Annotated in this window: 97 protein-coding genes and 1 tRNA gene (1 of these 98 running past the window's edge); 62 read left to right on the forward strand and 36 right to left on the reverse strand. The window is 42.9% G+C overall.

Features of this window, described 5'->3' with window-relative positions:
- Nucleotides 1-104 precede the first annotated feature (104 nt).
- Entirely contained in the window at nt 105-560 is a 456-nt protein-coding gene (locus JV36_RS0117065) for a hypothetical protein (RefSeq protein ID WP_032096748.1), read from the reverse strand.
- 943 nt (nt 561-1,503) lie between these two features.
- A complete protein-coding gene (locus tag JV36_RS0117070; protein WP_032097289.1) occupies nt 1,504-1,821 on the reverse strand; it encodes a hypothetical protein in 318 nt (105 codons plus the stop codon).
- A gap of 205 nt (nt 1,822-2,026) precedes the next feature.
- On the opposite strand from JV36_RS0117070, the gene JV36_RS0117075 reads away from it, so the two are divergent.
- The gene (locus JV36_RS0117075; protein ID WP_032139785.1) at nt 2,027-2,449 is read left to right on the forward strand and encodes a putative toxin-antitoxin system toxin component, PIN family; all 423 of its coding nucleotides are present in this window, start codon (nt 2,027-2,029) and stop codon (nt 2,447-2,449) included.
- 1 nt (nt 2,450) lies between these two features.
- A complete protein-coding gene (locus JV36_RS0117080; RefSeq protein WP_032096746.1) occupies nt 2,451-2,672 on the forward strand; it encodes a toxin-antitoxin system HicB family antitoxin in 222 nt (73 codons plus the stop codon).
- 251 nt (nt 2,673-2,923) lie between these two features.
- On the opposite strand, the gene JV36_RS0117085 is transcribed toward JV36_RS0117080, so the two are convergent.
- Nucleotides 2,924-3,892 (reverse strand): Gfo/Idh/MocA family protein, encoded by a 969-nt coding sequence (locus JV36_RS0117085; RefSeq protein ID WP_032096745.1) that lies wholly within the window; start codon nt 3,890-3,892, stop codon nt 2,924-2,926.
- 151 nt (nt 3,893-4,043) lie between these two features.
- Nucleotides 4,044-4,241, reverse strand: coding sequence for a hypothetical protein (locus tag JV36_RS19630; protein ID WP_152561571.1), 198 nt, complete (start codon nt 4,239-4,241; stop codon nt 4,044-4,046).
- Nucleotides 4,242-4,482: 241 nt separating this feature from the next.
- Here JV36_RS19630 and JV36_RS0117090 point away from each other — a divergent pair, with 241 nt between their 5' ends.
- Genes JV36_RS0117090 through JV36_RS0117100 form a run of 3 tightly spaced genes read left to right on the forward strand, consistent with a single transcriptional unit; the run spans nt 4,483 to nt 6,573 of the window.
- A complete protein-coding gene (locus JV36_RS0117090) occupies nt 4,483-5,070 on the forward strand; it encodes a FlgO family outer membrane protein (protein ID WP_442853198.1) in 588 nt (195 codons plus the stop codon).
- Nucleotides 5,071-5,074: 4 nt separating this feature from the next.
- The gene (locus JV36_RS0117095) at nt 5,075-5,839 is read left to right on the forward strand and encodes a FlgO family outer membrane protein (protein ID WP_032096743.1); all 765 of its coding nucleotides are present in this window, start codon (nt 5,075-5,077) and stop codon (nt 5,837-5,839) included.
- Complete coding sequence (locus JV36_RS0117100; protein ID WP_032096742.1) at nt 5,839-6,573, forward strand: FlgO family outer membrane protein; 735 nt, start codon at nt 5,839-5,841, stop codon at nt 6,571-6,573. Before JV36_RS0117095 ends, JV36_RS0117100 begins: the two co-directional genes overlap by 1 nt.
- A 2-nt stretch (nt 6,574-6,575) precedes the next feature.
- Here the strand turns inward: JV36_RS0117100 and mnmC are convergent, their stop codons facing one another.
- Nucleotides 6,576-8,768, reverse strand: a complete 2,193-nt coding sequence (gene mnmC / locus JV36_RS0117105) for an FAD-dependent 5-carboxymethylaminomethyl-2-thiouridine(34) oxidoreductase MnmC (protein ID WP_032096741.1) — start codon at nt 8,766-8,768, stop codon at nt 6,576-6,578.
- A gap of 440 nt (nt 8,769-9,208) precedes the next feature.
- Between mnmC and fabB the strand changes: the two genes are divergently transcribed.
- The gene (gene fabB, locus JV36_RS0117110) at nt 9,209-10,423 is read left to right on the forward strand and encodes a beta-ketoacyl-ACP synthase I (RefSeq protein ID WP_032096740.1); all 1,215 of its coding nucleotides are present in this window, start codon (nt 9,209-9,211) and stop codon (nt 10,421-10,423) included.
- A gap of 151 nt (nt 10,424-10,574) precedes the next feature.
- On the opposite strand, the gene JV36_RS0117115 is transcribed toward fabB, so the two are convergent.
- Nucleotides 10,575-11,264 (reverse strand): Crp/Fnr family transcriptional regulator, encoded by a 690-nt coding sequence (locus tag JV36_RS0117115; RefSeq protein ID WP_032096739.1) that lies wholly within the window; start codon nt 11,262-11,264, stop codon nt 10,575-10,577.
- Nucleotides 11,265-11,358: 94 nt separating this feature from the next.
- Between JV36_RS0117115 and JV36_RS0117120 the strand changes: the two genes are divergently transcribed.
- The 10 genes from JV36_RS0117120 (at nt 11,359) to purF (ending at nt 25,748) form a co-directional block, all read left to right on the forward strand.
- Entirely contained in the window at nt 11,359-12,114 is a 756-nt protein-coding gene (locus tag JV36_RS0117120) for a class II aldolase/adducin family protein (protein ID WP_032096738.1), read from the forward strand.
- A 158-nt stretch (nt 12,115-12,272) separates the two neighbouring features.
- Nucleotides 12,273-13,469, forward strand: coding sequence for a 4-phosphoerythronate dehydrogenase (locus tag JV36_RS0117125; RefSeq protein WP_032096737.1), 1,197 nt, complete (start codon nt 12,273-12,275; stop codon nt 13,467-13,469).
- 149 nt (nt 13,470-13,618) lie between these two features.
- Nucleotides 13,619-14,635: an aspartate-semialdehyde dehydrogenase gene (locus tag JV36_RS0117130; RefSeq protein WP_032096736.1), complete on the forward strand. Its 1,017-nt coding sequence runs from the start codon at nt 13,619-13,621 to the stop codon at nt 14,633-14,635.
- A gap of 550 nt (nt 14,636-15,185) precedes the next feature.
- The gene (locus JV36_RS0117135; protein WP_032096735.1) at nt 15,186-19,505 is read left to right on the forward strand and encodes a FimV/HubP family polar landmark protein; all 4,320 of its coding nucleotides are present in this window, start codon (nt 15,186-15,188) and stop codon (nt 19,503-19,505) included.
- Between the two features lie 114 nt (nt 19,506-19,619).
- On the forward strand, nt 19,620-20,411 hold the full coding sequence (gene truA, locus JV36_RS0117140) for a tRNA pseudouridine(38-40) synthase TruA (RefSeq protein WP_032096734.1): 792 nt from the start codon (nt 19,620-19,622) through the stop codon (nt 20,409-20,411).
- Nucleotides 20,412-20,720: 309 nt separating this feature from the next.
- The gene (gene accD, locus JV36_RS0117145; protein ID WP_032096733.1) at nt 20,721-21,566 is read left to right on the forward strand and encodes an acetyl-CoA carboxylase, carboxyltransferase subunit beta; all 846 of its coding nucleotides are present in this window, start codon (nt 20,721-20,723) and stop codon (nt 21,564-21,566) included.
- Nucleotides 21,566-22,867: a bifunctional tetrahydrofolate synthase/dihydrofolate synthase gene (gene folC / locus JV36_RS0117150; protein ID WP_032096732.1), complete on the forward strand. Its 1,302-nt coding sequence runs from the start codon at nt 21,566-21,568 to the stop codon at nt 22,865-22,867. The genes accD and folC overlap by 1 nt, the downstream gene beginning before the upstream one ends.
- A gap of 65 nt (nt 22,868-22,932) precedes the next feature.
- Nucleotides 22,933-23,559 (forward strand): SPOR domain-containing protein, encoded by a 627-nt coding sequence (locus JV36_RS0117155; protein WP_032096731.1) that lies wholly within the window; start codon nt 22,933-22,935, stop codon nt 23,557-23,559.
- Nucleotides 23,560-23,724: 165 nt separating this feature from the next.
- Nucleotides 23,725-24,213 carry a CvpA family protein gene (locus JV36_RS0117160; RefSeq protein ID WP_032096730.1) on the forward strand — a complete coding sequence of 163 codons (489 nt, stop codon included), beginning with the start codon at nt 23,725-23,727 and terminating at the stop codon, nt 24,211-24,213.
- Between the two features lie 14 nt (nt 24,214-24,227).
- Complete coding sequence (purF, locus tag JV36_RS0117165; RefSeq protein WP_032096729.1) at nt 24,228-25,748, forward strand: amidophosphoribosyltransferase; 1,521 nt, start codon at nt 24,228-24,230, stop codon at nt 25,746-25,748.
- Between the two features lie 180 nt (nt 25,749-25,928).
- Here the strand turns inward: purF and JV36_RS0117170 are convergent, their stop codons facing one another.
- Complete coding sequence (locus JV36_RS0117170) at nt 25,929-26,528, reverse strand: Yip1 family protein (RefSeq protein ID WP_032096728.1); 600 nt, start codon at nt 26,526-26,528, stop codon at nt 25,929-25,931.
- Nucleotides 26,529-27,076: 548 nt separating this feature from the next.
- Between JV36_RS0117170 and JV36_RS0117175 the strand changes: the two genes are divergently transcribed.
- From JV36_RS0117175 to JV36_RS0117185, 3 genes are read left to right on the forward strand one after another with little or no spacing between them, the layout of a single operon-like run.
- Entirely contained in the window at nt 27,077-28,429 is a 1,353-nt protein-coding gene (locus JV36_RS0117175; protein ID WP_160173366.1) for a CHASE2 domain-containing protein, read from the forward strand.
- The gene (locus tag JV36_RS19330) at nt 28,426-28,800 is read left to right on the forward strand and encodes a hypothetical protein (protein ID WP_052010237.1); all 375 of its coding nucleotides are present in this window, start codon (nt 28,426-28,428) and stop codon (nt 28,798-28,800) included. The genes JV36_RS0117175 and JV36_RS19330 overlap by 4 nt, the downstream gene beginning before the upstream one ends.
- Nucleotides 28,790-30,385 carry a M48 family metallopeptidase gene (locus tag JV36_RS0117185; RefSeq protein WP_032096727.1) on the forward strand — a complete coding sequence of 532 codons (1,596 nt, stop codon included), beginning with the start codon at nt 28,790-28,792 and terminating at the stop codon, nt 30,383-30,385. The genes JV36_RS19330 and JV36_RS0117185 overlap by 11 nt, the downstream gene beginning before the upstream one ends.
- Nucleotides 30,386-30,561: 176 nt before the next feature.
- Here the strand turns inward: JV36_RS0117185 and miaE are convergent, their stop codons facing one another.
- Complete coding sequence (gene miaE, locus JV36_RS0117190) at nt 30,562-31,356, reverse strand: tRNA isopentenyl-2-thiomethyl-A-37 hydroxylase MiaE (protein ID WP_081926682.1); 795 nt, start codon at nt 31,354-31,356, stop codon at nt 30,562-30,564.
- Between the two features lie 180 nt (nt 31,357-31,536).
- Between miaE and JV36_RS0117195 the strand changes: the two genes are divergently transcribed.
- The 5 genes from JV36_RS0117195 to JV36_RS19340 all read left to right on the forward strand — a co-directional run bounded on the left by JV36_RS0117195 (nt 31,537) and on the right by JV36_RS19340 (nt 39,038).
- Nucleotides 31,537-32,121, forward strand: a complete 585-nt coding sequence (locus tag JV36_RS0117195; protein ID WP_032096726.1) for an acyl carrier protein phosphodiesterase — start codon at nt 31,537-31,539, stop codon at nt 32,119-32,121.
- Nucleotides 32,122-32,292: 171 nt separating this feature from the next.
- Nucleotides 32,293-33,840: a S10 family peptidase gene (locus tag JV36_RS0117200; RefSeq protein WP_235207885.1), complete on the forward strand. Its 1,548-nt coding sequence runs from the start codon at nt 32,293-32,295 to the stop codon at nt 33,838-33,840.
- 14 nt (nt 33,841-33,854) lie between these two features.
- A complete protein-coding gene (locus tag JV36_RS0117205) occupies nt 33,855-34,865 on the forward strand; it encodes a zinc-binding alcohol dehydrogenase family protein (protein WP_032096725.1) in 1,011 nt (336 codons plus the stop codon).
- A 180-nt stretch (nt 34,866-35,045) separates the two neighbouring features.
- Entirely contained in the window at nt 35,046-36,431 is a 1,386-nt protein-coding gene (locus JV36_RS19335; protein WP_235207896.1) for a GGDEF domain-containing response regulator, read from the forward strand.
- Nucleotides 36,432-36,629: 198 nt separating this feature from the next.
- Entirely contained in the window at nt 36,630-39,038 is a 2,409-nt protein-coding gene (locus JV36_RS19340; RefSeq protein ID WP_052010235.1) for a PAS domain-containing protein, read from the forward strand.
- 345 nt (nt 39,039-39,383) lie between these two features.
- Here JV36_RS19340 and JV36_RS0117220 read toward each other — a convergent pair whose 3' ends face one another.
- Nucleotides 39,384-40,379, reverse strand: a complete 996-nt coding sequence (locus tag JV36_RS0117220) for a YhdH/YhfP family quinone oxidoreductase (RefSeq protein ID WP_032096724.1) — start codon at nt 40,377-40,379, stop codon at nt 39,384-39,386.
- A gap of 126 nt (nt 40,380-40,505) precedes the next feature.
- Here JV36_RS0117220 and JV36_RS0117225 point away from each other — a divergent pair, with 126 nt between their 5' ends.
- A complete protein-coding gene (locus JV36_RS0117225) occupies nt 40,506-40,916 on the forward strand; it encodes a winged helix-turn-helix transcriptional regulator (RefSeq protein ID WP_081926686.1) in 411 nt (136 codons plus the stop codon).
- A gap of 241 nt (nt 40,917-41,157) precedes the next feature.
- On the opposite strand, the gene gtfA is transcribed toward JV36_RS0117225, so the two are convergent.
- Nucleotides 41,158-42,657: a sucrose phosphorylase gene (gtfA, locus tag JV36_RS0117230; protein WP_032096723.1), complete on the reverse strand. Its 1,500-nt coding sequence runs from the start codon at nt 42,655-42,657 to the stop codon at nt 41,158-41,160.
- Between the two features lie 503 nt (nt 42,658-43,160).
- Between gtfA and JV36_RS19345 the strand changes: the two genes are divergently transcribed.
- From JV36_RS19345 to JV36_RS0117255, 4 genes are all read left to right on the forward strand, one after another.
- On the forward strand, nt 43,161-45,161 hold the full coding sequence (locus JV36_RS19345; RefSeq protein WP_052010234.1) for a hypothetical protein: 2,001 nt from the start codon (nt 43,161-43,163) through the stop codon (nt 45,159-45,161).
- Nucleotides 45,162-45,295: 134 nt separating this feature from the next.
- A complete protein-coding gene (locus tag JV36_RS0117245) occupies nt 45,296-45,607 on the forward strand; it encodes an RHS repeat-associated core domain-containing protein (protein ID WP_081926688.1) in 312 nt (103 codons plus the stop codon).
- Nucleotides 45,597-46,109 carry a hypothetical protein gene (locus tag JV36_RS0117250; RefSeq protein ID WP_032096721.1) on the forward strand — a complete coding sequence of 171 codons (513 nt, stop codon included), beginning with the start codon at nt 45,597-45,599 and terminating at the stop codon, nt 46,107-46,109. The genes JV36_RS0117245 and JV36_RS0117250 overlap by 11 nt, the downstream gene beginning before the upstream one ends.
- A gap of 338 nt (nt 46,110-46,447) precedes the next feature.
- Nucleotides 46,448-46,804, forward strand: a complete 357-nt coding sequence (locus JV36_RS0117255) for a hypothetical protein (protein ID WP_152561570.1) — start codon at nt 46,448-46,450, stop codon at nt 46,802-46,804.
- A 72-nt stretch (nt 46,805-46,876) separates the two neighbouring features.
- Here JV36_RS0117255 and JV36_RS0117260 read toward each other — a convergent pair whose 3' ends face one another.
- The 9 genes from JV36_RS0117260 to JV36_RS0117295 form a co-directional block, all read right to left on the reverse strand.
- Nucleotides 46,877-47,638: a hypothetical protein gene (locus JV36_RS0117260; protein WP_152561569.1), complete on the reverse strand. Its 762-nt coding sequence runs from the start codon at nt 47,636-47,638 to the stop codon at nt 46,877-46,879.
- A gap of 96 nt (nt 47,639-47,734) precedes the next feature.
- Nucleotides 47,735-47,908, reverse strand: a complete 174-nt coding sequence (locus JV36_RS19495; protein WP_081926690.1) for an oxidoreductase-like domain-containing protein — start codon at nt 47,906-47,908, stop codon at nt 47,735-47,737.
- A gap of 153 nt (nt 47,909-48,061) precedes the next feature.
- Nucleotides 48,062-49,819 (reverse strand): flotillin family protein, encoded by a 1,758-nt coding sequence (locus JV36_RS0117265; RefSeq protein WP_032096718.1) that lies wholly within the window; start codon nt 49,817-49,819, stop codon nt 48,062-48,064.
- 17 nt (nt 49,820-49,836) lie between these two features.
- The gene (locus JV36_RS0117270) at nt 49,837-50,451 is read right to left on the reverse strand and encodes a YqiJ family protein (protein WP_032096717.1); all 615 of its coding nucleotides are present in this window, start codon (nt 50,449-50,451) and stop codon (nt 49,837-49,839) included.
- A gap of 155 nt (nt 50,452-50,606) precedes the next feature.
- Nucleotides 50,607-51,374, reverse strand: coding sequence for a hypothetical protein (locus JV36_RS0117275; protein WP_032096716.1), 768 nt, complete (start codon nt 51,372-51,374; stop codon nt 50,607-50,609).
- 166 nt (nt 51,375-51,540) lie between these two features.
- Nucleotides 51,541-53,460: an alkaline phosphatase gene (locus JV36_RS0117280; RefSeq protein ID WP_032096715.1), complete on the reverse strand. Its 1,920-nt coding sequence runs from the start codon at nt 53,458-53,460 to the stop codon at nt 51,541-51,543.
- A 14-nt stretch (nt 53,461-53,474) separates the two neighbouring features.
- The gene (locus JV36_RS0117285; protein ID WP_032096714.1) at nt 53,475-55,058 is read right to left on the reverse strand and encodes an alkaline phosphatase; all 1,584 of its coding nucleotides are present in this window, start codon (nt 55,056-55,058) and stop codon (nt 53,475-53,477) included.
- 308 nt (nt 55,059-55,366) lie between these two features.
- On the reverse strand, nt 55,367-56,092 hold the full coding sequence (gene lpxH / locus JV36_RS0117290) for a UDP-2,3-diacylglucosamine diphosphatase (RefSeq protein WP_032096713.1): 726 nt from the start codon (nt 56,090-56,092) through the stop codon (nt 55,367-55,369).
- Between the two features lie 136 nt (nt 56,093-56,228).
- Complete coding sequence (locus JV36_RS0117295) at nt 56,229-56,720, reverse strand: peptidylprolyl isomerase (protein WP_032096712.1); 492 nt, start codon at nt 56,718-56,720, stop codon at nt 56,229-56,231.
- A gap of 223 nt (nt 56,721-56,943) precedes the next feature.
- Here JV36_RS0117295 and cysS point away from each other — a divergent pair, with 223 nt between their 5' ends.
- From cysS to JV36_RS0117350, 11 genes are all read left to right on the forward strand, one after another.
- Nucleotides 56,944-58,326, forward strand: a complete 1,383-nt coding sequence (gene cysS / locus JV36_RS0117300) for a cysteine--tRNA ligase (protein ID WP_032096711.1) — start codon at nt 56,944-56,946, stop codon at nt 58,324-58,326.
- A gap of 185 nt (nt 58,327-58,511) precedes the next feature.
- On the forward strand, nt 58,512-59,180 hold the full coding sequence (locus tag JV36_RS0117305; protein WP_032096710.1) for a response regulator: 669 nt from the start codon (nt 58,512-58,514) through the stop codon (nt 59,178-59,180).
- Nucleotides 59,181-59,216: 36 nt separating this feature from the next.
- Nucleotides 59,217-60,482, forward strand: a complete 1,266-nt coding sequence (locus JV36_RS0117310; protein WP_235207897.1) for an ATP-binding protein — start codon at nt 59,217-59,219, stop codon at nt 60,480-60,482.
- Nucleotides 60,479-60,874 carry a cupredoxin domain-containing protein gene (locus JV36_RS0117315; protein WP_032096708.1) on the forward strand — a complete coding sequence of 132 codons (396 nt, stop codon included), beginning with the start codon at nt 60,479-60,481 and terminating at the stop codon, nt 60,872-60,874. Before JV36_RS0117310 ends, JV36_RS0117315 begins: the two co-directional genes overlap by 4 nt.
- Nucleotides 60,867-61,628: a hypothetical protein gene (locus JV36_RS0117320; protein WP_032096707.1), complete on the forward strand. Its 762-nt coding sequence runs from the start codon at nt 60,867-60,869 to the stop codon at nt 61,626-61,628. Before JV36_RS0117315 ends, JV36_RS0117320 begins: the two co-directional genes overlap by 8 nt.
- Nucleotides 61,629-61,729: 101 nt before the next feature.
- Complete coding sequence (locus tag JV36_RS0117325; RefSeq protein WP_032096856.1) at nt 61,730-62,404, forward strand: hypothetical protein; 675 nt, start codon at nt 61,730-61,732, stop codon at nt 62,402-62,404.
- Nucleotides 62,405-62,515: 111 nt separating this feature from the next.
- The gene (locus JV36_RS0117330; RefSeq protein WP_032096706.1) at nt 62,516-63,214 is read left to right on the forward strand and encodes a thermostable hemolysin; all 699 of its coding nucleotides are present in this window, start codon (nt 62,516-62,518) and stop codon (nt 63,212-63,214) included.
- Nucleotides 63,211-64,671 (forward strand): AMP-binding protein, encoded by a 1,461-nt coding sequence (locus JV36_RS0117335; RefSeq protein ID WP_052010233.1) that lies wholly within the window; start codon nt 63,211-63,213, stop codon nt 64,669-64,671. Before JV36_RS0117330 ends, JV36_RS0117335 begins: the two co-directional genes overlap by 4 nt.
- A 13-nt stretch (nt 64,672-64,684) precedes the next feature.
- Nucleotides 64,685-65,356 carry a TenA family transcriptional regulator gene (locus JV36_RS0117340; RefSeq protein ID WP_032096705.1) on the forward strand — a complete coding sequence of 224 codons (672 nt, stop codon included), beginning with the start codon at nt 64,685-64,687 and terminating at the stop codon, nt 65,354-65,356.
- Nucleotides 65,356-66,165, forward strand: coding sequence for an SDR family oxidoreductase (locus JV36_RS0117345; RefSeq protein WP_032096704.1), 810 nt, complete (start codon nt 65,356-65,358; stop codon nt 66,163-66,165). Before JV36_RS0117340 ends, JV36_RS0117345 begins: the two co-directional genes overlap by 1 nt.
- Nucleotides 66,162-66,800, forward strand: coding sequence for a tetratricopeptide repeat protein (locus JV36_RS0117350; RefSeq protein WP_032096703.1), 639 nt, complete (start codon nt 66,162-66,164; stop codon nt 66,798-66,800). The genes JV36_RS0117345 and JV36_RS0117350 overlap by 4 nt, the downstream gene beginning before the upstream one ends.
- Before the next feature lie 267 nt (nt 66,801-67,067).
- Here the strand turns inward: JV36_RS0117350 and JV36_RS0117355 are convergent, their stop codons facing one another.
- The 5 genes from JV36_RS0117355 to gloB all read right to left on the reverse strand — a co-directional run bounded on the left by JV36_RS0117355 (nt 67,068) and on the right by gloB (nt 72,115).
- On the reverse strand, nt 67,068-67,538 hold the full coding sequence (locus tag JV36_RS0117355) for an FKBP-type peptidyl-prolyl cis-trans isomerase (protein ID WP_032096702.1): 471 nt from the start codon (nt 67,536-67,538) through the stop codon (nt 67,068-67,070).
- A 145-nt stretch (nt 67,539-67,683) separates the two neighbouring features.
- A complete protein-coding gene (locus JV36_RS0117360) occupies nt 67,684-68,415 on the reverse strand; it encodes a hypothetical protein (RefSeq protein WP_032096701.1) in 732 nt (243 codons plus the stop codon).
- Between the two features lie 124 nt (nt 68,416-68,539).
- The gene (locus tag JV36_RS0117365) at nt 68,540-69,589 is read right to left on the reverse strand and encodes a hypothetical protein (RefSeq protein WP_032096700.1); all 1,050 of its coding nucleotides are present in this window, start codon (nt 69,587-69,589) and stop codon (nt 68,540-68,542) included.
- Nucleotides 69,590-69,593: 4 nt separating this feature from the next.
- Complete coding sequence (locus JV36_RS0117370; protein ID WP_032096699.1) at nt 69,594-71,258, reverse strand: lytic transglycosylase; 1,665 nt, start codon at nt 71,256-71,258, stop codon at nt 69,594-69,596.
- A gap of 65 nt (nt 71,259-71,323) precedes the next feature.
- Nucleotides 71,324-72,115 carry a hydroxyacylglutathione hydrolase gene (gloB, locus tag JV36_RS0117375; RefSeq protein ID WP_032096698.1) on the reverse strand — a complete coding sequence of 264 codons (792 nt, stop codon included), beginning with the start codon at nt 72,113-72,115 and terminating at the stop codon, nt 71,324-71,326.
- Nucleotides 72,116-72,200: 85 nt separating this feature from the next.
- Between gloB and JV36_RS0117380 the strand changes: the two genes are divergently transcribed.
- Nucleotides 72,201-73,031 carry a class I SAM-dependent methyltransferase gene (locus tag JV36_RS0117380; RefSeq protein WP_032096697.1) on the forward strand — a complete coding sequence of 277 codons (831 nt, stop codon included), beginning with the start codon at nt 72,201-72,203 and terminating at the stop codon, nt 73,029-73,031.
- An 87-nt stretch (nt 73,032-73,118) separates the two neighbouring features.
- On the opposite strand, the gene metG is transcribed toward JV36_RS0117380, so the two are convergent.
- Nucleotides 73,119-75,146 carry a methionine--tRNA ligase gene (gene metG, locus JV36_RS0117385; RefSeq protein ID WP_032096696.1) on the reverse strand — a complete coding sequence of 676 codons (2,028 nt, stop codon included), beginning with the start codon at nt 75,144-75,146 and terminating at the stop codon, nt 73,119-73,121.
- Between the two features lie 108 nt (nt 75,147-75,254).
- Here metG and apbC point away from each other — a divergent pair, with 108 nt between their 5' ends.
- Nucleotides 75,255-76,370, forward strand: a complete 1,116-nt coding sequence (apbC, locus tag JV36_RS0117390) for an iron-sulfur cluster carrier protein ApbC (protein ID WP_032096854.1) — start codon at nt 75,255-75,257, stop codon at nt 76,368-76,370.
- A 55-nt stretch (nt 76,371-76,425) separates the two neighbouring features.
- Here the strand turns inward: apbC and JV36_RS0117395 are convergent, their stop codons facing one another.
- Nucleotides 76,426-77,274, reverse strand: coding sequence for an EamA family transporter (locus JV36_RS0117395; protein ID WP_032096695.1), 849 nt, complete (start codon nt 77,272-77,274; stop codon nt 76,426-76,428).
- A 179-nt stretch (nt 77,275-77,453) separates the two neighbouring features.
- Here JV36_RS0117395 and dcd point away from each other — a divergent pair, with 179 nt between their 5' ends.
- The 3 genes from dcd (at nt 77,454) to JV36_RS0117410 (ending at nt 79,806) form a co-directional block, all read left to right on the forward strand.
- Nucleotides 77,454-78,047, forward strand: a complete 594-nt coding sequence (gene dcd, locus JV36_RS0117400) for a dCTP deaminase (protein WP_032096694.1) — start codon at nt 77,454-77,456, stop codon at nt 78,045-78,047.
- A 114-nt stretch (nt 78,048-78,161) separates the two neighbouring features.
- On the forward strand, nt 78,162-79,625 hold the full coding sequence (locus JV36_RS0117405) for an SLC13 family permease (RefSeq protein WP_032096693.1): 1,464 nt from the start codon (nt 78,162-78,164) through the stop codon (nt 79,623-79,625).
- 104 nt (nt 79,626-79,729) lie between these two features.
- Nucleotides 79,730-79,806 (forward strand) — tRNA-Pro (locus JV36_RS0117410).
- Nucleotides 79,807-80,017: 211 nt separating this feature from the next.
- Here JV36_RS0117410 and JV36_RS19950 read toward each other — a convergent pair.
- Both JV36_RS19950 and JV36_RS0117420 read right to left on the reverse strand, forming a co-directional pair.
- Nucleotides 80,018-81,160, reverse strand: coding sequence for a tyrosine-type recombinase/integrase (locus JV36_RS19950; RefSeq protein ID WP_032096692.1), 1,143 nt, complete (start codon nt 81,158-81,160; stop codon nt 80,018-80,020).
- Nucleotide 81,161: 1 nt separating this feature from the next.
- A complete protein-coding gene (locus tag JV36_RS0117420; protein WP_032096691.1) occupies nt 81,162-81,404 on the reverse strand; it encodes a hypothetical protein in 243 nt (80 codons plus the stop codon).
- Nucleotides 81,405-81,878: 474 nt separating this feature from the next.
- Between JV36_RS0117420 and JV36_RS0117425 the strand changes: the two genes are divergently transcribed.
- From JV36_RS0117425 to JV36_RS0117455, 7 genes are all read left to right on the forward strand, one after another.
- A complete protein-coding gene (locus JV36_RS0117425; RefSeq protein WP_032096690.1) occupies nt 81,879-82,757 on the forward strand; it encodes a hypothetical protein in 879 nt (292 codons plus the stop codon).
- A gap of 60 nt (nt 82,758-82,817) precedes the next feature.
- Nucleotides 82,818-83,339, forward strand: coding sequence for a hypothetical protein (locus tag JV36_RS0117430; protein WP_032096689.1), 522 nt, complete (start codon nt 82,818-82,820; stop codon nt 83,337-83,339).
- A 599-nt stretch (nt 83,340-83,938) separates the two neighbouring features.
- Nucleotides 83,939-85,510: a type I restriction-modification system subunit M gene (locus JV36_RS0117435; protein ID WP_032096688.1), complete on the forward strand. Its 1,572-nt coding sequence runs from the start codon at nt 83,939-83,941 to the stop codon at nt 85,508-85,510.
- On the forward strand, nt 85,494-86,780 hold the full coding sequence (locus tag JV36_RS19500; protein ID WP_081926692.1) for a restriction endonuclease subunit S: 1,287 nt from the start codon (nt 85,494-85,496) through the stop codon (nt 86,778-86,780). The genes JV36_RS0117435 and JV36_RS19500 overlap by 17 nt, the downstream gene beginning before the upstream one ends.
- A gap of 3 nt (nt 86,781-86,783) precedes the next feature.
- Nucleotides 86,784-90,038 carry a type I restriction endonuclease subunit R gene (locus JV36_RS0117445; RefSeq protein ID WP_032096687.1) on the forward strand — a complete coding sequence of 1,085 codons (3,255 nt, stop codon included), beginning with the start codon at nt 86,784-86,786 and terminating at the stop codon, nt 90,036-90,038.
- Nucleotides 90,039-90,061: 23 nt separating this feature from the next.
- The gene (locus tag JV36_RS0117450) at nt 90,062-92,437 is read left to right on the forward strand and encodes an AAA family ATPase (RefSeq protein WP_032096686.1); all 2,376 of its coding nucleotides are present in this window, start codon (nt 90,062-90,064) and stop codon (nt 92,435-92,437) included.
- A gap of 12 nt (nt 92,438-92,449) precedes the next feature.
- Entirely contained in the window at nt 92,450-93,076 is a 627-nt protein-coding gene (locus JV36_RS0117455) for a hypothetical protein (protein ID WP_152561568.1), read from the forward strand.
- 903 nt (nt 93,077-93,979) lie between these two features.
- On the opposite strand, the gene JV36_RS0117460 is transcribed toward JV36_RS0117455, so the two are convergent.
- Nucleotides 93,980-94,699 carry a hypothetical protein gene (locus JV36_RS0117460; protein WP_032096684.1) on the reverse strand — a complete coding sequence of 240 codons (720 nt, stop codon included), beginning with the start codon at nt 94,697-94,699 and terminating at the stop codon, nt 93,980-93,982.
- 39 nt (nt 94,700-94,738) lie between these two features.
- Nucleotides 94,739-95,275: a hypothetical protein gene (locus JV36_RS0117465; protein ID WP_200883170.1), complete on the reverse strand. Its 537-nt coding sequence runs from the start codon at nt 95,273-95,275 to the stop codon at nt 94,739-94,741.
- Between the two features lie 450 nt (nt 95,276-95,725).
- Between JV36_RS0117465 and JV36_RS0117470 the strand changes: the two genes are divergently transcribed.
- On the forward strand, nt 95,726-96,376 hold the full coding sequence (locus JV36_RS0117470; protein ID WP_152561567.1) for a hypothetical protein: 651 nt from the start codon (nt 95,726-95,728) through the stop codon (nt 96,374-96,376).
- A 331-nt stretch (nt 96,377-96,707) separates the two neighbouring features.
- On the opposite strand, the gene JV36_RS0117475 is transcribed toward JV36_RS0117470, so the two are convergent.
- Together JV36_RS0117475 and JV36_RS0117480 are read right to left on the reverse strand one after the other, a co-directional pair.
- Complete coding sequence (locus tag JV36_RS0117475) at nt 96,708-96,968, reverse strand: hypothetical protein (RefSeq protein WP_032096682.1); 261 nt, start codon at nt 96,966-96,968, stop codon at nt 96,708-96,710.
- Nucleotides 96,969-97,106: 138 nt separating this feature from the next.
- On the reverse strand, nt 97,107-98,003 hold the full coding sequence (locus JV36_RS0117480; protein WP_032096681.1) for a tyrosine-type recombinase/integrase: 897 nt from the start codon (nt 98,001-98,003) through the stop codon (nt 97,107-97,109).
- A gap of 551 nt (nt 98,004-98,554) precedes the next feature.
- On the opposite strand from JV36_RS0117480, the gene JV36_RS19955 reads away from it, so the two are divergent.
- Nucleotides 98,555-98,707, forward strand: a complete 153-nt coding sequence (locus JV36_RS19955) for a hypothetical protein (protein ID WP_235207886.1) — start codon at nt 98,555-98,557, stop codon at nt 98,705-98,707.
- Between the two features lie 280 nt (nt 98,708-98,987).
- On the opposite strand, the gene JV36_RS19350 is transcribed toward JV36_RS19955, so the two are convergent.
- Both JV36_RS19350 and JV36_RS0117495 read right to left on the reverse strand, forming a co-directional pair.
- A complete protein-coding gene (locus JV36_RS19350; RefSeq protein WP_052010232.1) occupies nt 98,988-99,716 on the reverse strand; it encodes a hypothetical protein in 729 nt (242 codons plus the stop codon).
- Nucleotides 99,717-99,999: 283 nt separating this feature from the next.
- The gene (locus tag JV36_RS0117495; RefSeq protein ID WP_032096680.1) at nt 100,000-100,452 is read right to left on the reverse strand and encodes a YciI family protein; all 453 of its coding nucleotides are present in this window, start codon (nt 100,450-100,452) and stop codon (nt 100,000-100,002) included.
- A gap of 438 nt (nt 100,453-100,890) precedes the next feature.
- Here JV36_RS0117495 and JV36_RS0117500 point away from each other — a divergent pair, with 438 nt between their 5' ends.
- From JV36_RS0117500 to JV36_RS0117515, 4 genes are all read left to right on the forward strand, one after another.
- Complete coding sequence (locus tag JV36_RS0117500; RefSeq protein WP_032096679.1) at nt 100,891-102,162, forward strand: efflux RND transporter periplasmic adaptor subunit; 1,272 nt, start codon at nt 100,891-100,893, stop codon at nt 102,160-102,162.
- 2 nt (nt 102,163-102,164) lie between these two features.
- Nucleotides 102,165-105,284 carry an efflux RND transporter permease subunit gene (locus JV36_RS0117505; protein WP_032096678.1) on the forward strand — a complete coding sequence of 1,040 codons (3,120 nt, stop codon included), beginning with the start codon at nt 102,165-102,167 and terminating at the stop codon, nt 105,282-105,284.
- Between the two features lie 81 nt (nt 105,285-105,365).
- On the forward strand, nt 105,366-106,571 hold the full coding sequence (locus JV36_RS0117510) for a mechanosensitive ion channel family protein (protein WP_052010231.1): 1,206 nt from the start codon (nt 105,366-105,368) through the stop codon (nt 106,569-106,571).
- 96 nt (nt 106,572-106,667) lie between these two features.
- On the forward strand, nt 106,668-107,225 hold the full coding sequence (locus JV36_RS0117515) for a cold shock domain-containing protein (protein ID WP_032096677.1): 558 nt from the start codon (nt 106,668-106,670) through the stop codon (nt 107,223-107,225).
- A 155-nt stretch (nt 107,226-107,380) separates the two neighbouring features.
- Here JV36_RS0117515 and JV36_RS0117520 read toward each other — a convergent pair whose 3' ends face one another.
- Together JV36_RS0117520 and JV36_RS0117525 are read right to left on the reverse strand one after the other, a co-directional pair.
- The gene (locus JV36_RS0117520; RefSeq protein WP_032096676.1) at nt 107,381-109,774 is read right to left on the reverse strand and encodes a fatty acid cis/trans isomerase; all 2,394 of its coding nucleotides are present in this window, start codon (nt 109,772-109,774) and stop codon (nt 107,381-107,383) included.
- Between the two features lie 261 nt (nt 109,775-110,035).
- Nucleotides 110,036-110,812 carry a pirin family protein gene (locus JV36_RS0117525; protein ID WP_032096675.1) on the reverse strand — a complete coding sequence of 259 codons (777 nt, stop codon included), beginning with the start codon at nt 110,810-110,812 and terminating at the stop codon, nt 110,036-110,038.
- 346 nt (nt 110,813-111,158) lie between these two features.
- Here JV36_RS0117525 and JV36_RS0117530 point away from each other — a divergent pair, with 346 nt between their 5' ends.
- The 4 genes from JV36_RS0117530 to JV36_RS0117545 form a co-directional block, all read left to right on the forward strand.
- On the forward strand, nt 111,159-111,758 hold the full coding sequence (locus tag JV36_RS0117530; protein ID WP_032096674.1) for an FMN-dependent NADH-azoreductase: 600 nt from the start codon (nt 111,159-111,161) through the stop codon (nt 111,756-111,758).
- Nucleotides 111,759-111,925: 167 nt separating this feature from the next.
- Nucleotides 111,926-114,061: a FlgO family outer membrane protein gene (locus JV36_RS19355; protein WP_052010230.1), complete on the forward strand. Its 2,136-nt coding sequence runs from the start codon at nt 111,926-111,928 to the stop codon at nt 114,059-114,061.
- Between the two features lie 213 nt (nt 114,062-114,274).
- A complete protein-coding gene (locus tag JV36_RS0117540) occupies nt 114,275-114,664 on the forward strand; it encodes a hypothetical protein (protein ID WP_032096673.1) in 390 nt (129 codons plus the stop codon).
- A gap of 126 nt (nt 114,665-114,790) precedes the next feature.
- A protein-coding gene (locus JV36_RS0117545) for an efflux RND transporter periplasmic adaptor subunit (RefSeq protein WP_032096672.1) crosses the window boundary here: on the forward strand, nt 114,791-115,343 show its start. The gene runs 767 nt beyond the window's last position; 553 of the gene's 1,320 nt are visible here — the first part of the coding sequence; the start codon lies at nt 114,791-114,793; its stop codon lies off the right edge, out of view.

Here is a 115,343-nt window from a genome sequence, read left to right on the forward strand (position 1 = left end):
GATTCGCATAACGGGCAAATATACGTAGGCTAAAATACCGAGCAAAGCGAGGGAAGCCTACGTGTATTTGTCCCCCGCGAGCGAAGCGAGTGTTTATGCGTTTGTTATGCACGTTTTAAAACAACCTCATACACATAGATTGCAATGTACGTAACAATGCACGCAACTGAAGAGTACACCAACGCGGCAATGGGTACGCCAATATAACCAAGTGCAGAGGTAGATGAAGCATGCGCATCTGTGTACAACGGTTCCGTTACGCTCCAGTACCCAATAAAAACAACAATAACACTGACAGCATAACCAACCCAAAGAGATACCATGCCTCTAAGGTGAGAAAGCAGTTTAGTGAATAGTCCGCAGAGCAATAGAGGTATGAATGGAATGGCCCGAAATAATCCCGCTAGCAAAGCGCCTTCAATGCTTGAACTTCGAAATGCTTTTGTCCAAGCATCGCCAAATTCATACCCACCAACAACTAGAATGACAATTAAGTGGTTCAAGTCTTCATACAAAAGTATAAAAGCTGCGATACAGGCTAACGTAAATCCTTTTTTCATAACTCCCCTCTAAAGTGCATAACTTTTCAATAACGGGCGCGGACGCATGGGGCATAATGGCGAAGCCGCCCCATGTGTATGCGTCCCAGCGAACGAAGTGAGTGAGTTTATTGACTTGTTATATGACATTACTCACCGGCTAGCTTGCGGCCAAAGACTTCTGAAAGCCAAATTGCGATCACAATATAAACTACCAGCGGTAAGAGCAGCATAAAAGAAGAAAAAAGAATTAGTGCGTAGTAAAAATCCGCATAGGCTTGAAGGAGAGGTGAGTTTATTAAGCATGTTTCTGACGTCATGCTACCTTCATTCCATCCTTGGCAGTTCATCATTCCGAGTACTGGGAATACAAAAAATAATGAGTAGAAAGGAAGCCTTCTCAGAAGCCAATTCAATCCTTTTTTGATCAAGTAAACCTCCTGTCATATAACTTTAAGCTAAGCGGCGCAGTTGCGTGGGGCATAATGGCGAAGCCGCCCCGCGTAACTGCGTCCGAACGACCGAAGGGAGTGACTTAAGCGCCTTGTTAGAAGGGAAGCCTATTCCTTTGGCCTAATTAAAAACTAATGAAGCCAGCATACGATTGATTATTAACACAAACAAGTAAAACGACTGTGCAGTGATGGTTTTGATTTGCCTGAAGCAAGCTGCCATTTGACCTTGCAAATGCAATGGCGCTTGCTGAATTAAAATAATAATTTGGCGATAAAGCGCCTATTGCACGGCCTTTGAAGTCAATGCGGCGAAGTTAAAACCACCAAAAGCCAGAGCGATTTTTGAAACAACAGGTGAGGGTGGTTGAATTGATTTTTTATTAAGCCAAACATAGTTTAGGCTGACGCCTTCTAACTTTTAAATATGGGGCACAAACAGGCAGGCTACAATGGCGAAGCCGCCTGCTTGTTTGTGTCCCAGCCCGCCTGCGGGTGACATAATTTTTTTGTTATGTGCCATTATGCTCCTCGCCTGAAAGCGAGCTTTCCCAAGACACAATTGCCGCGAAGATGTTTGACAATACAATGGCAAAAAGGCCTACAGCAATGATAAGAAAACTGGCTTTAATTGGACCAAGACCTATACGATAAGTCTCTGTACTGCCGCTAACTGGTGCTGTTGGAAAAAAATAAGCAAAGAGCGTGGCTGCAATTAACGCTATTGCTACACCAATTAATACAACCCCGAAATAAGTGAGTGCACGAGCAATAAATAATAATAAACCTAGGTTTCTAGGCTTTATGCTTGGGAACGGTTTCAAACTCATAATAATTCCTTTTACTGATATTTGGACGTTCTGGTTAACTTATTTTGGCACATAACTTTTCAATAACGGGCGTATACATGTGGGGCATAATGGCGAAGCCGCCCCGCGTGTATGCGTCCCAGCGAACGCAGTGAGTGTGTTCATTGAGTTGTTAGCTACCATCGTTAAATTGAAAAGTGATAGCATATACGCTAGCATATAAATTATGAATAAAGTAGTTATCGATACCAGTGTACTTATTAGCGCCCTGATTGGCAAAACAGGGCCAGCCCGAGAAGTGGTACGGCAATGCTTGTTGGGTCGGTTAAAGCCGTTGATTAGCACGACCTTATTTTTGGAATACGAAGCAGTAAGTAAGCGAGACAAAATCAAAGAATTATGTCCGCTTACCGAGGGCGAAGTGAACGATTTATTAGCAGCATTTTTTAGTGTGTGCGAATGGGTGCAAATACATTATTTGTGGCGGCCAAATTTAAAAGACGAAGGCGATAATTTTCTCATTGAACTTGCAGTAGCAGGAAATGCCGAGAGCATTATTACGAACAACTTGAAAGATCTGCGAAATGCGGAATTACAATTTGACGGTTTAAAAGTGTTAGCGCCAGAAGATTATTTGAGAGGAGTTTAATATGTCTACTTTAACTGTACGTTTACCAGACGATAAGCATAATCGATTGAAGGCTCTGGCTGCGCATAAAAAGTTGAGCTTAAACAAATTAATAGAAGAGCTGTCTACACAAGCGATAGCTGAGTTTGATACTGAGGTAAGGTTTAAGGCGATTGCTGCTACTGGAGACAAAAAGAAAGGTTTAGAACTTCTAGAAAAGCTTGATTCACATTTTGGTAGCTAACAATTTAATGTACGGAAAAAGTCCTTTATGCAAGGTGGAATATTTCCGTCTATCACTCAAGTAATTATTCCACTTTCGCACGTAACTGCATTTGCATCAATATCCTACGCTTTCTTATAAAACGCTCATGGGCGAAAAACGGAAAATGCCCCTTTTATTTTCCGTTTAAATCAAATTTGCATTAACTGTGTTTGTATACAGTTAAATTTTTTGCCTTGGTACGCCTTAGTTTGCTATTTCAAGTTTCAGGCCTAACGCTTTATATTCTCGCTAACACCGCGCAAACGCTCTTGAAACCTGCGTGATACGGAGAAGGGCATTATATCAGATTCGTGTGTTTTATTTAAAATGTGCTTACACGCGTGGCTTATTTCAAACTCAAAACCACTGCCTTTGCGTTCATCCGAAAAGTGCGCTTCTACCTCTAATCCTTTATAGAGTATGCACTCTGTTGCCTTCCAAAAGTCCGGTATCTTTATGGTTCCTTCAGTGCCAATAAGAAGCGCGTCATTTCCTAAGTTGCTTTTAAAACTGCTGTGTAGCACCGACACAACTTCGTTATATCGATACATCCAAAGTACATCGTTGTCAGCGCCATTTGGTGCTACATCGCTGTTTAGCACAGCAGGGGGCGCATCATCTGTATTAAAAAGCGCATCCAAAGCAATAGGGTATATCCCCATATCTAGCAAGCACCCGCCTCCTAACTCACGGGCATACTCTCGACTTGTAGCAGAGTAGGGCATGGTAAATCCAAAGCTAGCTTTAACGTGAAGCAGTTTGCCTATTCGGCCGGCGTTAACCCACGCTAGCGCCTCATTAATTGCTGGTAAGAAGTAGGTCCACATTGCCTCCATGAAAAACCGATCTTCTGTTTTCGCCACGCTTATAATACGCTCTAACTCTTCCGGAGACGTAGTAGCTGGCTTTTCACATAACACATGTTTGCCCGCCTTAAGTGCGGCTATCGCATTGTCTGCATGAAGGGTATGAGGAGTGGCAATGTATATGGCATCAATATCTGGGTCGTTGAGTAAACCTTCGTAACTGCCGTACGCATGAGGTATATCGTGTGCTGCTGCAAATTCTTGCGCGCTATCGAGGTGCCGAGAGCCTACTGCCACTAACTTGGCGCTTTCACAGTGCGCAATGTCTTTTGCAAATGTATGGGCAATTCTCGCTGTTGATAATATTCCCCAGTTAACCGTTGTTTTTGACATTCGTTAAATCCTTTATTGCCTGTATAAGCGTTGAAATTCCACTAGCGATAGAATTCGCTTTGCGTTGGTACCATAACAACATGCTTGTTCAGTATTGCCAATACAATACTAACGCAATGTGCTGTGTGACGATGTTTTTGTAAAAGCTTTGTTAATAGGCTTTGTGATGAAGTTTTGCTAAGAGGCTTTGTAATTCTATTCTGTCTTTGCGTCTTTGCGTCTTTGCGTCTTTGCGTCTTTTAGGCGGCAAATATCTTCCGCTAATCAGTTCCTTTTTCTCCGCTTTTTTGTTCACTTCGATGTCGCTTGGCGAATAGTCATTGGTATGGCCGCCCTTTATCCCACTCACTGCATGTCATTTGAGCCAGTTCACACTAACAAAAACCGTAAAAAACTTGGTGTAAAACTTGCTGCACAACGTTAATAGTAGGGGATTACGTACTGATTTAGTCCATCCTTGCCGATTTTTTGACGGGCAGGTTGATAATACTAATGGCTGGCGTTATTTGAAACCGCGCTTTATTTGGAAACGTATTATGTTTAAACCGCTTAAGATCAAAGCATACAGAAGTGCTGCGCTAGTTGTTGCAATGAGTGCTGCAATAGCCGTTGCCATAACGGGGTGCTCATCGTCAAGTAACGACAATGCACAGAGAATTCAGTCAGACCCCTCCATTTCTGCGTTAGGCAATGTGGAATATTACACATATATGCTGGCCAACGAGCTGTTTTCAGATGTGCGCACACCCCGTCAATCTCGCTATGCCGTTGTTGGTTTTGTTCCGGTCGATACAATGAAATATAACGCTGAACACCAACATCCTTTAATGTTGCTCGGCCATCAGCTTGAACAGGGAATGATAACAGAGGCCACAAAAAGAGGCTTTTCTACTCAAGAATTTAAGTTATCGAACGATATAATTGTTAGTGAAGAAAGCGATAGGATCCTGACACGGGATATCGAAAAGCTCTCGGGTATCGAACGGGTCGATTTTTACATCACCGGTACTATGGTGTACCAAGAGTCTGGCGCCATGGTAAATGCCCGCGTTATTGATGCCCGAAATAAAGATGTTGTTGCTGCTGCTACACGCTTCTTTCCTGCGGAAATTTTTTGGCAAAAAGAGCAAGTCACAACCCGCAATGGAAAGCTGTACAGAACTGAAGGTGTAAGGTAAGCCCATGAAAAAATTTAATAGCTCGGTAGCCTATATTCTATCCGCATCGTTTTTAAGCCTTAGCGGCTGTTCTATGATGATGGGCGATGAAGAAGTAGCAGAACAGGTACCTGCGCGTCCAGCAATGAATGTTATTGATATTACGGCTGAAGATCGCGCGCCTGTTGCGTCGCGCAAAGCTGATGACGAGACACAAGAGCAGGGGATGGATGCCTACGGCGCTATTGGTCAACCGCCACTGTACTCAAGTGTACAGGGTGCCTATAAAGGCCGTCCGTTAACCAAGCATATCGGCGATTACGTAAAGAATATGACGCAAGATCTCATTGCTAATATGGAATACGTAAACAACAAAACGGCCATTGGCGTTACGCATTTTGCGTTATTAGACACAGACCTTCAGCAAACGGATTTACTTGGCCGACAAATGGCTGAGTCGTTTGTACATGAGCTGCATAAGTTTCGCGTGCCGGTTATCGACTTTAAAGCTACCGAGTATATTCGCATTACCGAGGGTGGCGACTTTGTATTAAGCCGCGATTATCTCGAACTTAGCAGTAGCCTGCCTATTGAGTATGTATTAACGGGCACCATGACTAAGCATCAAGGCGGTGTACTAGTTAATGCTCGCATCTTAGGGATGGAGTCTCGCGCGGTAGTGGCGAGCGCACAAATGCTTGTGCCATTTTATGTGGTCGATGCCCTTATACCCAGCGATGGTAGTGAGAGTAGTTCCATGCGTGATGGTGTGAAGTTAAGCCGAGGCTAATGATGAAGCTAACAGCGTTTTTTTCTATTGCAGCTGTATCAAGCGTTTTAGCACTAACGGGGTGCTCAAGTACAGAATCAATCGGTTCGTTTTGGTTAGGCGAAGACGGTGAAATTACCCATGATGCAGAGCCTGTTTCGGTACCAAATCGCTCTGGTCTGGTTTACACCCCAGACTCTAGAGACAGAGAGTATCAGCAACATGTTGCGGTAAATCCCGGGTATAAAGATCCTATTCATTCAGGTTTCTTTCCCGCTAAAACCCACAAAGCATTAAACGATTACGCCTCGCAGTTGGCGATGGAGCTAATGGGCAACGCCACAAGACTCACTCAGCAGCACACTGTGGGTATTGCGAGTTTTGTACGTTTAAATGCGGGGCTAAGCGACAGCACAGTGCTGGGCAACCAATTATCTGAATACTTGATCACTGAACTGCAAGATTTTGGCTTAGCCATCGTCGATTTTAAATTGACTGATGGCATAACAGTGACGCCGCAGGGCGACTTTGTCATGTCACGAAGCGGTAAGCGTTTAGCCAAAAGCGTTGAGATGGACCATGTAGTAACGGGCACCATCATCGAAGACGACAGAGGCGTTAGAGTGAATGCCAGGATCGTTTCACTGCAAAACAAGCAAATTGTTGCCAGCGCAAATGTGTATATCCCAGCGTTTATCGTAATGGATCTGAATAAGATGGCGCGTGTTGAAGCGCCATCATCCATCAACGAGTAAATTTAAAACTCGCCGCGCACGGCCTCACGCACCATAAAGCGTGAGGTGTTAACCGCATTAAGTAAATCGTTGTTCAGCGGTAGTGGCTCTCTTAACAATGTGCTTGCCAATACTTCGGCTAACAGCGGGGCAGTCGTGAGGCCTCTTGAGCCTAAGCAACTTAATGTAGATACATTGCTTTGCGGTAACGTACTTACCTGTTGAAACGGTTTTCCTACGCCTAAATCGGCATACTCTTGCTTTAGCGTTTTAAAATTATGCAGTGCGCCAACCACAGGCTGATGATCTGGCGAGCCAAGACGCGTCGCCGCTCTCGCCGTACCGTCATGCTTTAGTTGGCTCACCATATCCGTATCCGCAAGAGCCTGTTCATGAGTGGCGAGGTTTTGCTCGCTTTCGTCTTCGCGAGGCTCAACGGCCAAATCATTTTTCACATAGGTAGAGCCCAGTGCATGGCGTCCTTCCATTGCAGGAGTCATATACCCTTTGTGGCAAAGCACTGTTTTTAATGCGTCAATAGGTTGTTGTGATGCAATGGCTTCAACCTGTCCTCGCACAGGCCGCAAAGGAAGACTATCGAATGCATCTGTGCCCACGGCGCCTGCGCCTAATGCAAGCACCACATGATCTGCCTTTATGCTTTTACCATGCGTAAATTCAACGTTTCCATCGCTAGTATGAGACACATAACAATGGTTGGGTTTTAGCGTTAGCTTTCCTGTTGCCTTGGCCAAATCGATAATATCGCTAACAAGTTGCGGGGGCGACAACCATCCGCCTTTGGGAATAAATAAACCTTCATAGGGTAAATCAACCCCAGCGATACGGCGTACTTCGTCACTGTCTACGTGCCTAATAAGCGCTGAAGGCCACACGTCGTCGTTTACCAATTTCGCCTGTCGTACACCCACTTTGTCATTAAATCGAAGCTGAATAACACCACAAAAATCGTATTTATTTTCTTCTTTTGTGGGCTCTTGCTCGTTTACTTCGATGCTTGTTTTAGTGATGATTTTGGTGCTGGTTTGCAAATGAATGTTGCTGTTAACGCTGTCGTAATAATCTCTTGCATATAAGAAGCAGTGAGCCTGCAAACGACTGGCGATACTCGCTTCACTATGAAGCTGAGGGTAAAAGCCACCTTGAGGATTACCCGAAGCGCCTTGCGCTAGGCTATCGCCGTCAAAGCAGAGCGTTACGCGAATATCGCGCTTAGTTAACGCTAAACACATTGTTGCAGCCGCAAGTCCAGAACCCACCACAACCACATGGTGTTCTTCTGTAAGGGGCGCGTTGTTATATCGATAGTAAGGCCCCTCTGGCAGTCGCAATTTCTGAGAGTGCTTCTTTTGTGTAGCTTTAGGTAAAGACTGGGGTGAGGGTTGTAACTCAGACTCAGGTGAGGACCCAGGTGAGCACCGCACTGCCGTTTCTATATTACTGTTCTCATTTTCACTTGCCGATGTAAGTTGAAAATAACCGGTAAGCATATCTCGTTTGCGACCAAATCCTGCGCGTTTGTTTATCACAAATCCAACATTGGCTAACCCACGCTTTACAATTCCCGCCGCCGTAAAGGTACCAAATGTGGTGTCATTTTTTGACAGCCTAGCCATTTGTGAAAACAGGGCATCGGTCCACATGTCAGGGTTTTTACTTGGCGCAAACCCATCTAAAAACCATGCATCTACAAGCCCTTCTTCTGGTGAATGCCATTGCCCAAGTAACTGATGCACATCGCCTATCCACAAGTCTAGGGTGGTATCAAATGCAGTAAAATGCAGCCGATGGCACCCATCAAGCCCTATCGGATACAGCGCTATTAATGCCTCCGTTTCGGCCTGTAGCGACGGAAACGTTGATAACGCACGCTCAATATCGGCCTTTGGTAACGGGTATTTTTCGGTAGTGATAAAAAATAAGCGCTTGAGAGGGTGGTGAGGGTTTGCCTGCCTAAACTGCTTAAATTCATGCATGGCTACCAAGAAGTTTAAACCAGTACCAAAACCGGTTTCAGCAATAGTAAAGTGTGGCTTTTCCCATAACGCCCAGCGCTGATGAAGGTCATTACCTTTTATAAAAACATGCTGGGTTTCATTAATGCCACTGTCGTTAGAAAAATAAACGTCATCAAAATGATCGGCAATGGGTATGCCGTTTTCATTAAAATGAACTTGCGCATGTTTAGACTTCACTACCTATCTTACCTCTTCTTAAGCTATGTATTTCGTTGTGTTTCTACGTGTCATATTGGCGTCACTTGCCAAGGCTATATTCTACAAGGCCTCAAAAAACTTTACCGTAAAAGTTTTTAATTTATCTAAAGCGCGTTAACCATTGCTGAACAAATTGTGATGTGCAGCGTGTATAAAAGCGTTAATGAAAGCTTTTTCATTTTCTTAAAGCGTTGAGGCAGCGCGATATTCTAAGCCGAAGTTTCATGCTACCTTAAGAACAAGCTGTTTACACAGCGACAGCGTTACCGATAGAAGTAACGCATTAACAATCAAGGTGCGGGGGTTGGATTTAACCGTTACAGGTGTTCATAAAAAAGGGTTTTGTGTTGAAGTGCAAAGCAGACCACTTTATCTCGTAAAATCGTTAACATATGCCGCATCAACGCAAAGGGTAAACTATGAGAAGAGCAGTTATCACCGGTCTCGGTATTGTATCGAGCATCGGCGTAAATAAAGAGGACGTACTTGCATCACTAAAAGCAGGTAAGTCTGGGATCACATTTTCAGAGCAGTTCGCCGAGATGGGCCTGCGCAGTCAGGTGTGGGGTAATCTTGATATTGACTTAAAAGAGCACATCGACCGCAAAGCCATGCGCTTTATGGGTGATGCGGCTGCATACGCGTATGTTGCCATGCAGCAGGCTATTGCAGATTCTGGCCTTGAAGAAAGTGATATTTCAAATGATCGCACAGGTATTATTGCCGGCTCTGGCGGTGCGTCTTCTGAAAACCAAGTGCTATCTGCCGATATTCTTCGCGAAAAAGGGGTTAAGCGAGTAGGGCCATATATGGTTCCACGATGCATGGCGTCTACGGTGTCTGCATGTTTAGCCACACCGTTTAAAATTCGCGGTGTTAACTATTCAATCGCATCAGCCTGTGCCACAAGTGCACACTGTATTGGTAACGCACTAGAGCTTATTCAGCTTGGTAAACAAGATGTAGTGTTTGCCGGTGGCGGTGAAGAGCTTCATTGGTCGCTCTCAAGTCAGTTCGACGCTATGGGCGCACTAAGCTCAAAGTACAACGACAACCCATCGGTAGCCTCTCGTACCTATGATGCAGCACGAGATGGCTTTGTTAGCTCTGGTGGCGGCGGTATGGTTGTTGTTGAAGAGCTTGAGCACGCTCTCGCGCGTGGCGCGACAATTTACGGCGAAGTAACCGGTTACGGCGCTACCTCAGACGGCTTCGACATGGTCGCTCCTTCAGGTGAAGGCGCTATTCGCTGTATGAAGATGGCGATGCAAAACGTAGACGGTCCAATTGACTACCTAAACACTCACGGCACATCAACGCCCGTTGGTGATGTAAAAGAGTTAGCGGCTATTCAGGAAGTGTTTGGCTCATCGGGCGTGCCCATCAGTGCAACGAAATCTCTCACTGGCCATGCGCTAGGTGCTGCTGGTGTCAACGAAGCTATTTACAGCCTGCTTATGATGCAAAACAACTTCATCGCGCCGTCAATTAATATCGACACGCTAGATGACGCAGCCAAAGGCCTTGATATTGTTACTGAGGCAAGAGACGCCCAGCTAAATACGGTTATGTCTAACAGCTTCGGCTTTGGCGGCACAAATGCTACCTTAGTTATGCAGCGCTACAACCGCTAAAACGTTTAGTGCTTTTATTAAACGCAACGTTGTAGTTCAGACGCCTTAATAAAAATCCCCCAACGAGCTTAATCGTTCTTGGGGGATTTTTTATGCACTATTTTTCATGTCCCATTTTTTATGTACCACAAATAACCCCGTTATTTTGCGGCTACCTAAATCTGTAGTCGTGAAACAGTTTGTCGGGGTTGGGGATAGTTATCTTACCGTAGTGTAGTAAAACGAGGCCTTCTTGCTGCAGCTCACCTAAAAGCCGATTCACGGTTTGCCGACAGCTATTTATCATTTGCGCCAATGACTCTTGAGATAGTGTTAATGTAATGGCGCTGTTTTCAGGCACGTGTTGCCCGTAACTGGTGGTTAACATTAACAGTCGCTTTACCAATTGATGCTTTAAACTAAGCCCGGTACTTGAATCGATAAACTGAAACGCGCTTCGAACTCTTGCGCAAAGTAGCCTAGCGAAATAAGGGTACAGTTCTGGAAATTTTTTCAGCAGTTCGTTAAACGAATTTTTAGGGATAACGGCAATGGTACTGTCGGTTTCGCAAAAATTATCGTGGGTGCGGGGAAGGTTGTCGAACATAGAAATTTCGCCAAACCAGGTTCCTGGCCCTAAAAGTGCAAGCAGCATCTCACTGCCATCTACGCCAATCGTGGTCACGCGAAGTCGACCTTCACAGATTCCGTAAAAACCAACGCCGTCCTCGCCTTTCGCATGAAGCTGTTGACCCGCTTTAAAGTGCTTAAGTCGCACTTTGCCTAGCAACTCATTTTGCAAATATTCAGGTAGCGAAGAAAACCAAGAAGAGCTTATCAGTACAGGTTTAAAATGTTCCATTTAACAAAATTATTACAATGTCGTTGTAACGACAGTCTATACCGGTTTTCAGGGGTAAGGTAGCAAAAAATTATAACACTATTTGAGGTGAGTTATGAGTGAATCTGTGAAGTCTCAGGTGAGCGAAGAAGAGTGGCAGGCCCGTGTAGATTTAGCCGCGTGTTATCGTGCTGTGGCCATGTATGGCTGGGACGACCTTATTTTTACTCACATATCTGCTCGGGTACCCGGACCAGAGCATCATTTTCTTATTAATCCATATGGAATGATGTTCGACGAGGTAACGGCATCTAGCTTGGTAAAAGTCGATCTGCACGGCAATAAAGTGATGGACAGTGAGTACGACATTAACCCTGCAGGGTTTACCATTCACAGTGCAGTGCACGAAGCCCGTGATGATGCAAAGTGCGTCATGCACCTTCACACTACAGAGGGCGTTGCAGTATCAGTACTTGAAGACGGGCTTCAGGCCTATTCACAGCAATCGCTATTTCCGCTGGCGTCGCTGTCTTATCATTCCTATGAAGGCGTTGCCTTAAACCCCGATGAAAAAGCACGCTTAGTAAGAGATTTGGGCGATACCCAATTTATGATTTTGCGCAATCATGGTTTGCTAACCTGTGCAGATACCATCGCAGATGCATTCCTATTTATGTTTATTATGCAGCGAGCATGCGAAATTCAGTTAAAAGCCCAGGCCACAGGCCAAAAGCTTATTCCTATCCACTCTGCAATACTGCAGGGTATTAAAGCCCAAGCAGCCCAAGTCACTAAACAGGCTGGTGGTTCGTTGGCATGGCCTGGTATAAAGCGCAGAGTAGAAAGACGTTTCCCAGGCTTTGACGCCTAAGTAAAGAAGCACAACAAACGACGTTTTTCTGATTAAAGCAAGCCTTACGAAAAATGTTCGATTAAAAAAACGCCTAGCGCACGCAGTGCGAAGCGGGAGCACAAGTTTACCCGTCTAATTGGGTTACTATCGCCCTATTTTGGGGTAAACTTGGCACCATGAGAATACTTCTTGAAGACACTATCCCATTTGGCGCGAGTTACCTTGACAACGTAGGAGAGGTAACCACTTACGCATGGCAAAATTTAGTGGCAAGCGACCTTGCTGATATCGATATTTTAGCCCTTCGCTCTACCACAAAGGTAACGCCCGAGCTGCTTAAAGATGCAAACAAACTTCAGTTTGTTACTACCGCCACCGCTGGAACCAATCACATCGATAAGGCTTGTTTAGACGCTAATAATATAGCGCACAGTTCAGCCGCCGGATGTAACGCCGTTGCGGTGGCCGAGTATGTACTAAGCGTTCTGCTGCATGCCCAAAAAAGTAAAAAGCTGGATTTATACTCGGCAACGGTAGGTATTGTGGGCGCGGGTAACGTGGGTACTGCGCTTTCTGTATTGCTTGACGCTGTAGGCGTTAGCTATGTGCTGTGCGATCCGCCGCTTCAAGAAGCAGGAGATAAAAGAGCGTTTGTAGGGATGGATGACATTGCACGTTGCGATGTGATTACGCTACACGTACCGTTTGTACACGGTGGGCCTCATCCAACGGGTAAATTAATTGATAGTGCATTGCTAAACCAACTTAATGAGCATCAGTTACTCATCAATGCCTGTCGCGGCGAAGTCATAGACGAACTCGTTTTGCACGCTCGTTTAACGTCATCAAACGCGCCTACCGTGGTACTCGATGTTTTTGATAACGAGCCAGCTATCGATACCCGTCTTTTCGACCACTGCTGGTTTGTTACGCCTCATATTGCCGGTCATTCGGTTGAGGGAAAAGTGCGCGGTACTCAGATGATATACGAGCAAATTTGCCACCGCACCGGCCAAAAAGCAACCAAAGCGTTGTCCGACTTTTTAGAGTCAATTCCGCCTATCAAGGTATCTTTGCGACACCCGACACAAACGCGATTAGCCGTAGATGATTTAATAGATGTGTTCCACCGAATTTACGATATCGCCATTGACGATATAACAATGAGGCAGTCAGTTAAACAAATAGAAAACGCTGACGCCCATACCCACGGTGAAAGTGTGGCCTCGCAGTTTGCAGCATTGCGAAAGCAGTATCGGGTACGAAGAGAGTGCAGTGCACACACATTAATGGTGCCGCATAATACCAGTAAAGAAATTGCGAAAACCCTTAAGAATCTAGGGTTTTCGGTACAGCGTGAGCAAGCGCAGTAGTTATTGTTTCGAATTTAGTGCCAATCACTTGCTGCACGCGCGGCCTAACTGGCAGTAATGCAAGTGAAGGTGGCATTATATCAATATTTTAAATACCCCATTAGCTAAGCGCGTAGTGCGCTTACTAAAATTCAGGAGAAGAAAACATTATGTCGCAAGCGTTTGACGTTGCAGTTCTTGGCGCAACAGGTTTAGTTGGGCAAACGATGATTGAGTTATTGGAAGAGCGCGGCTTTCCCATAAACCGTTTATACCCTTTAGCTAGTAAACGCTCTGCAGGCAGCACAGTTTCATTTAAAGGCGAAGACATTGAAGTTGAAGATGCTGATGAGTTCGATTGGTCACGTGTTCAATTTGGATTTTTCTCTGCAGGTGGCAGTATCTCGGCTAAATTTGCGCCGCTAGCGGCCGAAGAAGGCTGTATTGTTATCGACAACACCTCAGAGTTTCGATACGACCCCGATATTCCATTAGTGGTTCCAGAGGTAAATGCTCACGCGCTCGCCGATTTTCGCAATCGCAATATCATTGCTAATCCTAACTGTTCCACTATTCAAATGATGGTGGCGTTAAAGCCTATTCAAGACGCAGTGGGCATTTCGCGCATTAACGTATGTACGTATCAATCGGTATCTGGCGCAGGTAAAGACGCTATGGAAGAGCTAGCAAAGCAAACGGCTGGTCTGCTGAATGCCCGTGAAGTAAAACCCGATGCCTTTAGTCGTCAAATAGCGTTTAACGCAATTCCTCAAATTGATGCATTTCAAGATAACGATTACACCAAAGAAGAAATGAAAATGGTGTGGGAAACTCAGAAAATAATGGGCGACAACAGCATTTTAGTGAACGCCACAGCAGTGCGTGTGCCTGTGTTTTATGGTCACGCTGAAGCTATTCATTTAGAGACCCATTCCCCCATTGATGCAGAGCAAGTTAAGCAGTTGCTTGCGGATGCACCAGGCGTAACCCTGTATGAAAGTGCAGAGCAGTTTCCAACTCAGGTAAGCAGTGCCAGCGGGAATGATATGGTGCATGTGGGCCGTGTAAGAAATGATATTACGCATCCTTGCGGCCTAAACCTTTGGGTAGTGTCGGATAATATTCGAAAAGGTGCTGCAACTAACAGTATTCAAATAGCAGAAACGCTCATTCGCGACTATATGTAACAGCACACTGCTATCACAAAAGCATCACAGTAGCATCACAGTACTGGAGTGGCCGCAAGGGCTAGATAAGGGTAAGCCCTAGATAGGTTGTTGTATCGGTAAGTAATTAATAAACATTTTTCACTACTTGCCGATATGACACTATGAGAAGTACACGGTACTCGTGATACAGGTTGTTTCAAACCAGCATGTGACAAGCGAGTGGTTTCGAACAATTAGGTTAGTAAAGGGCACTCAGCACGCATTTAGTGAAAATGGCGCTAAAACGGCACCGCTCACTAGATTGCCCTGGTTAACTGGTTTATAGTCTAAAGATTGGGCTTTTAAACTTGCGAAAATTAGTATTCAGTCAGACACTTAGCGAAGCCATTCGACTTTTTTTGTATTAGGCGGATGGTCAAGGCGATGTGTACATCGCTATTCACTATGAATGACGACACGAAATTGAAAATAAAAATAAAAGCCAGCACGTTTTATTTGGAATAAGCTGGCGCAAAAATCCATCAACCTAAAAGGGTGGTAAAGACGCTTGAGGGCATATAGGACTGCTATGAAATTGCATTTGACGGGCTTACTTTTACTTACATTTTGTTTGTTTGCCCCTATATCTTCAGTAAATGCGCAAGAAACAGCGACCTTATTGAAAGGACCAAAAGACGCTAGCGATCAATTCTCTGGTCTTGAGTACGGCCCCATCGACTCTAGCGATACGCTTTGGCGCATAGCCGAGCGCTACAGACAGAACAATAATCTTAGCGTGTATCAGGTTATGACAGCTATTTACGAGCTGAACCCCGATGCATTTGAAAACGGTAACCTCAACCTGCTAGTTAACGGCGCAACGCTTAAACTTCCCTCAGAGCGATACATTGCCCGCATCAGTAAAGAGCAAGCGCAATTGCGTGCCGAGCAGGACGAACGTGAATTTGCTGAAGCCCTTAATAAGCCAGGCAGCAGTATCAAAAATATCAAGCCGTCTTCACCGCTTGTTAATCAAAACGACCTTTCACAAACGCAAACCGACATCGAGAAAAAAATAACTCGATTAGATGCAGAGCAAACTCGACAGTTTGACGAATTGCGTATGCAGTTCGCAGCGTCACTCGACAATGTTCAAGAAATATTGAACGAAAATAGAAAGCTGTATGAGCGCGTTGATGCGGTAAATGGCGAGCTTGAATCGTTAAGAGGGCAAGTAGAGGGCGACGTAAAAGAACAGCTTGATATGCAAGTGGCGTTACAGCAACAGCTGCTTGATATGATGAAAGCGGAGCAGGCGCAAAGAGCTGCCGAAAAACAAGACTCCATTGTGAACAAGTTGATGAGCCCTATTAGCTTGCTAATAGGTACTGCGGTGCTGTCTTTGCTGTTAGTTGCAGGCCTTATTACATGGCTGCTCAAGCGCAACAGTAAGCCTGAAGATGCGCCAGCAGCGCCACCTAGTGCACTGAGCGACGATGATGATGTACCGGTTCCAGACAGCGATTTAGGCGACCTATCAAGCGCGCTAGCGCCCGATTTAGACAATAATAACGAACTCACTGACGACGACTTGTTTAACGATGACGACTTGCTCGATGACGTATTAACATCAGACCTTGAAGAAAGCTTAGACGATGAGCTTGAAAACTTTGCCGACCTCGAAGACGATCTGTTGGTACCAGATGATGATACAGACGACTTATTCGAAGCGGGTGATGATGAGCTCGACCAGAGCGAGTTAGACAGTTTATTCGACGACGATGATTTGTCTGACAAAGTGCTGAATGAGAATGAAACTGAAGGTTTAGACGGTATCGACTTATCTGAAGACGATGATCTGTTTGATGAAAGCAACGACAGTGATAACGACTCTGACGATCAAGAAGGTGCTGAAGCAGAAGAAGACACATCCGCTTCAGACGATGATTTTGATATTGATGATTTGTTAGACGATGTGCAAAGCCAAGACTCTTCAGATGAAGACTCATCAGAAGAAGTAGACCCTGACGATATATTAGACCAGTTCGGCGAAGACGACTCATCCGCGAACGAAGATGTGGATGTAGATGACATAGATGCGCTGCTTGAAAACAGTGGGGGCGATGCGTCACAAGATGATATTGACGATTTATTAGATAGTGCCACAGAAACGGCGTCACTACCTACTGTTGACGATGAAGACGAAAAGCCCGAAATCAGCATTGACGATCTGCTAGAAGAAAACGCGCCAGATACGGCACTGACTGACGAATTAGACAGCAAAGATGATCTTATTGATGAAGAAATGCTCGAGAAACTCGACGACGAGATACATCAACAAGACAAAGAAATAAACAAAATTACCGACGATTTACTCAATGAAATTGAGCAAATTGAAATGATGGGCGGCCTTGATGACGACGAAGACTTTGACGAAGACGAATTAGAAGAAGAGATCACTTCGGCAGCACCTTCGCCTCAATCAATACAAAACTTCGATTCCATCACTGATGGCCTCGATGAAATGTTAGATGATGAAATTGAAAGCGACGATATAGAAAACGCTGACGATTTCTCAGACCCCTTGTCAGATGAGCTAATCGCCGAGCTGCAAAGCGAAATGCTTGATGAGGATGAGTCTGCTGACGATGCTCCCGCAATTGAAGAACCAGTAGACGAGCAACCTGAAGATGCCGCTCAACAAGAAGACGACTTTAATGACTCTCTTTCCGACGACTTATTAGCTGAGCTAGAGGCAGAACTTGAGCCAGAAGCTGAAGAAGATATAGAAAGCGATGAGACTGATGAGGACGTTGAGGGCGAACAAGACTCTGCCAACCCAGACGATGAAGACGCGGCCTTTGAACAAGAAGTAAGCGATCCTTTAACTGATGAATTGCTTGCAGAATTGGAAAGCTCAGACTCTGATGATATTCAAGAGCCTTTAGCGGAAGAAGAGCCTTCAGTTGAGGAAGAGCCATCAGCGGAAGAGGAGCTTTTAGCTGAGGAAGACGCATCCTTTGATGAAACAGCAGAATCTGACGTTTTTGAAGAAGCTGGTGAAGAGCTTGCTCCTGAAGAAGATGAAGAATTAGATGCACCCGAAAATGTAAGTGAAGCATCAGTTCCGGAAGATGATGAAGAGCCTTCAGCGGAAGAAGAGCCTTCAGCGGAAGAAGAGCTTTCAGCTGAGGAAGAGCCTTCAGCGCAAGAGGAGCCTTCAGCAGAGGCAGCTCCAAACATCGAAGAAACTGCGGAACCTGAGGTCTCCGAAGAAGTCAGTGAAGAACTAGCTCTAGAGGAAGAAGATTCATCAGCTGAGGAAGACGCATTCTTTGATGAAACAGCAGAATCTGACGTTTTTGAAGAAGCTGGTGAAGAGCTTGCTCCTGAAGAGGACAAAGAATTAGATGCGCCCGAAGATGTAAGTGAAGCACTAGTTCCGGAAGATGATGAAGAGCCTTCAGTGGAAGAGGAGCCTTCAGCCGAAGAAAAAACCTCTGCGGAAGAAGACTCATCCAATGATGAAACAGCGGAACCTGATGCTTCCGAAGAAGCTAGTGAAGAACTAGCTCCTCAGGAAGATGAAGAGCTAGATCTAGAGGAAGAAGAGCTTTCAGCTGAGGTAGACGCATCCTTTGATGAAACTGCAGAATCTGACGTTTTTGAAGAAGCTGGTGAAGAGCTTGCTCCTGAAGAAGATAAAGAATTAGATGCGCCGGAAGATGTCAGTGAAGCACTAGTTCCGGAAGATGATGAAGAGCCTTCAGCTAAACAAGAACCTTCAGCAGACCCATTAGATGATGCGTTAAACGACTTCGAAAAAGACATGATGGATGATATTCCGTCGTTTGGAGACGCCGAGCCTGATTCAACAGAGCCTGATTCGACCGAGAGTGAATCTGCTGAACCTGAGGCACCTGAATCCGATTCGTCAGAAGAGCAGGACGAAAATGACTATGACGATAGCATCCTCGATGATGCATTCGATGACGTAGACGCTTTTTCGCTAGAGCAAGAAATTGACGGCGAAGAGCCAAACAAAAACAAAGCGCCTGAACTTCAGCAAAAAACTGAACAACAAGAGCAAGTAAGCGACTCGGCTGACTCAGAAAAAAGTGACGACGATATTAACGAGCTGGGCGATGTACCAGGTCTTGATGATTGGCTGTCTGGTGAGAGTGATGACGATATTGAAGATGAAGAGATTTTCGATGAGTTAGATAGTGCCGAGTTTGACGAGTTACTTGAAAGCTTAGAGGCAGATACACCAGCAGATTCAAATACTGTTCAAAGCAACGATGAATCTACCGGTGAGCCGGAAGAATCAATGGATTCGCCAGAAGAAGACGATACCTTCGAGCTAGGTGATGACGCATTTGAACTAGACGATGATGACAGCGAGCTGGATGACCTATCATTGCCTGATATTGATGTCGATGATGTTGACGGAAATGATAGCTCGGAAGAGGCGCAGGAAGCTTCTTCGCAAGAGGAGCTTGAGCAGGAAAATAACGAAGAGCTAAAGTTAGATAATCCAGACCTTGATTTAGAAGCCTTACTTAATGATGTGCCTTCCGTTGAGATGGGTGGCGATAGTAACGGCGCTGAAGACTTCTTAGATGTAGAGGCGCTAATGGATGACGGCGATGATACAACGTTTAACGATCCAGATAGTCAGCCTCTCGATTTAGATGTGAGTCTGTCCGACTTTACAGGCGTTAACGATACAGACTCCGTTATCGATATTGATAAAGATGCGGGACAAAATGCGAACCTAGATTTAGCGCGTGCGTATCTTGAAATGGAAGATGTAGATGCTGCAAAGGAGCTTCTCGAAGAAGTCATGCGTGAGGGAAGTGAAGAGCAAAAGCAGGAAGCTGATACTATTTTGAAGACCATCGACTAATCCGACTATTTGTATGTTACGTGCCATCTCATGTGCCATCTTATCTACCACATATTGCATGTTAAGTGCCATATGACTAAACTTGGCGGCTTTTAGTTAAGAGGTAGCAGAATCATGGGGCGAATTGCCTTAGGGATTGAATACGACGGTGCTTCTGTTTTTGGTTGGCAACGCCAGCGAGAAGTGCCCAGTGTTCAAGAGTATCTTGAAAAAGCGTTATCAAAAGTGGCTAATCAGCCAATTCAAGTTCAGTGTGCAGGTAGAACCGATGCCGGTGTGCACGCCACAGGGCAGGTGGTTCATTTCGACTGCGATGTCCCTCGCGCTGAACGAGCCTGGACTCTTGGTGTTAACGCCAACTTGCCAGACTCTATTGCCGTAACTTGGGCACAAGATGTCGATGATAATTTTCATGCGCGCTTCTCAGCTACCCATCGCCGCTACCGATACATTATTCACAACAGTAAAATGCGACCCGCAATTCTGAATCACGGTGTCACTCATGTTCACAAGCCCTTAGATGCTGCGAAAATGCATGATGCTGCTCAAGCGTTACTCGGCGAGCATGACTTTACTTCTTTCAGAGCCTCTCTTTGCCAAAGCAAAACCCCTTTTAGAAACGTGACGAACGTGAGCGTTTATCGACAGGGGCGCTATGTTGTTATTGATATTAAAGCCAATGCATTTCTACATCATATGGTGCGCAACATAACGGGTTCGCTGGTTGAAATTGGCGCGGGAGAGCATCCCATAGAATGGATTACGGAATTACTGGCGCTAAAAGACAGAAGCAAGGCGGCATCTACGGCGAAGCCGAACGGTCTCTATCTTGTTGATGTGACTTATCCCGATGAATACGGGCTTCCTAAAGGGCCGCTTGGTCCATTATTCTTACCGGAAAGCTAATTGCTAAAAATTAGTGCTGAAACTTAGGCTCAAAGCCTAAGCCCAAATTTAGCGTTATAATGTCATACAGTAAACTAACTTCTTAAACACAGCTATCACACAATCAAAACTGGTCCGAGCTAACTTCTTAGACCAGTTTTGTTTTTTCCATTTCGTTGTATTGTGGTCTAATAGCGCGCTATATTAGATAGCTGCTTTTTCAGGTTACGCATTTTTTCTTGTAACGTTGTCAAAGACATAAATTAATGTATTGCTGGTACTCAAGATTAAAAACAAATACCGGCAGTCAAAACAAAGGATTCAATTTCCATGAGCTGGATTCAAAAAATACTTCCACGCACACAAACTTCAACAAAGGGCAATGTACCTGAGGGAATTTGGACAAAGTGTGGCTCTTGTCAGGCAGTATTGTACAAAACTGAATTAGAAAAATTACTAGAAGTCTGCCCTAAGTGCGACCACCATATGCGTATAACCGCCCGCCGTCGTATTGATGCGTTTTTAGACGAGGGCGATCGCGTAGAGCTTGGTGCCCAGCACGAGCCTCAAGACTTATTAAAATTTAAAGACTCTAAGCGTTATAAAGATCGTATTGCCGCGGCGCAAAAGTCGACCAATGAAAAAGACGCGCTAGTGGTTATGCAGGGAAAAGTGAAAGGCATGCCTGTTGTGGTGGCGTGTTTTGAATTTGCCTTTATGGGCGGCTCAATGGCCTCAGTAGTAGGTGCGCGCTTTGTTGCTGCAGTAAATGCATGCCTGGAAAACAATACGCCGCTTATTTGTTTTTCTGCCAGTGGCGGCGCGCGAATGCAAGAAGCCCTCATGTCGTTAATGCAAATGGCGAAAACCTCCGCTGCACTGGCCAAAATGAGCAAGAAAGGTTTGCCATATATATCAGTACTTACTGACCCAACAATGGGCGGTGTGTCTGCAAGTTTAGCAATGCTAGGTGACATTAACGTTGCTGAGCCTAAAGCCTTAATTGGTTTTGCGGGTCCTCGCGTTATTGAACAAACCGTTCGTGAAAAACTTCCTGAAGGGTTTCAGCGCAGTGAATTTCTCGTGGAAAAAGGCGCAATCGATATGATTGTTGACCGCAGAGATATGCGTGATAAATTACACGGCTTGTTGACCAAGTTGCATTACAAAAATTAGTGAATAACGAAAACAATAAAAACATCGGCTCAGAGCAAACGCCATCTGGTGATAAAAAAAGCCTGGGCCAATGGCTATCCTACCTAGAATCAATTCATCCTAGCGCCATTGATATGGGGTTAGAAAGAGTGAAGGACGTGGCAAAAACCATGTCGCTTAATCTCAGTGAATCACTTGTCATTACTGTTGCCGGTACCAATGGCAAGGGCACAACATGCCGCCTTCTTGAACAGTCGTTGCTGTCGCAAGGAAAAACGGTAGCAGTGTACAGTTCTCCCCACCTTATTGATTATTGCGAGCGCGTTCGTATTAATGGTGAACTTGCTCAACAGCAAACCTTTGTTGAGGCGTTTGAATTTATAGAAAATGCAAGGGGCGACATAACGCTCACTTACTTCGAGTTTAGCACCCTTGCCGCCATGAAAATGATGCAAGACTGGCAGGTGGATATCGCCATATTAGAAGTAGGCTTGGGTGGAAGGCTAGACGCCACAAATATTATCGACCCCGATTTAGCTGTGATTACCACCATCGACCTCGACCACCAAGATTGGCTTGGCAATACGCGTGAAAAAATAGCCCGAGAGAAGGCCGGCATAATGCGGTTAAACGGCAATGCAGTTATCGGGGATTTGTTCCCACCGTCAACATTGTATGACGTTGTCGATGAGTTACAGGTGAACGCTCGCTGGGCAACAAAAGATTTCACCGCTGCTGTAGAAGCTGATCATAGTGAATGGCAGTGGAAAGGGGAAAAGCATACTTTTGCAAAGCTTCCTTACCCAAATATTCCGCTTCAAAATGCCAGCACAGCATTAGCGGCCCTGGAAATGCTTGGTTTATTACCCGATGAAGCCGCGTTGAATACCGTTATGCGCAACACAACCATGCCGGGGCGACAGCAACAAATAAGCGAGCAACCTCTTGTGGTTGTAGACGTGGCGCATAACCCTCAAGCCACTGCGTCAATGCAAGAGTGGCTATCTCGGTATAAGGTCGATAAGTATCGCGTTGTGGTAGGCATGTTGAAAGACAAATCAATCGCTGAAACGCTAGCACCCTTATCGTCACTCAATGCTTCTTGGTACGTTGCAAGTACCCAAGGTTTTAGGGGCTGTGAAGCGCAGGTTCTTGAAAATGCCCTTGTGAATGCCGGCACAACCATAGAGAATATAGCCACATACGACAATGTTACCTTAGCTTATGAAAGTGCACTTGCAGATTATCAGGCAAATGAGCTTATTTTAGTGTTTGGATCATTTGTTACCGTGGCAGACGTGCTTGTAAAGCAAAGCCAATAAATCGCGATTTCGCCCTTTCAATTTTTAAAAGGGAACGGGCGCAGTCATTCAAGCAGGAGACAGCAGTGACATCGGCATTAAAGAATAGATTGGTAGGAACCATTATCATAGTGGCTCTTGCCGTTATTTTCTTACCTGACTTTCTCGATGGCAAAAAACAGACGAACCGAGAGCCTTTCGTTTCAGTGCCTGCAAATCCACCGATAAAGCCAATAGTAGAGCCTGAGCCGTTTCCTTCTGAGCGCGTTGCACGAGCCGCCGTGCCAGAAGTAGAAGTTGAAGAAGCCGAAGCGCTTGACGATGTATACGAGTCTCAAGAGAAGGGCGAGTTGCAGGCAAGCGAATTGCAAGCAAGCGATGACACGCAAACGACTTCAACTTCTCCTAAGCCCAAAGATGAGCTTGCCAGCCAAACCGTAATAGAAGCTAGCAATGATCTTGCCGAAGAAGATGCAGGGTGGGTCATTCAGCTGGGAAGCTTCAGACACGAAAAAAATGTAAAAAGCTTACTGGCGAAGCTTGAACGCGCTGGTTATCGAGCGTTTAGCCGTAAAATCCAAACCAGCTCAGGGTTACTGAACAAAGTTTTTGTCGGTCCAGATTTAGACAAACAAAAGCTTGAATCGGCACTGCCGCATTTAAAGGAACTCACTAAGCTTAAAGGCAAGGTCACGACCTTCAAAGTAGAATAACCTGAAAAATTAAAGGCGCGTTTTTATACTAATGGAGGAGCTAATTTGTTACAGACTGTTTACTACAGACTAGTAATATTTTTGGCTTCTGTTAGAATGCGCGCCATCTCGCCAACGGCAGTTTGTCTAGCATAGGTTAGGCAACATCAACGCAATAAAGAGACAATGAACTGGGTTGACTTCTCCATATTGGGTATCATTGCGGTATCGACCTTAATAAGCCTTATCAGAGGGTTTGTTAAAGAGGCCATTTCGCTTGTGGTGTGGTTTTCTGCACTCTTCATTTCCAGTAATTTTTATGCCGACCTTGCCATTTACTTTACTGCCATAGACGATCCTTACATTAAAAATGGCGCAGCTATTGCGGCATTATTTGTCTCTACACTTATACTAGGTGGCATGGTTAACTATGTGTTTAGCCAGCTAGTTCAAGCCACAGGCTTATCAGGCACCGACCGTGCACTAGGCATTGTTTTTGGCGCATTGCGCGGTGTTCTCATTGTTAGCGCTTTACTCTTTTTTATGGATACCTTTACTGGTGCTGCAACCGCATTGTGGTGGCAGGCGTCAGTACTAATTCCTGAGTTTGGTGTCATTATTGAGTGGTTTTTCACGTATGTGAAAGGCTCATCCAGTTTCTTAAATCCCGTTTAAAATAGGTAACGCACATGTGTGGTATTGTCGGAATAGTTGGTAAAACCCCCGTAGCTCAGTCTCTTTATGACGGTTTGACGGTTATTCAGCACCGCGGGCAGGATGCTGCAGGTATAATGACTATCGATCAGAATATGTTTAACTTGCGCAAGGCCAATGGTTTGGTGCGAGACGTTTTCCACACCCGCCATATGAAGCGTTTAACGGGCAATATGGGGATTGGGCATGTTAGATACCCAACAGCGGGAACATCAAGTTCAGCAGAGGCACAGCCGTTCTATGTTAACTCACCGTTTGGTATAGCCTTTGCTCACAACGGTAACTTAACCAATGCCCACGATCTTCAGCAGGAAGTATTCCGCATTGCCCGTCGCCATATCAACACTACATCCGACTCTGAATTACTGCTTAATATCTTAGCCCACGAGTTACAACAAGTTGCTGGCTTAAGCGTAAGTGCCGAGCACATTTTTGAAGTGGTCACAAAGGTACATAAGAAAATTCGCGGTGCCTATGCGGTGGTTGCGGCCATCATTGGCCAGGGTATTGTTGCTTTTCGCGACCCTCACGGCATTCGCCCGCTTGCTTTAGGTAAGCGAATGACAGAAGTGGGTGAAGAGTGGATGGTTGCCTCTGAAAGTGTCGCTATTGATGCAGTAGGCTTTCAGTTTGTTCGCGATGTCTCGCCAGGTGAAGCTGTATTTATCACCGAAGAAGGCCAGTTGCATACTCGTCAGTGTGCGGAAAACCCAATTACCTCTCCCTGTATTTTTGAGTTTGTATATTTTGCGCGCCCCGACAGCTTTATCGATGGCATCTCAGTGTATGCATCACGTGTGAATATGGGTAGAAAGCTCGGTGAAAAGATTAAGCGTGAATGGTCTGATTTGGATATTGACGTGGTAATTCCTATTCCTGAAACGTCTATGGATGTAGCGCTACAAATCGCTACTACCCTTGATTTACCGTATCGACAAGGCTTTGTGAAAAACCGCTACATTGGTCGCACCTTCATTATGCCGGGCCAGACGCTACGTAAAAAGTCGGTTCGCCGAAAGCTAAATGCGATTTCGTCTGAGTTTAAAGGTAAGAGTGTACTGCTAGTTGATGACTCTATCGTTCGCGGCACGACATCAGGCCAGATTATCGAAATGGCAAGAGAGTCGGGAGCCAAAAAGGTTTACTTCGCTTCAGCAGCACCTGAAATACGTTTTCCAAATGTGTATGGCATAGATATGCCATCAGCTAATGAGCTCATTGCCTATGGTCGTGAGATTGATCAAATAGCAGACTTAATCCAGGCAGATGGTCTTATCTTCCAAGACATTTCAGACCTAGTAGAAGCAGTTCGTGAAGAAAACGAAAGTATTCAGCGTTTTGAAACGTCAGTGTTTGACGGAAACTATATTACTGCAGACATAGACCAAGAATATTTAGAGCGAATTGATATGTCTCGTGGTGAAAAATCGAACCAAGCGCCGACCATGCAGGCTGAGCTCAGCAATTTAGATGTTCATAACATGGATTCTAACTAGTTGATGCACTTACGCGTACTTGCGTGAATGCTGTTTTGAACACTATTGTGCTTACTATTGCTAAGGTCACTGTGCAGAGATGACACTTTGGAAAAGAAACCATTAAAAATGCCGCTTTTAAAGCGGCATTTTTGTGTTTATTACTAATACGATAACGTCAAACCCGTTAACATCACCACGTTAGTGAATAAAAACAGGCCCACCTGATAATCCCCACACTAACACCGAGCCAGTCATTAATATTACTAACAACACAAGGCCGCAGGTGACCACCGAGCTAGAATAAATAAAGCCTTTGTCTTCATGCATATGCATAAGAATGGGAACACCAGAGTAAAGCAAATAAACCGAGTAGCTAATGCCCACTAACAGTGCCGTCATCACCACCCATAATTCAGGGTAAAGACCAGCTAAGCCCACCATAAATAGGGGAGTGGCTGTGTAGGCGGCAAGCTCAAGTGATTGTGTATAGGTAGGAGTGCTATCAAACGCTTTTGCAAGCTCATGAATTAAAAGCGCAAGTGCAACCACTCCAGCTATTAAACCGAAGTACATGCCTATACCCATCATAATAGCGCTGTTTTCGCTAAGTCTTATAACGTCGCCTGCACCAATACTCCAGCCTGTATGGGCGCTAGAATAATAAGCAACAACAGAAGGAATAAGTGCAATAAATGCAATATGGGTAAGCGCGTAGAAATAGTTTTCGTGTTTAGTATCAATTGTCTGCCACTCTTCTCTTGGATGAGTGTAGATACCGATGAGGTGATTTAAAATCATAGTCCCTGCCTTCTTAACAACGTTATTATTATAAAACGAACGAGTGTATTGTTTTGGCAGTGAGGTTTTACCCTTAAGTGAACGCGGTATAGCGGGCACAAAAGGCGAACTCGGTAAGGCAAACACAGCGGTTTATTTGTATGTAAACCAGTGACCGCCTGTTATTGACTCAAAATACATAAAGCGTGCTTGCTGTTTCTCAAGTTTTCCAGCTTTAGAAGCTGTAAGTTCCAAACTTGCACCTCTCTAACTTACATTGGCGCTTACATCAGAACTTACATAAGAACTTAAATTAGCACGCTGCTAACTGCCGTTAACAATATTTTTACAATTTTAGTGTGCAGTAAGATCATACGGGCGTCAATGAATATTGACTAAATAATCATCTGTTTGGCGGGGCAGTGTTTATAACGTTTTGAGTTTTTCGGCCAAGGCTATATATCTGAAGACTGAGTTTATTCAATCAAACTTTTAAAATCAGTACATTTTTACAGCGTTATTGACAAATACACACCCAACGGTAAATACTAAGCTGAACAATGATAGATATGGACATAATCATTAAAGCGCTCGTATTGTATTTTATAGCATTTGCTGAAAGTCGGCATTGGGGAAGACTAGGGTTATGGATTCGCTCTGTAGCGCTAGTATTCTTAATCCTTCTCGATCCGTTCAAGATAACCACTGCGACTGACAATGCATCTGCAGATATCCTAAATAGGGTAAATGCCCTTTACTATAGCAGTAAAGGGCAAGACGAAATTGTCGTGGTGCTCATAAATGATGATTATCTCAATAACAATGGATTGAGTTGGCCCCTCTCTTACGTTCAGCAAGCCGGTTTATTTAAGCGAATTTTATCATACGAGCCAAAAGGGCTTTTTGTTGATCTACTTTACACACATGATAGGTCTGCGCGGGGAGATTCCCCCGAGCCATTAGCCAATATTTTCGATAGGTACAGCTCAAGAGTACCGATCTATCTTCCACGTGTTAATAATTCGGCGCTGTCCGGCTCCAATTTCTTTTCAAGTACTGATCCAGTTATAGTTCAATGGGACGGTTATGACAGCTACTATCCCTCACAGATTGACTCTTTATCTACCCCTGCCTTTGCCCTATACAGCCAATATTGCAACGGCGACTCTCTGTGTTCTATTCCTGAAACACCACCGCCAATTGCTTTGCAGTGGGGAATGGAACTATCTAGCGCCCAGTATAGCTTGACGAATAATGCAAGCTGCATGTCAGAGCAACATACGCTGACAACAATGTCGCAAATTCTTCTGTCAGAGGTATTTTGGAAATTTGTTCCAGAGTGGCGGCAACGTTGTGCTTACTCCACTACATTGCCACCAGACTATCTATCTGCCACTAAAAGTGAGGATAAAAAGATTCTGAAAGATCTTTTAAAAGACAAGTTCGTGATGGTTGGCGCATTAATTCAAGGTGCACGTGATGAAGTATATTCACCTGTACATGGAAAAGTAGCCGGAGTTTATTTTCACGCAATGGCACTTGATAACTTGATAACGTACAAAGAACATTATTTCAGACCTGCACCAACGGTTTTGGGTAATATCGATTTGGCAGATATAACCGATTGTTTATTGTTTCTGCTGGTCTTTATGTGGCGAGAGAAGGTTGCTGAAAGGCAGTCTGAAAATAAGAATATTGGTGCAAGCGATAAAAGGTTTATAGCGGTCTCGGCCATAATTCTTATTGTACTTCTCTTAGCTGTCGTTATCGTTTTTTCATATCTACTTAATTTTGAACCAATCAATTGGGTAGCACAGTTAACACTTATCCTCTCTATTTTTGCAGTAAAAATAAGGTTATTCACACCGTTAAAAACATCTATTACATACCTTAAAGGTCTTACCAAGGAGAAAATCGTATGATGAAAAAATATTCTGCCGCACTAACGTTACTCATGACGTTTAGTGTAATAGCAAATGAACCGTTAGCCATTACAGGCTTTAGTGTTGATGAAATTGAAACACTCGATGCAAAAGGGAAGGTAATTGCAACAGTCGCCGTAGACACTCTTCCAAGTACTGACATACCCGTACTTGAGAGAAACGATGTACTCGACCTCGTTAAAATAAAGAATTCAAAGGGAGAGGGAGTGTGGCTGGATACATATTTCGTACAGCTGAATAAAGGAAAGGTAGTCGATTTACCCTGTTATAAAATAAGTGAGACAGGGGCAAAGGATAAAAGAGAAACCGGCACCATGGGTTTTGGGGGAGCGTGTGAAGATGCGAATTAATTCTACTTTTACTAAGCTAACCATTATTTTGGGCTCTTTATGCGCGATCAGTGCTTGCCAAAGCACTATTGAAGGAATGGGCGATGCAGTGGGTAACCTCACTGGCAAGAGTATTCACAATAGCTTCGATGGAAAGTACATCTCTCAACCGCAAGTTGCTGAATACAAACAGCGAGAAGATGAATTTAGTGGCACTGAAGGAGTGATCAGTTACTCTGGAAAGGATATCCCAAAGCAGCAAATTCGGCAGTCTCACGTCGTTCATTCTCCGAGATTAAAAAAATACCTAGACGGTATTCTTGATAACCTCATGGCTCAATGGGATGGCAGTCCAGTAAACGTTCAAATTCAAGTGGTTCATTCTCAGTCTTTTGCGCCCTATGCTGATTCCTTCGGTATGATAAGCATTCCCATTGGTACACTGAACAATGTGGAAAGCGAAGACGAGTTAGCTATTCTTATTGCGCATGAGGTTAGCCACATTCTTATGCGTCATCACGAGCGGGACGCTGTAGTTCAAGACAATAAAGAAAACGTTAATATGCTAGCCAGCGCAATTGTTATGGCAAACGTTGCGAAAGACACGAGCTTTGTAAAACAGGGTAAATCAAGAACACTTGAATATAATCCAAGCGAGCAGGGCAGTGACAATATTTCAAAGGCAATGGTTTACAATGCTGTGATACAAACGGTGTCTGATAGTGTTTGGAATACGGCTTGGAAGAGAACTCAAGAAGATGAAGCGGATTTGTTAGGGTTTGACCTTGCAATTGCTGCTGGATATTCTCCGCGAGCTCACTCTCATGTGCTAGAACGGCTAGAAAACTTTCAAGGAAAGCAAGAAGGCATGCTGTCTGCTTTTTGGGAAAAGCAGCAAGAAGCTCTGACTGGAGCCTTCAAAGCAGGAGATTTAGGAGGGATCAGCCAGCAGTTTAACGCATTCCTAGTAGAAGGACTAAGCACATCTCTTTCAACTGCCGCTGATTACTTTCAAAAACGCCACATGGCGCCTGATGTGAGAGAAGAAAATATAAAGTCTTACGCATTAAGAGTGTATCGTGATGAGGTAAGGCGAAAAGTAGATCGTCAGAAATGGAATGAAGTAAAAGAAGTTCCAGAAGTTGCAACGGTACTGAGTAGTTATAAGGTAGCGTTTGAAGCCTCTAATGCTTTGTCTGCGGGCGATATTGATACAGCGATGTCGCTTGCTCGTGAATCACAAACTTCACTCACAAAAAACCACCCCTATATGCGAGAGCTTATGTACAACATACGTATGGCCAAAGGTGACAGCATCAAAGCAATGCAGAATTTAGATTTAATTGAAAGATGGCAGGATGCGTCTCCCTCTCTTGTAGAAATAAGGGTTGAGCGTTTAATGAAGCAACAAAAATTTGAAGATGCTCTTGCTGCTATTGAAAGTGCGGAAAATACATTCGGTAATGAAAGCTTATTTATAATACAAAAAAGTATCGCTCTTTCGAATACTGGTAATAATGAGGAAGCTCTTTCTACTCTCGATAAATGTGAAAAATACGACGAGTTTAAAGTAAGCTGTCAGTCGTTAAGAGAAAGGATAAGTTAATTAGTGATTATAAAGTTGGAAATACTCACTAGGTAAAAGCTGTGTAGATTTAATTCAGTTCTTCTATCGCAAAAAGTTTCTAAGGCTTTTAACAGTAAAAAACGGGCTGCGCTTAATTCAAGCGCGGCCCGTTTTTTTAAATAAAATGAGGTCGACCAACTAGTTTACGATCGTAGTTAAGCCATTAAGCTTTCAATAGCAGGGTGTCCACTATGAAATCTAAACACTTCATCTGGCGTTTCGATAAGTACTGCTTCTGCATCTCCGAACAATCTTATACGGTCTGAAATGTCTTTACCCGCAATTGTTTCGGCAAGGGTCAAATAGTCCTCAAAATGGCGTGCTTCTGAGCGTAATAACGACACATAAAACTTGCCGAGTTCATCAGACACATGTGGAGCAAGCTTGGCAAAACGCTCACAGGAGCGCGCTTCAATGTAAGCACCGCAAATGAGCTTATCCACCAACTTCTCTGGCTCGTAGGTGCGAACGTGTTTAAGTAGTCCGTTAGCGTAGCGACTAGAGGTTACCGATTTATACTCAAACCCAAGGCGATGCATTATCTCAAGCACTTGATAAAAATGGTGAAGTTCTTCTTTAATCAACATGACCATTTTATCCAACATGTCTTTTTTAACGCTGTCTAAGCCATCAACATTGAACACGCTCTTTGATAAATGCTTCGTGTTTAGCGACTGCCAGTCGCCAACGTGTCTATACGTAAAGTCTTCATAAGGTTTAAGCCAGCCTAGTAGTACTTTACTGGTTTCTTCATCTGCTACATAACGGCGAAGTAAGTACATTGCGCTCTGGGCAGCTTTCAACTCACAAATTAAATGGTCGGTAAGCAGCATACGAAGGTTCTCTTCTTTCTTTGCTTCATCTAACCATGCGTCTGGTGTATTACATTGCAAAAATGCATTTACTGGCTCAAGGAGAGAAGATATTTCTGAAGATGATATTGCAGACATTAATGTACTTACCTGATGAAATGACGTGAAAACTGTTACGATTAGCATTCTTGTAATAATGCTGGATGCATGTACTGACAGCATAAGCGCTGACTACTTGGCAGCGTTGCTGACCATTTTTTACAAATTTTACCTGATGGCCCCTGTTACACACAACCGAAATAAGAACCAAACAACATTATGAATTATTTAGCTCATCTTTTTCTCGCTAAACCAACGGCAGATTCCCAATTTGGTAATTTGCTAGGCGACTTTCGTCGGGGAGTCGATGTCACTTCTTTCTCATCGGATGTGCGGCGGGGGCTTGAGAATCATTATGTAGTGGACAAATTCACTGACCAACACGACTTAGTGAAAGAAGCGAAAACACTGTTTCATCAAAGCAGGCGTCGATACGCTCCCGTCGCTATTGATATCTATTTTGATCACCTGTTAATTAAGCATTGGGCTCGTTTTTCTGACCAGTCATTTTCATCATTTTGCTCTCAGCGATTTGAACTGCTAGAAATGCGGCTGCCGCAAATGCCACGCACAATGCAGCATAGCGTTGGTCATATGATCACTCATAACTGGTTCGACGATTACGCAAGAGAAGAGGGAATTGCTAAGGCCATTACGGTGGTAGCAAAACGCATTCGCTTTAAAAACGACTTTCATAAAAGTGTGGATGATATTGCAAGCAATAAAGCTAAATTGGAGAGCTTGTTTCTCTCGTTTCTTCCTGAGCTTATTGAGCATGTTAATGAAAAGGCGATAGAAAATTAATCGCCCAAATTAACCGCCCTTAGCGGAACCGCATTCTCTTCGAGAATATGTGTGAATAAGCCTATACAGAGGTATATCGACTAATTTCGTTAACTTATCGTTCTAATTAGAGAGAATAAGCCACTAGGGTTATAGTGTTTGTGTCAATAATCCAAACAAAAAGAAGCGTGTATGAAAATGACAATATCCTACTCAAGCACTCGTAAAGCGGCAGCGACGTATTGCCTGCTGTTTCTTTCACTATTTACGTTTAACACTATTGCACAGGAACACGACCGTGCTATCGAAATAGACAGTAAAGTTGTTACCGAACATGAGACCAAAATTTTAGGCAAGCGCGTTAAATACAGCGCCACTACTGGCACCCAGCCAGTGTGGAATGGTAAGGATGAAGCTGTCGCAACGCTTTTCTATACTTACTACAAGCGCACAGATATAAAAGATGATGCCAAAAGACCCCTGATCATTTCATTTAACGGCGGGCCTGGTTCTGCGTCAGTATGGATGCATGTAGCGTATACAGGGCCTCGTATTCTCAATATCGATGATGAAGGCTATCCAGTGCAGCCTTATGGCGTACAAACCAACCCATACTCAGTATTAGATGCCGCTGACATTGTATTTGTTAACCCGGTTAATACAGGCTATAGCAGAGTGTTGCCAAATGCCGAGGGCAAAATGCCGTCACAAGAAGAGCAGAAAAAAATGTTCTTCGGCGTTAATGCCGATATTAGCTACCTTGCAGATTGGGTAAATACCTTCGTTACCAGAAACAATCGCTGGCGCTCTCCTAAATATCTCATCGGCGAAAGCTACGGTACTACGCGGGTGTCAGGCCTTGCCCTTGAACTACAAAATCGTCAGTGGATGTACTTAAATGGCGTTATTTTAGTTTCTCCAACCGATATTGGTATTGAGCGTAATGGCCCGGTAAAAGCGGCTAACCGCTTGCCTTACTTTGCCGCTGCAGCGTGGTATCACAATAAGCTTGATTCAGAGCTTCAAAGCAAGGACCTGCTTGAATTACTGCCAGAGGTAGAAGACTTTACTATCAACGAGCTAATACCGGCATTAGCGAAAGGTGGCTTTATCAAGCCGGAAGAAAAGCGCAAAGTGTTGGCAAAAATGGCTCGGTACTCTGGGTTAAGTGAAGATGCCGTTTCGCAGAATAATTTAGATGTGAGTACCGCGTTTTTCTGGAAAGAGTTGCTGCGTGACGAAGGCAAAACCCTTGGCAGACTAGACAGTCGTTATTTAGGTATTGATGCTAAGCAAAGTGGTGATAGACCAGACTACTGGGCCGAGCTTACCTCTTGGTTGCACTCGTTTACGCCTGCCATTAACTACTATCTTCGCGAAGAGCTAGCGTATAAAACAGACATTAAATACAACATGTTTGGTCCAGTTCGCCCGTGGGACAGAAGTAATAACAATACGGGAAGCAATTTGCGCCTAGCGATGGCCCAAAACCCCTATTTAAATGTGATGATTCAAGCTGGTTATTACGATGGTGCAACCAATTATTTTGATGCCAAGTACACCATGTGGCAGCTAGATAACAGCGGTGCAATGAAAGACCGTTTAAGTTTTAAGGGCTATAGAAGTGGGCATATGATGTACCTTCGTCGTGACGATTTGAAATCATCGAATCAAGATTTACGCGAGTTCATTAAAAACAGCACGCCTGGTGAAGGTATGCCTGCTATGTATAAACGGTAAGTAAGGAGTTGATAATGAAGGCCGTAGGCTACACTCGCTCGTTAGCGATAGAAGAAGAAAGAGCGCTAGAAGATATCGAAGTAGAAAAGCCCAGTGCAACAGGCACCGATCTACTTGTAAAAATTAATGCCATTGCCGTTAATCCAGTAGATTGCAAAATTCGGCAACGGGTTGAGCCACAAGGACAACCAAAAATACTTGGTTGGGATGCCGTTGGCGTAGTGGAAGAGGTAGGAAGCGATGTTATGGCATTCGCGGTGGGCGACCGCGTTTATTACGCAGGAGATCTCACTCGTCAAGGCACCAACGCTGAGTATCAATTGGTTGATGAGCGCATTGTGGCCCTTGCGCCAACGTCTTTATCTGATAGCGAGGCGGCAGCGCTGCCGCTGACTACCATTACGGCTTACGAATTACTGTTTGATCACCTGTTGCTAAAACAGCAACAAGAAAAAAGTGATGAAGTGGTGCTCGTGGTTGGAGCCGCAGGCGGAGTAGGCTCTATTATGCTGCAGCTATTGAAGGTGCTAACGGGCGCTACAGTTATCGCCACAGCGTCTCGAGATGAGACGAAATCGTGGGTTAAGTCGCTAGGCGCTGATCATGTTATCGACCACAGTAAACCAATGGCCGAGCAAATAAAGGCACTTGATGTAGGGCAGGTCACCCATGTTGCTAGCTTAACTAATACGGGAGCCAACATTGATATGTTTGTTGAGGTGATGAAACCGAAAGGCAAGCTGGCGTTAATTGACGACCCTGAAAGTATTGATGTATCGAAGCTTAAGCAAAAAAGTTTGTCGCTGCATTGGGAGTTTATGTTCACTCGCTCCATGTTTGAAACCGACGATATGATTGAACAGCACCGTCTGCTAAAACATGTCGCCGATTTGGTTGATAATAAAAAAATCAAAACCACAGTGGGTAAGCATTTAGGGAAAATAAATGCCGAAAACCTTATTACTGCGCACAAGCAGCTTGAGGCCGGAACCGCTGTCGGTAAACTCGTGCTAGAGGGTTTTTAAAAAATACCTATCACTAAGTGACAAGAAGGGCGTTTATACGCCCTTTTTTGTGCCTTTTTTCTTGCTCGACGAGTGTTTCATTAATGCAGCATGAGTGGGAGCATTTGAATTTTTGCGCTAACCGACTATTTTTTAGAAGTGGTGATTTCTAAAAATAGAGCGGAGTAGAGCTTGAAGAATGTGAGCGATGTTACTGACGGTTCAAAAGGAGTTACTGATTTTGAACAAGAGAAAGGTAATATCGATAAACCATCAATTCTCTGCGTAGACGACGAAGTGTATATCTTGCACGCTTTGCGCCGGCAGCTTCGCACTCTTGGCGACATTCACATTGAAGAATCTTGTCTCAGTGCACTTGAACTGATTAAGTCTCAAACCTTCGATATTATAATCACTGATATGAAACTACCCGACATGACTGGTGCTGAATTTTTAGCAGAGGTGAACGGGTTGGAGCTTGATGATGTTCCAGAGTGTCTTCTCATTACGGGGTATTCAGATAGTGATTCGTTGGAATCTGCGATTAATACCGGTTTAGTTCAGCGGTTTCTAAATAAACCATGGAAACAAAGCGAACTAATCGTTGCCGTTCAAGATCTTCTTCAAAAACGAAAACTAAAACAGGAGAACCGAACGTTAAGCCTTGAAATACATCAACGCAACCAGCAATTAAACAGCACAAATGAGCGGCTCACTCGCGCTCAAGTATTGGTCGATAAGTATGTCCTATCTGCCAATATTAACGCCGACGGACGTATTGCTCACGTGTCTACTGCGTTTTCTGAGCTTACCGGTTTTAGTTCTTATGACCTTGTTGGAGAGACTCATAAAGTGCTTTGTGAGCAAGATACACCCTCTGATGTGTTAAAAGATATGTATTCTACCCTTTTGAATGGCAAAGCGTGGTCAGGTGAAATTACTGCACGGTCAAAAGATAACACGGTGATTTATGTGGATGCGTCCATCGAGCCAGAAACTGATAGTACGGATGAATTACTAGGCTTCACTGGGTTCTATCAAGATATTACCGATAAGAAGCGCATTGAGTTGCTGTCTGTTACCGACCAGCTTACTGGAATTTATAATCGTCGAAAATTTGAGCTCGAACTAGAGCATGAGTTAAGTAGGGCGAATCGCTATGAAAATAGCCTAACGTTAATCGTTATTGATATCGATTTGTTTAAACAGGTTAATGATACTTATGGTCACCAAGTTGGTGATAAGGTTTTAGTGTCAGTGGCAAATCTTATAAAAGACAATATTCGGCGCTCGGATATTCTCGCCCGCTGGGGCGGGGAAGAGTTCATTATTATGAGTACGCAAACTGCACTGGCCGGCGCGTTAAAACTAGCTGAAAAAGTGCGAGGCTTATTAGCGTCTTGCAAGATGGATGTAGTTGGCTGCATTACTGCTAGCTTTGGCGTAGCAGAATATCGACAAAATGAATCTACAGAGAGCTTGTTTAAACGAGCTGATACCTTACTTTATAAAGCGAAAGAAGCGGGTCGTAATCGAGTTGAAGGTGAATCACTTTCACTTGATGAGAAAAATCATCTCGATGGCTGAATGTGTGCATAGTAGATATAACTACCAAGCTGACGATATCACCTTGATGAAATCCATTAACACTATTTTTTAATCTATCCCTCCTCAAATCAGTATAAATAGATGTTATTACAAGTTTTATTTAGCCTGATATTACTGCTATGCTGGTTTTAATATAACGTTTACAACCCTCTGTAAATGTTCTTCCTAATGAGTGAGATGAGTTTGGCCTTAACTAATTTTAGTAGCGATCATTACCTCTTCACTGAATTGAAAGATTTATTAAAAAGTGATGACCGCTTGTTTAACTTCATTGAGAGTTCTGCTCTTGATGGGGTTTGGTTTTGGGATTTGGAAAATCCTGAAAAAGGCTGGATGAGTCCCACCTTCTGGAAAATACTCGGTTACGACCCTACCAGTAAACAACACCTTCGGTCTGAGTGGCAAAATATTGTCAATCAAGACGACGTTAAAGTAGCCCTTCAAAATCTAGAAAATCATTATGCCGACGAGGACACAACCTTCGATCAGGTAATGAGATACACACATAAATCGGGACACACTATCTGGGTTCGCTGTCGAGGCGTTGCTATCAGAAACAGTGAAGGCAAGCCTATTCGGATGCTTGGTGCGCAAACGGATGTTTCCGATATTAAAGAGCAGGAACGGGCGCGAACAGAGGATGAGGAAAAACAGAAACTTGCTTTTCAAAAGCAGGCTACGCTGCTAGATGAACTCGAAAAAACCGCCAATATCGGTACGTGGGAAGTCAATTTACAAACAAGCAAGGTAGTGTGGAGCGACCAAACAAAACGCATTCATGAGGTGCCGCTCGACTACGAACCGAATCTAGAAGAAGGCATCAATTTTTATAAGCCAGGAGAAAGCCAAAGGCTTATTACTGAAGCGGTAGAGAAGGGGATTAGCAAAGGTGAGCCTTGGAACTTGGAGCTTGAACTTGTTACTGCAACTGGGCGAAACATTTGGGTAAGGGCTCAAGGTAGGCCTCAATTTGAAAATGGCGAGTGCACCGGGCTATTTGGCGTTTTTCAAGATATAACGCCGCAAAAGCAGATAGAGGCACAGAAACAAAAAGTTCGCGAGCGGGCGGTAGCAGAATCAATACGGCTACAGGTCGCTAACGATGCCCTTGGTATGGGAGTGTGGGAGTTCGACCTCATTACCGAAGAGCTGCTTTGGGATAAGTGGATGTATTTGCTGTACGGTGTGTCTGAAGAGCACTTTACCGGTGCTTTTGAAGTATGGGAAAACACCATACACCCAGATGACATTGATGATGCAAAAGCATTACTCGACTATTCAATAGAAAACGATATTAAATTTGACACCCAGTTTCGTGTGGTAATGCCAAACGGTAACATTAAACACCTTAAGGCCAACGCTATTATTCTTCGTAACGACGCAGGGGAGCCAGTTAAAGCCATTGGTGTTAACTACGATATTACCGATAAAGTCGAAACTATGAAGGTGCTTGAGCAAGAAAAGCAGCGTGCAGAGGCGGCAGCAAAAGCGAAAAGTGATTTTCTTGCCAATATGAGCCATGAAATACGCACACCTATGAATGCCATTCTTGGTGGTCTTCAGTTGTTGAGAAACTCAGATATCCAAGGAAACCTTCGTACCATTCTCGATAACTCCGCATTCTCAGCACAAAGTTTGCTCACCATTATCAACGATATTCTCGACTATTCAAAAATTGAGTCGAATAAACTCAGTATAGAGCTTGCGCCTTTTTCGTTACTAGAGGTACTTAGCGCCGTTAAATACGACATGGATGAAATGCTAAGCAGCAAGGGCGTGGCCTATTCTGTCGATATAGATGATAACTTTGAAGATGGCTGGATTGGCGACATTGTTAGGGTAAAACAAATAATTTTGAACCTTGTTTCAAATGCGGTGAAGTTTACCAGCAAGGGCTCAGTGAGAATAAAAGTTGCCAATCGCAAACACAAAGGCAATCAAATGATAGCCATAAAAGTTATCGACTCTGGCATAGGCATGAGCAAAGAAGCCCAACAGCGGATATTCGAACGGTTTTCACAAGCCGACGCCAGCACCACACGGCGCTATGGTGGCACAGGACTTGGAATGGCTATTACATTAAGCTTAATAGACTTGATGAATGGAGATATTAAGCTCAACAGTATTGAAGGTACGGGCACAACAGTAACCGTGTTTTTGCCACTTGAGCCAACACAAATCGATACGCAAACTAGAGCCAAAAAATCATTGTCTGCCCCATTGTTGTCTAACAAAAAGATACTGATTGCTGAAGACAACGCTATTAATCAAGTGGTTATTCAAACCATGCTAGAAGAGACGATGGCTGCAATAACCATGGTAGATAACGGCAAGCAAGCGGTTGATGCGGTACAAAAAGAAGACTTTGACCTTATTCTTATGGATATACATATGCCGGAAATGGATGGTGTGGAAGCCCATAGACAAATAAGCGCAATGAAAAAGCATATTCCTGTTATTGCGCTTACCGCTAATGTGATGCCTGAAGACGTAACCTATTATTTAGAGGAAGGGTTCGACAGCCACTTAGGTAAACCAATAGACATGAATCAACTGTTTGGCATGTTGAAGCAATACAGTCGATAGATTGCCTCTAAGCGGTACAGTTATTATTTTCGGCTGTAGGCCTTTAAATAACTCACATCTTAAAAAGCGCATTAGGCTCCTGTCTTTTGCACTTTCGCCTTTCACCCTTTGCACTTTCGCCTTTTGAACCCGTGGCCTTTTACACTATTGATTTACTCTATTAGCCCTAAATCAACACACCCAAACCAGCAGGGCCAAACCAGCAGATCTTGACTGGTCATGCTCAGAGTTTTTTTACGCTCAAGCGAGACAGTCTCAAATTCGACATTTTCAAACTTGAGAGTTTCAAGCTTGGTAAGTCCAAGCTCGAAAAAAGTGCACACGCCGGTTAGAGACATGCCTTGGCTACAGGGCTAAATTTACAAGTGTACGACCAGACAACTGACCTTTTAAAATAGCGTCAATTTTTTCGTCTAGCTGAGATAAACCGACCTCAGTGGTTAATGCTTCAAGTTGATTGAGTTTCCAATCACCGGCAAGCTTATCCCATAGCCTTATTCTAGGAGGCATAGGGCACTGTACTGAGTCTATGCCTAGTAATGACACTCCGCGTAATATAAAGGGAAATACGCTTACATCAAGCTGAGCTGAAGCGGTAAGCCCGCAACAGGTAACAACGCCACCGTATTGAGTCGACTTAATTGCCTGGGCAAGAAATTCGCCGCCGACTGTATCCACCACACCAGCGTATTGCTCTTTAAGCATTGGGCGCTCTTTATTCTCTAGCAAGCTATCGCGATTTATCACACGGGCAGCGCCTAAAGACATAAGGAAGTCGGCCTGTGAGTCTTTACCCGTGCAGCCTACCACGCTAAACCCTGCTTGGGCGAGCAATGCCACGGCGACGCTTCCAACGCCTCCTGTTGCACCCGTGACAAGTATTTCGCCGTCTTCTGGCGTTACATTGTTTTCAACTAGCCCTTGTACAGACAATCCAGCGGTAAAGCCTGCAGTGCCTAATATCATGGCTTCTTTTAACGACAGACCGTCAGGTTTGGCAACCGCCCATGATGAAGGAATTCGGATATATTCTGCAAACCCTCCAGAGGTATTCATACCCAGATCGTAGCCCGTAATGATGACATCATCACCTTCATTGAACGCGTTATCATCGCAAGACACAACAGTGCCTGCTGCATCAATGCCTGGAGTGTGAGGAAAGTTTCGGCTTACGCCAGGATTGCCTGAAGCAGAAAGCGCATCTTTATAGTTAAGTGAGGAGTATTTTACTTTTACAAGAAGCGCCCCCTCAGGAAGTTCATCCACATGTCGCTCAACCACAGAACGTGAAAAGGTTTTATCTTCAGATTTCTCTACAAGCAATGCTTGAAATGTTGTCATTGTAGCTTTCCTTAACTGTTATTTACTTGCATCCCATTTTGACGGTAAATTTATTTTGTGCAAGTATGCACTTTTTAGTAGGGTAGTACCCAAAATGATACTATTGAGCTTTATTGAGGGTGCAGCATGGCGCAAGTATTAAAAACGGATAGTGCTCGCTTAAGTGAGCATAAGAGTGAGTTCGAAATAGAAAAAGAAAGCGAGCGTGAGAGCAATCAGGAAACTCCGCAATATATTTGCGGTGTGGCTGTCTCACTTGAGATTATTGGTGGTAAGTGGAAAGGCGTAATTTTATGGCACTTATGCCACAAAACACTTCGATTCAGTCAGTTAAGACGCCGATTACAAGGGGTGACACAAAAAATGCTCACCCAGCAACTGCGAGAATTAGAGCGAGATAAGCTTGTAAATCGTAAGGTTTATGCTGAAGTGCCACCGCGGGTAGAGTATTCGTTAACTGAACTTGGGCGAACATTAGAGCCCACGTTGCGTCAGTTATGTGAATGGGGAAAAGATTACAACGATAATCATCGCTAAACGCTGGTCATAAACAGAAAATTTCTTTTAAAAAACATAGGCTAGTGAATATACGTTCAATACGCATGTGAAAATAGTGGCTCAACCTACGCCACCCAAATATAAGGTGCTTTTAATAAATACTTTCAAAACAAGTTTCTTAAAGCAAGCCTCTAAATCCAAAGCTCTTAATGAAAGAAAGGCTCGAAACAGAAGTTTCGAGCCTTTCGTGTTGACTACATTCGTATTATCTTTGCGGCGATTAGCCTAACAATTCACTAATTTTCAACGTAGATGTCTTCTCTCCATCTGTTGTATAAATAACCGCATTCACAGCATTAATATCAGTAGTATTAAAGTCGATTTCAAGACGAGCGCTATCTCCCTGATTTTCCCAGTTCAAAGCAAGCAGGCTTTCTTCATACGACACAGAAAAATCACCATTAAAAGCGTTGCTGTGATTTCGTAACTTAATGAGCTCAAACAGCCCTTTAACAACCGGCTTTTCAACGGCTTCTTCTACTGTTTTAGTCGACAAATAGGGGCGGTTTATATCGCGGCCTACATTAGTTTTAGCTAAAAGCTCCATGTCGTTATCGGCGGCGAGTAGCCCTCCGTAGTAAACTTGTGGAATACCAGGGCTGAAGAATTGGATGGCGCGAGCTAAAAGATAGCTAAAATTGTTCTTACCCAGTGCATCGTAATAGGTACAGTTTACCTGATACAAATCCACATTATTCGCTGCAGCCCCGGTGGCTTTTCTCGACTCGCCGTTTGAATTTGCATGTATTTGTTCGACAAGCGCGTTTATCGCCTCGTTTTCAAGGAGCCCGGGCTTATCACCATTTGCACCAACATCAACAATGCCAATACCGTCGTGGGTGTCTAAAACAGTAAAGCAGTTGCGTGGAGAAATAGATAACCAGTGGGCTAGGGCACTCGCATCTTGGGTAAACAGGGTATGCAACACCAATGGTGGTAATGCGAAGTCGTACACGCTGTCGCAGCGTGCAGCAATATCAATTTGCGTTTGATAGTGGCTGTGAATTTCGACAAGACATTGCATGTTCATAGAGCGCGCACGGGTGCTCAATTCTTCAATAAACGCAAAAGTCTCTTCAAGCATAAAGCAGTTAGTACCAGCTCGTTTAATTGCATAACCCGCAGCATCAAGGCGAATCAGGTCCACATTACTTTCGGTAAACGAAGTAAGGATAGACGATAAGTAGTCTTTCCCAAGATCAGACTCAACATCTATATCAATTTGGTTTGACGTGAATGTCGTCCAAAAAGGTACCGTTTCATTGCCTGCAATATCATAGTCGCTAAAAAACGGTGTTGGGCGAGGTCTAAAAACCTGTGCAATCTGCGCATCAGTTTCAGCGTCGTCGTTGCTGGTGAAAACGTCTTGTTTAGTCAAAAAGAGAGGCCAGTATGTTGAGTCTCTACCGTGCTGTAGTACATCACGAAACTGCTGACTCTGCGCTGACATATGATTAACAATAAGGTCTGCCATAATATCAACAGATTCACCCATTTTCTTCACATGGCCCCAATTGCCAAGGCGCTTATCGACGCTTGTATGATCAATAGGGTCGAAACCGGCATCTTCACCATCGTAAGGGTAATAAAATGGTAATAAGTGCACACCTTTAAATAAGTTCGCCAGTGCACCATTTAAAAGGCTATTAAGGCTTTCGATACTGCCATCGCCCAATCTATCTGCATAAGTAATTAACTGAACGCCGTTGCTTATAGACATTGAAATTCTCCGAAAATACGGTTGTTACAGTAGGCGCAGTCAGTACGCCTTGGTATGTAATGAATACCATTAAGCAAGAACCGCTTTATTAAAGTCACTTTCAATAAGGTAGAGGTTTAGCTTAACAATCAGTGACACGAGAGTAGAGTCGTTAATCCTAATGACTTAACAACTCGAGCCTTTCTTAATCGATTAAGTGGCTAAGAGGGAATATAGCAATGGATTGCTGATTTGTAAATGAGATGTTTATTTGTACAAGGCAGGTGAGAAAGAGCGGTAATTTGTTACAAGATGTTCGTTTTAAAAAGAAAAATAGCGAGAGTGAGTCTGGAAATGCTAATTATTTTAATGAGTTAGCGATTTTATTAGTGAGATTATTTATTTTTTCCAAAGAAAAGAACCTGCTACTTGATTTCATTTAAAGATTAACATCAATCGCTGTTGTGCTTATACTCTGGGTACTAGGATAACAATATCAATCACATAGAAAAGGAAGTCTGGCCATGTTCGCCTGTAATCTTGCCTATAAAACCTCAATTTTGTCGCTAAGTTCGTTATTTATCCTCACCGCCTGTGGTGGAGGTGGAGGTAGCGATAGTGGTGGTAATTCGAATATTGGAAGTGGGTCAAACCCGCCACCGACCACACCTGCTGTTACGCTGTCTGGTTATGATAGTCAAGCAGCAATCAGCAGCCTCTCAGCCATGGACAGCTTACTGCAAATTGGCTTTATGTCTCAAAACACCTTAGTGCTTAACAGTACCTCTGGTTCAACGGGAGAGTTAAGCTGTAGTAATGGTGGATTGTTTGAGCAAGTGCATGCTGATAATGACAGTAATGGCGAGTTCTCAGATGGGGATACGGTAACCATCAATTATCGTGAATGCTATGTCGCAAGCTTAGACGATGTTGCTGATGGGAGTGTTGTTTACGATATCGAGTTATTTGCTGAGAGCGAGAGTTTTACTGCAAATGTGGATATAAGCGATTTAACTATTGATGGTATTATAAATCTTGATGGCGTAATGCGGGTCAAATATGAGGGTGAAACATCAGGAAGTTTACTTATCGTAAATACAGTAGGCAGCGTCCCGCTTAATTTTAATAGTCAAAAAGTTATGACTTTTAGCAATTTTGAGATTGTGAAGCAGGATGATTATCAAACAGCGAAGTATCGTGTCGGGGTCAGCGGAAGTATTAACGACGAGGAGCTAGGTGCTTCTTACCGTATTTCACAGTTGCAAGGTTTCTCAGGTTACTTAAATGAATATCCAAATGAGGGAGAGGTTTCTATTTCTACCTCCTCAACAGATGCATTAACGGTAACTGCAAATTTTGTCGAAAATTCAACTTACTTCAATGTATCGTACGATTCGGACAATTATTTATTGCAATGGGGTGATGCAATCGAAGGCGCAATGATGGGCGTTAGTGCACAATTGCCAGACTATATTGCTCCATTTCGGTCAGATAACTTTGCCTTTGTCACCGTTGCCAATAAGTCCTCGCTAGACAAGTTTGGTTTAAGTGACAGTGTTACTCTAATATTTTCTCGCCCAGTAGAATCGGTGAACCCGCCCTATGGTGAATTTGCATTTGGTGCGAATGAGTATCCATATGTCAATATTCCTGCATCAATTGAAATCAGCGGTGCTATGGTTACTGCTTCGCCTGAGCGCGCTCTTCAGGCTGATAAAAACTATACCTTAGTAGATATTGAGGTGGTAGCGACGAACGGTCAAATTGAATATGTATATTTGCCGTCAATTCAAACAAGCAATGAAATTGTTCCTGCTATTACCAGCCAATCAAAACTATACCGTTTCAATGATACTCCGCTACTGAATGCGGCAGAAACAACAAATAACTCAAACGGAGAGCTCTCTTTTCAGTGGCGTGAGGCTAGCAGTGCGGGAGTGGTTTTCGACAACCCAACAGGCGCAGAAACAAGCTTTACAGTACCAGAAGAGGCAACTAACGACCTTTCTATCGAAGTTGTTATCACGGCATCCTCAGGTTATAGCGTGACCGAAGAGTTGACTATCAGTTACGTTGAGCCAATGAGCACGATACTGAGCTTTGACAGTCCTCAAGGAGACTTTATCGGCGGGGGACAAAGCAGGTTCTATACTGATGCAGACGGTGTATTTAATGTTAACTCTTACGAAGAAAGTGCAAACTATTTGGACGTTTCGTTTGATGGAAACGATTGGTGGAATTTAGACCTAGCAGCGCCATCTGACGAGATTATTGGTGTGGGTGTATATGAAGGGGCTAGAAGGTATCCTTTTCAATCCCCTACGTCTCCAGGCTTGAGTTTCACTGGATCGGGAAGAGGATGTAACCAAAGCAGCGGTAGGTTTGAAATTTTTGAATTGTCATACAATGAATCTGGTGAAGTCGAAAGTTTAGCTGTTGATTTTGAACAGAGCTGTGAAATTACTAACCCAACTTTAAAGGGGCAGTTCCGTTATAATTCGAGCACGCCGTTAAATCCGCAGTAAGTCAGACCGCGAATATAGATTACTATTTATGTGCCTAATCAGCTATTTAGAAGTGTAATTAGAAAGCCCAGTTCCTAAACTGGGCTTTTTTATACTTGCGGACTTTTCAGCGGAGTCTTAATACTACAGTGTATATGCAGGAACGATACTATGATCCAGTGATTGGGCGGTTTTATTCGAATGGTGCATCGGGCCACATGCAACGTGGTAACAGTATTGCTCATGGTTTCAACCGCTATGCCTACGCCAGCAACAACCCGTATAAGTACACTGATCCTGATGGTGAATTTGATATACTCAATGTGATTGGAGCGGTTGTAGGCGCATATGATGCAGTTAACTCCCTAGATTCAAATGCATCAATAGGTAAAAAGTTTGCCGCAAGTGCAGTCGGATCTGTTGTTAAGGAGCAAACAAAATGGGAGTTAGAAGATAATGATCGATAAACGATTATTAAATTTGGCCTTGGGCTTATTTGTTTTAGTTATTGGGGGTGTTATTTCGTTCGCATCACTTAAATTTTTTCATTTTGTGCCTTCCCCCACTGATTTGACCAAATCTGTAGGAGTAGTAGAAAGTTACGACGTTGGGAGTTCTAGGATTAAGATTAAATTGAGAGGAGTCGATGGCGCTTTTTATTACTTGAATATGCTAGGCAATAAAGACGATTTAGTCGATGCAGTGAAAACTAATAATCCAAAGACTACTGAGTTGCTTCACTATGATTTGGATTTAGACCTAATAAATTATTTTGGTAAGGATTCGATTCAAGCTATTTATCAGGTTTCGATTGATGGGAATGAAATTCAGTCCTTTGAAAGCGTGGTTTCTTCAATAGATAAAAACAAGTATTACTTTTATATTGTTTCGTTTTTTATGATTTTATACGGCCTACGAGCAATAACTAAATTCTCGAGAGTAAGGAAAGTAAATCATGGAGCGGACTAAAGCTTGCCCTTGATTAAATCCACACATTGCCTCGCACTCGCGGGGCTCTTTTTAAGCAGAAATCGTGCAGACTTCACTGTCCTAGCTATACTGCTAAGATACTGTAAAAATACGATTTTTTAATTACGTTCTAAATAGGCTAATTAACAGAGCATTACTACATGACGCTAAAAAGCAATATAGAGAAACAGCTATTGATCTTGTGGCCATCACTTTTTTTAATTACAACAGTCCTCACTTTACACTTTTTGTGGACTGCCAGTAACGCTGAGCAACTCATCATAATAATGGCTATTGTTTTTTTCGTTTTTGTACTTGTACCCCTTAGTAACCGTTCAATGTTGATAGAAAACCCAAACTTTGTCTTGGGTGAAAAGAATACTCCAGACTTAAAGAAATCTTTTGAAGCGTATGCTGATATGCTTTTCGCTTTCAGCTTCTCAGTGTATTTAAACGTATGTCAATTGCTAACGTCATTGAACGGGGTGAGGGCGCTTCTATCTATTCCTTTCTTATATTTTGGCTCTCTTGCTATTCTAGAACTATCAAGAGATGAGCGCTTTTACGATACATTTTTGGGAAGCACAGTCTTCAAGACAATCTTCGTCACGCTATCCTTTGTAATGGTGTTGGTTGTTGTTAGTAGTCTTATGTTTGGTTCGTGGGGTTGGATCTACAGAGGCTTCCAATTGTAACGTAATTTATGTGATTAACATTGTGCTCAAATACCTTGTATTCGCAGTTCTTTGTTATCAACGGCACTTACGTTATTGCTTCGAATCGAAGATGTCTTTTCTTTGTTTCAGCAAGCTAATTTCATTTTGAGAGGCGACAAGAAACGCATCAAAATCTTTGATTATTTCTGGGTGAGTTATAGTTGATAGAGTATAGGTGTATTGAATGCTGGGCGCTTCGGTCGAGGCCACAAAGTCATCTTTGTTATAGCCCAATTCTTTAGCATGATGACGCACAACGGTAAGATTAACATCAAGTCCGTCAACCATCCCTCTTTTAAGCAAACCCACTAAAACAGGCATTGAGCTCTCAAATACAAACTTAGTTTTGCCGCTATTGATACGGTTCTTCCAGTGAGGACCAGGCATAAAACCATACAGTGAGCCAATCACTTTCAACGTCGACAACGGTTTATGTTGGTTCTTTTTCAATACAACCGTATCTGCGCGTAATTCAATGATGTCACCGCTAAACACCAGGTTTTCCGTGTTTACATTCCAGATGGGGTTGTCGGGTAGGCGAAAATCAATGCTGTCTTGTTGATACCACTCTTCAAATCGAGTGATGGGGAGATGAATATATTCAAACTTTACGCCGCGCTTCTGTGCAAATAGCTCCATCACGTCGATTAAAAAACTGGTTTTATACCGACCGCCTTTTTTTGTGAACATAGGGTAGTAATCAACATCTTCAACACCCACGCGATAAATTGGCTTATCCTCCGCTTGAACGGAAGCACTAAAAACCGCCACTAACAGAAGACTACTTAATATTATTTTTATTAGACTAATCATAAACCCCAACACACCAAGCGATAGCGTTGTTAATAACCTTATGTATATTGTTTAGTAAGTATACACACGGCGATTAGATATGGCGCCTTTTTATGATTAATTTGTCTTCTCTTGTTCTTGTTCAATTTTTTTTACTTTATCTTTCCACTCGTCTAGCTTTTCAAAATAGGCGTCCCAAACGCATGGGCAGCAGGAGCCGCCGCCACAGCAATCGTCCTTTAGCGGTTTTTCAGGCTCTGGAGGCAAGTTGTTTTCGGTGTGCTCACTCATACATTGTTAACAATATGTAGGCTTTGACTGATTATGTCGTGCTGTGAAGGGGAATTCAAATAAAAGGCCTCCATGCTAGGCATAGAGGCCTTGTTTATAGGCTAATGGATTAGACTAGGTGCTTTGTGGCACGTGTTTATTTCACGCTCAGGCTCATGCCTCAGGTGTCGTACTGCCGTTTAACTTCGTATCGTTTGCGTTGGTTTGTTTTGGCGACGTTGCTGTGCCCGCAAGTAACTCACTGTTTCCGGTTATTAAGTCGCTTAACGTACCTTTTTCACCATCAACGAGACCCACTTCTCTTAGCATTGAATCTACTAATGGGGCGTTGGCGCGATAGTTAAGTGCAGCTTGAGTGACTTGCTCGGCCAGCCCGCTGCCCGATGTGGCAACCGTATGACTTCCTGTACTCGATGTGCCTCCTTGACCATAGCCTTGAAGGATCTTAATACCTTCGATATTTTCAAGCGGCTTCACAGCTTGCGCAACTAATTCTGGCAGAATTTTCAGCATGGCTAATGATTTTTGTAGCTCTATTTGCTCATTTTTCAGCGTATTTTCAGCCTCATACAGCGCTTGCTTACCTTGCGCTTCAACAGCAAGCACTTTTTCATCTGCTTCAGCTTGAAGCATTTTGGCATCTGCCGACGCTTTTGCTTCTGTTAAAATGGCCTGGGCGCTGTTTTCTGCAGCTTCTTTTTTAGCTTCTGCTTCAACAGTAATACTTACCGCTTCGCGCTCTGCTTCTTTGCGCGCATCAATCACTTCAATTTGCTTCTTACGTTCGGCCTCAGCTACCGACCTGGCGGTTAATACCGCTTCTTCTTTTTCAACTTTTTGCTTTTCGGCTTCCGCTGCTTTTGCTCGCGCAGCAGACTCTTCCTCTGATTTGGTAGCAACCGCAATTTGTTTAATTTGCTCAGACACTTCGACTTCTTGTTGTTGACGAATTCTTGCTTGTTCAAGGGCTTGGCGTTTAGCTATTTCTTGTGTTTCAATCTCTCGAGACTTTTCAATTTCAGCGGCTTCAATCGCGCGATTTTTGGCAATTTCCGCTTCACGCTCTTCACGCTCTTTCATTTCACGCTGTTTAGCAATTTCGGCTTTTTGTTCCTGACGTTTAAATGCAAGTACCTGCTCTTGAGTAAGCCGTGCTTCTTCTTCGTCACGTTTAACATCAAGAGATTGCTTTTCAGCAGCAAGGTTACGCTGCTCTATCAAAATGCGGTTTTCTTGCTGAATATCGTTTGTCTCTTTGCGTTTTTCTTCAATTATCTTGGCTAAGCGCGCTCGGCCCTCAGCGTCAAAGGCATTATTTTCATTGAAAAACTCAAGGTCAGTTTGGTCGAACCCAGTTAAACTTACCGACTCTAATTCTAGTCCGTTTTTCTCTAAATCGTTCGCCACGCTTTGCTGCACTTTTTGTACAAAGTCGGCTCTTTGTTCATGCATTTCGGTCATGCTCATTTCTGCGGCAACGGCACGCAGTACATCAACAAATTTAGACTCCATTAGCTTTTTAACTTCCTCTGCACGAGTGGTTCTCGTACCTAGGGTTTGCGCTGCCATTGAGATGCCACCGGCATTAGGCGCCACTCGCAAGTAGAAATCTGCTTTCACGTCTACGCGCATTCTGTCTTTCGTTATTAATGCGTCTTTTTGGGTTTTCTCTACTTCAATGCGAAGGGTATTCATGTTCACGGGAATAATTTCGTGAACCACAGGCAGTACTAATGCGCCGCCATCTTTAATCACCTTTTCGCCACCGAGTCCGGTTCTGACAAAGGCCGTTTCTTTAGTGGCTCTTTTGTATAACTTGGCAAATATTAAACCTATAACAATAAGTCCAATAACAATAGCGCCGGCAACAAATAGAATAGACGGCATATTAGTGGTTTGAATTGTATCCATACTTCTTCTCTTTTACGTTATTGATAGCGGGTAGCAAACCAGCTGTGGGGGTTCTTCTGAACCAATATTACCCGTTCGCCTTTATCAAAAAGCTCCTCCGGTTCTAATGGCTCAACTAAAACAAAATGGGGTTGTGAAAAGTTGTCAGTAAACTTGGCTTCTGCAGGGTTGCCTCTCGATGCTCGCCCGATAGTAATTTGTGCAACGGCTCCTACGAAATCGTCGCTGTGCATAGCACTTGTTTCTACACTTGGGAGAAGGTGAGCAATGATAAATACGGATTTTGAGGTGATAAAAAGGCCCAAGACTACTGCGGCAGGCACTGATATAAGTTTAGGCAGCGCCGTATTGAAAGTCAGTGAACTTATGCCGTTAATCGTAAAGCCGCTTAGTCCGAAGCAGGTAAGAAAAACCACAAGCCATACAAGAAACGGCACTTTGTTTATGTTCAGCCAACTTGCCAACTCAGTTCCCATAAAACCGTCGGCATTAGTCTCGCCAATCTCATCGCCAATACCGAGTAAGCTTAACCCAAATAGCATGCTTACCAGTTCTAGTACGGCTATAAAGGCTATGGCGGTTAGGGCTATGCTGAACCAAAGATTTGAGGGGGATAAAAGAAGGTCTGTCATGTACATCATCCGTGATCGTGTTGACTTTTTATACCACAGCCTAAAATATATTCCAGTAATAAAAAGCAACAGAATGTAAACGACAACATGGTGAGCAAGCAGCGGCATGCTCACTCACTAGGCTAGTAGGGTATTAACGTGAGTTCGACATTCCCTTAATGGTTATGCTCTCCTTCAAGTGCACGGCCGTGTTGATCGTAGAAGCCACTTGCACCAGCTTCAATGAAGCCTTGAGTGACCATTTTTGTGAGAAATGGATCGGTATGATCGTCACCAATATCAGCATAATCAGTTGACTGATAATCAACCCGACGAGCGAAAAAGCTGCTTACGTCTGCTTCATAATCTGCATTGGTTAGTGTCCAAGTGCGATGCATACTGCCTTGCTCAATATCAAAGCGTTCTATCAATCGTTGCTGTGGTAGCCAAACTAATGAGAAAGAGCCTGTCGCGGTTTTAAGCGCGTAAGTGTCTTTTTGATTGCAGTGTTTACCTTCAGAACTGACAAGCGTCATAGTATCGATAAACGTGTCGCTAATAAGCTGATAACGAAAAGAGAAGTCAGTCTCTTTTTTGCCATGAATGGTCTCACCAGGTTGATATTCGATAGCGCGCTGGTGGCCATCAAAGTAACGAACGGGCTTAATCAGTTTATTGCGAACCAATGTGTAAACTTCTGTAATTTGGGTAGACGGATATTGGTGTGCCACCTTGTTGCCCATGCGCCACAACGATAACGTGCTCTCACGCACGCGGTTATGCACATCGCCACCCATGTCGATATGTTGAGTACTTTTAATTGTATAGTCAGCTTTAACCTGTTTACCGTTTTCTTTGCACATTGCAGAAGTGTCATCGGCATTTACCGCGTGCGCAGTGGCAGTAAGGCTAAAAGCAGTGAGAAGAATGAGTAACTTTTTCATTTTCGCTCCAGTTTCGCTCAGATAACGAGAGGAACGGCTGGCTCCTCTCGTACATATAAATGGAAATACAAATGGCCCTAGCTGGTAAGCTAAGGCCATGTTTTTATTTTATTTTTATTTAATTAAACATTGCTTAAATATTGCCTAAAAATTACTTGGACAATACTTATTCCAGCGTACTTTCTGCTTGCGACACATAGTCACCCGCAAAGTCCATCACATGGAAGATGATGCTTTGCTCATTAGTACCATTCACTAAGAATGCACCTGGGCCTTTGGCATAAATGCCAACGTCTTCGCCCGAGTGTGTTTCTGAGCCAAGTGGCACTAACGCTTCTTGGTGATAACCCGGAGTCGTCGTGTCTACGTCGGTGATATCTTTACGACCGGTGTCGGCTGCAGCTAGGTAAGACGCGTCTGAATTAGTCACGTCGCCCAAGTTTCTGTAGCCAAGACCATTGGTGTAACCCAAAGTCGTGTAAGGCGTACCGTCTGCGGCAGTTGCTGCCTCATCAGAGCCTACGTTGACTACTTTTCCAAGAATGGGGTTGCCGCGTTTTGGATATCCTGCAATGGTGAACACGTGGCCGTGGTCAGCGGTAACAATGATAAGCGTGTCTTCATCATTAGTTAGCTCGTCTGCCGCAGCGACTGCTTCAGCAAATGCAATAGTATCGTGCAACGCACCGAAGGCATTTCCAGCGTGGTGAGCGTGGTCAATACGACCCGATTCAACCATTAAGAAGAAACCTTCATCGTTGTTATCGAGTACTTTAATGGCCGCGCTTGTCATTTCAGCAACCGATGGTTCACCTGCAATATCATTACCGCGGTCAGCTTCATATTGCATATGCGATTCGTTAAATAGTGCGAATACGCGCTCGGTAGTTTCTGTGTCTAAACCATCAAAACCTGACTGGTCAAAAACGTAGACACCGTTGGTGTACAGGTCTTGCCATTCTGCCGTTAAGTCGCGTCCATCTGTGCGGTCGCCTTCAGTGCTGCTTGCAGCATCAGGGCTATTAAACGCAGCGTCACGTGGTAAGAAGTGACGACGACCGCCACCCATTACTACTTCGATACCATCAACGTCTAAACCGTCAAATTTAGCTTCAAGGTTAGCCTCAAATTTTACCAACTGATCGGCAATATCAGTACAGCCTGCCGTAACTGCTGCTTCAGGCATATCTGAAATGTCTTCCCAGTTGCGATCTGCAGATTTAGCATAAGTAGCAGCAGGTGTGGCATGGGTAATACGAGCTGTAGAAATGATACCCGTAGATTTCCCTGCAATTTCAGCAAGCTCTAGTGCAGTAACCAGTTCGTTACCTGCTACCGTAGTGCAATCGCCGCGCTCAATGTCTTCATCAACGCCAATTACACCCACATCGGTCTTAATACCGCTCATCATCGCGGTCATTGTGCCCGCGGAATCTGGCGTTTGTGCATCAACGTTATAGGTTTTTGATAAACCAGAGAACGGGAACGCATCGAAGCTCAATTGATTCTCTTCTCCCTCTAGCCCTTTCATTTGGCCGTCGAGAATACGTGCTGCGGTAACGGTTGAAACACCCATGCCGTCGCCAACGAAAAGGATAACGTTTTTGGCTGTGCCTCGAAGGCTCTCAACCATAGCGTTAAGCTCTGCTTGGGAATTAGCGGTTGCAACACTGACATTGGATGAAGAAGCAGCATTACCAGGGGTTGCATTCATCCATACGCGTTTGTTGTTCTCAACTTCTGCCTGCCCATCAACAAACCAGTCGTTGTTTAAGCTGGTAAGAATTTCACTGCTACCTACAGAGTCGACCCCTGGCACACAAACAAAGCTTGTCGATGTGATTTCAGCTTCTGCAAGCGTGCCATCGCTATCGCTGTCTAAACCAGAGTCGATGCGAACACCACTATTAGGGCAGTTTGCATCGCCCACAGCTAATTCGGTTTGTACAGTAAGGCTGCTTACGCCATTACTTCCGTCAGCACCCGCGGCGCCATCAACGCCGTCTTGGCCGTCGTCGCCTTCTAAAGAACACGCAGACAAACCTGCGATAGCTACTGCAATTAAGCTTAATTTAAATACATTCATTTTCTTATCTCCACTTATTCGTTAACAAGGCCAAGGGCTTGATTAATTAAGTGGAAAACAACGTTTTGCTCTACCACGCCTTGTGCAAGTTGACTTCCAGGTCCTGTTGCATGCAATGAAATGTCTTCACCCGAATGCGTTTCAGAGCCCAATGGAATGAGTGCTTCTTGGTGAAATCCTGGAGTTGTTGTGTCGATATTGGTTAAATCTACACGGCCAGCGGCATTATCTAACGCGTAGGTGGCGTCTGAATTCGTTTCATCGCCTAAGTCGCGGAAACCAAGACCATTTGTGTAGCCTAGGGTAGTGTAAGGTGTGCCATCTGATGCAGTTGCTGGCTCCTCTGAGCCTACATTCACAACTTTGCCTAAGATAGGGTTACCACGCTTAGGGTAGCCTGCAATAGTAAATACGTGGCCGTGGTCGGCAGTAACAAGAATAAGCGTTTCTTCTGGGTTGGTATTTTCAACGGCTGTCATTACTGCTTGTTCAAAAGCAAGAGTATCGGTAAGCGCGCCTGCGGCGTTGCCTGCATGGTGGGCGTGGTCAATTCGACCAGACTCAACCATCAAGAAAAAGCCATTGTCGTTGTTATCGAGAATATTAATAGCGGCTTCTGTCATTTCTGATACTGAAGGCTCGCCTGCAATGTCGTTACCGCGGTCTGCTTCATACTGCATGTGCGATTCGTTAAACAAGCCAAATACGCGCTCTGTTGATTCAATATCGATAGCGTCAAAGCCTGCTTGGTCGAATACATAGACACCGTTTTCATAGGTATCTTGCCATTCTGCTGTCAAGTCGCGCTCATCAGTACGATCGCCTTCTACATCGCTTTGTGCATCAGGGCTGTTAAACGCTTCATCGCGGGGTAAGAAGTGACGACGACCGCCGCCCATTGCTACTTCAATACCGTCAATGTCTACGCCTGTATAACGGCCTTCTACATAAGATTCGAAGTTAACAAGCTGGTCAGCAATATCTACACAACCCGCTGTTACAGCCTCTTCAGGCATATCTGAATTGTCTTCCCAGTTACGATCGGCTGATTTGGCATAGGTAGCAGCTGGCGTAGCGTGAGTAATACGTGCAGTAGAAATAATGCCGGTAGATAGGCCTTTAATTTCTGCAAGTTCTAGCGCGGTAATCACTTCGTTACCTGCCACAGTAGAGCAATCGCCCCTTTCTATATCTTCGTCAACACCAATCACGCCTACGTCTGTTTTAAGACCTGACATCATCGCTGTCATGGTGCCAGCAGAATCTGGAGTCTGTGCATCTACGTTGTATGTTTTCACAAGCGCAGTATGGGGAAAAGATTCGAAGCTTAAGTAGCCTTCTTCACCAGGGTTGCCAGCTAATTGCCCTTTGTGAATACGAGCAGAGGTAAGAGTAGAAATACCCATACCGTCACCAACAAAAAGAATAACGTTTTTGGCTTTGAATTTATTATTCGTTGCTAGTTTCTCAGTCAATTTCGATTGCGCATCGGTGTACCAAGCGCTATTTGTTTGATGCTCTGGCAATACTGCAGCCTGTAGCCCAGCGGATACCGCCATTGCTACTGCTGTGCATGCTACTTTCCAGTTACGATTCATGGTTGTTTCCTAAACGTTTTATTAAAATCGGTTGTGGGTAGGCGTGTTGTAAAGCAAATAGCTATTTTCCATTGTGCCTTTGCTTAAACGCAGGCTGGAGGTTAGGCAGGATTAGTGACATTTATTTGACAGATATATTGCTAAACTGTCACAACTGTCACATTACGTTAATAGAAAGTGAGCATTAAGAAAGGAAGTTGAAAAATTCTATATATTTATTAACTGTTTGCGAGAATGTGCAAAAAAGAATGATTAACAAAAATTTTTTATAGGTTGTGGACTGACCAGTTTGTAAGTGTCAGATAAACTTACATAAAATTGTGATGTTGTAACATAACTTCAGATGGAGTGACCTTCAAAACACTGCCTTGGTCATACCAATCACCAAGTACTATTCGCGTTGCAGATTTACCGTTTGCTTGAAGTGAATGGATCTTAGGACGGTGCGTGTGCCCGTGGATCATTCGCTGCACACCCCATTTTTCGAGTGCGTCAACCACTTCAGAGGGGGTTACATCCATTATCTCTGGCTTGAGGCTTTGTTGGTTTACTTTGCTCTGGGCTCGGCCATTGCGAGCAACTCTGCGTCGATACCATAAAGGGAGGGCAAGCATGAGTCTTGGCCACCACCATCCGCGCGATTTTTTGCGAAACTTTTGGTAAGCCACATCTTTTGTGCAAAGCTCGTCGCCATGAGTGAGCAGTGTTGGAGTGCCGTACAGGTCGACAACTTCCTGTTCATTTAACAAGGTCATGCCTGCTTTATTTAGCCAGTTGTGCCTTATCGCAAAATCACGATTGCCGTGAATAAAGTAAATAGGGCAATGCTGACTTACTTGCTTGAACGCTTTTGCCACTGCCGTATTGAATGGGTTTACGTCATCATCGCCAATCCAGACTTCAAAGAGGTCGCCCAACACATAAAGCGCATCCGCGTTAATAGCGTCTTCTTCTAAAAAGCGCATTAAACAGTCGGTAATATCAGGTCTATCGGCGCTAAGATGAAGGTCGGCAATAAAGTAAGTGAAAGGCATAGTGTGTCTTTTTTAGATTAAACAGGCCGCACCTAAAAGATGCGGCATTCGCTTTATTTGTGAAGCTGTTCTATCAATATAGCGGCTGAAATCAAAGCGGTTATTTCACCATTTATCTAACCGCTAATTGATTAGCTTATACAACAAACGCTTTTTCAATAATTACTGGCTCTACCGGCACATCTTGGTGATAACCGTTATTGCCTGTTTTCACGGCTTTGATCTTTTCTACCACATCCATACCTTCAGTTACTTTACCGAACGCACAATATCCCCAACCGTTAGCACTTTCGCTAGTGTGGTTAAGGAAGTCGTTATTGTTAACGTTAATGAAAAACTGTGATGTAGCAGAGTGTGGGTCTTGCGTACGCGCCATAGCAACGGTACCAACTTCGTTTGCTACACCATTGTTAGCTTCGTTTTCGATAGGAGCCTTAGTGTCTTTTTGCTCCATGTCTTCTGTAAAACCGCCACCTTGAACCATAAAGTTGTTGATTACACGGTGAAAAATAGTGTTATCAAAGAAACCGTCTTGAACGTAAGAAAGAAAGTTTGCAACGGTATTAGGCGCTTTGTCTTCGAAAAGCTCTAGCGTGATATCACCATAATTTGTTTTTAACGTAACCATTGAAGATGTCCTATATATTGACTGTAAAAATGTGCGCTAATGGTAGCGCAAAAGCGTTGTTTGGGGAAATAGCGACGCATAATTAAGCGGTCATAGGATGTTATTACTCATTTAGGCCAGTTTTGGCTTTTTATGCCAGTGAAATAGGGGGTTAAAAGCCTTACCATTATTTTTATACAGTGCTAAACTTTGCGCCCAAAATTGATATACAGGAAGACTCTTTATGCTACATCTTTACAATACCCGAACCCGTGAGAAGGCTAAATTTGTGCCGCTTGAAGAAGGGAAGGTGGGTCTGTATGTGTGTGGTATTACTGTATACGACCTCAGCCATATGGGGCATGCCCGCACCTATTTAAGTTTTGACGTGTTGGTGCGCTATCTGCGCCACCTCGGGCTTGACGTAAAGTATGTGCGTAACATTACCGATATTGACGATAAAATTATTGCCCGTGCAAACGAGAACAATGAAAGTTTTGAAGCGTTAACCAAGCGTACAATTGGCATGATGCACGAAGACTTTGCAGCAATTAATCTGCTTGAGCCCGATGTTGAGCCTACGGTGAGTGGGCACATGCCCGAAATTATCGACATCATTGAGCGCTTAGTTGAAAAAGGCTACGCCTATCAAGCACAAAGCGGCGACGTACTATTTGATGTCAGCAAATATGAAGACTACGGCAAGCTAAGTAAACAAGATTTAGACCAGCTGAAAGCCGGTGCGCGAGTAGAAGTAGCGCAAGGTAAAGACGATCCCCTCGACTTCGTATTATGGAAAACTACTAAGCCCGGCGAGCCAGCATGGTCATCACCGTGGGGCGAGGGTCGACCTGGTTGGCATATAGAATGTTCGGCAATGAACTATAAGCATCTAGGCGCCCATTTTGACATTCATGGGGGTGGTTCAGATTTAACCTTTCCTCACCATGAGAACGAAATTGCGCAATCACGCTGCGCCCATGACAGCGAATATGTAAACGTGTGGATGCATGCGGGAATGGTGCAGGTTGATGACGAGAAAATGTCAAAATCTCTCGGCAACTTTTTTACTCTTCGCGATGTGTTAAAAGAGCATGATTCAGAAACCTTACGTTTCTTTTTAATGTCTGCTCATTACCGCAGCCAGTTGAGCTATTCGCAGGATAACATTACCCAAGCTAAAGCAGCGCTTGAGCGTTTATATACAGCGCTTCGCGGTGTTGAGATTGATGAAACGGCTGAGTTAACACACGGTGGTTATTTAGCGCGCTTTGAAGCTGCTATGAACGATGACCTTAATGTGCCAGAAGCGTTCTCAGTGCTATTTGATGTGGCTCGTGAAATCAACCGCAAAAAAGATGATCCTGCTGAAGCGGGCAAGTTAGCGTCTGTGTTAAAACGCTTGGGCGGTATTTTAGGCATGCTGCAAAGTAACCCTGATGCGTTTTTAAAAGGCGGTAACGACAACAACGATGAAGCTGTTGAAATTGAAGCGCTGATAAAACAACGTAACGACGCAAGAGCCTCAAAAGACTGGGCTGCTGCCGATGCAGCGCGCGATGCGTTAACGGCAATGGGCGTAGTGCTAGAAGATGGAGCGGGTGGTACAACCTGGCGTAGAAGTTAGTATAGTTACCCCTTAGTCAGTTTGTAGTGTACTCAACGCATGATAAGGGGTACACGAATTTAAGTATGAAAGCCTGCTATTTAGCAGGCTTTTTTGATCGCTTTCGGTGAGTATTGTCTAGCGTTCCTTAAGACAGTCTTAAGTTTTGGGTGTTATACTTAAAAAAAAGCAATAAACAGAGCACTATGCGAATTCTCCTTGTTGAAGATGATAAGCCTTTGTCTGACGCCTTATCACACTCTCTTCGTGCAGCTAATCATGCTGTTGATTGCGTTTTCCGTGGTAAAGATGCCCTTAGCGCAGTGCTTGATGAACAAACAGACCTAATAGTCTTAGATTTAGGCCTACCCGACATGGACGGGCTCGACGTGCTAAAGTCTATTCGACAGAAAAGTAAGTCTATGCCTGTCATCATTTTAACTGCCAGAGATAAAATCACTGATAAAATATTAGGTCTAGACGCGGGAGCCGACGATTATCTGCCAAAGCCCTTTGAAATGGACGAACTGCTTGCTCGGTTGAGAGTTATTGAGCGCAGGCAGGGGACAGCCGCCACGTCGCTTGTCTCTGTAGGGCGAGTGTCTCTCAACACGCAAACACTTGAACTCTATGTTGGCGACGTCATGGTTACCCTTCCACGGCGTGAATTAATGTTGTTGAAAGCGCTGATGGAAAACGCAGGGCGTATTCAGTCTAAGCAAAAACTAGAGTCGCGTTTGTATGAATGGGGTGAAGAAGTGGCAAGTAACACCATTGAGGTTCACATTCATCACCTACGTAAAAAACTACCTGATAAGTTTATTAAAACCATTCGCGGCGTTGGCTATTCAATACCGCAGGTAGAGAACAAATAATTGCGATCGATTAGGCGATTCCTCACTCTTATACTGGTGAGTTCATTGATACTCATCATCTTTAATGCGGCTATACATGGATACCGCTCGGCCATGTCTGTGTCTGCATCCTTGATGGATAATGAATTAAAAAGCGTATTGCACGCTTTAGCGTTAAGTGAAAGCAAGTCAACAGGCGACTTAAAGGCAAATGAACTTGCTTTTCAAATATGGCGAGGACAAAAGCTGGTTTCACACAGCGGCCTATCGGAGCGCTTGCCCATCGCACGTTTTAATGATGGATTTTCAGACCAGAATTTTAGCGGGCAACGATGGCGAGTTTTTAAGCAAGCTATTGATGGCGAACTTACTATTATAGTTGCTCAGCCTTTGCAACACCGTGTGCTGTTAACTGAATCATTAACGATATCAGCAATCACGCCCTTTCTTTATGCAGTGCCGTTACTCGCCATCATTATACTGCTGGTTGTTACTCGAGGCCTATCGCCGTTAAAAGCGTTATCCAACAAATTATCTGTTCGACAAGGGAAAGACTTGTCGCCAGTGACACTTTCGTCAATTCCTACAGAAATGATGCCGGTAATGGATACGCTGAACACCATGTTTGCAAGGCTTAACAGTGCGTTTGAGCGAGAACAACAGTTTGCATCCAATGCAGCACATGAATTGAGAACGCCATTAAGTGTGATGAAGATAAACCTTCATAACCTTGCCGAGTCGATGGTAGATAAAAAAGACGCCTTGCAAAATATTCAAAAAGACACGGACAGAATGATTCACGTTGTTAACCAGATACTGCTGCTCAGTCGCACCAGCCCCGAGCTATTTAAAATGCAGCTCGGCAACGTGGATGTCGTTGCCATAGCTCAGAAAGTTATTACCGACCTGTACGGTAAAATTGAAGATAAACAACAAGACATAAGCCTCGACGGCGAGTCTGCTTTTTTAATGAGTACGGAATTTACGCTGTACACGCTATTACAGAACCTCATTGCTAATGCCTGCGCATACTCACCTAACGAGGCGGTTATTAAGGTATCTGTTTCACAAAATGAAAAAAACACTGTGATATGTGTAGATGATTCAGGGCCGGGTATTGACGAATCAGAGCGAGAAAATGTCCTTAAACGTTTTTATCGCGACCAATACCAAGACAAGTACAAATCTACAGGCAGTGGACTCGGGCTTGCTATCGTGGGGCAGATTGTGACCATGCACAAGGGAAGGATAGAATTAGACACCGCCCCAATAGGGGGCTTACGCGTTCAAGTAATGCTACCGAATCTGAGTAATACTGAATGACAATTTTCTCAAAGCGCTCGGTGCTACTTTCTTGGTTTTTCGTGAATGGATTGGTGTGCGGTAATGCAAAGGCCGCGCTACCAGAAGCGGTTATCGAGATTCGAAATCATCTTTTTATTCCTCAAAGCGTTACTGTGCCTGAAGGGCAAAAAGTACGCTTGGTGTTTATTAATCATGACAGTACACCAGAAGAAATTGACAGCTTTGATTTAAATCGAGAGAAAGTGATTTTTGGTCAAAGTCGAGGGGTTATTTTTATCGGCCCATTGCCCGCAGGAGAGTATGGCTTTTTTGGTGAGTACCACCCTAACTCAGCAGTAGGTAAAGTGATTGTCACCAATAGTGTTGACAACGCTATTGACGGCACTAGCGAGGGAAAGGCCCATGATTAACTCTGTTATATTGTTTATTCGCGACACCTTGCCCATATTTTTACTAGTGAGTTTGCTGTTAAGTCAGTCCGGGATACGGCTGCTTCCTTTAGGCCTAGGTATACTTGTTGGACTTTTGTTTGCCTGTGGTTGGTACGTCAATCTCTCTTCGCTGGCAACAATAGCAGACGGCGCAGGGCTTGAACTGATTAAAGTCGCTCTACTGCTTTTTGAATTGATGATGGTGTGCTTTTTTGCCAGAGATGTAGTGGCCCAACATCGAAGAGCGAATTTGTGGGCCGTATTACTGGTGGTGGCCATCACCTCAGGCAATGCCATTCACTTTTTCATTTATTCGGTAGCTTATTGGTCGAATGAGCAAACAGATATGAGCCTAGTAATGGGCAGTATAATTGGTTTAGGTATTAGTTTGAGTTTAAGCATACTGCTTCATGCGATGGTTAATTCGATTAGATACTCATTACCTAAGCTGATTGCTCTGTGCGTGTTTTGTGCCGGGCAGTTTGCCGGCATTGTCACTCTATTAGAGCAAATCGACTATCTCAATGTATCTGCAAGACTTTGGAATTCCTCAACATGGGTGGCGGATGGCAGCGAATATGGTCATTTGCTCAATGTCTTGTTTGGCTACGAGGCTACGCCCAGTAGTGCGTATATGATTGCTTACTTGACTGCGGTTTTTCTACCCACTTTATCCGCTTTTGTGTTTCAAAAAGACACGGGCATGAAAAAATACGAGGCACCATCATTATGAGAAGCGTTATTGAAAGTGCCATTCGATTTGCGATGAGTTGTGCAATGAACAAATCCGTTAAAAATTTCATAAAGTCCGGGGGGGCACGGTCACTTTTAATTATGCTTTCTTTCAGTCCGTTTGACACGGTAATGGCAGATAATTTTGTGGTAGATAAAGTGTATCATCCCTATGTGTTGCCATTTGAACGTGAGTTTGAGTGGCGCCTGACATCTCGTCAAAATGACGAAGGTAACCTACTGATGCAGCGGATATCTGCGGGGCATGCACTCTCTGAACGAACAATTTTAGAGCTCTACGTGGTGGGCAGCAGGGACGAGAATGATGACTTTTCGGTTGCCTCTTATGAGCTTGAATTACGTTCTATGTTGACAGAGCAAGGGCAATACTGGGCAGACTGGGGTGTATTATTTGAATTGGAAAAGCAAAATGATAGGAATGATTGGGAAATAAAAAGCGGTATTTTGACTGAAAAAGAATTCGGGCGTTTTTCTCTTACTACTAACGTAACCTTAGTTTACGAATGGGGCGAAACCATAAAAAACGAATTCGAAGGCGAATTTAAAATGAAATATCGCTATCGCTGGATACCTGAAATTCAGCCTGCAATAGAATTCTACGCCGCTGAGGACTTTATTGGCGTTGGCCCCGCATTTATGGGAATTCGTCGGTTCGACGGACAAAAGCAGCTTAAGTGGGAGCTTGGCTTTATCGCTGGGCTAAATGGTGACAACACAGACCATACCCTACGTATGGTTTTAGAATACGAGTTTTGATTTCCATAACGCCTAGCTGTTTAAAATAAGTGACAAATATTATCAAGTCTTAAGTTTGACTTAATATTCATATCTCATAATCGGACTTAACAGTTAACAGAGTAGTTGTTTATGTTAAGTACCGCACTATCACCAAAACGTCGCTCTAGCGCACGTTGCGCTAGGCACATTTATCCTCGCAATACGCTTACTGAGTTATTCATCGGCGTCGACTCATCTTTGCAACGCAACGAGCTTCAGCGCCTTATTGCCAAGGGTTTTTGGCGCTCTTATCACGCTACACTTCAACATTTTATGCCTGTATTGCTGGGCGTAGGTGGCAGTAAGCCTTTTGCTGCGTTAGGCGCGCGGAGCGCAGCGTCCCCTTTGTTTGTAGAGTCTTACATGCCGGCGCCAGTAGAAGACATATTGGCGCAGGTAAATCTAAACGTTGCGCGCAATCAAGTTGCCGAGATTGGCAATTTATACAGTCGCAACGGTAGTTTTACGCAACCGCTACTACTCCTTACAGCGCTTAGCCTGCAACAGCTAAATTATTCGGTAATTGTGTTTGCCGCAACATCATCATTACGAGATTTAATGACAAGCATTGGCCTACCACTCACCTATTTATGCGATGCGTCAAAGCACCGCTTGCACGATGAAGGTAAAGAGTGGGGGACTTACTATGAGACGAAACCCCAAGTGGTTGCGCTTCGCACCAGCGAAGTATCGAGACTCGTTGCTAGCAGTGAACCAGTGGCAAAAATGTTCGATTGTATGGCGCCACTTCTGCCTGAAATAACAAATGTATTTGAGGCCCATTTATGATCTTAGATCCCCATGTGTTTCAAAATGATGATACTGCACTGGCGTACAGTGGTGGCAGCATGAATTATCGTGAATTAGTTGAAAAAGTAGCGTTAGTTTCTGAATGGTTGTTGCAGCAGCCAGAAATGCACCTGGCATTAATCGCTGATAATGGCGCGGAGTGGGTTATTTGCGATTTAGCGGCCCGAGAAGCGAATAAAGTGCTTACTCCCGTGCCGGTTTACTTTTCAAAGCAACAACGTCAGCATTTGCTTAACGAGGCCGGCATTGAATTATTAATAGCTGATAGCGGCAACATGAGTGAATACACTGAGCACAAAGGCGTAAGCCGAATTGAGTGTCCCTTTGAAACCCTGCAGGCTTATAAAGTGAAGCCTAATGGTCATCCTTGTATCCCTCGGGGAACGGGGAAAATCACCTTCACCTCAGGGTCTACCGGCCAGCCCAAAGGGGTTTGTTTATCGAATACTTCCCAGCGTAACGTAGCGAAAAGCTTGTCCAATGCAGTGGCGTTGAAGCGAGTTAAACATTTATGTTTATTGCCATTGCCCACATTACTAGAAAATATTGCGGGCGTATATGCGCCGTTATTAGTGGGCGGTTGCATCGTTCTGCCTTCTAGCACAGAGCTTGGGTTTAGTGGTGCAGCACTCACAAATCCAAACGCCATGCTCTCTCAAATTAATGAACATCGGCCCGAAACGCTTATTTTAGTGCCGGAATTATTATTGTTACTGGTTTCAGCCTGTAAGAAAGGCTGGGTACCACCAACCTCACTTACCTTTATTGCCGTAGGAGGCGCACATGTAGCACCTTCCTTACTCGAGAGTGCACGCGCTTTGGGACTTCCTGTCTTTGAGGGGTACGGCCTCTCAGAGGGTGTATCGGTAAATACGTTGAACTTACCCGATAAACATTGCGATGGCAGTGTCGGTGAATCACTTGGGCATAACACGCTATCTATTGAAAATAACGAACTTATCGTAAAGGGAAACATCTTTCTTGGTTACTTGAATCAGCCAGACTCATTTTATCCTTTTGAGGTGAAAACCGGTGACTTAGTGTCTGAAGAGGGGGGCTATTTTCACATTCAGGGGCGCAAGAAAAACCTCATTATTACTAGTTTGGGGAGAAATATCTCACCTGAGTGGATTGAGAGCGCGCTCACCTCAACAGGCTATTTTCAATATGCATTGATCGTTGGTGAAGGAGAAAAAGCCTGCAGTGCAATTTTAGTTAAACGAGACCGTACACTCACTGAACAGCAGATTGCACAAGTCATCGCATCTGTTAACCATTCCTTACCTGAATATGCGCGTATCGCCAAGTGGCATGCGCTCGACGCGTTACCAGAGAGCGCATTGTTACTTACTGCTAATGGCAAGCTCCGTCGAGAGCAGGCGCTACAGCATTTTCAATCAACTATTAGCAATTTACTCAACCAACAGGTTGCGTAATTAAGGAGATACCATGAAATTATTTGAAAGACTTGAAAGCGAAACACAAAATGAGCGTGCTTATTTAACGTCATCGCCTATTATCCGTCGCTGTTTCGAAGGCAATATTTCAACCGAAGACTATACCGCATTTTTGTCGCAAGCTTATCATCATGTAAAGCACACAGTTCCGCTGCTAATGGCCACTGGCGCTGCTTTACCAGAGAGTAAGGAATGGCTGCGTGAAGCTGTGGGAGAGTACATCGACGAAGAAATGGGCCATCAGGAGTGGATTTTAAATGACTTAGCGGCCTGCGGTGTTGATAAAGAAACCGTAAGACATAGTGCACCCGCTGCGGCGACAGATTTAATGGTGTCTTATGCCTATGATGCGATACGCCGCAAAAACCCGCTGTGCTTTTTTGGGATGGTATTTGTGCTGGAAGGCACAAGTATTGCGCTGGCCGATAATGCTGCGGCATCAATTCAAGATGTGCTAGGGCTCCCTAAGTCGGCATTTAGTTATTTGCGTTCTCACGGTTCGTTAGATCAAGAGCATATTGTGTTTTTTAAAGACCTGATGAATAAAATTGATGATAAAGCAGAACAAGATCTCATCATCCACTCTGCCAAAATGTTTTTCCAACTTTATGCGAATATATTTAGAACGTTGTCGTGTTCTGACTTGCTTACGGAGGCAGCGTAATGGCCATCGCTTTTGAAAAGCAGGTGTGCCTATTAACCGGCGCATCGGGTGGGATAGGAGAGGCCATTGCCAAACAGCTAGCAAGCCTTGGTGTCTCACTGATACTCACAGGACGAAATACCAGCAAGTTAGGGAAGCTTGTAGAAGTCTTGCCAGGCCAACACACTGTGGTATGTGCCGATCTGACACAGACTGACGATATGGAAAAAGTGGTGGCACTTTGTCGCGATAAGTCTGTCACGATGCTGATTAATAATGCTGGAATCACTGAAACAGGTTCATTTACTGGTGGCCCACAAGGTGCTGTAGACTCTGTAATTACGACTAACCTCGTTGTACCTATTACGCTTACGCAAAAACTGATCCCCATATTACAGCGTGCACCTGATGCTCGCATCGTCAATATTGGCTCTACATTCGGCAGTATTGGTTTTGCGTGTCACTCTTTATATTGCGCCTCTAAGTTTGGTCTGCGCGGATGGACGGAATCGTTAATAAGAGAGTATGCAGGAACAAATTTGCATTTTCACTATTTTGCACCCAGAGCCACGCAAACATCAATTAACTCAGCGCAAGCTACTTCGATGAATCAGGCGTTAGGCAATGCCATGGATAACCCTTCTGATGTAGCTCAAGCGCTTGTTGACATGCTTTATAAAAAGCAGTGTCGACGCTTTCTTGGCTTTCCAGAAAAATTGTTTGTAAAAATTAATGGTGCGTTTCCCAGCTTGGTGGATGCAGCGCTAAAAAAGCAGCTTCCCACCATCCAACGCTATATGAAATCGCGTCAAGAGGAGAAATTATCATGAGATTGTTTAAAATTACATTGGCATCGGTTTTACTTCTGCTCAGCATGGCAAGCTATGGCGATGAGAGCTTGTTGGCTATTCAACATGAATGGGCCGTAATAAACTATTCTGAATTGGAAGACGATGACAAAGTTGACGCGCTACTAGCGCTTGCAGATAAGGCAGAGTCTTTAGTAAAGCTGAACCCAGAAGGGGCAGAGGGCTACATTTGGTTGGGAATTGTTCAATCAACCACCGCAGGTGCGAAGGGGGGCCTCGGTGCGCTAAAATATGCAAAGGCAGCGAAGAAAAGTTTTGAAAAAGCACTGCGTCTTGATGAAACAGCGCTTCAGGGATCGGCAATGACAAGCTTAGGCGTGCTTTATCATAAAGTGCCGGGGTGGCCGATTGGGTTTGGTAGTGATAAAAAAGCCGAAATGCTGCTGACAAAAGCGCTTTCGCTCAATTCTGATGGAATTGACCCAAACTTCTTCTATGCAGAATATCTTTTTGATGAGCGTGAATATGACAAAGCGATGAAGTACCTAGCAAAAGCACAAGCAGCAGCGCCACGCCCAGATAGACCTCTTGCTGATAAAGGTCGCCAAAAAGAAGTAGAACTATTAAAACAAAAAGTACTGGCAAAGATGAACTAGCATTATCGTTAAATTGCATGGCATCGGCTTTTACACTTTTTGCAGGAAAAAGCGCTACCTGAGCCTAAAATGAATTAGACTAAAATGCTCGCAAATTATCTGACTTCAGATTATTTGCGAGCAATTCAGCAAGGATAAGCTAATACACATAAAGCTAAATGCTTTTTTGATGAGCTTCTGCTCACACTTTATTCTTAAGCTATTTGAGGCCGAATCAGTGCTTATACCAAACCAATACATTTAGCATTTTGTTATTACCGTATAGGACTATTTAACTTCTAACAATTCCACTTCAAATATCAGCGTCGAGCCCGGTGCTATTTTTCCTGCTGCGCTGTCGCCATAGGCTAGGTGTGATGGAATAAAGAATTTATATTTATCTCCCTCAACCATAAGTTGAACGCCTTCCGTCCAGCCTGCAATAACACGGTTTAGTGGAAAGCTAATGGGCTCACCACGCGCCACCGAGCTGTCAAATACAGTGCCGTCAAGCAACGTGCCGTGGTAATGCACTTTTACTGTTGATGATGCCGTTGGGTGCTGTGTACCTTGCCCTTCTTGAAGTATTTCGTACTGAAGGCCTGAAGATGTCTCTTTTACTGCAATATTGGCTTTATTTTCTGCTAGAAACACGTTGCCGGCTTCGATGTTTTCAGTCGCGATTTTTTTGTTTGATGTGTGGCGGGTAAATAAGAAAATGGCTAAACCAATTACGATAGCTAAAATAATAAACTTCATTAGTAGTCTTCTTTTATTTGTTGTTGTAAATAGGCGTTACAAAAAGAGATGCTAAATAGTGTAACACTCGTCATCGTTTACGCGTGTAATTTCTTATCAAGTGAAAAAAGCCCGTAACATCGACCTATAGGATGGGCTTTATAAGCTATTTGCTAAACCTATCTATAAGTAATCCAAACTGACTGCGGCTTCCTACTATCGTTACGTATCCCTTCTCAGGAAGCTTATCGAGCTCATGTTTTGATAGGCAAAGGTAAGTGTCTTCAAACTCCCTTGTCTCAATAATTTCAATACGGTGTCGGCAGCGTTTTTTACCGTCTATCTTTTTAAATGCCATGCTTTGGTTAACACTGTCTTCGCTTAGAATACTATGCAAACTAAGGGGAACGGATTGGTCTACAAACACTAAGCTGAAAGCTAAAAATACGAGTGGCATTACTGAGATGGCGAGTTTGCCCCGCCAGTCTTTCGTCAAACGTTGGGAAAGCGTTTTGTCCATCCCTAAGGATAAAAACCATAGCGTTATTAATGTAAGAGACATCAGCCAGAAAAAGGCACCGGTATTTTCTGTCCAACTTTTTGCCACCATAAACTCAGAAAACATGGGGATGATAACTGCAAGGAGTAAGGTAATGAACGATATAAACATTACTCGTGTTATGAGCAGTTGTTCTGACCATTTCACTCTTGTGTGAGATGAACTTACTTCGTCATCATCAACAGCTTGGTGTTGCTTAGGCTGTAAAAGCCGTTTTTCAGAGAGTGCAGCTTGCGCCGCTTTGTAGCGCTCAGGAAAGCGGGCTTTATCGACATTGGCAACAACGTCTTCAAGTTCTTCCACAGTATAAAGAGCATAGTTTGGTTTGTTGTCGAGCATGTTGATATATCCGTATCCTTGGAAAACTTCTTCAAGGTGTCTTTATTATTTACAACGTATTTATTTACAGGGTTTCTATTAACAAGTTCTCTCTTTACAGAGCCCCTATTTACAGAGCCTCTATTTACAAAGAATCATTTTCATTTGAAACCAGGCCTGGGGAGGGCACGGTCGATTCTTTTTCCATCAAATGGGATTTCCAGCGCTGTTGCGATACGTGGGCTTTAACAAGTTCTAGGCATTCGTTTACTACATTCAATACTTCTTCATCGAGAGCATCAGCCGTGGGGGTGTAGTCGTGCATGCCCACAGAAATAAAGTGGTCAATGCGATCAGAGTCTAGGTCGCTTAACAAATTAACGAGGGATGAGGTAACAATGTCAGTAACCGACTGCTCCAGTGTATTTTCAATGGTTTTACCTATAATGGGCAAGTAATTAAGAGACGATACTTGCGCGTTGCCTCGCACGGCCTTACCAACACTCTTTCGAACGTGCTCCCTTATTACGTCACCGTGTTCATCGTTACTTATAGATTGCCCTAGGTGATTGATAATGCCTGCCATCCATTGAGTGATAACAGGGCGTCGTGGTGCAAGCACTTGGTTAGTAATATCATCAAGCAGTGGAGAGCCGGCGGAGATATCTTTTTGTGCATCGCTTAGCACTTTTACTACTATTCTGTCGCTTAACTCTTCCACAAAAACATCGTAGTAGAAGGTAAAGAATCGAAAGATTGCGGTTTGATTTAAGTCGATAATCTCGTATTTGTGCAGGCGGTGCAAAATAGACAATATGCGGAGAAAACGAAACAGACGCGTGCCGCCGGTTGGGATAAGCCCAACAAGATCGTACCAATGTAAAAATGGGAAGAAGTACCAGCGTAGGTGTTCTTTTCTTACTATGGCTACTGCCCAGCGAAAACAAAACTCAGTAAAAAATATGCCTATGAATACTAAGTCGACAAGTAAAAAGTTGTTGTGTATGGGGTCGTAGGCATCAATAACGGCGGGGAAGTGCACGCCAAGCTGCTGATACACAAAATTAGTGGCGTATAGTGCATCAAATATGAGCCATGCTAAGTTTATAAACAATAAACCCAGCATGACTAAGTCTAAAATTAACCAAGGCGTTTCATGACTGTTTCGCAGATTTTCTCGGTTAATTTTTAACATGTCTCTATCCTGTAGATGTTAGCCTGGTAACGTCAACATAAAGCTTTAGTTTTTGTCCAGGTTGCAAATAGCGCTTCGTATTAAGGCTATTCCATTTGCTAATATCACTTACTTTTACATTGAACTTACTGGCAATACGCGAGAGCGAGTCGCCGTTACGCACTGTGTAAGTCACCTTTTTGGTAACACCAGCGTCGCTTTTACCCTCTAGCCACACCACCAGGGTTTTGCCGGGGCGCAACATGTCGCCAGGTGCCATACCGTTCCACTTTGCAAGCTGTCTTGTTGATACGTTATATTTTCGAGCAATGTCCCACAGCGTATCACCAGACTTTACGGTATGGCGAACCTTTTGCTTCGATTTATTGCTACTTTGAATACTCGCTAATCGCTGCTCTTGAGAAAGGGCATAGTCATCTAATGCTTTAAGAGCAACGGGTACCATAATAGCTTGGCCAATGCGTATCATTGAAGAGTCGAGTTCATTAACCTGCTGAATGACCTTAATAGTAGTATGGTATTGATTTGCAATTTTCCCTAGGCTGTCTCCGTTTTTAACTGTGTGGCGTACCCAATTTAGGCGCTCTTTTCTGTCTATTTTTGCCAGTGCTTGTGAAAATGACGCTGCTTTTTCTACCGGCAACACAAGGCGGTGAGGCCCATCTGGTGACGTAGCCCAGCGGTTAAATCCTGGGTTGAGGCCGTGTAGCTCCTTTAATGACATATCAGCAAGTTCTGCGGCAAACGCAAGGTCTACCTGAGAGCCGATATCCACCACTTCAATAACCGCTACATTTTCAACTTCTGGCCATGCGTAATCAAAGGCCGTTTTATTTTTCAAAATATCAGCAAGGGCTAAAAGCTTAGGTACGTAAGCACGAGTTTCTTTTGGCAAACCTAAATGCCAAAAGTCGGTGGGTTTGCCCGCCCGTTTGTTCGCGCGAATTGAGCGCATAACGCGCCCTTCGCCGCTGTTGTACGCTGCTAGCGCATGCAGCCAGTCGCCATCAAACATGTCGTTTAGATAGGTAAGGTAGTCAAGGGCACCTTGAGTAGAGGCCACTACATCGCGTCTTCCGTCATACCACCACGTTTGCGGCATGCCAAAGCGTTTACCCGTACTTGGAATAAACTGCCACATTCCTGCCGCGCGGCCATGGGAATAGGCAAACGGATCGAAGGCGCTTTCTACAATAGGGAGTAAAACTAACTCCATTGGCATATTGCGCTTTTCAATTTCTTCAACAATGTAAAACAAGAACGGCTTTGCGCGTTTTACCACGCGGGCCATGTATTCTGGGTGCTTTAAATACCAATCTCGCTGCGCAGTAACGCGGCGGTCATCCGGTATATTCAGTGAAAATGTATTGCTGGCTCGCTGCCATACGTCGGTAATTACCGCAGCCACTTCTACGTCTTCAGGGGCCGTAATTTCCGCAGTTTCTTCTAACACATCATCTTTTGGGTGGATGACATCAATGACGCCGTCTCTTGCTACCTCGCAATCGGCAATGTCTTCTTCACCTAAATAGGTTTCAGCACATGCTTCAAGTGCTGCTTTCTCGTTTTGCTCTACGGCTACATCTTCACTTTCATTTTCGGTTAACTGACATCCTGAAAGCCCTAACGCCAATAGAACGGACGCAAGTGGGAACAACTTCGACTGCATATTTTGAAGAAACCTCTTTGTGTACTGCAAGGGCGTAATACTACGCTAAATGGCAAATATATTCACTAAAACTCATCTTTCCAACGTCGAACGGCGGCGAAAACAGCGGCATCGTCCGTCAGCTCAGTATCAGCATAACGCTGTGCAGCGTCCTTTACCGCTGGCTCATGTGAGCGCAAGAAAGGGTTTATCTGTTTTTGTTCGTCTAATGTACTGGGCAAGGTCGGCTGGTCGTGAGAGCGCTTCGTTTTTACCCAAGCATCGTAGTCTTGTAATTCGCTGTTGTTAGGCTCTACCGCGAGGGCAAAGTTCACATTCGCCTGCGTATATTCGTGAGTACAATACACCGCAGTGTCATCAGGCAGGCGCTTGAGCTTATTGAGTGAATGCAGCATTTGCTCTGGTGTGCCTTCAAATAATCGGCCACACCCGGCTGAAAATAGAGTATCGCCGCAAAACAGTGCACCGTGACCGAAAAACGCGATGTGGTCGAGGGTATGCCCCGGTACTTCCATCACTTGAAACGACATATCTACAACCGGCAACGCTACCGTATCGCCTTGCGCAACGGTTTTAGTTAGCCCTCTTATATGCCCGCCTCTTGGGCCAATAACGGGTAAATCTGCAAAAGCCGAGACCAATTTGGCAATGCCACCTGTATGGTCGCGATGGTGATGGGTAATAAGAACGGCAGCTAAGTTCAATGCGTGTTCGGCCATGTATTTTAACACTGGCTCAGCATCGCCTGGGTCTACAACAACCGCATTTTTACCGTTGTGGATACACCATATATAGTTATCGGTAAAGGCGGGAATTGGATGGACTGTTATGCCCGAAGGTAATGTGTCGATGCGCATAATACACCTGCTTGTTTAGCTTCAATTATGCGTTACTATAGGGGCATGTGGTTTACAGAGCAACCGATGAGCGTGTGAAGTGATAATGAAAACGGCGTTTAGGTCAAAGCCACCGCGCTATCCCGGTAGCTGGGATGAATTTCCCGCAGGAGAAAATATTAAGTTGGCGGTGGAGCAGGTTTGCAATGAATATGCAGAGCGTATCTTTGGCTATCACTTTGTAAAACTAGGCAACTTAAGCGCGCAAATTCAGCTAAACGATAGCCCAATTCATCATCGCATTAATCACACCCCCGACTTTACCTGTAGCGAACGGGCTAAAGACGACATGTTTAAGGCTGTCGCAAATGGTGAGGCTGAGGAAAGAACACACTCTACAAACGAAAACTTCATTATTGGCCAAGCGCACAAACTGCCGTTTTCAGAAAACAGTATTGATGGGCTATTGTTGGCTAACGAGCTCGATTTTGCCCAAGATCCTCACGAAATTTTGCGTGAAGTAGACCGGGTGATCACTCAAGACGGGCACGTTATTATCAGCGGCTTTAACCCGCTTAGCTTAGCTGGGGTCGCCAAATACTTGCCCGTAAAACGCGATAATATTTTGCACGATGCCCGATTTTTTACCACCTACAGAATGAAAGACTGGCTTCACCTTCTAGGGTTTGAAGTAATAGAGCAGCGGCAAATTCTTTTTTCCACGTTATTTTTTCAGCAGCGTTGGGAGGGAGCGGCCAAGCTTCAGCACTATTTATCGTCGTATTTTCCCTGGTGTAGTGCGGTGTATGTCATTTTGGCTAAGAAACGCGTATTCCCCATGACGGCCATTAGGCCAAAGCGAGCATTGAAACCTCAGTTTTCTGCCGTGGGGGCTAGTGCGCGTACCACATCACAGAAACAAAAAAGCCACGTGTAGCAACTACTTTGTAATTGTCTAACCGTGGCTTTTTAGTGTTTAGTTGCAAGGTTATAGCAACAAGTTCTTATTACTTGACGCGCATGGTTACTTAACGCGCATTCCGGGTTTAGCACCCTCATGAGGCTCTAGAATATAAAGGTCGTCGCCACCAGGTCCTGCGGCAAGTACCATTCCTTCACTTAAACCGAAGCGCATTTTGCGAGGTGCCAAATTCGCCACCATCACAGTGTGCTTACCAATTAACGCTTCTGGTGCATAGGCTGACTTAATGCCAGCAAACACTTGCTTAGTTTCGCCGCCTAAATCTAGCTCTAAACGCAGAAGTTTATCTGCTTTTTCCACGTGCTCGGCATTGGCAATACGGGCAATGCGAAGATCGATTTTTGCAAAATCTTCAAACGAGATAGTGTCGCTGATAGGGTCTTGCGCTAGCGGGCTATCTGGTGCAATAGCTGGCTGTTGTGGCGCTAAGCTCTCTTTAGAGTCGTCAATCATGGCGTCAATTTTCTCCATATCTACACGCTGCATCATAGGTTTAAACTTGTTGATAGCGTGGCCTGTAAGTACTGTTTGTAGCGAAGCCCAATTGAATTCGTCATTCAAAAAGCTCTCTGCTTTTTCCGCTAAAATAGGCAGCACCGGCTTTAAGTAAATCGTTAATAGACGGAACATATTAATGCCCAACGAGCATACGTCGTGGGTAAATTGCTGCTTAGATTCGTCTTTTATCGTTACCCAAGGCGCATTGTTATCAATAAACTGATTTGCTTTGTCTGCTAGGGCCATTATCTCGCGAATTGCTTGGTGGTAGCGACGCTTTTCAAACTGTTCTGCAATACCATCTGCGGCATTTTGAAATTCAGCGATGAGTTCTGGCTCAATGACGTTGTCTGATAACTTGCCATCGAAGCGCTTGGTAATAAAACTAGCGCAGCGGCTCGCGATGTTAACAACCTTACCTACAAGGTCAGAATTTACTTTCTGCGCAAAGTCGGTGAAATTAAGGTCGATATCAGTGACACCATCACTTAGCTTAGACGCAAAGTAATAACGTAAATATTCTGGGTTCAAATGGTCGAGATAAGTACGGCCTTTAATAAAGGTACCGCGAGACTTAGACATCTTCGCGCCATTTACCGTAACAAACCCGTGGATGTTAACCCCAGTAGGCTTGCGGTATCCTGCGCCTTCTAGCATGGCCGGCCAAAACAGGCAGTGGAAATACGTAATGTCTTTTCCGATAAAGTGATATAGCTCAGCGGTAGAATCGGCCTTCCAAAAGTCATCGAATTCTAGGCTGTTTTGGTCACAAAAGTTTTTAAAGCTGGCCATGTAGCCTACGGGAGCGTCTACCCACACGTAGAAAAACTTGTTTGGTGCGCCAGGAATTTCAAACCCAAAGTACGGAGCATCACGGCTGATATCCCACTGCTGAAGGCCTTCTGTAAACCATTCTTGCAGCTTGTTTGCCATTTCTTCTTGCAGCGCACCAGAGCGTATCCACGTTTTTAGCATATCTTCGAACTTGGGTAAGTCGAAGAAGAAATGCTCAGATTCTCTTAATACTGGCGTAGCGCCAGATACCACGCTGCGCGGGTTTTTAACTTCTGTTGGGCTATAGGTAGCACCACAAACATCACAGCTGTCGCCGTTTTGATCTTCTGCACCGCAGCTTGGACATGTGCCCTTTACAAAACGATCCGGCAGAAACATTTCTTTCTCAGGATCGAAAAGCTGATTGATCACGCGTTTGCTAATGTAACCTGCGTCATCAAGACGAGAATAAATCTCTTCACAAAATGCCTTGTTTTCCGGTGAGTGGGTTACATAGTAGTTGTCGTAATCCACATGGAAGTCAATGAGGTCTTGGTGATGCTCTGCGCGGGTGCGGGCAACCATTTCTTCTGGCGTAATGCCAAGCTCTTGCGCTTTAAGCATAACCGGTGTGCCATGTGCATCATCGGCACAAACACTGTAACATTCGTTTCCGCGAAGGCGCTGAAAACGGGTCCAGATGTCTGTTTGAATATGTTCAAGCAAGTGCCCTAAATGAATAGAGCCATTTGCGTATGGCAACGCACTGGTTACCAGAATTCGGCGTTTTTCTGACATAATGACGTTATTGATTCTTTGCGTTTCAAAATGGCTGCAAATACTAGCGGAAAACCGCGTTTTTTGCATTACGTAATTCAAACAAATCTTCAGGTTGTAGGGCAATTTATGTTCTTTTCTCGCAAAGCCGAACCGGTAACCCGAAAGGTTGCTGCTATTTTAGCCAGCTATTTCAGTATGGATGTAGCCGAAACGGCCTCTTGGTGTAAAGCAACGTCTACCGATGGCAACGCCGAGGGCGTGCATGTCACACTGCCATTTTGTATCGATAGTCAGTTACCCGTGCTGCGCGATTTGGTGCTTGCTAAATTAAAAGCAGATTCAAAGCATGCGTTAACTGAGTCACAACTGTCTTTATCAACCAAGATAACAAGCCAGCAAACGGCGTTGCCGCCAATCACTAACATTAAAAATATTATTGCTGTTGCCAGCGGTAAAGGCGGAGTAGGGAAGTCTACCACCAGTATAAACCTTGCCTTTGCTCTGATGAAAGAAGGCGCCAAAGTGGGCATTTTAGATGCCGATATATATGGGCCGTCTATTCCTATTATGCTTGGTAATACCTCAGCTCACCCAGAGAGCGAAGACAATAAACACATGCAGCCGTTAATGGCACACGGATTGGTGGCAAACTCTATTGGGTACTTGGTCCCACAAGACGATGCGGCTGTATGGCGAGGTCCTATGGCAAGTCGAGCGCTTACGCAATTGTTAAACGAAACACTGTGGCCAGTGCTTGATTATCTCATTGTTGATATGCCGCCAGGCACGGGAGACATTCAGTTAACCATGGCGCAGCAGGTGCCACTTACTGCCGCCGTTATTGTTACCACACCCCAAGACCTCGCATTAGCCGATGCACAAAAAGGTATTAGCATGTTCGAAAAAGTCGACGTGCCGGTACTTGGTCTAATTGAAAACATGAGCTTCTACCAATGCAGAGCATGTGGAACCAAAGACTACGTATTTTCAAAAGACGGAGGGGAAGCGTTAGCCGAACGCCATGGCTTGCCTTTACTCGGACAATTACCACTGGACATTCACATACGTGAGCACGGCGACGCGGGAACGCCCCTGCTAATAAGTTCGCCAGACAGCCCAATATCTGCAAGCTATCAAGAGGCCGCACGGGCGCTATCAATGCAATTAGCCCTTACGCTTTCACCTCGAAAAGAGGGCAATAGACACATAAAGGGCGATCAAATAGGCATAGTAGGTAATTAAACAAGCTCATTATTTAAGCTAAGTGGTTCCTCTTTGTGGGTTTTATTTGCTCGCATTACCTGTTGTGGGTTACCGCAGTGCCAACCGACGCGCTTATTACCAAAGCGATAGCCATCCAGTGCCACAGGGTTAATAGCTCGCCTAGTATCATAAAGCCGGCTAGTGCGGCAATGGCAGGCTCAACACTCATTAAAATACTGAAGCTTTGATACGGCATTTTTCTGAGGGCAATCATCTCTAGGCTGTAGGGTAAGGCGCTGGATAACAAAGCAATACCTATTCCAGCAGGAATAAGCGCAACATTAACTAATTCATCAAAGTGAATTGCAATACCAAACGGTACTATTGCAACGGCGGCAACAAGCATGCCTAGCGCCACGATTGCACCCGAAGAGCCATTCTCCCCAGTTCTTTTGCCAAATAAAATATAACCTGCCCAGCAGGCTCCTGCGCCAAGTGCCAAAACAAAGCCCAGTGGATCAAGCCCGTGAGTTGCCCTGAGGTCGGGGAGTAATAAGATGAGACCGACTATCGCCAGTGCCGCCCACAAAAAATCCACTCTTTTTTTAGATGACAGAATAGCAACCAATAAGGGACCAACAAATTCTAACGCCACGGCTATGCCAATAGGAATACGCTCGATGGCAAAATAAAAAGCGGTGTTCATTCCACCTAGACACAAGCCATAAATAACAATGGATTTAAGCTGTTCAGGCCTATTGCGCCATGGCTTAAAAACGAAACACAGTATAAGAGCAGCAAAGCCAACTCTGTAAGTTATTGTGCCTAGCACGCCTACTTGCTGAAACAATTGTTTTGCCAAAGAGGCGCCAGATTGAATGGTGATCATGGCGACAAGCACACAGATTACGGCGATAAAATAGTGTCGACTAGTGACAGACATAAAGGGTGTCGGAGAGTGAAAAAGCAATGATAGCCAATACTATAAAGATGGCAACATGCTTATTTATTTAAAATTTAAAAAGTTGAGATTGAGAAAACTGTACAAAACAAGCTCTCTAGCAGTTGATTGGACCGCGCGACATACGCATAATAGCCGGCAAATGAAATGAGGAATACAGCATGCGTTTGTGCGACCGCGACATAAATCAATATCTGCAAGACGGGAACATTAAAATAGATCCCACGCCCAGCTACGACCAAATTAGCGGCGTAACGGTAGATATTCGTTTAGGGAATAAGTTTAGAGTGTTTGAAGAGCATCAAGCGCCATACATTGATTTAAGCGGCCCAAAAGTTGAGGTTCAAGAAGCACTCGATCACGTGATGAGTGACGAGATTGAGCTGGAAGATGGCAAGGCATTTTTCCTCCATCCCAAAGAATTAGCGCTTGCTGTTACGCTTGAGTCGGTGACCTTGCCAGATAACATTGTGGGCTGGTTAGACGGTCGTTCTTCACTGGCTAGATTAGGACTTATGGTGCATGTAACAGCGCACAGAATCGACCCAGGTTGGTCTGGCAATATTGTGCTTGAGTTTTACAACAGCGGTAAACTGCCTTTAGCACTTCGTCCAGGAATGAAAATTGGGGCGATAAGTTTTGAAGTGTTATCTAGCCCAGCTGAAAAGCCTTACAACGCTAGAGTGGATGCCAAATACAAAGGGCAAGATGGCGCTATTGCAAGTCGCATAACCTCAGACGACCAACATAAGTAACCCGAAAACAACGATTAAAGTGGTAAAGGGTAGTGCGTTTCCCGTCATTTACTGGTAGAAATTATAATAGCGAATAAAAGCAATTATAAATGCGACAGGTAAATGGGAAGCGCAATGAACACCACGCCTCAAAGCGAAACTACTAAAAAGCAAGAAACTCATAAAAAACCATCCAATAATAAAAAGCCCACGCCCAAAAACCTCATTATTTTACTGGCGTTTGTTATTGCCAGCGTCAGTGGTCTAGCGTTGTGGTTTGTGGGGCAGCCTAAAGATATTGTCTTTACCGCAGCCATTACTCTATTTGTAGCCATTTTGTGGGTAACTGAAGCACTCCCAATTCCAGCAACCTCATTACTGCCCTTCGCACTATTCCCATTGTTCGGTGTACTGTCTCATAGTGAAGCGGCATCATCACTTGGCAGCCATGTCATTATTTTGCTAATGGCAGCGTTCATGCTTTCAAAAGCATTAGAGCGAGCCAATCTTCACAAGCGCTTTGCTATTTACATGCTGCGCTTAACTGGCAGTGGCAGCCCTATGAAGCTGATTTTAGGCTTTATGATAACCACCGCAGTGCTGAGCATGTGGATAAGCAACACCGCCACCATTTTAATGATGTTGCCAATGGCGATTGCCATCATTAACGCGGTGGATAACCCTCGTTTTGGCGTGGCGCTTATTTTAGGTATTGCCTACTCTGCAAGCGTTGGCGGGGTAGGCACACCAATAGGCACGCCGCCCAATATTATCTTTATGAGTGTTTACGAAGAAACCCAAGGCATGGAATACAGCTTCATCGATTGGATGAAAACAGGCATTCCTATTGTCATTGTTGCGGTACCTATTATGGCATTGTGGCTTGCTCGCGGTATTAGCGTTGTGGGTAAAATAAACCTTCCTATGCCCGGTGAATGGTCTCATGCAGAAAAGCGAGTTTTAGCTATTTTTGGTACGGTTGCTATGGCATGGATCTTTCGTCCCTTTTGGACTGCATGGCTAGGAGTTACCACCATCAGCGACAGCACTATTGCCGTAGCGGGTGTGGCGGCCATGTTTTTGACCAATAGTGGTAACGATAGTGAGCAGGTGGATGCCAAAGGCAATCGCGATAAGTTATTAAACTGGAAAACAGCAAACGATATTCCTTGGGGAATGTTACTGCTTTTTGCAGGTGGTATTTGTATTGCCAAAGCGTTTACTGCATCTGGGCTTAGCATTTTAATGGGCACCTGGTTAACAGGCCTTTCAACGTTACCGATAATTTTGCTAGTGCTAGGTATTTGCTTGTTTGTTACTTTCTTAACGGAAATCACCTCTAATACGGCAACGGCAACCTTGTTAATGCCTATATTAGCAGCCGCCGGTGTAGCGGTAAGCGTAGACCCCAAGCTACTTATGATCCCCGCTGCGATTAGCGCAAGTTGCGCGTTTATGTTGCCAGTTGCGACAGCGCCAAATGCCATTGCTTACTCAACAGAAAAGTTTGATATAAAAACCATGGCCCGAGAAGGCATTGTGCTCAACGTTATTGTGGCGTTAGTGGTTACCGGAGTGTGTTTCGTTACGTTGGCATAGTCGGTTTTCAAAGAAGTGGTTAGCAATTAAGCGCTTGAGGACCTTAATTGCTAATTGTCGTTGCATTGTTGATTATTTTGAGTAGACTTACACGCTCTTTCGGTCGGTGTGTGGCGCAGCTTGGTAGCGCACTGTCATGGGGTGTCAGGGGTCGGAGGTTCAAATCCTCTCACACCGACCAATTCTAAAGGCTTTCAGACTTTCCCCACCTGTTAGCGTACCCTTTCCGTACCCTTTTGTACCCTTATACAGTAGTCCGATTAGTATCTATTTGCAGATATCGCATCATGCAAATCAGCGTTAATTTTTTATGTTGAATTCAACAAAAAAACCATGTGAACATTATTCAACACGGTTTCTATTTGTCATCAGTTAAGTATTTATTTAAAAGATTATGTAATTTTAATCTCTGCTGGAGCTACCCTAATCCAATCTTCATGATCTCTAGCATAAATTTTAGTAGTTTCCGAACTCGAATGTGCAGCTCGTTCCATAGGATCAATGTTAAGGCGTTTCTTATACAGAAATATAGATAATGCCCTAATTTCATGGAACGTAGGTCTCTCATTTTTCGGAAGTTCCTTGCAAATACCGAGTTCATCTCTAAGTTTACTAAACCCACGGCTAATATACTTGCTCGAAACTTGTAATGGATGGTCACAACCCTCTGCTATTAGTCTAGCGTAACGACCGATTCGATGAACTATATATGGTGATGCGATACCACGTTTACTCTCACCTATTATCCGCTTCATTTCCGAACTTATAGGAATTTCGACTCTTGATGAACTTAAGTTTTTAACCTTTTGTCTGTGCACTCGCAAATGTTGTTCGACTATGTGAGTATACTTCATTCGACTTATTTCAAGTGCACTATGTGTTGTTTGCAATGACAAGCTCATTGCAATGTATAACCAATGTGTTTTAGGTTCAGCTTGTGCAGATTTAAGCATAAGAAGAAAATCGTCCTGTGAAAGCCGTTTACGTTTTTTTAAGGCAGTCTTTCGCATCATTTTTCTATCGGCATAGTTCTCTTCCATGGCAGACATGTCGACAAGATGACTAAAGACTTTTCTCAAAAAGCTTATTTTTCGATTGTAAACATTGTCGCTTTTGCCTTCGGTTACTATGTTTAGGAATTCGTTTACATGTTCGAGTGTTATTGATTTTGTATATACATCGCCTATGGCGTTTGAAAGTCGGTCGCAATCTTTGTAAAACGTATCTAGTGCGTTTTCCCCAATGCCACTTTTGGTCACGACTACTTTCACGTTAGGTAGCCATTCATCTAGTGGTTTGTTGAACTTATCTAGTTTTCTTTTTTGTTCTAATAAAACCGAATCTAAATCAAAGCTTCTAAATCGGTTATTATATTGTTGCGTTGTTGCAATTGCTAAATCGAGAGTAGTGCCTATTGGTAGATAGTGGTATTTTCCTTCGATATCAATGAAGTAGTATCGACAAGCATTTCGTACATATTTCTCTCTTAAACCTGTTGGCCAATGTTCTCTACCCGCCATTCTTTTTCTGCTCATTTCATTTCCCTCCCATTACTTTGTTCAACAATTCAATCGATTTTGCCTCAAGCTGATTTGAGAAAAATGAATCTGGTTGTTTATTAGGGATTACAAGCCACCTGCCTGTTGGTGTTTTTTCACCCGCCAGTCTTCCTGCTTTTATCCAATTGATAACGGTCTTTGTTGTGATTCTAGAGCCAGGAAAATAGACGTCCAGGTATTGTTTTGGTTTAAGTTTAATATCTCTAGTTTTGGAGTTCATGATCGCTCACCTCCAAAATTAAATTTAATGACAGTTTTACTACTGATAATAAAAAATACTACACGCATGATTTTTTACTCCCATGGCAAAAGCACAGGAGTAAATTCCCCTAGTATGCTTCTATTTTTCGTTTCATCCTCAATTTCTCTTTTTTAATTAATGGATATAAACAGTTATCAAATAATAGCAGAACACTCCAAAAAGTCAATGTAACCAATTGAAATATAACGATATTATTATAAATGCAGGGGTTAAATTATTGTTTTTATTTTGTGTTTTTTTTGAAATTTTTATAAAAATTTGGGTTTCAAGGGGCTTGCCCTTTGACCAGAAGGATGGTTTGAGAATCAAAGCTCCTATCTGGCTAAGAAGAAAGTTTTTCAATAGATATTAGCGATTATCACGAATGTATCGATAGCAGGTTTTCAGGTACAAGATTTATGGTAAAAAATTAATATAATAAAATAATTTGAAATGTTAAAAAATTGGATAGTCAAAACGACACAGATAAAAAATAAAGAAACAGGATTTATAGCCCACGTAAACTACCTAATTGATGAAAAAAGGCCATCTCATCACTACACAAATATCAGTGTTTTAGTAAACAATGCTGATGCAATAGTTTCCGCTGTGGATGAAAGACAGAAAAATCGTAAGTTAAAAGGTTTACGAGGTGGCGGAGTTAGAAATTATTGTACTTCTTTTATCCTGACAGTCCCTAGAGATATTAAGCAGCCTAATAAGAAAGACTGGCAGAAGATCATCCAGTTAACGTTATCAAAAATTGCGTCAGAAACGGGTTTAGATATTAAACTTATCTTTAAGCATTGTGTTGCCGTATTGCATGACGAATCGAAGTCTACAGATAAATCTAGTCATGTTCATTTGTTGGTATCAAATGTTATTTCAAATGAATTTCAAAAGTCAATCACACAAAAAGCCGTTACCTTAGCGGTTAAAAATGCCCTAAATGAGGGTGTGCTAAAAACCGTAGGAGAAAATAATATTGACTACACGCCAAAACGCAAACAGCGTTACAACAAACCTTCATGGGCATTCCGACAAGAAAGAAATGAAGAAATAGAAAAGAAGCTTAAAGCACTAAAGAGCGCATACCGCTCAGTAATTTCGTCCATTAAAGACTGGACAAATCACTATCTTACTTCCTTGATAAAACAAAGTGAAAGCAAAGCAAATGATGTTTCTAACAAACTCGACCACATCGGCACATTATCTGCAAATGCTGAATTCGCCTTTGATCCGACTATTAAGATGATCGAAAGCCAAAACTTGTCAATGCCAGAAAAAACCAAAGTAACCCCCAAAAGAAAGCGAAAACGCAGGAAGAGATAACTCAAGACTAGTGAAAAAACTTTTTTTAAATAATATCAAAATTATAACAAAGGAAAATTTATGAATAATAACAATAATATATACCATAACATTACTAATAAAGTACTTGATAATTTATATAATCAAATAGACGGGGTATGGCTTTCAAAACATATAAAATCTTTAATCGAAAACCACCATTCATTTGTTCAGGTATTATTTAATTGTGAAGTCAGTTCTGTTTGTAAAATAATAAATCATTTTTTCGATTCTAGGAGAAAGTGGGATAGTCAAAGAGCCAGTGTTCTCGCACGTAAAATAATAAACCTCAATAGCGAACACTATAAAAAACTCTCGCTCAAAATATTTATTAGAGCAGGTCTTAGTATTGAGTTAGCAATTATGGCGTTAGAAGTTGCACATGGGAAATGGCATAGAACAAACGCAAAACTTGAACCTTTTGAAGAAATATTCGATTTGAACCGCCAGCTTAGAGAAAATCAAGATAATAGCAGGAGTGATGAGTCTGAAAAGCAACACACTACTTGTTCTAACATCGGGCTAAAACTCAGCCTCAATGCAGGGACCAAATATAAGAATTAAAAAAAAGACAACCTTAGTGTTGAGTACTTTCAAAATTATGATAAATAATTACCTATAGATGTTTTTTTGTTCACATCTCTAGAGTACGGGTAAACCAACCAGCACTAGTCTAAAGCAGGGCGTTGCAGCTATATGCTGTACAAAATAAAAACAAAACGATGGTGTTCACTGTTGCATTTGACGGGATGTATCTTCGGATATAAACAGGTTTAGTGGTGAACTTTTATCAACCGATTGAAAAAGAGGTGTTAAAAATTAAAGGCTAAAAAATTCTTATAGCCAGAACTTTTAAGTTCGAGGAGTGATGCCCTTTAAGTCAATGAGTTTGGTTAGCTCAGCAGTTAAGCCCCCCTCAATCTACTGCAGAAATAATGCCTGATAAAATAGTATGGCGCCATCGCAATAGTTTTTACATGATAGGATAATGCACTCTCCCAGTTCACCCCCCCGTCAAGATTACTCTTTTGCCTATAACTCACAGATTGAAGCATTTCTTATGATCAACGTGTGTTTTATTTATACACCAAGACTAGTTTGCACGTAGCTAATTTCGCTTAATTTTGTTACTTTATTGTTTTAAAACAACGGAGTGTCAGTAAGTGGCAAAACCTACAATCAAAAAACAAAAGTCATTTGAAGAAACTCTTTGGGACTCCGCTAACAAATTACGCGGTAGTGTTGAGTCTTCTGAATATAAGCACATCGTACTAAGCCTGATTTTCCTAAAGTTTATTAGTGACACGTTCGAGCAGCACAAGCAAAAACTAATCGATAAAGGTCAAGAAAAGTATGTTGACTTAGTTCAAGCATACACTAAAGAAAACGTTTTTTACCTGCCACACGAAAGCCGTTGGGGCTACGTACAGCAAAATGCCAAACAAGAGGATATTGCGCTGAAGATTGATACGGCATTAAGCACTATCGAAAAAACCAACAAAGCACTGCAAGGCGCATTACCCGATAATTACTTTTCTCGCCTTGGTTTAGACGTGAGCAAGTTATCTGCTCTTATCGATGTTGTGAACAATATTGATACTTTGGCTAATGCACATATTGATGTAGTTGGTCGTGTGTATGAATATTTCCTTGCTAAATTTGCAATTGCTGAAGGTAAGGGTAAAGGTGAGTTCTATACGCCAAAGAGCATTGTTAATTTAATTGCAGAACTGATCGAGCCATACAGGGGGAAAATCTACGATCCGTGTTGCGGTTCAGGTGGTATGTTTGTTCAGTCAATGAAGTTCATAGAAAACCATAAAGGCAATACCAAGGATATTTCGGTTTATGGCCAAGAATACACAGGTGCAACCTACAAACTCGCGAAAATGAACCTCGCTATTCGTGGTATCTCTGCCAATCTAGGCGCAGCTGCAAAAGATACCTTCGCAAACGATCAGCATGAAACTTTAAAAGCTGATTTTATTATGGCAAACCCACCATTCAACCAGAAAGATTGGCGAGCTTCTGATGAGTTTGTTGATGATCATCGTTGGGACGGATACGAAACACCGCAAACAGGTAACGCCAACTATGGTTGGATTTTGCATATGGTATCAAAGCTATCTGAAAACGGAGTGGCAGGATTCATTCTTGCTAATGGTGCATTGTCAGGTGATGGTACAGAAAAGGCTATTCGCCAGAAACTTGTCGAGAATGGCTTAGTTGAAGCGATCATCATTCTCCCGATGAAGATGTTTTATACGACCGATATCAGTGTGACACTTTGGGTTATTAATAAGAACAAGAAAGAGCGAACTGTTCCACACGAAGATCTGACTCGTCATTACCGTAACCGTGAAGACAAAGTTCTATTTATGGATTTACGTAAACACGGTGAACCATTCGAGAAAAAATACGTTCAATTCTCTCCAGAGAAAATTTCTGAAATTGCTGAAACGCTTCACACTTGGCAAGAAGTACGTGCCGAGACGGAATACAATGATATTGCTGAGTATTGTTACTCTGCGACTAAAGAAGAGATCGCAGCAAAAGACTACTCATTAGTGCCAAGTAAATACATCGAGTTTAAGAATCACGATGAAGATGTCGATTTTGACCAGAAAATGAGTCGCATGCGAGATGACTTTACAGCACTATTAAAGCAAGAAAAAAAGTCGAAATCGGAACTTTTATCTGTGTTTGAAGAGTTGGGTTATGAGATCACACTATAAGCGTATTGGTGATTACGTCACTCAAATCAAATTAAAAAATACGGATGGCTCTATTTCTTCGCTTAAAGGGATAAACATTAATAAACACTTTATGCCTTCGGTTGCGAACATCAATGGTACAGATCTAAGCAAGTACCGAGTTGTTAAGAAAAATCAATTTGCATTTAACCCAATGCACGTTGGCCGAGATGAAGTGTTGCCCATTTCAATGCTTGAAGATGATGAACCAATTATTGTATCGCCAGCATATGTGGTTTTTGTGGTAAAGGATGAAAAAGAGCTTTTACCTGCATATCTGATGATGTGGTGCAGACGCTCAGAGTTCGACCGAAACGCTTGGTTTATGACTGACAATAGTGTCCGTGGAGGTTTTAGTTGGGCTGATTTCTGCGATATGGAACTACCTGTCCCGTCTATCGAAAAACAGCGTGAAATTGTACGTGAATACAACGTAGTAAATGACCGTATCGCACTCAATAAAAAACTCACTCAAAAGCTAGAAGATACCGCTCGAACCATTTACAAACACTGGTTTGTCGATTTTGAGTTTCCGATCTCTAAAGAATATGCAGAGTCCATCTGTAAGCCAGCACTAAAGGGTAAACCTTACAAATCTTCAGGTGGTGAGATGAAGTATTGTGGGGAATTAGAAAAAGATATTCCGTTAGATTGGAGTTATGGACAATTTAATACCCTTGTAAAAATACAAAGTGGTTATGCTTTCAAAAGTTCTGATTTTACTAAAACTGGTCTCAGAAAAATTATAAAAATAAAAAATATAACTCCACCGAGTATTAGTCTAGAAGAGTCAATGTTCTTTGATGGAGAGGTAACTCCCAACTTGAGTAAATACGAAGTATCCTTTAGAGATATTTTGATCTCAATGACTGGTTCAACTGCAAATCAAATGAACTCGGCAGTTGGTCAAGTAGGAAGGTATTTGCTTAATTTTCAATCTTTAATGAATCAGCGTGTAGGTAAGTTAACATTGTTAAAAGATAGCATTAGCTCTGAATTTTGCTATCAATTTATCTCTGATATCGAAACACACCTGGAGTTGCTCGCGGGTTCAACAGGAAGTGCCAACCAAGCCAATATTTCTCCAACGCAAATTGAAAGTTTAAAGCTCGTCATACCTAAGACTGGGCTAATGTCAAAATACGATCGAATTGCTGTTCCAATCGTTGATAGGTTGGCATTAATTAGTCAAGAAAACTCAAAGTTAGAAGCGCTAAAAACTATAATTAATATAAGAATGTCGAAGGCTTAGAGAATGAAATTCACAGAAGAGAGGCTTGAACAAGCCATCATTGAGCTGCTAGGGAAAGAGGGCTACCCACATACAAGTGGTGATGTCATTGAGAGAGCACCTGAAGATGTCCTGATTAAGCCCGACCTCCGTGAATTTTTAGCCAAACGTTACCAAGATGAAGGCATTACAGCCTATGAGATAGAGCAAATTATCCATAAGCTTGAGTACTTGCCAGCATCTGATCTCTACGATACCAACAAAACTATTATGAAGCTTTTTTCGGATGGCTTTTTACTGAAACGTGAAGATGCCAGCCAAAAAGATTTGTACATTCAGTTAATTGACTTTGATAGTGTTGCTTCAACATTAGCCACTGATACACAAGAGCAGTTAAAAGTCGCTGAACCAAGTTTGGGATACAAACCTAAGCAAGATAGCAATATTTATCGCATCGTTAATCAGATGGAAATACAAGGCTATGAGCTACGTATTCCTGATGGCATTCTTTATATAAACGGTTTGCCACTTGTAGTTTTTGAATTTAAGAGTGCCATTCGTGAAGAAGCGAACATCTATGATGCTTATAAGCAACTTACCACTCGTTATGACCGTGATATCCCAGAGCTATTTAAATACAACGCTTTATGCGTAATTAGTGATGGTGTAAACACTAAGATGGGGTCGTATTTTGCGCCCTATGAGTTTTATTATTCTTGGCGCAAAATTACGGGTGAAGAAAAGCTTGGTAAAGACGGAATTAACTCACTCTTCACTATGGTTAGTGGTTTATTTAACAAGCAACGTTTGACTAATGTGATACGTCATTTTATTTACGTACCAGACACATCTAGCAAGCAAGAAAAAATAGTTTGCCGTTACCCTCAGTATTATGCAGCAACAAAGCTTTTTGCCAATATCAAGCAACATATTAAGCAGATAGATAGCCAAGGTAATTTGATTGTTACTGATGGTTTGCGAGATGGTAAAGGTGGTACTTACTTTGGTGCAACAGGATGCGGCAAAAGCTACACAATGTTGTTCTTAACTCGGTTATTGATGAAAGATGTTGAATTAGGTAGCCCCACTATTATTCTTATCACCGATAGGACTGATTTAGATGATCAGCTTGCTGGCCAATTCACTAATGCAAAAGCTTATGTTGGTGACCAAAGCATTATCAGCGTTGAAAGTCGAAATGAGCTACGTGAATACCTAAAAGGACGAAAAAGTGGCGGTGTTCTCCTTACGACCATTCATAAATTTACTGAAGATTTAGCACTGCTTACTGAGCGAACTAATGTTATTTGTATTTCTGATGAGGCACACCGTAGCCAAACTAATTTAGAACAAAAAATTACCGTTACAGAAGATGGTGTGAAAAAGACATACGGCTTTGCTAAATACCTGCACGACTCGTTACCAAATGCCACCTATGTTGGCTTTACAGGTACACCGATAGACGCAACGTTAGATGTATTTGGTGCGGTAGTTGATAGTTACACAATGACTGAATCTGTCTTTGACGAAATTACCGTGCGTATTGTTTATGAAGGGCGAGCAGCCAAGGTCTTACTTGATGGTCGTCAGCTCGATGAAGTCGAAAAGTATTATAAAGAATGTGAAGAGGTTGGCACTAACGAGTACCAGATAGATAAAAGTAAAAAAACAATGGCCAGCATGTCTACCATCCTTGGCGATCCTGATCGTATAAAAGCCATAGCTGAAGACTTTGTTGAGCACTACGAGAATCGCGTTGAAGAAGGCACGACTCAAAAAGGCAAAGCAATGTTTGTTTGTAGTAGCCGTGAAATTGCTTACCAATTTTATAAAGAGGTGATTGCTCTTCGTCCTGAATGGGATGAAGTGAAAGTGTGTGAAGAAGGGGCAATCTTATCTGAAAATGATAAGAAAAAAGTTAAGCCTATGGAACGGCTTAAAATGATCATGACCCGTAACAAAGACGATGAAAAAGCTCTTTGGGATAAGGTTGGTAATAAAGAATACCGTAAAGAGCTTGATCGACAGTTTAAAAACGAAAAGTCTAACTTCAAAATCGCCATAGTGGTTGATATGTGGTTAACGGGCTTTGATGTGCCATTTCTAGACACCATTTACATTGATAAGCCGCTACAGAAGCACAACCTGATCCAAACTATCTCAAGGGTAAACCGAAAGTTCGAGGGGAAAGAAAACGGTCTCGTGGTTGATTACATTGGGATTAAAAAGCAAATGAATCTTGCGCTATCTCAATATACTGGTGGGCAAAAACAAGATATGGAAGATATTAAGCAGTCCGTGATTATAGTAAAAGATCACTTAAGTTTGTTGGATGGCTTGTTCCATAAATTTGATTCAAAACCCTACTTTATAGGGACTCCGTTAGAACAGCTACATTGCTTAAATGCATCGGCTGATTATGTACTGCGAACTCAGAAATTTGAAAAGACATTTATGGATTTGGCGAAGCGCTTAAAGTCTGCTTATGACATTTGTGTTGGTAGTAGCGAACTTAATCAAGCTCACAAAGATAAAATTCATTACTACTTAGCGGTTCGAACGATAGTATTTAAAATTACCACTGGCGGTGCGCCAGATGTTGAGCAAATGAATAGGAAAGTTCGTGATTTAGTTAAGGATGCATTGATCAGCGATGGCGTTGAAGAAATCTTTAAGCTTGGTGACAATACTGATGGCGAAATCGATATATTTGATGAGGATTACCTTGCAAAGTTAGAGGTGATTAAACAGCCTAATACAAAACTACAATTGCTACAGCAAATGCTGGCTAAGGCAATTGGAGAATTTAAAAAGACCAACAAGGTAAAAGGTGTAGACTTTTCAAAGAAGATGAATTTGTTGGTTGAAAAATACAACGAACGTGATGAAAAAGATGTCCTTCGCTCAGAGGTGATCAACGATTTCTCTGACGAAATTATTAATCTATATAACGAATTGCGTGATGAGATGGCATCATTCGGTGAGATGGGTATAGATTTTGAGGAGAAAGCATTTTACGACATATTACTTTCACTTGCTCATAAGTATGACTTCACTTACCCAGAAGATAAACTGCTTGAGTTGGCTCAGGAAGTGAAAAAGGTTATTGATGACAAAACTAAGTACACCGATTGGAACAAGCGCGCAGATATAAAGGCAGAATTGCATTTTGACCTGATAATCTTGCTTGATGAGTGGGGATACCCACCAATTGATCGTGATGAAGTGTATAAAGAGATATTTGAGCAGGCTGAGAATTTTAAAAGACATAACAATTAAATAATTAGATTTGGAATACTGAAATGGAATTTGTAAAAAGAATCAATATCCAAAATTTTGGAAGCTATACCAATTTTATATGGAAAAATTCTGTCAAAAATAAAAGTAACGAGGTCGAGGACTTTAGAAAGCTAAACATTATTTATGGAAGAAATTATTCAGGCAAAACAACACTCTCAAGAATTTTTAGAGCGTTTGAGACCGCCTCGTTGCCGAATAAAATTACCACGCCTGAGTTTCAAATCTTAACAGATAATGTAACGCTAAATCAGAATGATATCGACAAGAGCGAATTTGATATTCGAGTATACAATAAAGACTTCATATCAGATAACCTATCTTTTCTTGTTGATGACGAAGGACATATTAGTCCAATCGCAATCATTGGTGACGATAATACAAAAATCGAACAGAAAATATCTGAAAAAAGGAATTTACTTGGTTCAGTAGAAGATAAAACAGGTCTTCGTCATGCTCATGAAGTTAAACAACAGTCTTATTTAAAACTGAAGCGAGAGAAAAATAAATTAGAAGAAGCTTTAGAAAAAAGTCTTATAGACAAAGCAAACAAAAAACCAAACGGTATAAAGCATCAGACAAAATTTGCTGTATCAAATTATAATATAACATCACTAAAAACAGATATAAAAACGGTGCTAGGTTCTAATTTTTTACTAAATAACGATGAAAAAACAAGACTTGAAAACTTAGTCCAAGACCAGCAGAAATCAGAAATAAATTGTCTCTTTAATGTATCGCCAATTATATCCCAAGTTTTAGCAAGTGCTAATTCTCTTATCGGAATACAGATAAAACCTTCGCAACCTATTCAGGAGCTTTTAGATGATTATTTACTGCAAGAGTGGGTCAAAAACGGCCGACAACATCATGAATCTAAGAGAAAAACTTGCGGTTTTTGCGGTAACGATTTGCCTGCAACACTATGGATAAAGCTTGACGCTCATTTTGATCAAGAGTCTGAAAGTTTAGAGAAAAAATTACAAAAAAAGATTTCCGAAATAAAAATAGAATTAGAACATGTAACTAGTGATTTATCGTTTGAACTAACCGATTTTTATAGCGAACTACAGAAAGATGCAAAATCAATAAAGGCTAAAATTAAGGAAGAGATAAATAAATATAAGGTTCAGCTAAATACAATTAATAAAGCTCTAATTAAGCGACAAAAAAACATATTTAATTCTTATTCTGAGATTGAGGTTGAAGATAACTCGGAAACTATTCTTAAATTAAAAGACTCGCTACAAACTTTAGTTGAAAAAAACAATAATAAGTCTTCTACTTTAGTTAAGGAGCAAAACGAAGCTAGACGGCTTCTTAGGCTAAGTGAAGTCGCTGAATTCATCAGCGTTATTGACTATAGCGTAAGTGTTAAAAACATATCAGACAAAAATAGTTTGTTGTCACAAGCAAAACTTGCTCAAGATGACGCTTTTGATGATATCAATCGCGTAATTAAAGAGATTGATGAATTAGACGCGTCAATAAAAGACGAAAAGAAAGGTGCAGATCTTGTAAATAAATATTTAAATAATTTTTTTGGACACGAGAGCTTACAACTCAAAGCGTCTGAAAATAAAGAGAAGGCTTATAAGTTTGAGATTCGCAGAGACAAGAAAGAGGCACATAATCTGAGCGAAGGCGAGTGTAGTTTAGTAGCTTTTTGTTACTTCATAGCGAAACTAGATGATATAGATTCAAAAGACAAGAAACTATTAATTTATATCGATGATCCAATTTCTAGCTTGGATAACAATCATATCTTTTTCGTGTATAGCCTTATTGAGAGTATCTTAGCGAAACCAATAGGGAAAGACGCCGAAGACAAAAATGTATTTAGATACAGTCAATTGTTCATATCCACACACAATTTAGATTTTCTTAAGTATCTAAAGCGTTTAACAAAACAAAAAAGCCAAACACAGCATTTTCTTGTTACAGGAAAATCAACTGGCAGTGAGCTTGCGCTTATGCCCCCTTATATGAAGAATTATGTCACTGAGTTTAACTATTTATTTAGTGAAATTTATAGGTGTTCAGACGAAGCAAACGCAGCGAACAATCATGAAAGTTTCTATAATTTTGGAAACAATCTTAGGAAATTTTTAGAAGCATACTTATTTTTTAAATATCCATTTTCATCAAGTGACTCAAGAGATCACGGAGAAAGGGTAACTAAATTTTTTGGTGGTGAAGAGGGAACGGATTCTCTTGTTCAGCGATTAATAAATGAGTTTTCACATTTAGCAGAGAGGTTTGATCGCAGCGTACAACCAATAGATCATGCTGAAATTAGCAAGTTGGCCGAATTTGTTTTGAAAAAAATTGAAGAAAAAGACCCAGAGCAGTTTGAGCACCTTGTCCAAAGTATTAGCTAAACTAGGCCCGAAATGAATAAGTTATCGAGATATCAACGTTTTAAAATGCTTAATTATTGGAATAAGGTGCAACACATTAGTGCCCTAATTACAATAATTGGCGCACCTATCATTCTTATTTGGTATTTTGGTATATTCGATTCGATATTTTATAAAGAAGACAAGGCTATCTATTCAGCAGATGACATAATCAAATCAGTGCGCATTGACTCTATTGATCAACAGAACGCATCTACCAATAGGATTGTTGCGAGAAGCGTCAACGGCTTTTATTACAGTGAAGTATCGGACAACGTAGTGTTATTTTCAGGAATAACACCACTTCTTGTTAATGAGATCGGTGCTACATTCAAATCAGACTACCGACTAATTGGTTATGTTACTAAGTTAAATGAAAAGGAAAAAACTGTAAAAATAGAAATCAAGACCATTTCCATGATTGATGATTATGGCAGAGCTTTTGAGATTGGGGCGGAAGATGGCAGTTTTATTGGTTATGCTGAATCAAAAGATTTAATAACCCAAGGAGTAGTTGAATTGCAAAATACTGACTCTGGACTATTGTTTGAACATTCACAAGATGTCCAAATTATATTAGATTTCGAATCCATTGATGTTAAATTGGTTTCACAAATGTAGTTATGTAAGCTGGTAATAATATTCAAGATAATCTCAATCTACAAGGTAGTAGTATCATCTTGAACCTTCAATTATCGTGCCCTTATACAGTACTTTGCAAAATTCTAGTTGAGGGTAACTTGCTGATATTATTATATTTCCAGTTTTTCGCACTTTACTGATTTTTCGATATCTAAAATAGGCCAAAAACAATGTAACCTATTGAAAAGTAATTGTAAAAGTTGGTTTCGCTTTCAAATATGGGGTGTCAGGGGTCGGAGGTTCAAATCCTCTCACACCGACCAACTTCTCCTTTCTTCATGACGCTCTAAGCCTTTACTGGCAAACTTCCCAGCTGGTATTTAAGTCAGTCTTCAAGACAACACACAGAAATCACATCAGTTTCAATGCTAGCTAACTTTGTGAACGTTCACAATCTTGTTCACAAATGTTGAGCCTATGAGTCAACATCATTGATAGTAGCATTTTCATTCGAAAGCTCCTCCAATTCCTTTTTCAGTTCACGTACATGTGGCGCTTACAGTCGTTTAGTGTATTCAAATAACTATCTAAGTAATCTAAATAATTACTAAAGACAAAATAATCCACGTTCTTTCGTGTAAGTGATTTTATATTTTTGCGAACGCTGCTTGCCAATCAAGCGGGTATCTAGGAGTGAATTCAGTGAAGTTGTGTTCTTATAGCTTTTTTCATTGTTATGCGCTCTGCCTTTCGCTGCATTTTTCGGTAACACTCTGAGTCGAGGATATAGGGCGTCAGATTGATGCGCTGTAAGTGAGCGAAAAGTTTACGTGCTGAGTTCAGTTGAAGTCATTTTCTGGTGATATGGGGGCTGGGGGGGAGATGGGCCTTCACCATTATCGATGTGCTCGCTCAGATTTCTGTAGCAAAATAGCGGGTTATTTATTTGAATCTTGTTTGCAACAAGGAAAGCTGGTCATCAATGGTAGTTAAGTCGAAGCTTTTCCTCATGCTCGACAATGATTGCATTTTGCAATTCATATAAGCTTGTTCAATGTGCTCTACATAAGCAGGAAAAAGTGAGTCTGCATGTTCAGAAGTGAAAGCAATGATGTCTAAATATCCGTTATCGGCTTTAGATTGAACGAAGTTTTTTGAATCTAGTAGTTTTTGTTTGTCACGTTGAGCTTTACGTTGTTCTTTATCTGTATCGCCGTACTTCCGTGTAGCGTATAGCTTACTGATGCCTTCAGTCACTTCCTCTGCCTCATAAGCGAAGGCGTATATCGGTCGCCGGTTATTAGCCAAGGTATATGCTTCCCTGAATGTTGGTGTCCATAGCCCTTCATGAGCAACCTTGTTCCTTATGGCTTTGCCGACGATATATCGGCATTGTTGGCCGTGAGAAAGCTTGAAGCTTGGGACCTGCGGCAAAGCATCAATGACTTCCTTTATTGCACCAGCATTAATAAAATAACTTTGAAGCTCCTTAGCTGCCTTAATATACGAACTACTTTTGCTGCCTTGAGGCTTTTTAATTCCCTTCACTTCATCAACCGCTTCCAACGATACCAGTATGCCTTGGAGTACACGGAAATAAGACATATATAATGTTTTGTTCTCATCAGTATCATAAGCCTGTATCTGCTCAAAATCGTCCACTTTTCCCCCGATAAATTAACAGTTGAGACTACTCAGTAGTTATCGCCCAACGACTGTACCTTGATATCGAAATATCTTCTTGGCTTCAAATAACCTTTCAAGTTCTCGCGCGTTTAACTTGCTGTCTGTATAGGTAATCAACAGGTAACATTCAGCCTGTAAGAACTTGCGTCTACCTTCTTCTGTGGTCAGGCCGTAAGATGGTGCTATTGAGCTATCAAAGTACAGATGTTTGGCCAAGATAGAACGTGTTGAACGCACATCACTTGGTTGTATATCTGTACCTCCGTGTTTGAATTTCAAGTATTTCTGAGACGACTTAGCGTGTTGTCTGAGTCTCGCCCTTAGCTTTGACGCTATGCCAACCTTCAGCGGGGTACCGTCATCAGTGAATATTTGATACAACCCTGGTCTGTCGAGTAACTGGTCAACTTGGCTAAACGCACAGACCTCTGTGTCATAGCCATAGTGAACTGAAAGTTTACCTCGTGGCGTTACCTTACCGCCTGTCAGTATCAAACCTTCAGCTGTTGTATAGCCATTTTGTGCTGCTTGTTTCTTTATGTCTGACGCCATGTCTACTCTTTCGCTTTCTACTTTTTCAATAAATAGTATGGGTTACAAGTGTAATGTGTAAAGGCTTACAGCGCGAAACTGTGTAAAACCTGAGGCTAAGCCTACAGCTAACACTGCCTCATTCACTTAGCGCCGACATACACTTGGGTTATTGAATAGATCTATATGACTTACAAAGACACTGGGATTAAATTGGGTAGCCTTGGTGTTTGGTCAAGATGAACGCTGCGGCTGGATTGAAGTTGTCTTAGCGGTGCACCTGTGGTGCGCAGAGACACCCTATGGGGGTAGTTGAGGCTTCATCATTGTCGAACTGGCCTCTCAGATTTTTGTGGTGAAAACAATCGGCTAAGCTTGTAATATCGAAGCAAATAGATGGAGTTGATTACTGGTACAGGTGGAGGTTTTGTGTGACAGGTTTTACTTAAGTTTTTTAGGGATAAGGAAATCTTGGAGAGCTTTCTAGATGGTATGTTTTGGTGTAATTCTCCTGAGTTTTACCGCTTAAGCTACGAAGCAGGAGTTGGAGATTTCAATGAATCCTGTAGTTATTCTTACCGTGAAGAGCGTGATAAAGAAGCTCCCAAGGTAACTATTGATGGAGTTGCGCTTGATGGCTTGGTTGGACTTACTCAGCACTCTAGTAAAGAAAAAGACCGATGGCTTCATAGTTGGTTCATATTGAATACGCCGAATAGCGATGAAGACTGTATAAACGCCGTAAAGACCATCAATCGAATGAGAGAAGAGTTTGGTAGATACTACGCTGTACTTCAAGTAAACAATATACAACCTCTAATTAATCGCTTAGTTGAGGCTTCTAGCGTTAAGGTTGATGCTATCCCTGTTGATTATTCTGATGACATGCTGAAGTGGTCTTTTGCCTGCAAAAGCTCCAAATACGCATACCAAGAGGAGTTTAGGTTTCTTGTTGATTACTGCAGTAGCAATGAGCTAGAGCCTAAAAAAATTGAGGTTAAAGAGGGGTTTAGAGATATCGTTCATAGCTGTATTCCGTTAACGATTGTTGATAAGGCAACAGGTGAGTACCTTTTCAAGTTAACCGCTGATGTGTGCTCTTCATCATTAATGGATAATTAAAGTAAATTTCGACAAAATGGCACGCTTAGGTTGTACGATTAATCTTCTGATGGTCTTTAATTGTTGATTTTATCAGAAACTTATATTTTTAAGGCTCGTATCAAGGGTTCGAAGTCTTTAGTACCTTTAAAATCTTTCAGTCGTCGTAGCGAGCCAAAGTACACCTTACCCATAAACATTGTTGGTAGTTTTTATTTGCATTGGTTTTTGCTCACCAAGTTATTTCCTACAGTTATTCTAAGGTACTCGATTCCGTTGGAGCGCATGAGATACTGCAAGACGTTGTTTTTTCTACAAAGCTCATGTTCCTCATAAAGAATGATAAAGGGCTCTAAATCATCCATGACAGCTCACTTATAAGGCTCTTAACAACCTTTGACTTCAGGTGAGATTTGAGCTCCAAACTATTGAGGACTAATAAAACCACTCTGACGTGTTTACTTATTTCTGCGTCATCGGGTGTGAAGCGGTATTCATCAATTGCTTTGCTGACAATAGAATTTACAGTATCACCGCTCTTAATTTTTAAGTTGCCAAGTTTATCTAGCTGTCCTTTGGTTAAGGAAACCCTTTTTTCTACTGTTTTACTCATGATACTCTCCAGTTTTTCAATTGAATTTTAATTTATTGCAATAAAATCAGCAATTTATGAGTCATTTGTGAGTAATAGTTAGTTGTGGTTATTTCCCAGAATGAGAGACAAAGAGTAGAACTTTGCCACTTTCACTACTCAGTCCATCAGAGAAACCACGTCCTTAACCCCAAGGTGTGTGTATCGCTCCAGCATCTCAGTTGAACTGTGCCCTGAAATAACTTTTAATTGGTTAACCGAAAGGCCTCTTTGAGCATACTTAGTGATAGCTGAATGCCTCATTGAGTGAAACGATAGGCCAGTTATTTCTAGACGTTTACACGCTCGTCTAAAAGCCTTCGAAAGACTTTCTGCTGTAACGTTGTAGAGGATTTGGTGACTATTACATGCCACAAGTCTGTCTTTTAAAATCCGCGTGGCATTTGCGTTTAACGGAACGTAGCGTGAGTAGCCATTCTTGGCTTCAGGAACATAAAGTCTGTTTTGGTGAAACTCTATATGTTGCTTTTGTATCTTTACAATTTCTCCTCTACGCATAGCTGTCTCGTAAGAGAGTTCAGCAGCAGATGCAACTAATGGAGGTAAATCTTCAAGTAGTAGCTTTAACTCTTTCTGTGTTACTACTCTGTCTCTTGGTTGGCATTCAGGAGGATATTTGAAGTCCTTAAAAGGAAAAGGCCAATTTAACTCGAAGTGCTTAATTCCAAACTTAACGATGCGAGACAGCATCTGTAGGTCCAATCTTGCAGTACTGCTCTTTACTTGTCTGAGCCTCTGACGCTTGAACGCTTCGATTTCTGCTAGGCTAGGAGGCGACTTAAAGTTTTTCTTCAAGCATCGCACACGGTAGCGCACAGAGTCGCCCATGTGCTCAAGATATTTGTCGCAGACCTCGTGAAAAGACAATTCACTGGAACCCATCAAGGCGAAGCGTTCTGCTTCTTGTTGAGTTGGAAAGGTCTTAGAGATTCGCTTACCTTGCTCACGAATCTGTACGTTCCAGTTGCCTGATTTTAATTGACGTATAGTTGCCATCTCGTTCACTCCAAAATACTTAAAGGTTAATGGAAGTGAAATTCTTGAGGCCTTGTTAACATCGACTTTCGGAGGTGTGTGTAGAGTTCGCAGCGTTATCACGCAGGTGGGCATGGGGTGTCAGGGGTCGGAGGTTTAAATCCTCTCACACCGACCAACTTCTATTATTTTTCAATGACTTACCCCGCTCATTGATTGCTTGTGAAATGAGCGTCCCAAAACTATTCTATAATTGTCACAATACAGAGCAGACAAGTTTAGTTTTCCCATCTGTTTAATCATTATTAATTGTCCGTCTCTAGCTTGGTGCTCTGGTATCAACCTTGAAAATTCTCCCCACTCGCAACTAGTTAATCCTGAGGTTTACCAAACAGGACATAACTATGACAAAATAGACTCAGAATCGTGATCTGCAAATCACCTTCATTCATCAGTTCAAAAGAGCGACAAGAACCGCTTGGCCTGACAAATTTCGTTTATTTTGGTATTTCAATCCAGAAACCCTGGATTATGTTTACGAACATAAGAAAGAGCCATCTGAACGATGCTTATTGTTCTTATTGTTCGAGCTACAAATCGTTGGTTTTATCAATTCAGATGAAGTTGATGATGGAGAGTTTGAGAATGTTTTCGGTGTAACGAAACATCGTTACTTTTCAGCCGAAGCAATTGATGAATGGACTGAGCAGGTTGAAATACTTTAAGGGCTGCTTTGCAGCCGTTTTTTCATCCAGTAAACATAAAACTATTGATTTCAATTATAAGGTTGCTCGTTTAGCGGTAGTTGCTTATATCTGAGCTAGAGGTCGCACACGTGCTTTGAGACCTAACCTGAAAGATATTTAAATGTCATAAGTTTGCGTGTTTACATTATTTTTCCTGCCGCGTTTCTGTGCGCAGTGCAGACCCTTAGGCTATATACTCCCCATCGCAAAAGGTAGAGGCCTGAGAAGCAAAGTGTATAATCAGGTTTCGCATGCTCCTTTACTTCCAGTCGGTTGGGCCCAAGGTACTATCAGCGTACTTAGATATATTACTTGCCAGCGTAGCCATTTTGTCGAAACTATTGATACCCGAAGCACCACCAAAGAATGGGACAACAAACACCAGAGTGTTATTGTCATTGCAACGCGCAACATTGAACATTTCACCGTCGTCTACAGTCGTCAAATCGCAGTCGAAAAAGCGAAAAAAGGACATCATCGAGCCTTTGCCGGTACATACTATTACTCGCGGACTATGTTTTTTTACTAAGCTTTGAAAGAAACGCCCTCGATGTGAAATACACCATTCTAGATACACTTCGAAAGAATGCAGTCCTATGCGCTTAGCCATATCGCTATTCCAAGATACACTGGAGCGATTTTTGAAAGAAATAGGAAAAGCGTTCATCTTAAATCCAATGCCATCCGAGCACATAAGCTTGTGTCTAACAGCTTGTTCTTTATGCCCATGTTCCCAGTCATAGAGATAACTGTATAGCCAGGCAATCTTATTATTGTATTGATACTTAAGACGCTCTTGTACCTGTCCATCCCAGTTGCCCACATTGAAAGGTCCCTCCATTGCCTTTTCTAGATCAGCCAAGTCTTTAAACTCCGTTCCCCATTCCAAGCCACATACCCAAACACTTGAATCTAAATTTCCACCATCACAGCCGTAGTGGGAACATGCAAATTGTTTGAATTTTTCATTTAACTGGCGCTTCGTCATTACTTAATCCTTTCAACTTATACAAAAAACTTACATCTAATCTGCGTCATAACTTGTCGCAGTGAATTGACCATACTTCTCTAGGCACTTAATTGCTTTATAATTATGTTTACTAAGGAGAAAGGATGTCTCAGCGATTTACAGAAGAATTCAAAATTAACACGCCATAGAAAACTTCTACAATCTGACACTTAAATAAATCAATCTAGTCAACAAGACAGCTGCTACAAAATGTAGCGTATAGCGTTAGTTTTTCTCTTACTTTATAAGCTACTTTTCTACCTTATATGGGCTTTTTCTGGAGTTGCTTGTGTTGCTCATTCACTAGCATTAAAGCCGCTGAGCTATACATTTTATATAATTCATAAGATAGTAAACCAGCCTCAACTGCTGGATCAGTTTTTACCCAAGATTCCGCTGTTTCTAAGTTATCGGTATTGAAAATAAAGACACCACGCTTCGGCTCAGCATCTCCTAAAGGGCCAGCCACAACCAATTTTTTCTCTTCCGCAAGCTGACTCATATTGGCAAAGTGACCAGCAAAGGCTTCGTTTCTTTTAGTCTTATCTTCGACGACTTTGTCTCCAGTCACCAATATGACCATCACATAAGGTTTCATGCCATAATCATCAGCACCCACCGACTTCGCTAGCTCTTCGTCGTATTCAGCAAAACTGTGAGCACTAAAGAGTAAACCGAGTAGCAATAAGTAGTTCATTTTCTTAATCATTTTCATTATGGTCCTTTAATTGTTCTCTTGCCTAAACTAGCGTGTCTAGCTGAGGAATGCTTTAACACTACATATTACAATGCAAAAATAAAAATTCGAGATGAAATGACAGTTAAAAATAAAAACTTCAAAGGATCATTGGTTTGCACTTTTTATTAGGAGCGACAAGCTGATTGCCTTAGCAATAGTTGCATCTAGACAGAACTAAAGTAAGTCGTCGAATATGTTGAGAGGTGATCTTTTACGCTTCATTTTCCCGTAGTCACAATGGTCTGACGTATTTGTAATCGCATTTCAAATACTCTGCATTGGTATCTATTTTACTTTCTAAATAGTTTCCACACATACGCCGGCATAATGCCGGCGCAAATAAAAACCCGATGGAATATGCCGCTTTCTTTATTCCATATTGACTCCACACCATGGAAATTATGAGCAGGGATTATGATTAAAAAAGTAAGTATCGCGTTGATGTTTGCCGCTCTAGCAACGTTTGGTTGTAGCGATAAAGACACTGCCTCATCACAAGCTCAAGACTCTGCTTCATCGAAACAAAGTGATGCAAGTGCTAAGCAAAAACAACCTGCAACGCCGGTGGGGTATGTAGATCTCACTTTGCAGCAAATTCCTACCCTAGCGAAAATTCCAGGCAGAGTGGTACCATACCAAGTCGCTCAAGTAAGGCCTCAGATAAGCGGCATTATTCAGTCTCGCTTGTTTACCGAGGGGGCGTTAGTTAAAGAGGGCGACCAGCTTTACCAAATTGAACCTAATCGCTATCAAGCCGAGGTGGATTCTGCACAAGCAGACCTTAATAACGCCCAAGCGAGAGTGAATAATGCCCAGTCCGTTGTTGAGCGTTACGACAGCTTGGCCGAATCTGACGTGTTAAGCCAGCAAGTTTTTGAAGATGCGCAAACAGAGTTAATGCAAGCAGAAGCCGCGGTAATGCAGAGTGAAGCCCAGCTTAAGCGCGCAAAAATAAACCTCGCTTATACCAAGGTTTACGCACCAATCACCGGCTACATAGGGCCTTCAAGTGTAACCAAGGGCGCGCTGGTGTCGCAGCAGCAAGAACAAACCCTTGTCACCATTCGTCAACTAGACCCTGTTTATGTTGATTTCTCTGTCTCTGCTAGCGATAGACAGTTGATAGGCTCGCAAGGTGATACTTCGCAGAGCCAATCGGTAAGCTTGTTTTTAAACTCAGGAGAGCGGTATCCTCAGGTTGGCAAAATAATAGCCACAGATTTTGCGGTTGATAATCAAACAGGTACCATTCAGGTTCGCACCGAGTTTGCTAACCCTGAAACTGCTCTTTTACCTGGATTATTTGTGCGCGGTGCAATTAATGACAGCACTGCAGACCCGGTTATTATTGTTCCTCAAAAAAGCGTAAAAATTGGGGCGAACGGTAAAAAGCATGTGTGGGTGATAGACGCCGACAACAAAGCGCGCGAACGAGAGGTTACCACGGGCACGGCGTTTGAAAACAAATGGGTTATTCAAGAAGGCTTGAAGCAAGGAGAGCGGTTAATTGTTGAGGGCACCATGACATTAGCCGACGGGCAAAAGGTTAAGCCGCAAAAAATGAATCAGGAAAGTGACCGAGAAGCTAATCAAAAAACTAAGCAACAAGCTAATCAAAAAGCTACACAAAAAGCCAACAAGAGCGCTGATGACCAGAATGCACAGTCGACAGGGAAGGCACAATAATTATGTTTTCTCGCTTTTTCATCAACCGCCCTATTTTTACCGCCGTAATCGCGCTCCTTATTATGGGAAGCGGCGCATTTTCAGTAATGAATCTTCCGCTAGAGCAGTACCCGAATATCGCGCCACCTAAAGTCTCTATTAGCGCAAGTTACCCCGGTGCATCGGCAAAGACCATGGAGGTTACGGTTACTCAAGTTATTGAGAAGAGCCTCACGGGTATCGACAACTTGCGCTACATTCAGGCGCAAAGCTCTTCTGCCGGCACGGCGTCAATTACCTTAACCTTTGAACCAGGTACCGACCCCGATATTGCGCAGGTACAAACCCAGAACAAAGTATCCCAAGCGCAATCTGCGTTACCGCCCATTGTGCAGCAGCTTGGCATTGCAGTAGAAAAGGCAGGCAGCAGTTATGCGCTGCTAGTCAGTTTTTTCTCAAAAAGTGGCGAGATGAACCGCAACGAGATTTCAGACTTTCTAGTGTCGAATCTTGAAGAGCCATTAAGTCGGGTTAATGGGGTGGGGCAAATACAAACCTTCGGCCCTGAAAACGCCATGCGCATATGGCTTAATCCTAACGCCATGAACAATTACAACATTACCGCACTCGATGTCACTAATGCTATTGAGCAACAAAATGTGCAGTTAGCAACGGGTGAAATTGGCGGAGCCCCATCGGTAGAAGGCCAACAATTAAATGCCACTATTACTGCGCAGTCGCTGCTAACCACGCCTGAAGAATTTGAAGCTATTTTATTACGCTCAGATTTGAACGGCGCGAGTTTAACGTTAGGCGATGTTGCTCGTATTGAAGTGGGTGCAGAAAATTACAGAGTGCTTGGACGATGGAACGGAAAACCCGCTTCCGGTATTGCCATTGAGCTTGCGCCATCGGCTAATGCGCTTGCCACAATAGAAGCCTTGAAAGCGCGAATTGATGAATTTAAAAGCATCATTCCAGATGATTTGGATATTGCTTATCCTGTCGATACGTCGCCTTTTATCCGCGCGTCTATTTTCAACGTGCTTGAAACCCTCGTGATTGCGGTGGTGTTAGTGGTGCTAGTGATCTACATTTTTCTGCAAACGCTAAGAGTCACTTTAATTCCGGCTGTTGCCATACCTGTTGTTTTGCTAGGTACCTTTAGCTTTTTATTGCTGTTTGGTTATTCCATTAACGTACTTACCATGTTTGCCCTTGTGTTAGCGATTGGCATGTTAGTCGACGATGCGATAGTGGTTACCGAAAATGCCGAAAGAAAGCTTGAGGAAGATGAAAGCCTGTCGCCTAAAGAGGCCGTAAAAAATGCGATGGCAGAAATTTCTTCTGCACTGGTGGGCACAACGGTAGTCATTTGGGCGGTATTCTTGCCCATGGCGCTATTTAGCGGCTCGGTTGGCGTTATTTACAGGCAGTTCGCTATTACGATATCAGTTGCAATGGGGATATCACTGTTTATTGCCCTTACCTTATCGCCAGCGCTTTGCACATTGTTGCTGCAATCAGGTGGAAAGAAACAAAGCACAAAGGCACTGCAGTGGTTTAATACTGGTTTCGACAAGATCAAAAATAGTCACAATTCCCTGTTAGAAAAATTGCTGAACAATAAAATAATTTTACCTGCTGTGTTCATTGTATTAGTGGCTGGAAGCATGTGGATCTTCGGTCGAATTCCGACTTCGTTTTTACCTGAAGAAGATCAAGGCCGAATGTTTACCTTGGTGTCTGGGCCTCCTGGCTCAACGCTTCAGCAAACTCGAGAAAAGATGGCCAAGCTTGAAGACTTTTATCTCAACGAAGCGAGTGATGCAGTAGAGGGTTTGTTTACTGCAGCTGGTTTTAGCTTTGCAGGGCAAGCGCAGAATGTAGGTATTGCGTTTGTACAAATGAAAGATTGGGAAAAGCGTGGCGAACAAAACAGCGTTTTTAACATTAAGCAACGCGCCGCAAAGGCGTTGGCACCGGTGAAAGACGCTATGATTATTCCCCTTGTACCGCCGCCTGTGAGTGCGTTAGGTAACGCCAGTGGTTTTCAGCTGCAGCTGATTGACCGCGAAGGAGCAGGGCACGAAGCAATGAAGCAGGCGACTCAGCAATTATTAAAAGCTGCCAACGAAAGCCCATTGCTGTCTCAAGTTCGTTTTAATGGCCTTGCTGACAACCCTCAATATAGCTTAGATATAGATACGCCAAAGGCGCTGGCGCTAGGGGTACCAATATCAACAATAAATCAAACGTTAAGCGTTGCCTTAGGCGGTCGCTATGTGAATGATTTTGTCGATAGCGGTCGCATTAAACGGGTTTACGTTCAGGCCGATAATGAATATCGAATGCTGCCTGCTGATATCGATAATTGGTATTTGCGCAACAGCAGCGATGGCATGGTACAGCTTAGCCAAATAGCAGAGGGTAAGTGGTCTTACGGCCCTTCTAAATTAACGCGCTTCAATGGCGGGTCTGCAAGAGAAATACAGGGCTCGACGCCACCAGGAGTGAGTTCAGGCGAAGCGTTAAAAGAGTTAGAGCGAATTGCAGAATCACTCGATAATGGTTTTGAAATTGCGTGGACGGGGTTATCTTACGAAGAAAAAGAAAGTGGTAGTCAAACGCTGCTACTTTACAGCATTACCGTGGTGGTGGTGTTTATGATTTTAGCCGCTTTGTATGAAAGCTTGGTGATACCCATTGCTATTATATTGGTGGTGCCGTTAGGTATTTGCGGTGCAGTATTAGCAACCTGGTTAACCGGTCAATCAAACGATGTGTATTTTCAAGTAGGGCTGCTAATGACCATTGGTTTAGCGGCTAAAAATGCTATCTTGATTGTGGAGTTTGCACAGCGCAACTATAAGCAAGGGATGGACGCTTACGACGCTGCCATCAACGCCGCAAGTCAGCGCTTTCGCCCCATTATTATGACATCGCTTACTTTTATTTTAGGCGTAATGCCCTTAGCGTTTGCTTCCGGCCCGGGCTCAGGTGCACAAAATGCAATTAGCATAGGCGTACTTGGCGGGATAACCATGACCACAGTGTGCGTTGTGTTCTTTGCTCCGTTTTTGTTTGTGTGGGTACGTCGCATTGGTAAAGGGTCTGACGATAACGCTGAAAAGACCAGCTAGAACTGTATCAACCATCTAACGCTACAGGATTAACTAACGCGCCTTCATTTAACATGAGGGCGCACACCAAGGATTAAGGTTATGTTTGCATTTTCATCAAAAGCCATGCTGCCGAGCGGTGCGGGATCAAGTAGCAGTCTATTAATCAATAAGCTAAAACTCACAGCGTCTTCTTTGGTGCAAAGCACTGATGGTGGAGGCGCTATTTCTAGTCTATCTAATGCGCAATCGCTTTTAGCCCAGCTTTGGGAGAGCTTTGTTTATCGCTTGCCCGGTTTAGCCCTTGGCATTGTTGTGATGGCTGTCTTTATCTTTTTAGCCCCTCATGTTGCCAGCTTACTTGTAAAGCCTATGACGCGAGCGACAACGTCGCCTTTACTACGCTCTGTTATACAACGAAGCATCAGCTTAGTGCTTATGTTGCTCGGAATTTATTTGTTTCTGTTTTTGGCGGGTTTAACGGGCTTTGCCATTGCCGTTGTCAGCGGGACGGGGGTCGTAGGGCTTATTTTAGGTTTTGCGTTTAGGGACATTGCAGAAAACTTTATTTCAAGCCTACTGCTTACCATCCAGCGGCCTTTTCGCATAGGCGATATTGTTCAGATAAATGATTTTACGGGCATTATTCAAAAAGTGACGGCACGTGCCACCACATTGGTAGATTTTGACGGTAATCACATTCAAATACCTAACGCGACAATTTATAAAGGCGTGATAAAGAACTTAACGGCTAACCCGCTAATGCGAGGACATTTCGTCATTGGAGTAGGGTACGACGCTGATATACAGCGAGCACAACAAATAGCGCAAAGTGTTATAGCCGAACAGCAAAACGTGCTTGATGATCCAGAGCCTCAAACGCTTATCGATACGTTAGGTGCCTCTAGCTATAATGTGAAAGTGTATTTTTGGGTTAATGTAGAAAAAACGAGTGTTGTCAAAATGTCTTCAGTGCTAATGCGTAATATTACCAAAGCCTTTTTGGATGCAGAAATCAGCATGCCTGATGATGCAAGAGAGCGCATATTTCCCCAAGGCATCATGGTTGAAAAAGCGGCAAACCAAGAAGAAGCAGGTGTTGATAAAGAAGACCGCAGTGGCAATAAGATGAAAGAAAATAGAGAAAGTAAGTCATCACAGGATACAACGCCCAATCAAGCCGAAAATAACTTTAATACGGCTGAGCATAGCCGTGTTTCAGATGATGATGTAGCGTCTGAAGCGCATGAGATTAGAGAGCAGGCCCGTAACTCGAGAGACCCTGAGGGGGGCGAGAATATTCTTTAAAAGTTGTTTTTTCAAAAAGCGTCAGGCCATACTTGAAAAGAAGCAGACAATGTAGTTAATTACTATTACACGGAAGATAATCATCAAAGGACTGAGATGAAATTGCACGGACGACTGAGTAAATGGAATGACCAAAGAGGCTATGGGTTTATTACGGATGACAGTAATGGGGAAGAAATTTTCGTTCATATATCCGCTTTCCCCCAGAGCAGCAATAGGCCAGAAGTAGGTGAAGTGTTGTCATTCGACATCGATATTGACATCGAACGCAATGGCAAGCGTAAAGCGGTTAACTTAAAGCGCCTTTCTCGATTGTCCTCGAATTCTTCAAAGCCACATCGCCTAAAAAAGAAATCCTCGCTCAACGTATCGAACGTTTTAGGAATGTGTACGTTAATGATTGTGGGCTTCGTATTTTACCCAACCATTGTTCAATTTTTTAAAGACGAAGGCCTTATAGATTCGTCTTTAAAAGATATGCCTTTAGTACCTCTTACTACTGTGGAAAACACGCAGTTTACATGCGATGGGCGTCAACACTGCAGTCAGATGAACTCACGAGCTGAGGCCGTGTTTTTTATTAGAAATTGCCCGAATACCAAAATGGACGGAGACAACGATGGAAAGCCTTGTGAGAATGACTCAAGGTTTTAAGCAGCTTTAGTTAGATGTTGAGTTAACTAGCTAGTTTGCATATGCGGTTGAGCATGCTTAGCGCTGGCCAAATAAAAAGCGCCATACCTTGGCGCTTTTTATCACTGCTCACTCTCATACTCCTGCTGGGAGAAGTCATCCCCCCGCAGTTTTCTCTACCTGTTTTCCAACCGGTTAAAGTCTAAATACCCAAACTCAGTAGGGTAGGTGTCTTTAAAATAGCTGTGCATGTTGTCAGCATAGTCCCAAAATTTAGGGTTTGTGCGTCTCACGCCATAGGTGTCTAGCAATGCTGCATAATCCGGTTCTGACCCCATTTTCTTGATGCGTGAGGCGAGGTCTTGTAGCTCGGATATTTCAACCTGTAAAAACGCATTTGGGTGAGAGGTCATAAATCCACTGGCGATAGTGACGGTGTCTTCTTCTGGTAAACGTCTGTCTTCCTCATTAAACAAATGAGAAATATTGGTGTGGGCGCTGTGTCGCAGCATAGTATAAAAGTGTTGTTCATCGTTTGATTTGTCATAAACTCGCACTATGGTTGACTCAGGAAGAAGCGAAATATTTTTGCCCTTAAGCGAGTTTATCGTGTTAAAGCTAGCGATAGCCTCTTTACCTTTAAACCCATTATTTAGGTAATGTCGCTCGCTGATTGTGCCTGTGAATTTACGCTTCATAGTATCGAGTAATTCTTGATAAGGGTTATCAGTTTTGTACTCAATATTAGTTTCTATCTTTGATGTATTGCCTTTATACACAAATTCTTCAACTTCACTCACCGAGCCGCGATACCATTTGCTTCTAATCTTGTCTCTGGTTTCACTTGGTAGCAACGCTAAAAAGTTGAATTCGCCTTCCATGCGCAAAAAGTCCATATACATTCTACTGTTAAGCTGGTGGCCAACGTTGCCGTATACGTCGTAACCCGCTACGAGTAAATAGTGAATGCGCTCAAATAGTGGGTACGTCAACACCCACGCCGTTTGTGGTGTATTTCCAACAAGCCCTTTAACTACACTTGCAGCATCTTTATGCCTAAAAATAGTTAACGCCATATTTTCATTCTCGCCATCACCGTTCCACAGTAAATCAAGATCGATGCTTAACTTGTCTTTTACTTGGGTGTTGATGAATTCAGATTTGGCGTTTAAATATTCACGCTCCATCGCGGCATAGTTCATCCATGCCGTGGGTAGGGCATTGCTTTGCTCTTCAGCGGGCAGCTCAATATTTTGAAGTGCTTGTTGTATAAATTCGCCGTTATTTTGAACCAAATCTAAATCTGGCTCAGAAAATACAACCCAAAAATGATCGTTTATTACGTTTAGCGCCATTTGCCCGCGACATACTGGGCCTTTGATAAATTGCATGATGGTGTTTTGCGCCTCATCAAGCATATAGTTGTATCTCGCATTTATAGGTAGTTGGGCAAATGTAATAAAGGGGTTAGAGGCCTCTTCAGGCTTATACGACGGCATTGAGGTAACCTCGTAATCGTCGTTTAAAAACCAGTCTTCGTATTTATCCATGCGATCGCGGGTAAGTAATACTGGCATATGCGACTTGTGCACTCGCGTTTGTTTTAGTGGCACAATTCTGTAATACACCCGCTCTACGCCTGGGCTGTCGAAGGGCCGACGGGTATGAATACTTTTAATGGGTTGTCCAGGGGCAGTTGAGGAGCGAACCAGCTTGAAAAACTGTTGAGGTTGCTTAGCGTCAAAGTGCAGGTGCACAAGAAAGAGGTGTTCAAATAAATAACGGCTCATTAATTGAGACTTTAAACTGTTGCCGTTTAAAAAGTCTTCCCACGCCATAATGTGCTGCTGATTTTCTTCTGTAATAACAACGTCGTCGCTACCTTTGCCGCCTTGGGCTATCCAGTTGAGAATGAGCGCGTTTTCTTGTTTGTCTAATGCTGGCAACGCATAGGGCATTCCCCATAAAGGGTAATCTTCTTTGAAGTCATCGATATCGTCGATGGTAGGGCATTGATATGCTCTGTTGATATTCAGCGGGTAATCTTCTTTGTTGAGAAGCGCCGGTGTTTCGCTGGCTGTTTTTACTGGCGTATCTTGTTTTAATTGCAGCAGGTGGGCAATAACGCTTGATGATAAGTTTTCATTGGCTGCGGTTTGGTAATCTGTGGATGACAAGTCATGTGAGCTCATTTTGGGCGTGTCAGAATTAACTGCGAAGAAGTCTTTGTCTCGCCATTGAGCTAGCGTATGGCCGTCTTCGAATAGCCGAGTTAAGTTGGCTTCTATTAGCCTTTCACCATCGTAAACCCGCTCTTTGCTCGCGCCTCGTTCAATACCGGAATAAGAGCCCATTTTAAGTTGGCAAGGGGCATCATAACAGGCATGACAAACCACACAGCGCTTGTCTAAAACAGGCTTAACGTCGTCGTGATAATTAACCACTTCACTTGTAAGCGGCACTGAGACAGGTAGCGACTTTGCTTTGATGGGCGTTTGGAAAAAATGATAAATGCCTGACCCAGCTAATAGCACAACGATACACCAAATGGAGGTTGTCCATTTATTCATGCAAAAACTCTCTTTTAAATTAATTTGTTATCACGGTGTTTTTTAACTGTATGTTAAGACCGGGAGTGATTGCCTAAATGTTGTGTTGACATAACATCAAGATAACCCTACTCATGTGTACGAACAGCCTTTATCTTACGACTATACAGTAGCCGGAGGGCAGGTGGTAGAAAAGAGGAAAAATGTTCATGTGCTATCGCAAGAAGGTGACCACTTCTCCCGTTTCTTTAACATTTTTCCCTCATCTTATCATCATTTGAGCTAGACAGGAGGTAAATCAAACCAAAGCGCCTCAATACGGCTGGTTGCTGTTATGTGAACTCGCTCATTTGTGCCGATAGCAAAAGCATCTCCGCCACTAAAAGCCTGATTATCGAGCGTCTCTGAGCTTATGCTATTAATAGTAGCGCTCTTGATATCATCGGCTTTGGTGTCAGGGGGCAAATTATCAGAGCTATTCACTTGAGCGTCACCACTGATAATGTGCAAATAGCCCGTTCGATTCGCGGTGTTTAAGCTATAGGTCTCTCCTTTATCTAACATTAGCCTATAAATACTGGCATCTTGATTTATTGACAGTGTTCCATCGTTGCCTTGGGGGGTAACTAAAGGAGTAAGCGCGCCTTTTTGTGCTACTGCGTTTTGTTCATAGCTTGGCTCAATTCCTTTTTTATCCGGTAAGATCCAAATTTGTAGAAATTTTACTTTCTCATTTTTTGAAGCATTGAACTCTGAGTGGGTAACGCCTCGTCCTGCGCTCATGCGCTGAATATCGCCTGCTGGCACTACATATTTATTGCCGCTGCTGTCTTCATGTTTTAGTGCGCCCTCAATAACGTAAGACACAATTTCCATGTCTCGGTGCCCGTGGGTGCCGAACCCTTGCCCCGGCATGACTTCATCTTCATTGATCACCCGTAACGCCGAAATACCCATATGCTGTGCATCATAGTAGTGTCCAAATGAAAAGCTGTGCTTACTTTGTAACCAGCCTAAGTTCACGTCGCCTCGTTCGTCTGCTTTTCTAATATAAATCATTTGAATGTCCTCACTTCATTTCAATAAGGTTACTGTAGTCCTAACGATGAATTTAGAAAATTGCTTTAAAAAGGTTGTTTCATTCTTTTTATTAGAATGTATCGCGAGCCCTATATTAGCGGCTGTTACTCTTCCTTGTGTTTCTATGGGTTCTTCTTGTTATGTGGTGTAGTGCTTATCAAATAACAAAATAGTAATTGCGGCGTATTTTCTTTTTATTCGTTTTATTGGAATGAATGATGCGTTTTTAACATATTTATTTTCTTGCGCTTTCATTCAATACTTTGACTTAGCATTTGTGATGTTTCACTAAGTCAACACGCCCTAATATTGAAGGAGAAAACGAATGAGCACTATTTTACTACTGAAATCGTCACTTAATGGTGACCAAGGAAATTCATCTATCTTAGCTAACGCGCTGGTAGAGAGAATCAAGTCCCAATCTGAACAAAATAGCCAAGCAAATAATGATGTAACGGTGATAGAAAGAGACCTTGCTGCTGATAATCTACCTCACTTAACACAAGCTGAAATGGCCGCGTGGGCTAATAAGGGTGGAGATGAACTCGCCACATTATCAGATACGTTAATCAACGAACTAAAAAGCAGCGATACGGTTGTTATTGCCATGCCTATGTACAATTTTGGCGTGCCCTCTACCTTTAAAGCATGGGTCGATCGCATAGCGCGTGCTGGCGTTACCTTTCAGTACACGGAAAACGGCCCGGTCGGCTTGTTAGAAAACAAGAAGATAGTAGTAGTAGCCGCGCGAGGCGGTATTTATGAAGGCACACAAAAAGACACCCAATCTCAATATCTAAAGGATTTCTTCGGGCTGATTGGCCTCACTGATGTTTCTTTTATCTATGCAGAAGGCTTGGCTATGCCAGACGGCGAAGCACGAATGAAAGCAGCTGAACAGGTCGTAAATGCGTTTAGCCTATAGTTATTAAATTTAGGATTAATTCAGGTAGGCGAATGATTGCGTTTAACCGAACGCAATCAGCGCCTTTCAGATACAGCACAAAATAAATACATCATTTGCTTGTTCGATAATTGTACTGCTGGTGTTTATCTATTATGGTGGGTATATAAAAATAACTGGCAGGACGCATGAAGATTTTTTCCGAGTTTAAACGTCGCAACGTATTTAAGGTTGCTAGTGTTTATTTGGTGACATGCTGGATTATTTTGCAAGTAGTTGCTGTTCTTTCTCCCGCCTTACATTTGCCAACACTGTTTAGCACGATTATTACCGTCATTCTCGTTATAGCATTTCCTTTTGTATGCATTTTTGCTTGGGCATTTGAATTAACCCCTGAAGGGCTAAAGCGCACTTACGAGGTTGATATCAATGAGTCAATTGGTAAGCACACTGGCAGCAAAATTAATTACCTACTCGCTATCTCGCTCACGTTTGCTCTTGGTTTCATTTCCTATCAAAACTGGTTTATTGACTCTGCGGATGACAGTGCAGAGCGCTCTATTGCAGTTCTGCCGTTCGAAGACATGAGTCCAGATAGTTCACAGAGTTACTTCGGAGATGGCATAGCCGAAGAGATTTTAAATTCACTGGCGCGCTTAAATAAATTAGTGGTAATAGCCCGTACCTCGTCATTTAACTTTAAAGACAGCAATAGTGATATTCGCGAGATAGGGAAAAAGCTAAATGTAAACTATGTACTTGAGGGCAGTGTTCGAAAAGATAAAAATCAACTACGTATTACTGCGCAGCTTATCGAAGTAAGCAGTGGTGCGCATATTTGGTCACAAACCTATGATCGGACGCTAGACAGTATTTTTGCGGTACAAGATGAACTGACTTACGCTATCACACAGGCTCTAAAATTAAATTTACTGCCTGAGCAAGTTGAACAAGAAGCTGGAATGACGAAAAATCCAAAGGCCTACGAATTATTTATTAAAGGTAGAGAATTTTCTTATCAACGAACCTCAGAGTCGTTGCAACAAGCCGCGGATATATTGCAACAAGCCATTGAGCAGGATCCTCAGTTTCACCTCGCAAAAGCACAGCTATTTATGGTGCACGAACTGGCCTCATATTACGGTGGATTTACCAGCGAAGAATCTCAGGCAGAAAAAGATCGTTTATTTTGGGAATTAACAACCGCGCCAGATTTTCCGCTTAAAACACTGGTAACAGCAGTACAGGCGGAGAAAAACTATAAACTTGAAAGAAGTATGACGCTGTATCAAATGGCTTATGAGCAGTCACCAAACGATCCGCTTATCCAAAACGTTAGCACGCTTAGTCTCGATGAATATCAAGACATGATTAAGCGGCGGGAGCAGATTCTCAGAACAAATCCACAAAGTCAGATAAATGTGGCGAACTTAGTCTATTTGTATCTTGTCGCTGAACAGCCCCAGCGAGCAGAACAGCTTTTATCGACAATGAATACACAATTTAAAGAAAGTTCGGCGAATTTTATCGCAAGTTTCTATTATTACTACGCTTATAAACAAGACATTAAAAAAACGTTGGAGTTAATTAATACCTATCGTGGTGAGCCTAATGCAGAGTACAGAAGGGTAAAGTCCTCAGTTAATATACTTAGTGGTAACATTAATGTTGCGCTTGCTTATATGAGTGACGAGCTTGACCAATTACCAGACACTTCAGAGGATTTCTTTAACGCTTATTTACTCCTCCTCGACTTAGAAACGAAAGGCAAATTAACCGAAAAACAGCAAGTTCGCTATCGTCAATTACCAGTTACCGAGGAGTTTCAAAATAGAGTGCAAGCATCCTATAAGCTGGAGCAAGGAGATGAGACGCTGTATGAAAAACAGCAGCAATTAGCAGGCGCAACTTCAGCTGAGTTCTCTCAACAAGTAGATCTTTACAAGTCTGAACCTTATTCCTACGCGGCAATTAAAAAATTTAAGGGAGACGATAGATATGCTCGGGAACTAGGAAGCGCCATAGAGCCTGCGGCCTCGGCATGCCAACAAACACAAAATAAGCTTAGCTGGACTTGTGCAGGCTATATGTATCTAGTCAAAGACGATTCAAAAATAAATCCAAAAAGTATGTTTAACCGCCAACCGCTTCTCGATTATGACTCGATAGGAAGTGAGACATTTTTACTCACCTCGCCCCGTTTTTATGGACTAAGTCAGCACCCTGATTTTAAACCCATTGCCACCTCGTTTATCAATAGCACCTTCGGAAAATGGAATCCTGATTTCGCGATAGATGAAACTATCGTGTCTAATCCACAATGATGAGAGAGACATCCATTTTCAAGCACCGCTGTACGATACATTTAGTAAACCTATTGCAGCATGACTAATAATTTTTGATTACGTGCTTGTAACACACTGAATTTGCGTTTATCGCACTCGATGTCTTCAAATTAATTTGTCATTTTTAATTTTCTAGGAATATACTTTTGTCTAAGTGAAGTGGTCTTGTGCCAAGTTATGGTTTAACAGAGTATGGTCTTAGATAATGCACATGGAAGTTATTCGCTGTCTTTGCAGTGCGACACGGTATATTGCGATTATGCCGATGGATTTAATTTAAGTGGCGTTCGAAAACTTACCCTCGACATTCTTTCATTAACCGCCTCGTTAAATGCCTGGGTGCTTTTTCAGCGTCCCACAGAAACTGCGGGCATAACTCATGATGCGATTGGCGAAATGATGGCGGGATACTTTGCTTTTCAACAGGCCGGCTGCAAAGCGGTAGGTATTGTCGAAAACAGTATATTTGTTCACGCAGGTTCCCCGCATAGGCCTTCAAATCTCACCATGCCGTTCATGATTGATAAAGACGAGGAAAAAATTCAGCACTGGCTTTCGCAGATACGCTTATCATCCCGCTAAATGTTTATTTTGTGTTAAACCTTCTTTTTCGCCTTTTTATCGCTTATAGCAGTCCTAAATTTTTAAAACGCCGTATTCTATGTCGTAGAAAACTGATGTAGTGCGCGTACTGCGCGGAGTAAAAATATGGTTAACACCGATAATAACAACAAAAATCAACAATCGATCTATAACAAAAAAGCACCTTGGGTAGTTCATATCATTGTCTCTATCGTTATCCTCATCATCGCTGGGCTAATAGTGAAAGCGATGTTTTCCAGTAAGCCAGAGGCAAGGAAGTGGGGAGGAAGTCAAGCCGCTCCCACCGTCGCCGTTGATGTCATGGATCTCACTATCGATAATTACGAGGTATGGATTGAGTCTTACGGTACGGCGCAACCGCTCACACAAACCGAACTTGTAGCCGATGTTTCCGGTCGCGTGGTCTCGGTTGCTCCTAACATACGAGCCGGGGCGTCATTTAAAAAAGGTGATGTTCTTGTTCGATTAGAAGACAGGGACTTTCGCATTGAAGTGGATATTGCGAAATCTGCGGTTGCAGAGGCCAACGTAAGCTACCTGCAAGAGCTGGCTGAAGCCGATTTTTCAGCGCAACAGTGGAACAAACAGCCTAAAGGTGAGGCCGCTAAACTTTTAGCATTGCGCAAACCTCAGGTTGCCGCTGCCCAAGCGGCGCTTC

Origin of the sequence: Alteromonas sp. LOR, from assembly GCF_000753865.1 — a bacterium.
Taxonomy (GTDB): Bacteria; Pseudomonadota; Gammaproteobacteria; order Enterobacterales; family Alteromonadaceae; genus Alteromonas.

What these genes read in the sequence shown, in the direction of transcription:
- miaE (WP_081926682.1), bottom strand. Translation starts at nt 31,356, where the DNA reads ATGTCTGCAATATCATCTTCAGAAATATCTTCTCTCCTTGAGCCAGTA.
- JV36_RS0117510 (WP_052010231.1), top strand. Translation starts at nt 105,366, where the DNA reads ATGTTTGCATTTTCATCAAAAGCCATGCTGCCGAGCGGTGCGGGATCA.
- JV36_RS0117090 (WP_442853198.1), top strand. Translation starts at nt 4,483, where the DNA reads ATGAGTGCTGCAATAGCCGTTGCCATAACGGGGTGCTCATCGTCAAGT.
- JV36_RS0117370 (WP_032096699.1), bottom strand. Translation starts at nt 71,258, where the DNA reads ATGCAGTCGAAGTTGTTCCCACTTGCGTCCGTTCTATTGGCGTTAGGG.
- JV36_RS0117100 (WP_032096742.1), top strand. Translation starts at nt 5,839, where the DNA reads ATGATGAAGCTAACAGCGTTTTTTTCTATTGCAGCTGTATCAAGCGTT.
- JV36_RS0117480 (WP_032096681.1), bottom strand. Translation starts at nt 98,003, where the DNA reads ATGGCAACTATACGTCAATTAAAATCAGGCAACTGGAACGTACAGATT.
- JV36_RS19345 (WP_052010234.1), top strand. Translation starts at nt 43,161, where the DNA reads ATGTTCGCCTGTAATCTTGCCTATAAAACCTCAATTTTGTCGCTAAGT.
- JV36_RS0117380 (WP_032096697.1), top strand. Translation starts at nt 72,201, where the DNA reads ATGAAAACGGCGTTTAGGTCAAAGCCACCGCGCTATCCCGGTAGCTGG.
- JV36_RS0117070 (WP_032097289.1), bottom strand. Translation starts at nt 1,821, where the DNA reads ATGAGTTTGAAACCGTTCCCAAGCATAAAGCCTAGAAACCTAGGTTTA.
- JV36_RS0117265 (WP_032096718.1), bottom strand. Translation starts at nt 49,819, where the DNA reads ATGGATACAATTCAAACCACTAATATGCCGTCTATTCTATTTGTTGCC.
- JV36_RS0117225 (WP_081926686.1), top strand. Translation starts at nt 40,506, where the DNA reads ATGGCGCAAGTATTAAAAACGGATAGTGCTCGCTTAAGTGAGCATAAG.
- JV36_RS0117465 (WP_200883170.1), bottom strand. Translation starts at nt 95,275, where the DNA reads ATGGCGTCAGACATAAAGAAACAAGCAGCACAAAATGGCTATACAACA.
- fabB (WP_032096740.1), top strand. Translation starts at nt 9,209, where the DNA reads ATGAGAAGAGCAGTTATCACCGGTCTCGGTATTGTATCGAGCATCGGC.
- JV36_RS0117245 (WP_081926688.1), top strand. Translation starts at nt 45,296, where the DNA reads ATGCAGGAACGATACTATGATCCAGTGATTGGGCGGTTTTATTCGAAT.
- JV36_RS0117160 (WP_032096730.1), top strand. Translation starts at nt 23,725, where the DNA reads ATGAACTGGGTTGACTTCTCCATATTGGGTATCATTGCGGTATCGACC.
- JV36_RS0117260 (WP_152561569.1), bottom strand. Translation starts at nt 47,638, where the DNA reads ATGATTAGTCTAATAAAAATAATATTAAGTAGTCTTCTGTTAGTGGCG.
- JV36_RS0117455 (WP_152561568.1), top strand. Translation starts at nt 92,450, where the DNA reads ATGAATAAGTTATCGAGATATCAACGTTTTAAAATGCTTAATTATTGG.
- JV36_RS0117175 (WP_160173366.1), top strand. Translation starts at nt 27,077, where the DNA reads ATGGACATAATCATTAAAGCGCTCGTATTGTATTTTATAGCATTTGCT.
- JV36_RS0117195 (WP_032096726.1), top strand. Translation starts at nt 31,537, where the DNA reads ATGAATTATTTAGCTCATCTTTTTCTCGCTAAACCAACGGCAGATTCC.
- JV36_RS0117475 (WP_032096682.1), bottom strand. Translation starts at nt 96,968, where the DNA reads ATGAGTAAAACAGTAGAAAAAAGGGTTTCCTTAACCAAAGGACAGCTA.
- JV36_RS0117430 (WP_032096689.1), top strand. Translation starts at nt 82,818, where the DNA reads ATGAATAATAACAATAATATATACCATAACATTACTAATAAAGTACTT.
- JV36_RS0117445 (WP_032096687.1), top strand. Translation starts at nt 86,784, where the DNA reads ATGAAATTCACAGAAGAGAGGCTTGAACAAGCCATCATTGAGCTGCTA.
- JV36_RS19500 (WP_081926692.1), top strand. Translation starts at nt 85,494, where the DNA reads ATGAGATCACACTATAAGCGTATTGGTGATTACGTCACTCAAATCAAA.
- JV36_RS0117525 (WP_032096675.1), bottom strand. Translation starts at nt 110,812, where the DNA reads ATGATTTATATTAGAAAAGCAGACGAACGAGGCGACGTGAACTTAGGC.
- JV36_RS0117065 (WP_032096748.1), bottom strand. Translation starts at nt 560, where the DNA reads ATGAAAAAAGGATTTACGTTAGCCTGTATCGCAGCTTTTATACTTTTG.
- JV36_RS19330 (WP_052010237.1), top strand. Translation starts at nt 28,426, where the DNA reads ATGATGAAAAAATATTCTGCCGCACTAACGTTACTCATGACGTTTAGT.
- lpxH (WP_032096713.1), bottom strand. Translation starts at nt 56,092, where the DNA reads ATGCCTTTCACTTACTTTATTGCCGACCTTCATCTTAGCGCCGATAGA.
- JV36_RS0117450 (WP_032096686.1), top strand. Translation starts at nt 90,062, where the DNA reads ATGGAATTTGTAAAAAGAATCAATATCCAAAATTTTGGAAGCTATACC.
- metG (WP_032096696.1), bottom strand. Translation starts at nt 75,146, where the DNA reads ATGTCAGAAAAACGCCGAATTCTGGTAACCAGTGCGTTGCCATACGCA.
- JV36_RS0117350 (WP_032096703.1), top strand. Translation starts at nt 66,162, where the DNA reads ATGAGATTGTTTAAAATTACATTGGCATCGGTTTTACTTCTGCTCAGC.
- JV36_RS0117420 (WP_032096691.1), bottom strand. Translation starts at nt 81,404, where the DNA reads ATGAACTCCAAAACTAGAGATATTAAACTTAAACCAAAACAATACCTG.
- gloB (WP_032096698.1), bottom strand. Translation starts at nt 72,115, where the DNA reads ATGCGCATCGACACATTACCTTCGGGCATAACAGTCCATCCAATTCCC.
- JV36_RS0117120 (WP_032096738.1), top strand. Translation starts at nt 11,359, where the DNA reads ATGAGTGAATCTGTGAAGTCTCAGGTGAGCGAAGAAGAGTGGCAGGCC.
- JV36_RS0117075 (WP_032139785.1), top strand. Translation starts at nt 2,027, where the DNA reads ATGAATAAAGTAGTTATCGATACCAGTGTACTTATTAGCGCCCTGATT.
- gtfA (WP_032096723.1), bottom strand. Translation starts at nt 42,657, where the DNA reads ATGTCTATAAGCAACGGCGTTCAGTTAATTACTTATGCAGATAGATTG.
- JV36_RS0117275 (WP_032096716.1), bottom strand. Translation starts at nt 51,374, where the DNA reads ATGAAAAAGTTACTCATTCTTCTCACTGCTTTTAGCCTTACTGCCACT.
- JV36_RS0117285 (WP_032096714.1), bottom strand. Translation starts at nt 55,058, where the DNA reads ATGAATCGTAACTGGAAAGTAGCATGCACAGCAGTAGCAATGGCGGTA.
- JV36_RS0117135 (WP_032096735.1), top strand. Translation starts at nt 15,186, where the DNA reads ATGAAATTGCATTTGACGGGCTTACTTTTACTTACATTTTGTTTGTTT.
- JV36_RS0117080 (WP_032096746.1), top strand. Translation starts at nt 2,451, where the DNA reads ATGTCTACTTTAACTGTACGTTTACCAGACGATAAGCATAATCGATTG.
- JV36_RS0117325 (WP_032096856.1), top strand. Translation starts at nt 61,730, where the DNA reads ATGCTTTCTTTCAGTCCGTTTGACACGGTAATGGCAGATAATTTTGTG.
- JV36_RS0117425 (WP_032096690.1), top strand. Translation starts at nt 81,879, where the DNA reads ATGTTAAAAAATTGGATAGTCAAAACGACACAGATAAAAAATAAAGAA.
- JV36_RS0117200 (WP_235207885.1), top strand. Translation starts at nt 32,293, where the DNA reads ATGAAAATGACAATATCCTACTCAAGCACTCGTAAAGCGGCAGCGACG.
- truA (WP_032096734.1), top strand. Translation starts at nt 19,620, where the DNA reads ATGGGGCGAATTGCCTTAGGGATTGAATACGACGGTGCTTCTGTTTTT.
- JV36_RS0117495 (WP_032096680.1), bottom strand. Translation starts at nt 100,452, where the DNA reads ATGAAAATGATTAAGAAAATGAACTACTTATTGCTACTCGGTTTACTC.
- JV36_RS0117305 (WP_032096710.1), top strand. Translation starts at nt 58,512, where the DNA reads ATGCGAATTCTCCTTGTTGAAGATGATAAGCCTTTGTCTGACGCCTTA.
- JV36_RS19340 (WP_052010235.1), top strand. Translation starts at nt 36,630, where the DNA reads ATGAGTTTGGCCTTAACTAATTTTAGTAGCGATCATTACCTCTTCACT.
- JV36_RS0117085 (WP_032096745.1), bottom strand. Translation starts at nt 3,892, where the DNA reads ATGTCAAAAACAACGGTTAACTGGGGAATATTATCAACAGCGAGAATT.
- JV36_RS0117125 (WP_032096737.1), top strand. Translation starts at nt 12,273, where the DNA reads ATGAGAATACTTCTTGAAGACACTATCCCATTTGGCGCGAGTTACCTT.
- JV36_RS0117295 (WP_032096712.1), bottom strand. Translation starts at nt 56,720, where the DNA reads ATGGTTACGTTAAAAACAAATTATGGTGATATCACGCTAGAGCTTTTC.
- JV36_RS0117095 (WP_032096743.1), top strand. Translation starts at nt 5,075, where the DNA reads ATGAAAAAATTTAATAGCTCGGTAGCCTATATTCTATCCGCATCGTTT.
- JV36_RS0117520 (WP_032096676.1), bottom strand. Translation starts at nt 109,774, where the DNA reads ATGAATAAATGGACAACCTCCATTTGGTGTATCGTTGTGCTATTAGCT.
- JV36_RS0117365 (WP_032096700.1), bottom strand. Translation starts at nt 69,589, where the DNA reads ATGTTAAAAATTAACCGAGAAAATCTGCGAAACAGTCATGAAACGCCT.
- JV36_RS0117505 (WP_032096678.1), top strand. Translation starts at nt 102,165, where the DNA reads ATGTTTTCTCGCTTTTTCATCAACCGCCCTATTTTTACCGCCGTAATC.
- JV36_RS0117345 (WP_032096704.1), top strand. Translation starts at nt 65,356, where the DNA reads ATGGCCATCGCTTTTGAAAAGCAGGTGTGCCTATTAACCGGCGCATCG.
- JV36_RS0117335 (WP_052010233.1), top strand. Translation starts at nt 63,211, where the DNA reads ATGATCTTAGATCCCCATGTGTTTCAAAATGATGATACTGCACTGGCG.
- JV36_RS0117500 (WP_032096679.1), top strand. Translation starts at nt 100,891, where the DNA reads ATGATTAAAAAAGTAAGTATCGCGTTGATGTTTGCCGCTCTAGCAACG.
- JV36_RS0117170 (WP_032096728.1), bottom strand. Translation starts at nt 26,528, where the DNA reads ATGATTTTAAATCACCTCATCGGTATCTACACTCATCCAAGAGAAGAG.
- JV36_RS0117360 (WP_032096701.1), bottom strand. Translation starts at nt 68,415, where the DNA reads ATGCTCGACAACAAACCAAACTATGCTCTTTATACTGTGGAAGAACTT.
- JV36_RS0117395 (WP_032096695.1), bottom strand. Translation starts at nt 77,274, where the DNA reads ATGTCTGTCACTAGTCGACACTATTTTATCGCCGTAATCTGTGTGCTT.
- JV36_RS0117355 (WP_032096702.1), bottom strand. Translation starts at nt 67,538, where the DNA reads ATGAAGTTTATTATTTTAGCTATCGTAATTGGTTTAGCCATTTTCTTA.
- JV36_RS0117220 (WP_032096724.1), bottom strand. Translation starts at nt 40,379, where the DNA reads ATGACAACATTTCAAGCATTGCTTGTAGAGAAATCTGAAGATAAAACC.
- JV36_RS19355 (WP_052010230.1), top strand. Translation starts at nt 111,926, where the DNA reads ATGAAGATTTTTTCCGAGTTTAAACGTCGCAACGTATTTAAGGTTGCT.
- JV36_RS0117270 (WP_032096717.1), bottom strand. Translation starts at nt 50,451, where the DNA reads ATGACAGACCTTCTTTTATCCCCCTCAAATCTTTGGTTCAGCATAGCC.
- JV36_RS0117255 (WP_152561570.1), top strand. Translation starts at nt 46,448, where the DNA reads ATGTTGATAGAAAACCCAAACTTTGTCTTGGGTGAAAAGAATACTCCA.
- apbC (WP_032096854.1), top strand. Translation starts at nt 75,255, where the DNA reads ATGTTCTTTTCTCGCAAAGCCGAACCGGTAACCCGAAAGGTTGCTGCT.
- dcd (WP_032096694.1), top strand. Translation starts at nt 77,454, where the DNA reads ATGCGTTTGTGCGACCGCGACATAAATCAATATCTGCAAGACGGGAAC.
- JV36_RS0117405 (WP_032096693.1), top strand. Translation starts at nt 78,162, where the DNA reads ATGAACACCACGCCTCAAAGCGAAACTACTAAAAAGCAAGAAACTCAT.
- accD (WP_032096733.1), top strand. Translation starts at nt 20,721, where the DNA reads ATGAGCTGGATTCAAAAAATACTTCCACGCACACAAACTTCAACAAAG.
- cysS (WP_032096711.1), top strand. Translation starts at nt 56,944, where the DNA reads ATGCTACATCTTTACAATACCCGAACCCGTGAGAAGGCTAAATTTGTG.
- JV36_RS0117530 (WP_032096674.1), top strand. Translation starts at nt 111,159, where the DNA reads ATGAGCACTATTTTACTACTGAAATCGTCACTTAATGGTGACCAAGGA.
- JV36_RS19950 (WP_032096692.1), bottom strand. Translation starts at nt 81,160, where the DNA reads ATGAGCAGAAAAAGAATGGCGGGTAGAGAACATTGGCCAACAGGTTTA.
- JV36_RS0117115 (WP_032096739.1), bottom strand. Translation starts at nt 11,264, where the DNA reads ATGGAACATTTTAAACCTGTACTGATAAGCTCTTCTTGGTTTTCTTCG.
- JV36_RS0117280 (WP_032096715.1), bottom strand. Translation starts at nt 53,460, where the DNA reads ATGAATGTATTTAAATTAAGCTTAATTGCAGTAGCTATCGCAGGTTTG.
- JV36_RS0117330 (WP_032096706.1), top strand. Translation starts at nt 62,516, where the DNA reads ATGTTAAGTACCGCACTATCACCAAAACGTCGCTCTAGCGCACGTTGC.
- JV36_RS19495 (WP_081926690.1), bottom strand. Translation starts at nt 47,908, where the DNA reads ATGAGTGAGCACACCGAAAACAACTTGCCTCCAGAGCCTGAAAAACCG.
- JV36_RS19350 (WP_052010232.1), bottom strand. Translation starts at nt 99,716, where the DNA reads ATGACGAAGCGCCAGTTAAATGAAAAATTCAAACAATTTGCATGTTCC.
- JV36_RS0117185 (WP_032096727.1), top strand. Translation starts at nt 28,790, where the DNA reads ATGCGAATTAATTCTACTTTTACTAAGCTAACCATTATTTTGGGCTCT.
- JV36_RS0117130 (WP_032096736.1), top strand. Translation starts at nt 13,619, where the DNA reads ATGTCGCAAGCGTTTGACGTTGCAGTTCTTGGCGCAACAGGTTTAGTT.
- JV36_RS0117250 (WP_032096721.1), top strand. Translation starts at nt 45,597, where the DNA reads ATGATCGATAAACGATTATTAAATTTGGCCTTGGGCTTATTTGTTTTA.
- JV36_RS0117320 (WP_032096707.1), top strand. Translation starts at nt 60,867, where the DNA reads ATGATTAACTCTGTTATATTGTTTATTCGCGACACCTTGCCCATATTT.
- JV36_RS0117340 (WP_032096705.1), top strand. Translation starts at nt 64,685, where the DNA reads ATGAAATTATTTGAAAGACTTGAAAGCGAAACACAAAATGAGCGTGCT.
- purF (WP_032096729.1), top strand. Translation starts at nt 24,228, where the DNA reads ATGTGTGGTATTGTCGGAATAGTTGGTAAAACCCCCGTAGCTCAGTCT.
- JV36_RS0117515 (WP_032096677.1), top strand. Translation starts at nt 106,668, where the DNA reads ATGAAATTGCACGGACGACTGAGTAAATGGAATGACCAAAGAGGCTAT.
- JV36_RS0117315 (WP_032096708.1), top strand. Translation starts at nt 60,479, where the DNA reads ATGACAATTTTCTCAAAGCGCTCGGTGCTACTTTCTTGGTTTTTCGTG.
- JV36_RS0117540 (WP_032096673.1), top strand. Translation starts at nt 114,275, where the DNA reads ATGGTCTTAGATAATGCACATGGAAGTTATTCGCTGTCTTTGCAGTGC.
- JV36_RS0117205 (WP_032096725.1), top strand. Translation starts at nt 33,855, where the DNA reads ATGAAGGCCGTAGGCTACACTCGCTCGTTAGCGATAGAAGAAGAAAGA.